The sequence below is a fragment of the Pseudomonas sp. TE6283 genome (genome assembly GCF_054060555.1).
In genome coordinates, this window is sequence record NZ_JBSSDH010000002.1 from 229,056 (window position 1) to 341,563 (window position 112,508).

General features: G+C 65.8%; 102 protein-coding genes, 1 tRNA gene and 3 pseudogenes (2 of these 106 cut by a window edge). 62 read left to right on the plus strand and 44 right to left on the minus strand.

What is annotated here, in order from left to right; all coding sequences use genetic code 11:
- Positions 1-129, plus strand: partial view of a ribosome-associated ATPase/putative transporter RbbA gene (gene rbbA, locus ACVWZ5_RS04665; RefSeq protein WP_457340438.1) — the 3' portion only. The gene continues 2,595 nt to the left of window position 1, outside the view; 129 of the gene's 2,724 nt are visible here — the last part of the coding sequence; its start codon lies off the left edge, out of view; it ends in the stop codon at positions 127-129.
- Between the two features lies 1 nt (position 130).
- Positions 131-1,240 (plus strand): ABC transporter permease, encoded by a 1,110-nt coding sequence (locus ACVWZ5_RS04670; RefSeq protein ID WP_062359883.1) that lies wholly within the window; start codon positions 131-133, stop codon positions 1,238-1,240.
- Here ACVWZ5_RS04670 and ACVWZ5_RS04675 read toward each other — a convergent pair whose 3' ends face one another.
- Entirely contained in the window at positions 1,241-1,642 is a 402-nt protein-coding gene (locus ACVWZ5_RS04675; protein ID WP_028688568.1) for a flagellar basal body-associated protein FliL, read from the minus strand.
- A 157-nt stretch (positions 1,643-1,799) separates the two neighbouring features.
- On the opposite strand from ACVWZ5_RS04675, the gene ACVWZ5_RS04680 reads away from it, so the two are divergent.
- The 7 genes from ACVWZ5_RS04680 (at position 1,800) to ACVWZ5_RS04710 (ending at position 9,564) form a co-directional block, all read left to right on the plus strand.
- A complete protein-coding gene (locus ACVWZ5_RS04680) occupies positions 1,800-2,780 on the plus strand; it encodes an NADPH:quinone oxidoreductase family protein (RefSeq protein ID WP_062572475.1) in 981 nt (326 codons plus the stop codon).
- A 296-nt stretch (positions 2,781-3,076) separates the two neighbouring features.
- Positions 3,077-4,318, plus strand: coding sequence for an SfnB family sulfur acquisition oxidoreductase (locus tag ACVWZ5_RS04685; protein ID WP_435767667.1), 1,242 nt, complete (start codon positions 3,077-3,079; stop codon positions 4,316-4,318).
- A gap of 135 nt (positions 4,319-4,453) precedes the next feature.
- Positions 4,454-5,635: an SfnB family sulfur acquisition oxidoreductase gene (locus ACVWZ5_RS04690; RefSeq protein ID WP_084941082.1), complete on the plus strand. Its 1,182-nt coding sequence runs from the start codon at positions 4,454-4,456 to the stop codon at positions 5,633-5,635.
- A complete protein-coding gene (locus ACVWZ5_RS04695) occupies positions 5,635-7,026 on the plus strand; it encodes an LLM class flavin-dependent oxidoreductase (RefSeq protein ID WP_084941079.1) in 1,392 nt (463 codons plus the stop codon). Before ACVWZ5_RS04690 ends, ACVWZ5_RS04695 begins: the two co-directional genes overlap by 1 nt.
- On the plus strand, positions 7,019-7,819 hold the full coding sequence (locus ACVWZ5_RS04700) for a MetQ/NlpA family ABC transporter substrate-binding protein (RefSeq protein ID WP_084941076.1): 801 nt from the start codon (positions 7,019-7,021) through the stop codon (positions 7,817-7,819). The genes ACVWZ5_RS04695 and ACVWZ5_RS04700 overlap by 8 nt, the downstream gene beginning before the upstream one ends.
- A gap of 1 nt (position 7,820) precedes the next feature.
- Positions 7,821-8,930: a methionine ABC transporter ATP-binding protein gene (locus ACVWZ5_RS04705; RefSeq protein WP_084941074.1), complete on the plus strand. Its 1,110-nt coding sequence runs from the start codon at positions 7,821-7,823 to the stop codon at positions 8,928-8,930.
- Positions 8,920-9,564 carry a methionine ABC transporter permease gene (locus ACVWZ5_RS04710; protein ID WP_028688575.1) on the plus strand — a complete coding sequence of 215 codons (645 nt, stop codon included), beginning with the start codon at positions 8,920-8,922 and terminating at the stop codon, positions 9,562-9,564. Before ACVWZ5_RS04705 ends, ACVWZ5_RS04710 begins: the two co-directional genes overlap by 11 nt.
- Positions 9,565-9,631: 67 nt before the next feature.
- Here ACVWZ5_RS04710 and dibA read toward each other — a convergent pair whose 3' ends face one another.
- Positions 9,632-11,527 carry a phosphodiesterase DibA gene (dibA, locus tag ACVWZ5_RS04715; protein WP_435767664.1) on the minus strand — a complete coding sequence of 632 codons (1,896 nt, stop codon included), beginning with the start codon at positions 11,525-11,527 and terminating at the stop codon, positions 9,632-9,634.
- Positions 11,528-11,677: 150 nt separating this feature from the next.
- On the opposite strand from dibA, the gene desA reads away from it, so the two are divergent.
- Both desA and ACVWZ5_RS04725 read left to right on the plus strand, forming a co-directional pair.
- On the plus strand, positions 11,678-12,862 hold the full coding sequence (desA, locus tag ACVWZ5_RS04720) for a delta-9 fatty acid desaturase DesA (protein ID WP_457340439.1): 1,185 nt from the start codon (positions 11,678-11,680) through the stop codon (positions 12,860-12,862).
- A gap of 140 nt (positions 12,863-13,002) precedes the next feature.
- Positions 13,003-13,992, plus strand: coding sequence for a GGDEF domain-containing protein (locus ACVWZ5_RS04725; RefSeq protein WP_062359894.1), 990 nt, complete (start codon positions 13,003-13,005; stop codon positions 13,990-13,992).
- Positions 13,993-14,048: 56 nt separating this feature from the next.
- Here the strand turns inward: ACVWZ5_RS04725 and ACVWZ5_RS04730 are convergent, their stop codons facing one another.
- The 5 genes from ACVWZ5_RS04730 to ACVWZ5_RS04750 all read right to left on the minus strand — a co-directional run bounded on the left by ACVWZ5_RS04730 (position 14,049) and on the right by ACVWZ5_RS04750 (position 22,769).
- Positions 14,049-15,383, minus strand: a complete 1,335-nt coding sequence (locus ACVWZ5_RS04730) for a response regulator (protein ID WP_051555601.1) — start codon at positions 15,381-15,383, stop codon at positions 14,049-14,051.
- Between the two features lie 137 nt (positions 15,384-15,520).
- Complete coding sequence (gene gabT / locus ACVWZ5_RS04735; RefSeq protein WP_028688579.1) at positions 15,521-16,798, minus strand: 4-aminobutyrate--2-oxoglutarate transaminase; 1,278 nt, start codon at positions 16,796-16,798, stop codon at positions 15,521-15,523.
- 183 nt (positions 16,799-16,981) lie between these two features.
- Positions 16,982-18,424 carry an NADP-dependent succinate-semialdehyde dehydrogenase gene (gene gabD, locus ACVWZ5_RS04740; RefSeq protein WP_279883138.1) on the minus strand — a complete coding sequence of 481 codons (1,443 nt, stop codon included), beginning with the start codon at positions 18,422-18,424 and terminating at the stop codon, positions 16,982-16,984.
- A gap of 317 nt (positions 18,425-18,741) precedes the next feature.
- A complete protein-coding gene (locus ACVWZ5_RS04745; protein WP_186599639.1) occupies positions 18,742-20,415 on the minus strand; it encodes an aryl-sulfate sulfotransferase in 1,674 nt (557 codons plus the stop codon).
- Between the two features lie 17 nt (positions 20,416-20,432).
- Positions 20,433-22,769 (minus strand): TonB-dependent receptor, encoded by a 2,337-nt coding sequence (locus ACVWZ5_RS04750; protein WP_028688582.1) that lies wholly within the window; start codon positions 22,767-22,769, stop codon positions 20,433-20,435.
- Between the two features lie 192 nt (positions 22,770-22,961).
- On the opposite strand from ACVWZ5_RS04750, the gene ACVWZ5_RS04755 reads away from it, so the two are divergent.
- Positions 22,962-23,867, plus strand: coding sequence for a LysR family transcriptional regulator (locus ACVWZ5_RS04755; RefSeq protein WP_457340440.1), 906 nt, complete (start codon positions 22,962-22,964; stop codon positions 23,865-23,867).
- Between the two features lie 111 nt (positions 23,868-23,978).
- On the opposite strand, the gene ACVWZ5_RS04760 is transcribed toward ACVWZ5_RS04755, so the two are convergent.
- On the minus strand, positions 23,979-24,884 hold the full coding sequence (locus tag ACVWZ5_RS04760; protein ID WP_062359903.1) for a TauD/TfdA dioxygenase family protein: 906 nt from the start codon (positions 24,882-24,884) through the stop codon (positions 23,979-23,981).
- Positions 24,885-24,912: 28 nt separating this feature from the next.
- The gene (locus ACVWZ5_RS04765) at positions 24,913-25,953 is read right to left on the minus strand and encodes an ABC transporter substrate-binding protein (protein WP_028688585.1); all 1,041 of its coding nucleotides are present in this window, start codon (positions 25,951-25,953) and stop codon (positions 24,913-24,915) included.
- A gap of 303 nt (positions 25,954-26,256) precedes the next feature.
- Between ACVWZ5_RS04765 and ACVWZ5_RS04770 the strand changes: the two genes are divergently transcribed.
- The 3 genes from ACVWZ5_RS04770 (at position 26,257) to ACVWZ5_RS04780 (ending at position 28,863) form a co-directional block, all read left to right on the plus strand.
- Positions 26,257-27,840: an ABC transporter permease gene (locus ACVWZ5_RS04770; RefSeq protein ID WP_081100197.1), complete on the plus strand. Its 1,584-nt coding sequence runs from the start codon at positions 26,257-26,259 to the stop codon at positions 27,838-27,840.
- Entirely contained in the window at positions 27,837-28,700 is an 864-nt protein-coding gene (locus ACVWZ5_RS04775) for an ABC transporter ATP-binding protein (RefSeq protein WP_062572462.1), read from the plus strand. Before ACVWZ5_RS04770 ends, ACVWZ5_RS04775 begins: the two co-directional genes overlap by 4 nt.
- Before the next feature lie 86 nt (positions 28,701-28,786).
- Positions 28,787-28,863, plus strand: a tRNA-Arg gene (locus ACVWZ5_RS04780).
- A gap of 92 nt (positions 28,864-28,955) precedes the next feature.
- On the opposite strand, the gene ACVWZ5_RS04785 is transcribed toward ACVWZ5_RS04780, so the two are convergent.
- Entirely contained in the window at positions 28,956-30,800 is a 1,845-nt protein-coding gene (locus ACVWZ5_RS04785; protein ID WP_457340441.1) for a DUF3857 domain-containing transglutaminase family protein, read from the minus strand.
- 227 nt (positions 30,801-31,027) lie between these two features.
- Here ACVWZ5_RS04785 and ACVWZ5_RS04790 point away from each other — a divergent pair, with 227 nt between their 5' ends.
- Together ACVWZ5_RS04790 and ACVWZ5_RS04795 are read left to right on the plus strand one after the other, a co-directional pair.
- Positions 31,028-32,758 (plus strand): dipeptidase, encoded by a 1,731-nt coding sequence (locus ACVWZ5_RS04790; protein ID WP_062572450.1) that lies wholly within the window; start codon positions 31,028-31,030, stop codon positions 32,756-32,758.
- A gap of 146 nt (positions 32,759-32,904) precedes the next feature.
- Positions 32,905-33,342, plus strand: a complete 438-nt coding sequence (locus tag ACVWZ5_RS04795) for a CBS domain-containing protein (protein ID WP_050703295.1) — start codon at positions 32,905-32,907, stop codon at positions 33,340-33,342.
- A 6-nt stretch (positions 33,343-33,348) separates the two neighbouring features.
- Here ACVWZ5_RS04795 and ACVWZ5_RS04800 read toward each other — a convergent pair whose 3' ends face one another.
- The 3 genes from ACVWZ5_RS04800 to ACVWZ5_RS04810 form a co-directional block, all read right to left on the minus strand.
- Complete coding sequence (locus ACVWZ5_RS04800) at positions 33,349-33,987, minus strand: hypothetical protein (RefSeq protein WP_028688591.1); 639 nt, start codon at positions 33,985-33,987, stop codon at positions 33,349-33,351.
- 70 nt (positions 33,988-34,057) lie between these two features.
- Positions 34,058-34,300 (minus strand): DUF2789 domain-containing protein, encoded by a 243-nt coding sequence (locus ACVWZ5_RS04805; RefSeq protein WP_028688592.1) that lies wholly within the window; start codon positions 34,298-34,300, stop codon positions 34,058-34,060.
- Between the two features lie 60 nt (positions 34,301-34,360).
- Entirely contained in the window at positions 34,361-34,819 is a 459-nt protein-coding gene (locus ACVWZ5_RS04810) for an aminoacyl-tRNA deacylase (RefSeq protein WP_028688593.1), read from the minus strand.
- Positions 34,820-34,915: 96 nt separating this feature from the next.
- Between ACVWZ5_RS04810 and ACVWZ5_RS04815 the strand changes: the two genes are divergently transcribed.
- Both ACVWZ5_RS04815 and ACVWZ5_RS04820 read left to right on the plus strand, forming a co-directional pair.
- Complete coding sequence (locus ACVWZ5_RS04815) at positions 34,916-36,259, plus strand: nodulation protein NfeD (protein WP_186599634.1); 1,344 nt, start codon at positions 34,916-34,918, stop codon at positions 36,257-36,259.
- A 3-nt stretch (positions 36,260-36,262) separates the two neighbouring features.
- Positions 36,263-37,015 (plus strand): slipin family protein, encoded by a 753-nt coding sequence (locus tag ACVWZ5_RS04820; RefSeq protein ID WP_028688595.1) that lies wholly within the window; start codon positions 36,263-36,265, stop codon positions 37,013-37,015.
- Between the two features lie 28 nt (positions 37,016-37,043).
- On the opposite strand, the gene ACVWZ5_RS04825 is transcribed toward ACVWZ5_RS04820, so the two are convergent.
- From ACVWZ5_RS04825 to ACVWZ5_RS04835, 3 genes are all read right to left on the minus strand, one after another.
- A complete protein-coding gene (locus ACVWZ5_RS04825; protein WP_050703291.1) occupies positions 37,044-37,676 on the minus strand; it encodes a LysE family transporter in 633 nt (210 codons plus the stop codon).
- A gap of 125 nt (positions 37,677-37,801) precedes the next feature.
- Positions 37,802-38,389, minus strand: a complete 588-nt coding sequence (locus tag ACVWZ5_RS04830; RefSeq protein WP_280071309.1) for a mechanosensitive ion channel family protein — start codon at positions 38,387-38,389, stop codon at positions 37,802-37,804.
- On the minus strand, positions 38,389-40,299 hold the full coding sequence (locus ACVWZ5_RS04835; protein ID WP_336196325.1) for an ATP-binding cassette domain-containing protein: 1,911 nt from the start codon (positions 40,297-40,299) through the stop codon (positions 38,389-38,391). Before ACVWZ5_RS04835 ends, ACVWZ5_RS04830 begins: the two co-directional genes overlap by 1 nt.
- Positions 40,300-40,349: 50 nt before the next feature.
- Between ACVWZ5_RS04835 and ACVWZ5_RS04840 the strand changes: the two genes are divergently transcribed.
- Positions 40,350-40,829: a TIGR02444 family protein gene (locus ACVWZ5_RS04840; protein ID WP_084941051.1), complete on the plus strand. Its 480-nt coding sequence runs from the start codon at positions 40,350-40,352 to the stop codon at positions 40,827-40,829.
- On the opposite strand, the gene ACVWZ5_RS04845 is transcribed toward ACVWZ5_RS04840, so the two are convergent.
- Complete coding sequence (locus tag ACVWZ5_RS04845; RefSeq protein ID WP_336196324.1) at positions 40,805-41,887, minus strand: AlgP family protein; 1,083 nt, start codon at positions 41,885-41,887, stop codon at positions 40,805-40,807. The genes ACVWZ5_RS04840 and ACVWZ5_RS04845 overlap by 25 nt on opposite strands.
- A gap of 224 nt (positions 41,888-42,111) precedes the next feature.
- Here ACVWZ5_RS04845 and ACVWZ5_RS04850 point away from each other — a divergent pair, with 224 nt between their 5' ends.
- A complete protein-coding gene (locus ACVWZ5_RS04850; RefSeq protein WP_062572443.1) occupies positions 42,112-42,777 on the plus strand; it encodes an FKBP-type peptidyl-prolyl cis-trans isomerase in 666 nt (221 codons plus the stop codon).
- Position 42,778: 1 nt separating this feature from the next.
- On the opposite strand, the gene ACVWZ5_RS04855 is transcribed toward ACVWZ5_RS04850, so the two are convergent.
- The 7 genes from ACVWZ5_RS04855 to ACVWZ5_RS04885 all read right to left on the minus strand — a co-directional run bounded on the left by ACVWZ5_RS04855 (position 42,779) and on the right by ACVWZ5_RS04885 (position 49,259).
- Entirely contained in the window at positions 42,779-43,249 is a 471-nt protein-coding gene (locus ACVWZ5_RS04855; RefSeq protein WP_062572442.1) for an Rsd/AlgQ family anti-sigma factor, read from the minus strand.
- A gap of 230 nt (positions 43,250-43,479) precedes the next feature.
- Positions 43,480-43,977, minus strand: a complete 498-nt coding sequence (locus ACVWZ5_RS04860; protein WP_062572441.1) for a disulfide bond formation protein B — start codon at positions 43,975-43,977, stop codon at positions 43,480-43,482.
- A gap of 283 nt (positions 43,978-44,260) precedes the next feature.
- Positions 44,261-45,499 (minus strand): heme biosynthesis HemY N-terminal domain-containing protein, encoded by a 1,239-nt coding sequence (locus ACVWZ5_RS04865; RefSeq protein WP_457340442.1) that lies wholly within the window; start codon positions 45,497-45,499, stop codon positions 44,261-44,263.
- Positions 45,496-46,596 (minus strand): uroporphyrinogen-III C-methyltransferase, encoded by a 1,101-nt coding sequence (locus ACVWZ5_RS04870; protein ID WP_062572439.1) that lies wholly within the window; start codon positions 46,594-46,596, stop codon positions 45,496-45,498. The genes ACVWZ5_RS04865 and ACVWZ5_RS04870 overlap by 4 nt, the downstream gene beginning before the upstream one ends.
- A gap of 46 nt (positions 46,597-46,642) precedes the next feature.
- On the minus strand, positions 46,643-47,410 hold the full coding sequence (locus tag ACVWZ5_RS04875) for a uroporphyrinogen-III synthase (protein WP_084941040.1): 768 nt from the start codon (positions 47,408-47,410) through the stop codon (positions 46,643-46,645).
- Positions 47,407-48,348, minus strand: a complete 942-nt coding sequence (hemC, locus tag ACVWZ5_RS04880) for a hydroxymethylbilane synthase (RefSeq protein ID WP_028688607.1) — start codon at positions 48,346-48,348, stop codon at positions 47,407-47,409. Before hemC ends, ACVWZ5_RS04875 begins: the two co-directional genes overlap by 4 nt.
- Before the next feature lie 167 nt (positions 48,349-48,515).
- A complete protein-coding gene (locus tag ACVWZ5_RS04885) occupies positions 48,516-49,259 on the minus strand; it encodes a LytR/AlgR family response regulator transcription factor (protein WP_062572437.1) in 744 nt (247 codons plus the stop codon).
- A gap of 297 nt (positions 49,260-49,556) precedes the next feature.
- Here ACVWZ5_RS04885 and argH point away from each other — a divergent pair, with 297 nt between their 5' ends.
- A complete protein-coding gene (argH, locus tag ACVWZ5_RS04890; RefSeq protein ID WP_062572436.1) occupies positions 49,557-50,951 on the plus strand; it encodes an argininosuccinate lyase in 1,395 nt (464 codons plus the stop codon).
- A 34-nt stretch (positions 50,952-50,985) separates the two neighbouring features.
- Here argH and ACVWZ5_RS04895 read toward each other — a convergent pair whose 3' ends face one another.
- Positions 50,986-51,645 (minus strand): glutathione S-transferase, encoded by a 660-nt coding sequence (locus tag ACVWZ5_RS04895; protein ID WP_062572435.1) that lies wholly within the window; start codon positions 51,643-51,645, stop codon positions 50,986-50,988.
- A gap of 146 nt (positions 51,646-51,791) precedes the next feature.
- On the opposite strand from ACVWZ5_RS04895, the gene ACVWZ5_RS04900 reads away from it, so the two are divergent.
- The 3 genes from ACVWZ5_RS04900 (at position 51,792) to ACVWZ5_RS04910 (ending at position 55,428) form a co-directional block, all read left to right on the plus strand.
- The gene (locus ACVWZ5_RS04900) at positions 51,792-52,094 is read left to right on the plus strand and encodes a hypothetical protein (protein ID WP_028688611.1); all 303 of its coding nucleotides are present in this window, start codon (positions 51,792-51,794) and stop codon (positions 52,092-52,094) included.
- A gap of 51 nt (positions 52,095-52,145) precedes the next feature.
- Complete coding sequence (locus ACVWZ5_RS04905; RefSeq protein WP_028688612.1) at positions 52,146-52,397, plus strand: TIGR02647 family protein; 252 nt, start codon at positions 52,146-52,148, stop codon at positions 52,395-52,397.
- 166 nt (positions 52,398-52,563) lie between these two features.
- A complete protein-coding gene (locus ACVWZ5_RS04910) occupies positions 52,564-55,428 on the plus strand; it encodes a class I adenylate cyclase (protein WP_186599629.1) in 2,865 nt (954 codons plus the stop codon).
- A gap of 115 nt (positions 55,429-55,543) precedes the next feature.
- On the opposite strand, the gene rnk is transcribed toward ACVWZ5_RS04910, so the two are convergent.
- The 3 genes from rnk to cyaY form a co-directional block, all read right to left on the minus strand.
- On the minus strand, positions 55,544-55,954 hold the full coding sequence (gene rnk / locus ACVWZ5_RS04915) for a nucleoside diphosphate kinase regulator (RefSeq protein WP_028688614.1): 411 nt from the start codon (positions 55,952-55,954) through the stop codon (positions 55,544-55,546).
- 156 nt (positions 55,955-56,110) lie between these two features.
- Positions 56,111-56,329: a DUF1289 domain-containing protein gene (locus ACVWZ5_RS04920; RefSeq protein WP_028688615.1), complete on the minus strand. Its 219-nt coding sequence runs from the start codon at positions 56,327-56,329 to the stop codon at positions 56,111-56,113.
- Position 56,330: 1 nt separating this feature from the next.
- A complete protein-coding gene (cyaY, locus tag ACVWZ5_RS04925; protein WP_028688616.1) occupies positions 56,331-56,663 on the minus strand; it encodes an iron donor protein CyaY in 333 nt (110 codons plus the stop codon).
- A gap of 207 nt (positions 56,664-56,870) precedes the next feature.
- Here cyaY and lptM point away from each other — a divergent pair, with 207 nt between their 5' ends.
- Genes lptM through ACVWZ5_RS04955 form a run of 6 tightly spaced genes read left to right on the plus strand, consistent with a single transcriptional unit; the run spans position 56,871 to position 61,484 of the window.
- The gene (gene lptM, locus ACVWZ5_RS04930) at positions 56,871-57,077 is read left to right on the plus strand and encodes an LPS translocon maturation chaperone LptM (protein ID WP_050703271.1); all 207 of its coding nucleotides are present in this window, start codon (positions 56,871-56,873) and stop codon (positions 57,075-57,077) included.
- 9 nt (positions 57,078-57,086) lie between these two features.
- Entirely contained in the window at positions 57,087-58,334 is a 1,248-nt protein-coding gene (gene lysA, locus ACVWZ5_RS04935) for a diaminopimelate decarboxylase (RefSeq protein ID WP_062572433.1), read from the plus strand.
- Between the two features lie 4 nt (positions 58,335-58,338).
- Positions 58,339-59,169, plus strand: coding sequence for a diaminopimelate epimerase (gene dapF, locus ACVWZ5_RS04940; RefSeq protein ID WP_028688618.1), 831 nt, complete (start codon positions 58,339-58,341; stop codon positions 59,167-59,169).
- A 13-nt stretch (positions 59,170-59,182) separates the two neighbouring features.
- Positions 59,183-59,893, plus strand: a complete 711-nt coding sequence (locus tag ACVWZ5_RS04945) for a DUF484 family protein (protein WP_028688619.1) — start codon at positions 59,183-59,185, stop codon at positions 59,891-59,893.
- A complete protein-coding gene (gene xerC, locus ACVWZ5_RS04950; protein WP_028688620.1) occupies positions 59,893-60,792 on the plus strand; it encodes a tyrosine recombinase XerC in 900 nt (299 codons plus the stop codon). Before ACVWZ5_RS04945 ends, xerC begins: the two co-directional genes overlap by 1 nt.
- Positions 60,789-61,484, plus strand: coding sequence for an HAD family hydrolase (locus ACVWZ5_RS04955; RefSeq protein WP_046853674.1), 696 nt, complete (start codon positions 60,789-60,791; stop codon positions 61,482-61,484). The genes xerC and ACVWZ5_RS04955 overlap by 4 nt, the downstream gene beginning before the upstream one ends.
- 219 nt (positions 61,485-61,703) lie before the next feature.
- On the opposite strand, the gene ACVWZ5_RS04960 is transcribed toward ACVWZ5_RS04955, so the two are convergent.
- The 5 genes from ACVWZ5_RS04960 to glnK all read right to left on the minus strand — a co-directional run bounded on the left by ACVWZ5_RS04960 (position 61,704) and on the right by glnK (position 65,460).
- Positions 61,704-62,153, minus strand: coding sequence for a hypothetical protein (locus tag ACVWZ5_RS04960; RefSeq protein ID WP_062572432.1), 450 nt, complete (start codon positions 62,151-62,153; stop codon positions 61,704-61,706).
- On the minus strand, positions 62,143-62,826 hold the full coding sequence (locus ACVWZ5_RS04965; RefSeq protein ID WP_084941028.1) for a hypothetical protein: 684 nt from the start codon (positions 62,824-62,826) through the stop codon (positions 62,143-62,145). The genes ACVWZ5_RS04960 and ACVWZ5_RS04965 overlap by 11 nt, the downstream gene beginning before the upstream one ends.
- A 152-nt stretch (positions 62,827-62,978) precedes the next feature.
- Complete coding sequence (sutA, locus tag ACVWZ5_RS04970; protein ID WP_023632536.1) at positions 62,979-63,308, minus strand: transcriptional regulator SutA; 330 nt, start codon at positions 63,306-63,308, stop codon at positions 62,979-62,981.
- Between the two features lie 431 nt (positions 63,309-63,739).
- Positions 63,740-65,074, minus strand: coding sequence for an ammonium transporter (locus ACVWZ5_RS04975; protein WP_028688622.1), 1,335 nt, complete (start codon positions 65,072-65,074; stop codon positions 63,740-63,742).
- 47 nt (positions 65,075-65,121) lie between these two features.
- A complete protein-coding gene (gene glnK, locus ACVWZ5_RS04980) occupies positions 65,122-65,460 on the minus strand; it encodes a P-II family nitrogen regulator (RefSeq protein WP_002555808.1) in 339 nt (112 codons plus the stop codon).
- 406 nt (positions 65,461-65,866) lie between these two features.
- Here glnK and ACVWZ5_RS04985 point away from each other — a divergent pair, with 406 nt between their 5' ends.
- From ACVWZ5_RS04985 to ACVWZ5_RS05035, 11 genes and pseudogenes are all read left to right on the plus strand, one after another.
- Complete coding sequence (locus ACVWZ5_RS04985; protein ID WP_062572430.1) at positions 65,867-66,130, plus strand: accessory factor UbiK family protein; 264 nt, start codon at positions 65,867-65,869, stop codon at positions 66,128-66,130.
- Between the two features lie 24 nt (positions 66,131-66,154).
- Positions 66,155-66,346: pseudogene (locus ACVWZ5_RS04990) on the plus strand (TOBE domain-containing protein); the annotation flags it as partial.
- 816 nt (positions 66,347-67,162) lie between these two features.
- Positions 67,163-69,874, plus strand: a complete 2,712-nt coding sequence (gene mgtA, locus ACVWZ5_RS04995) for a magnesium-translocating P-type ATPase (RefSeq protein WP_062572429.1) — start codon at positions 67,163-67,165, stop codon at positions 69,872-69,874.
- A gap of 10 nt (positions 69,875-69,884) precedes the next feature.
- Positions 69,885-70,244, plus strand: a complete 360-nt coding sequence (locus ACVWZ5_RS05000) for a DUF2493 domain-containing protein (RefSeq protein ID WP_028688625.1) — start codon at positions 69,885-69,887, stop codon at positions 70,242-70,244.
- Positions 70,245-70,505: 261 nt separating this feature from the next.
- Positions 70,506-70,988 (plus strand): sigma-70 family RNA polymerase sigma factor, encoded by a 483-nt coding sequence (locus ACVWZ5_RS05005; protein WP_028688626.1) that lies wholly within the window; start codon positions 70,506-70,508, stop codon positions 70,986-70,988.
- A complete protein-coding gene (locus ACVWZ5_RS05010) occupies positions 70,985-71,926 on the plus strand; it encodes a FecR domain-containing protein (RefSeq protein ID WP_457340443.1) in 942 nt (313 codons plus the stop codon). The genes ACVWZ5_RS05005 and ACVWZ5_RS05010 overlap by 4 nt, the downstream gene beginning before the upstream one ends.
- 81 nt (positions 71,927-72,007) lie before the next feature.
- The gene (locus tag ACVWZ5_RS05015) at positions 72,008-74,521 is read left to right on the plus strand and encodes a TonB-dependent siderophore receptor (protein ID WP_457340444.1); all 2,514 of its coding nucleotides are present in this window, start codon (positions 72,008-72,010) and stop codon (positions 74,519-74,521) included.
- A gap of 157 nt (positions 74,522-74,678) precedes the next feature.
- Positions 74,679-76,166 carry a YifB family Mg chelatase-like AAA ATPase gene (locus tag ACVWZ5_RS05020; protein WP_336196320.1) on the plus strand — a complete coding sequence of 496 codons (1,488 nt, stop codon included), beginning with the start codon at positions 74,679-74,681 and terminating at the stop codon, positions 76,164-76,166.
- A 152-nt stretch (positions 76,167-76,318) separates the two neighbouring features.
- Positions 76,319-76,570: a DUF2790 domain-containing protein gene (locus ACVWZ5_RS05025; RefSeq protein WP_457340445.1), complete on the plus strand. Its 252-nt coding sequence runs from the start codon at positions 76,319-76,321 to the stop codon at positions 76,568-76,570.
- Positions 76,571-76,601: 31 nt separating this feature from the next.
- On the plus strand, positions 76,602-77,618 hold the full coding sequence (locus tag ACVWZ5_RS05030) for an alpha/beta hydrolase (RefSeq protein WP_062572406.1): 1,017 nt from the start codon (positions 76,602-76,604) through the stop codon (positions 77,616-77,618).
- Between the two features lie 225 nt (positions 77,619-77,843).
- Positions 77,844-79,631, plus strand: a complete 1,788-nt coding sequence (locus ACVWZ5_RS05035) for a monovalent cation:proton antiporter-2 (CPA2) family protein (protein ID WP_062572405.1) — start codon at positions 77,844-77,846, stop codon at positions 79,629-79,631.
- Positions 79,632-79,634: 3 nt separating this feature from the next.
- Here the strand turns inward: ACVWZ5_RS05035 and ACVWZ5_RS05040 are convergent, their stop codons facing one another.
- Positions 79,635-79,913, minus strand: a complete 279-nt coding sequence (locus ACVWZ5_RS05040; protein WP_062359945.1) for a HigA family addiction module antitoxin — start codon at positions 79,911-79,913, stop codon at positions 79,635-79,637.
- Positions 79,914-80,405: 492 nt separating this feature from the next.
- On the opposite strand from ACVWZ5_RS05040, the pseudogene ACVWZ5_RS05045 reads away from it, so the two are divergent.
- Both ACVWZ5_RS05045 and ACVWZ5_RS05050 read left to right on the plus strand, forming a co-directional pair.
- A pseudogene (locus tag ACVWZ5_RS05045) lies at positions 80,406-80,689 on the plus strand (DUF6124 family protein).
- A gap of 90 nt (positions 80,690-80,779) precedes the next feature.
- On the plus strand, positions 80,780-81,691 hold the full coding sequence (locus ACVWZ5_RS05050) for a LysR substrate-binding domain-containing protein (protein WP_457340446.1): 912 nt from the start codon (positions 80,780-80,782) through the stop codon (positions 81,689-81,691).
- 78 nt (positions 81,692-81,769) lie between these two features.
- Here the strand turns inward: ACVWZ5_RS05050 and ACVWZ5_RS05055 are convergent, their stop codons facing one another.
- The 3 genes from ACVWZ5_RS05055 to ycaC all read right to left on the minus strand — a co-directional run bounded on the left by ACVWZ5_RS05055 (position 81,770) and on the right by ycaC (position 85,128).
- On the minus strand, positions 81,770-83,740 hold the full coding sequence (locus ACVWZ5_RS05055; protein WP_084941014.1) for an amidohydrolase: 1,971 nt from the start codon (positions 83,738-83,740) through the stop codon (positions 81,770-81,772).
- 66 nt (positions 83,741-83,806) lie between these two features.
- Positions 83,807-84,373: an antibiotic biosynthesis monooxygenase gene (locus ACVWZ5_RS05060; RefSeq protein ID WP_082120339.1), complete on the minus strand. Its 567-nt coding sequence runs from the start codon at positions 84,371-84,373 to the stop codon at positions 83,807-83,809.
- A 125-nt stretch (positions 84,374-84,498) separates the two neighbouring features.
- The gene (gene ycaC, locus ACVWZ5_RS05065) at positions 84,499-85,128 is read right to left on the minus strand and encodes an isochorismate family cysteine hydrolase YcaC (protein ID WP_028688638.1); all 630 of its coding nucleotides are present in this window, start codon (positions 85,126-85,128) and stop codon (positions 84,499-84,501) included.
- Between the two features lie 303 nt (positions 85,129-85,431).
- On the opposite strand from ycaC, the gene ACVWZ5_RS05070 reads away from it, so the two are divergent.
- Positions 85,432-86,859: a mechanosensitive ion channel family protein gene (locus ACVWZ5_RS05070; RefSeq protein WP_096048997.1), complete on the plus strand. Its 1,428-nt coding sequence runs from the start codon at positions 85,432-85,434 to the stop codon at positions 86,857-86,859.
- A gap of 35 nt (positions 86,860-86,894) precedes the next feature.
- Here ACVWZ5_RS05070 and amaA read toward each other — a convergent pair whose 3' ends face one another.
- Both amaA and amaB read right to left on the minus strand, forming a co-directional pair.
- Positions 86,895-88,181, minus strand: a complete 1,287-nt coding sequence (amaA, locus tag ACVWZ5_RS05075; RefSeq protein ID WP_197866825.1) for an L-pipecolate oxidase — start codon at positions 88,179-88,181, stop codon at positions 86,895-86,897.
- A 148-nt stretch (positions 88,182-88,329) separates the two neighbouring features.
- Positions 88,330-89,820 carry an L-piperidine-6-carboxylate dehydrogenase gene (amaB, locus tag ACVWZ5_RS05080; RefSeq protein ID WP_457340447.1) on the minus strand — a complete coding sequence of 497 codons (1,491 nt, stop codon included), beginning with the start codon at positions 89,818-89,820 and terminating at the stop codon, positions 88,330-88,332.
- A 136-nt stretch (positions 89,821-89,956) separates the two neighbouring features.
- Here amaB and ACVWZ5_RS05085 point away from each other — a divergent pair, with 136 nt between their 5' ends.
- A complete protein-coding gene (locus ACVWZ5_RS05085; protein ID WP_062572398.1) occupies positions 89,957-90,847 on the plus strand; it encodes a LysR family transcriptional regulator in 891 nt (296 codons plus the stop codon).
- Between the two features lie 140 nt (positions 90,848-90,987).
- A complete protein-coding gene (gene hglS / locus ACVWZ5_RS05090; RefSeq protein ID WP_457340448.1) occupies positions 90,988-92,373 on the plus strand; it encodes a 2-oxoadipate dioxygenase/decarboxylase HglS in 1,386 nt (461 codons plus the stop codon).
- 95 nt (positions 92,374-92,468) lie between these two features.
- Here hglS and ACVWZ5_RS05095 read toward each other — a convergent pair whose 3' ends face one another.
- From ACVWZ5_RS05095 to ACVWZ5_RS05105, 3 genes and pseudogenes are all read right to left on the minus strand, one after another.
- The gene (locus ACVWZ5_RS05095; RefSeq protein WP_411830227.1) at positions 92,469-93,338 is read right to left on the minus strand and encodes a methyl-accepting chemotaxis protein; all 870 of its coding nucleotides are present in this window, start codon (positions 93,336-93,338) and stop codon (positions 92,469-92,471) included.
- A pseudogene (locus ACVWZ5_RS05100) lies at positions 93,336-94,448 on the minus strand (Cache 3/Cache 2 fusion domain-containing protein); the annotation flags it as partial. The gene ACVWZ5_RS05095 and the pseudogene ACVWZ5_RS05100, both read right to left, overlap by 3 nt.
- 181 nt (positions 94,449-94,629) lie before the next feature.
- Positions 94,630-95,559, minus strand: coding sequence for a LysR substrate-binding domain-containing protein (locus tag ACVWZ5_RS05105; RefSeq protein WP_062572395.1), 930 nt, complete (start codon positions 95,557-95,559; stop codon positions 94,630-94,632).
- 157 nt (positions 95,560-95,716) lie between these two features.
- Here ACVWZ5_RS05105 and ACVWZ5_RS05110 point away from each other — a divergent pair, with 157 nt between their 5' ends.
- From ACVWZ5_RS05110 to ACVWZ5_RS05135, 6 genes are all read left to right on the plus strand, one after another.
- Complete coding sequence (locus ACVWZ5_RS05110) at positions 95,717-97,105, plus strand: NorM family multidrug efflux MATE transporter (protein ID WP_186600043.1); 1,389 nt, start codon at positions 95,717-95,719, stop codon at positions 97,103-97,105.
- 361 nt (positions 97,106-97,466) lie between these two features.
- Positions 97,467-97,679, plus strand: coding sequence for a DUF1127 domain-containing protein (locus ACVWZ5_RS05115; RefSeq protein ID WP_011531561.1), 213 nt, complete (start codon positions 97,467-97,469; stop codon positions 97,677-97,679).
- A 297-nt stretch (positions 97,680-97,976) separates the two neighbouring features.
- Entirely contained in the window at positions 97,977-98,294 is a 318-nt protein-coding gene (locus ACVWZ5_RS05120) for a DUF2388 domain-containing protein (RefSeq protein WP_050703225.1), read from the plus strand.
- A gap of 81 nt (positions 98,295-98,375) precedes the next feature.
- Positions 98,376-98,669 carry a DUF2388 domain-containing protein gene (locus ACVWZ5_RS05125; RefSeq protein ID WP_062572394.1) on the plus strand — a complete coding sequence of 98 codons (294 nt, stop codon included), beginning with the start codon at positions 98,376-98,378 and terminating at the stop codon, positions 98,667-98,669.
- A gap of 36 nt (positions 98,670-98,705) precedes the next feature.
- Positions 98,706-99,026, plus strand: a complete 321-nt coding sequence (locus ACVWZ5_RS05130) for a DUF2388 domain-containing protein (protein WP_011531558.1) — start codon at positions 98,706-98,708, stop codon at positions 99,024-99,026.
- Positions 99,023-100,981 carry a DUF7844 domain-containing protein gene (locus ACVWZ5_RS05135; protein ID WP_457340449.1) on the plus strand — a complete coding sequence of 653 codons (1,959 nt, stop codon included), beginning with the start codon at positions 99,023-99,025 and terminating at the stop codon, positions 100,979-100,981. The genes ACVWZ5_RS05130 and ACVWZ5_RS05135 overlap by 4 nt, the downstream gene beginning before the upstream one ends.
- A 38-nt stretch (positions 100,982-101,019) precedes the next feature.
- Here ACVWZ5_RS05135 and ACVWZ5_RS05140 read toward each other — a convergent pair whose 3' ends face one another.
- A complete protein-coding gene (locus ACVWZ5_RS05140; RefSeq protein WP_062572392.1) occupies positions 101,020-101,421 on the minus strand; it encodes a GFA family protein in 402 nt (133 codons plus the stop codon).
- 268 nt (positions 101,422-101,689) lie between these two features.
- On the opposite strand from ACVWZ5_RS05140, the gene ACVWZ5_RS05145 reads away from it, so the two are divergent.
- From ACVWZ5_RS05145 to ACVWZ5_RS05185, 9 genes are all read left to right on the plus strand, one after another.
- Positions 101,690-102,997, plus strand: coding sequence for a CitMHS family transporter (locus ACVWZ5_RS05145; RefSeq protein WP_050703222.1), 1,308 nt, complete (start codon positions 101,690-101,692; stop codon positions 102,995-102,997).
- Between the two features lie 73 nt (positions 102,998-103,070).
- Complete coding sequence (locus ACVWZ5_RS05150) at positions 103,071-103,841, plus strand: TerC family protein (protein WP_028688653.1); 771 nt, start codon at positions 103,071-103,073, stop codon at positions 103,839-103,841.
- Positions 103,842-104,196: 355 nt separating this feature from the next.
- Positions 104,197-105,855 (plus strand): Na/Pi cotransporter family protein, encoded by a 1,659-nt coding sequence (locus ACVWZ5_RS05155; protein WP_062572390.1) that lies wholly within the window; start codon positions 104,197-104,199, stop codon positions 105,853-105,855.
- A 29-nt stretch (positions 105,856-105,884) separates the two neighbouring features.
- Entirely contained in the window at positions 105,885-107,291 is a 1,407-nt protein-coding gene (locus tag ACVWZ5_RS05160; RefSeq protein WP_457340450.1) for a M16 family metallopeptidase, read from the plus strand.
- A 74-nt stretch (positions 107,292-107,365) separates the two neighbouring features.
- Positions 107,366-108,385, plus strand: coding sequence for a DUF5924 family protein (locus ACVWZ5_RS05165; RefSeq protein WP_096049006.1), 1,020 nt, complete (start codon positions 107,366-107,368; stop codon positions 108,383-108,385).
- Positions 108,386-108,584: 199 nt separating this feature from the next.
- Entirely contained in the window at positions 108,585-109,718 is a 1,134-nt protein-coding gene (locus ACVWZ5_RS05170) for an MlaE family lipid ABC transporter permease subunit (RefSeq protein ID WP_457340458.1), read from the plus strand.
- Positions 109,715-110,500 (plus strand): ABC transporter ATP-binding protein, encoded by a 786-nt coding sequence (locus ACVWZ5_RS05175; protein WP_062572387.1) that lies wholly within the window; start codon positions 109,715-109,717, stop codon positions 110,498-110,500. The genes ACVWZ5_RS05170 and ACVWZ5_RS05175 overlap by 4 nt, the downstream gene beginning before the upstream one ends.
- Before the next feature lie 3 nt (positions 110,501-110,503).
- Entirely contained in the window at positions 110,504-111,442 is a 939-nt protein-coding gene (locus ACVWZ5_RS05180) for an MlaD family protein (protein WP_186600049.1), read from the plus strand.
- Positions 111,439-112,053: an ABC-type transport auxiliary lipoprotein family protein gene (locus ACVWZ5_RS05185; protein ID WP_062572385.1), complete on the plus strand. Its 615-nt coding sequence runs from the start codon at positions 111,439-111,441 to the stop codon at positions 112,051-112,053. The genes ACVWZ5_RS05180 and ACVWZ5_RS05185 overlap by 4 nt, the downstream gene beginning before the upstream one ends.
- On the opposite strand, the gene ACVWZ5_RS05190 is transcribed toward ACVWZ5_RS05185, so the two are convergent.
- Positions 112,035-112,508, minus strand: partial view of a nucleoside recognition domain-containing protein gene (locus ACVWZ5_RS05190; RefSeq protein WP_457340451.1) — the end only. The gene runs 756 nt beyond the window's last position; 474 of the gene's 1,230 nt are visible here — the last part of the coding sequence; the start codon falls outside the window, past its right edge — the gene reads right to left on this strand; its stop codon occupies positions 112,035-112,037. The genes ACVWZ5_RS05185 and ACVWZ5_RS05190 overlap by 19 nt on opposite strands.

Consider the following 112,508-nt stretch of genomic DNA (forward strand, 5'->3'; position numbering starts at 1 on the left):
ATCGCCGTCGGCACCTTCACCAAGGCCTTGGGCCTGCGCGAGCTGTGGCCGCAGTGCCTGGCACTGCTGGGCTTCTTCGCCGCCTTCACCGGGCTGAGCCTGGCCATGCTGAAAAAACAGGAGGCCTGAGATGAGCCGCCTCTCCCACACCCTGCGCCTGGGCCTGAAGGAACTCACCAGCCTGCGCCACGACAGCGTGTTGCTGCTGTTCCTGCTGTACGCCTTCAGCGTGGCGATCTACATGCCCGCCGCCGGCTCCGTGATCGGCGTGCACAACGCCAGTGTCGCGGTGGTCGATGAAGATCACAGCGCCGTCTCGCGCAAGCTCGCCGAGTCGCTGCAGCCGCCCGAATTCCAGCCCGCCGTAGCACTACCGGCAAATCGGCTGGACCAGGCCATGGACAGCGGGCAATACACCTTCGTGATCAATGTGCCGGTGAACTTCCAGGCCGACCTGCTGGCCGGGCGCTCACCAGAGCTGCAGGTCAACGTCGATGCCACGGCCATGAGCCAGGCCTTCATGGGGGCCGGCTACATCGGCCGGATCTTCGAACGCGAGCTGCTTGAATACGCAGGCCGCAGCACCAGCAGCCCGGCCCTGCTCAACCCGAAGGCGCTGTTCAACCCCAACCTCGAAGGCGGCTGGTTCCTGGCGGTGATCCAGATCGTCAACAACATCACCATCCTGGCCATCATCCTCACCGGCACCGCGTTGCTGCGTGAACGCGAGCACGGCACCCTCGACCACCTGCTGGTGCTGCCGCTGACAGCGCTGGAAATCATGCTGGCGAAGATCGCCAGCAACGCCCTGGTGGTGGTGGCCTGTACCTGGATATCGCTGGAAGTGGTGGTCAAGGGCGCCCTGGGCGTGCCGCTGGCAGGCTCGATGGGTCTGTTCCTGGGGGTGACGGCGCTGTACCTGTTCGCCAGCACGGCACTGGGCATCTTCCTCGCCACCCTGGCGCGCTCGACGCCGCAGTTCGGCCTGCTGGCGATCCCGGTGATCATCCCGATGCTGCTGCTGTCGGGGGGCAGCACGCCGCTGGACAGCATGCCGCAGTGGCTGCAGTGGGTCATGCAGGGCTCGCCCTCGACCCACTTCGTCAGCCTCGGCGCGGCGATCCTGTTCCGCGACGCCGGGCTGAGCGTGGTGTGGCCGGATGTGGCGGCCCTGGCAGCGATCGGCCTGGTATTCTTCGGCGTGGCTTTGGCGCGCTTTCGCCGCAGCCTCGCCGCCTGATCACTGCACGATCAGGTTGTTGAACAGCAGGTCCTCGACGATCGGCTTGCCCTCTTCGGACTCCATCACCTGCTGCACCTGCTTCAGGGCTTCCTGGCGCAGTTTTTCCTTGGCCTCGACGTTGCTCATGTTGTCCACGCCCTGCTGGGTGAACAGCGCCACCAGCTGGTTGCGGATCAGTGGCTCGTGGTGCTTGACCGCAGCGGCGGCGGCATCGCCGGTCACGCGCAGGGCGACGTCGGCCTTGTACACGCGCAGCTTGGGGCCGCCGTCGAGGGCGTAGTTGCCGACGAAGGGCGGGCTGAGGCTGATGTAGGCAACCTTGGGCTCGCCTTCCTTTTCCTCGGCCATCGCCGCCACCGGCAGCATCAGGGCCAGCACCATCAAGATCCACGCTTTCACGAATACGCTCCTCAATACAGTTGGCGCCAGCTTACCCAGCGCGCCGGCCAAACCCAAGCCCGGGCTTATGCCGGCTCATCAGGGCCGGCCATGCTCGTTGACCCTCGGGACGGCCCTCCTACACTTATCGGCCACCACACGCAAAGGAATAGCCCTGATGAAAGCCTTGTTGTGCAAAGCCCTGGGCCCGGCGCGGGACCTGGTCCTGGAAGAGGTCGCCAGCCCCACGCCCAAGAAGAACGAGATCCTCCTCGACGTGCACGCCGCAGGGGTCAACTTCCCCGACACCCTGATCATCGAGGGCAAGTACCAGTTCCAGCCGCCGCTGCCGTTCGCCCCGGGTGGCGAGGCGGCCGGCGTGGTGGCCGCGGTCGGCGAGAAGGCCGGCGCGTTCAAGGTCGGCGACCGGGTCATGGCCCTGACCGGCTGGGGCGCCTTCGCCGAGCAGGTGGCGGTGCCGTTCTACAACGTGCTGCCGATCCCGGCGGGCATGGACTTCAACACCGCCGCCGCGTTCGGCATGACCTACGGCACCTCGATGCACGCGCTGACCCAACGCGGCCAGCTCAAGGCCGGCGAAACCCTGCTGGTGCTCGGCGCCTCGGGCGGCGTGGGGCTGGCAGCGGTGGAGATCGGCAAGGCCCTGGGCGCGCGGGTGATCGCCGCAGCCAGCAGCGCCGAGAAACTGGCGATCGCCCAGGCCGCCGGGGCCGACGAACTGATCGACTACAGCCAGGCCAGCCTCAAGGATGAGATCAAGCGCCTGACCGGCGGCCAGGGCGTGGACGTGATCTACGACCCTGTCGGCGGCGCGCTGTTCGACCAGGCCGTACGCGGGCTGGCGTGGAACGGGCGGTTGCTGGTGGTGGGCTTTGCCAGCGGCACGATCCCGCAACTGCCGGTGAACCTGGCCCTGCTCAAGGGCGCGGCGGTGCTCGGGGTGTTCTGGGGCGCCTTCGCCCAGCGCCAGCCGGAAGACAACGCTGCCAATTTCCGCCAGCTGTTCGCCTGGCATGCCGAAGGCAAGTTGAAGCCGCTGGTGTCGCAGACCTTTGCACTGGCCGAGGGTGGCGCGGCGATCGAACGCCTGGCGCAGCGCCAGGCGGTGGGCAAGCTGGTGGTGATGATCCCGCGCTGACCGCTCAGGTCTCATCGCCTGCAAGCCGGCTCCCACAGTTTTACGCCGCGGTCATGGGAGCCGGCTTGCCGGCGACAGGGCCGACCCTGCAGTTCTTCTATTCATATTCCTAAACGGTAGTTCATAAACTTTTTCTAAACGAATAGGGTATATCGACCGGACCACCGGACCAGCAAACGTCTGTCGCCATCAGTTGATGGCGACGCTTTCAACTTTGTGAGGTTAGGAATGGTCAGGATCACAATCACCCCAGTGCATAACGCCAGGGCATTGAGTGCAGCCAAGGAGCGGTACTGATGTCCAGCCAACCGACTACCCGTTTCCACAGCGATCTCGACAGCTCGCCGCTGCTGCTGCCGGCCACGGTGTTGCGCAACGACGAAGAGGCCCTGCAGGCCGCCCGCGAACTGGCCGAGGTGGCCCGCCAGCAGGCCGCCAAGCGTGACCAGCAACGCAAGCTGCCCTGGGCCGAGATCGAACAGTTCACCCGCAGCGGCCTGGGCAGCATCAGCGTGCCCAAGGCCTTCGGCGGCCCCGAGGTGTCCTTCGCCACCATCGCCGAAGTGTTCCGCCTGATCAGTGCCGCCGACCCGGCGCTGGGGCAGATTCCGCAGAACCAGTTCGGCATCCTGCAACTGGTCCGCCTGACCGCCACCCAGGCCCAGCAGGCAGTGATCTTCCGCTCGGTGCTCGACGGCTGGCGCATCGGCAATGCCGGCCCCGAGCGCGGGACCAAGGACACCCTGACGCTCAAGGCGCGCCTCACCCGTGACGGCGACGGCTATCGCATCAGCGGCGAGAAGTTCTATTCCACCGGTGCCTTGTACGCCCATTGGGTGGCGGTCAAGGCGCTGGACGACGATGGCCGCCAGCGCCTGGCGTTCGTCCGTCGCGGCAGTCCGGGGCTGCGTATCGTCGACGACTGGTCCGGCTTCGGCCAGCGCACCACCGCCAGCGGTACCGTGCTGCTCGACCAGGTACCGGTGGACGCCGACCTGGTGGTGGACAACTGGCGCCTGCGTGAGGAGCCCAGCATCCAGGGCGCCGCCTCGCAGCTGATCCAGGCGGCCATCGACGCCGGCATCGCCGAAGCGGCCATCGAGGACACGATCCAGTTCGTTCGGGAGAAGTCCCGGCCGTGGATCGAAGCCAAGGTCGAACGCAACAGCGACGACCCCTATGTGATCGCCGACATCGGTCGCCTGAAGCTCGAGCTGCACGCCGCCGAGGCCCTGCTGCGCAAGGCCGCCAAGGTGCTCGACGAAGTGAACGCCGGCGTGATCGATACCACCGCCGCGGCCCGTGCCTCGATTGCCGTTGCCGAAGCAAAGGTGCTCACCACCGAGATCTCGCTGCAGGCCAGCGAGAAGCTGTTCGAGCTGGCCGGCAGCCGCGCCAGCCTGGCCGAGTTCAACCTCGACCGGCACTGGCGCAACGCCCGGGTCCACACCCTGCACGACCCGGTGCGCTGGAAGTACCACGCCGTCGGCGCCTACCACCTCAACGGCACCCTGCCTGCCCGCCATTCCTGGATCTGATTCAAGGCCCAGGGGCTGCGGTGCAGCCCTTTCGCCGGCAAGCCGCTCCCACAAGGACGTCAGTGAACGCTCACTGTGGGGGTCGGCTTGCCGGCGAAAGAGCCGCACAGCGGCTCCAAGTGCCCGGAGAGCAAAATGACTGCATCCATCATCACCACCGACGCCCAGGCCCTGGCCGTCGCCGAGGAACTCGCCCAACACCTGCGCCAGGACAGCGCCCTGCGCGACCGCGAGCGCCGCCTGCCCCATGCCGAGCTCGAACGCTTCGTGCAGTCCGGCCTTTGGGGCATCAGCGTGCCCAAGGCCTTCGGCGGCGCCGGGGTGTCCAACGTCACCCTGGCCAAGGTCATCGCCCGCATCGCCCAGGCCGACGCCTCGCTCGGGCAGATCCCGCAGAACCACTTCTACGCCCTGGAAGTGCTGCGGGTGAACGGCAGCCCCGAACAACAGCGACGTCTCTACGCCGAAGTGCTCGCCGGCCGCCGTTTCGGCAACGCCCTGGCCGAGCTCGGTACCAAGAACGCCCACGAACGCACCACCCGCCTGAGCCGCGATGGCGACCATTTCCGTATCGACGGCCGCAAGTTCTACTGCACCGGCGCGATCTACGCCCAGCGCATCCCGACCCTGGTGATCGATGAGCAGGATGTGTCGCACCTGGCCTTCGTGCCCGCCGACAGCCAGGGCATCGAGGTGATCGACGACTGGAGCGGCTTCGGCCAGCGCACCACCGGCAGCGGTTCGGTGGTGTTCAACCACGTGGCGGTCCGCGCCGAGGACGTGGTGCCGTTCCAGAGCGCCTTCGAACGCCCGACCACGGTCGGCCCGCTGGCGCAGATCCTCCATGCCGCCATCGACACCGGCATCGCCCGCGCCGCCTACGAGGATGCCCTGCACTTCGTGCGCACCCGCAGCCGACCATGGATCGACTCCGGCCTCGACAAGGCCAGCGACGACCCGCTGACCCTGAAGAGCTTCGGCCACCTGGCAATACGCCTGCACGCCACCGAGGCGCTGCTCGAACGCGCCGGCGAAATCCTCGACATCGCCCAGGCCGACAGCAACGCCGAGACCCTGGCCGCCGCCTCCATCGCCGTGGCCGAGGCCCGGGCGATCAGCACCGAGATCTCCCTGGCCGCCGGCACCACGCTGTTCGAGCTGGCCGGCAGCCAGGCCACCCTGGCCGAGCACAACCTCGACCGCCACTGGCGCAACGCCCGGGTGCACACCCTGCATGACCCGGTGCGCTGGAAGTACCACGCCATCGGCAACTACTACCTCAACGACGAGAAGCCGCCGCGCCGGGGGACCATCTGATGGCGAAGCAGATCCTGCTCAATGCCTTCAACATGAACTGCATCGGGCACATCAACCACGGTTTGTGGACCCACCCACGGGACACTTCGACCCGGTACAAGACCCTCGACTACTGGACCGACCTGGCTCGCCTGCTGGAGCGGGGACTGTTCGACGGGCTGTTCATTGCCGATATCGTCGGCACCTACGATGTCTATGGCCAGTCGCTGGACGTGACGCTCAAGGAGTCGATCCAGCTGCCGGTCAACGACCCGCTGCTGCTGGTCTCGGCCATGGCGGCGGTGACCAGGCACCTGGGCTTCGGCCTCACCGCCAACCTCACCTACGAGGCGCCGTACCTGTTCGCCCGACGCCTTTCCACCCTCGACCACCTGAGCAACGGCCGGGTCGGCTGGAACATCGTCACCGGCTACCTCGACAGCGCCGCCCGGGCCATGGGCCTGGAGCAACAACCTGAACACGACCGCCGCTACGATCAGGCCGACGAGTACCTGCAGGTGCTGTACAAGCTGCTCGAAGGCAGCTGGGCCGACGATGCCGTGGTCGCCGACCGCGAGCAGCGGGTCTATGCCCGCCCCGACAGGGTGCGCAAGGTCGAGCACCACGGCGAGTTCTACAAGGTCGAGGGCTACCACCTGTGCGAGCCTTCGCCACAGCGCACGCCGGTGCTGTTCCAGGCCGGCAGCTCGCCGCGCGGGCTGGCCTTCGCCGGCAACCATGCCGAGTGCGTGTTCATCAGCGGCCAGGACAAGGCCGCCACCCGCGTCCAGGTCGACAAGGTGCGCGCCGCGGCCAAGGTGGCCGGGCGCGACCCGCAGGCGGTCAAGGTGTTCATGGGCATCACCGTGATCGTCGCGCCGACCGAGGCGCAGGCGCAGGCCAAGCACGCCGAGTACCTGCGCTACGCCAGCGCCGAGGCCGGGGTCGCGCACTTTGCCAGTTCCACCGGTATCGACTTCTCGCGCTACGAACTGGACGAGCCCATCGGCTTCGCCAAGGGCAACGCCATCCAGTCCGCCACCCGCCAGTTGCAGGAAAGCGCCTGGACCCGCCGCCGCCTGCTCGAGCAGCACGCCCTGGGCGGTCGCTACGTGACCCTGGTCGGCGACGCCGAGCAGGTGGCCGAGCAACTGATCGCCTGGATCGACGAGACCGGCCTGGACGGTTTCAACCTGACCCGCACCGTCACCCCGGAAAGCTACGAGGACTTCATCGAACTGGTGGTCCCCGCCCTGCAACACCGCGGTCGCTACAAGACCGCCTACGCCGAGGGCACCCTGCGCGAGAAGCTGTTCGCCAGCAGCGAGCCGCATCTGCCCGCCGGACACCCCGGCGCCCGCTACCGCAACACCCCCGACCCTGCCCCGACTGGAGCCCTGCACCATGCTTGAGAAACTGTTCCGGCCCGTCGCGGCCATTGCCCTGGGCCTCGGCCTGTCCGCCGCCGCCTCGGCCGCCGAACCGCTGAAGATCGGCACCACCGCCGCCTTCGCCATCCCCCTGGAGGCAGCGGTGGAGGAGTCCCAGAAACAGGGCCTGGAAGTGAAGCTGATCGAGTTCAGCGACTGGATCGCGCCCAATGTCAGCCTCAACAGCGGCGATATCGACGTGAACTACTTCCAGCACATCCCGTTCCTGGAAAACGCCAAGGCCGCCGCCGGCTTCGACCTGGTCCCGTACGCGCCGGGGATCATCAACAACGTTGGCCTGTACTCGAAAAAGTACAAGAGCTTCCACGATCTGCCCGAAGGCGCCAGCGTGGCCATCGCCAACGACCCGATAAACAGTGGCCGTGGCCTGCAATTGCTGGCCAAGGCCGGGCTGATCACCCTCAAGCCGGGCGTGGGCTACAAGGCCACCGAGGACGACATCGTCGCCAACCCGAAGAAGATCCGGATTCTCCAGGTCGAAGCCGTGCAACTGGTACGCGCCTATGACGACGCCGACCTGGTCCAGGGCTACCCGGCCTATATCCGCCTGGCCAACAGCTTCGACGCCACCTCGGCGCTGCTGTTCGACGGCCTGGAGAACAAGGAGTACGTGATCCAGTTCGTCATCCGCCCGCAGGAGAAGAACGACCCGCGCCTGGCCAAGTTCGTCGATATCTACCAACACTCGCCGGTCGTGCGCGCCGCCCTGGACAAGGCCCATGGCAAGCTCTACCAGGCCGGCTGGGAAGGCTGACATGGCCCAGGCCAGCGCCCTCAGGGCGCCCGTCCCGCCCGCCGAACCGTTCAAGGCCGAGGAAACCGCCCTGCGCCCGGAGGTGAACCAGGCGCACATCCGCTTCATCGGCCTGGGCAAGACCTATCCGGGCCAGGGCCAGCCGGCGCTGCAAGGCATCGACCTGAACATTCGCCGGGGCGAGATCTTCGGCATCATCGGCCGCAGTGGCGCCGGCAAGTCCTCGCTGCTGCGCACCATCAATCGCCTTGAACAGCCCAGCCAGGGCCGGGTGCTGATCGACCAGGTGGATATCGCGCCGTTCGACGAGGACCGTCTGGTGGCCCTGCGCCGGCGCATCGGCATGATCTTCCAGCACTTCAACCTGATGTCGGCCAAGACCGTATGGCAGAACGTCGAGCTGCCGCTGAAGGTGGCCGGGGTGGCCAAGGCCGAGCGCCAGCGCAAGGTGCGCGAGCTGCTGGCACTGGTCGGCCTGGAGGAAAAGCATCATGTCTATCCGGCGCAATTGTCCGGCGGGCAGAAGCAGCGCGTCGGCATCGCCCGGGCGCTGGTGCATGACCCCGAGATCCTGCTGTGCGACGAGGCCACCTCGGCGCTGGACCCGGAAACCACCGCCTCGATCCTCGAACTGCTGCGCGACATCAACCGGCGCCTGGGCCTGACCGTGGTGCTGATCACCCACGAGATGGCGGTGATCCGCGACATCTGCCAGCACGTGGTGGTGCTCGAACGTGGGGAGATCGTCGAGCAGGGCGAGGTCTGGCAGGTGTTCGGCGCGCCACGCCACGACGTCACCCGCACGCTGCTCGCACCGCTGCAGACCAAGCTGCCGGCAGCCTTGCAGGCCAGCCTGCGCGCCCAGCCGGTCAGCCGCGACGCGGCCGTGGTGCTCAAGCTCGACCTGCTCGGCGAGCCGGAACTGAGCGCCCTGTTCAACGACCTGGGCGGACGCGTGCGGCTGCTCCAGGGCGGCGTCGAGACCATCGGCGAGCAGGCCCTGGGGCAGTTGATCCTGTCCGTGCGCGGCTCGCCGCTGGACACCCATCAATTGCTCGAACGCGCCCGCCGCTGGGCCGCGGATGTGGAGGTACTCGGCCATGTGGATTGATCGCCTGCTGCAAGGCCTGTTCGACACCCTGCTGATGGTCGGCGTGTCCTCGCTGGTCGCGCTGCTGGTCGGGGTGCCGATGGCGGTGCTGCTGGTCACCAGCGACAAGGGCGGGATCTTCGAGGCCCCGGCGCTGAACCGGGTGCTGGGCGCCATCGTCAACCTGTTCCGCTCGATTCCGTTCCTGATCCTGATGGTCGCGCTGATCCCCTTCACCCGCCTGGTGGTCGGCACCACCTATGGCGTGTGGGCGGCCGTGGTGCCGCTGACCATCGCCGCCACGCCGTTCTTCGCGCGGATCGCCGAGGTCAGCCTGCGCGAGGTCGACCACGGCCTGATCGAAGCCGCCCAGGCCATGGGCTGCCGGCGCTGGCACATCGTCTGGCACGTGCTGTTGCCCGAGGCCCTGCCGGGCATCGTCGGCGGCTTCACCATCACCCTGGTGACGCTGATCAACTCGTCGGCCATGGCCGGAGCGATCGGCGCCGGTGGCCTGGGGGATATCGCCTACAGGTATGGATACCAACGCTTCGACAGCCAGATCATGCTGACCGTGATCGTGATGCTTGTGGCATTGGTGGCGCTGATCCAGCTGGGCGGGGACCGTCTGGCCAAAGGGTTGAACAAACGTTGAAGTATTATTGGTGTAGGAGCGGCCCTTTCGCGACACAAGGCCGCTCCTACAACGGTATGCACAAGGCTCAGCCCCAGTGCAGCTCCGCCGCCGGCACCGGCCGCCCGAACCAGTACCCCTGCCCCAGCTGGCATTGCTGCTCCAGCAGGAACCGCGCCTGCTCCGCCTGCTCGACTCCTTCGGCGTGCACCTGCATGCCCATGCTCCGCGCCAGGGCGATGATCACCCGCACGATGGCGATGTCGTCCTCGTCATGGGGCAGGCCCGCGACGAAGCCCTGGTCGATCTTGAGCTTCTGCACGGGCATTCGCTTGAGCCGCAGCAATGACGAGTACCCCGTGCCGAAGTCGTCGATGGCCAGTGTCACGCCCAGCTCGCGCAGGCGATAAAGCTGCTCCAGGGCAACCTCGGGGTCTTCCATCACCGCGCTCTCGGTCACTTCGAGCTCGAGCAGCGCTGGGTCCAGCCCGGTGTCGTGCAATGCATCGGCTACCTGCCGGTACAGGTCGCGTTGGCTGAACAGGCGGCTGGAAATGTTCACCGCAACGAATGCCAGCTGCCGTCCCTCGGTCTGCCACCGCACCATCTGCCGGCAGGCCTGGTGCAACACCCAGGCGTCGATCTCGGCGATCAGCCCGGTGCGCTCGGCGATGGGGATGAACTCACCGGGCGGGACCAGACCACGCTGCGGATGCTGCCAGCGCACCAATGCCTCGACGCCGATCATCCGCGCGGTGAACAGGTCGTGCACCGGTTGGAAGAACACCCGCAGCTCCTGCTGCTCCAGCGCCCGGCGCAACTCGCCGGCGGTTTCGACCCGCTGCTGGGCATGGGCGGTGAGCTCCTCGGTGTACAGCGCATAGCAGGCTCGGCCGTTGCTCTTGGCCTTGAACAGCGCCGAGTCGGCGTTGCGCAACAACTGCTCGGCACTCAGCGCATCGCTGGGGAACAGGCTGATGCCGATGCTCACACTGATGAACAGGCGGTTGCCTTCGAAGCAGAACGGTTCCTTCAATCGCTCGATGATCGATTGCGCCAGCTTGCCGGCCTGGCCGACCTGCTGGCAGTTCTCGGCCAGCACGCCGAACTCGTCGCCGCCCAGCCGGGCCAGGGTCACGCCGCTGCCCAGCACCTCGCGCAGGCGCTCGCCGACCAGCTTGAGCAGCTGGTCGCCGATAGTGTGGCCAAGGCCGTCGTTGATGCTCTGGAAATGGTCGAGGTCGAGCAGCAGCAGGGCACAGCCGCGCTTGTTGGCCTGGGCCGCGGCCATGGCCTGCATGGCGCGGTCGTTGAACAGCAGACGGTTGGGCAGGCCGGTCAGCGGGTCGTGATGGACGAGATAGGCCAGTTCTTCCTCGGTGTGCTTGATCGCGCTGATGTCGCTGAAGACCGCGACGTAATGGCTGAGCGCGCCACTGTCATCGCGAATGGCGCAGATCGTCTGCCATTGCGGGTAGATCTCCCCGCTTTTACGGCGGTTCCAGATCTCCCCGCTCCACTCGCCCTGCTCCGCCAGGGCGGCGTAGATCTGCTGGTAGAACGGCGCGCCATGCCGACCGGACTTGAACTTGCTCGGGCGCTGGCCGATGACTTCGTCCTGCTGGTAGCCGGTGATACGCATGAAGGCCCGGTTGACGTGCACGATCAGGCCATTGCGGTCGGTCACCAGCACACCCTCCAGGGTGCTGTCGAACACCGCCGCGGCCATGCGCAGGCGCTCGCGGTCTTCACTGCGCAGGCGGGCGCCGATGCCGATGAAGTTCAGCAGGCGGGCACGGGAGACAAAGATCAGCAAGGCACTGAGCAGCACCCAGACCACCACGTTGATCTGCCGGCCCACGGTCAGCGCCAGCGGGTCGTCGGTCATGCCCTGCAGGACCAGCTCGGACAGCACCAGCCAGAGGATCGAAAGCACCACGTAGAGCCCGGCCATGCGCAAGGCGTCGCGAACGGAAACAGACATGTCGGGTGGATGAGCCCATGAAAAAGGAAGGGGCATTATAAGGGCTGAAACACCCTGTGACCTCCTATCTAAAAGGGTGACTGGTTTTATTTCCCCGCCCAGGGATAATGCGAGCGCTGTTCCCCTGAGTTTTCGAGGGTCTTTCCCGTTATGTGGTACTACGGTCTACTCGACTTGTCGGCCTGGCAACTGGTTGCCGTCACCCTGCTGATGACCCACCTGACCATCGTCAGCGTCACCATCTACCTGCACCGCTACTCGGCGCACCGCGCCCTGGAGCTGAACGCGGGGCTCAAGCATTTCTTCCGTTTCTGGCTGTGGCTCACCACCGCGCAGAACACCCGCGAATGGACCGCCATCCACCGCAAGCACCACGCCAAGTGCGAAACCCCGGACGACCCGCACAGCCCCGTGCACAAGGGCCTGGGCACCGTGCTGCGCAAGGGTGCCGAGCTGTACCGTGAAGAGGCGCGTAACGAAGAAACGCTGCGCATCTACGGCAAGAACTGCCCGGACGACTGGATCGAGCGCAACCTCTACACCCGCTTCAAGCTCGGCGGCATCGCCCTGATGGCGGTCATCGACCTGCTGCTGTTCGGCACCATCGGCATCACCATCTGGGCGATCCAGATGATGTGGATCCCGTTCTGGGCCGCCGGCGTGGTCAACGGCCTGGGCCATGCCGTGGGCTACCGCAACTTCGAGTGCCGCGACGCCGCCACCAACCTGGTGCCGTGGGGCATCATCATTGGTGGGGAGGAGCTGCACAACAACCACCACACCTACCCCAACTCGGCGAAGCTGTCGGTGCGGCGCTGGGAATTCGACATGGGCTGGATGTGGATCCGTCTGCTGAGCCTGCTGCGCCTGGCCAAGGTCCAGCGTGTCGCGCCCATCGCCCATCGCGTGGAGGGCAAGGCGTCGCTGGACATGGACACCGCCATGGCCATCCTCAACAACCGCTTCCAGATCATGGCCCAGTACCGCAAGCTGGTGATCGGCCCGCTGGTCAAGCAAGAGCTGGACAAGGTCGACGCCTCGCTGCGCCACCGTTTCCGCCGTGCCAAGCGCCTGCTCTCGCGGGAAACCAGCCTGCTGCAGGACCGCCACCACGTGCGCATCGAGTCGATGCTGGCCCACAGCCAGGCTCTCAAGACCATCTACGAAAAGCGCCTGGCGCTGCAGCAGATCTGGGCGCGCACCAGCGCCAACGGCCACGATATGCTCGCTGCGATGAAGGATTGGGTACACGAGGCCGAGGCCAGTGGCATCCACTCGCTGCGTGACTTCGCCGCCCAGCTCAAGACCTACTCGCTGCGCCCCAATGGCACCTGAGCACCGTTGATCGGCATGCCCCGCAACGGGGCGTGCCGACCGGAACTTCCCCCCCGCAAATCGACTCAAATCCGGCATATCGCCCGCGTGGCGGGCCGGACCGTGGCCGCACGCCTATCGTCGAGAAACGTTCCGTGCTCATGGCCAAAGACCTCCCACCCACACCTGCCGGCACTCCCCGCCCAGAAGCCGCCCAGACCCTGCTGGCCCTGCTCCATGCCCAAGGCGAAGTGGCTCGCCTAAGCGAACGCGAGCAGCTGTACAGCTCGCTGCTCGACAGCGTCAACGCCGTGCTCTGGGCCTTCGACTGGGAAACCCGTCAGGTGCTCTACGTCAGCCCCGCCTACGAGCGCATCTTTGGCCGCCCGGCCAGCCTGGTACTGGCCGACTACAACGAATGGCGCGACGCCATCTACCCGGACGACCTGGAGTACGCCGAACGCAGCCTGGCCCAGGTGCTGGTCAAGGGCACCGTCGAGGACCGCGAGTACCGCATCCTCAATGCCGCCGGCGAGGTGCGCTGGCTCAGCGACAAGTGCTACATCAACCAGCAGCGCGAGGGCGACCAGCGGGTGATCATCGTCGGTATCGCCGAGGACATCACCGAAAAAAAGCAGCTCGAAGGCGAGCTGCAACGCCTGGCCACCACCGATGTGCTGACCCAGAGCAGCAACCGCCGGCACTTCTTCGAGTGCGCCCAGCAGGCCTTCGACAGCGCACGCGAGGACGGCACGCCGATGGCCTTCCTGCTGCTGGACATCGACGATTTCAAGCATATCAACGACACCTACGGCCACCAGGAAGGCGACCAGGTGCTACAGCGCATCGCCGACAGCGGCAAGGCCGTGCTGCGCCGTGGCGATCAGTTCGGACGAATCGGTGGCGAGGAGTTTGCGGCCGTGTTCCCCGGCTGCACCGCACAAGTGGCCGAGCAGATTGCCGAGCGTCTGCAGCGGGAGATCCAGCGGTTGAGCTTCAGCCATGGCGAGCACACCTACGGGGTTACCGTAAGCCAAGGGCTGACCGGGTTGCAGGATGAGGATGAAACGCTCGACAGCCTGTTCGCCCGGGCGGACGCCGCCATGTACCGTGCCAAGCGCCAGGGCAAGAACCAGATCGTTAAAGGCTGAAGCGGATCACTTCGCGGCTGCGGCACTCCACTCGTAATCGATCAGCCCGCTACGTCTCAGGCCTGCTCCTCCCCCCCCGCCGGATCAGCATCAATAGTCAGGGCAGCGATGGGAGCAACCTGCAGCTTGCTCTCGGCCGCTTCCGCCGCCAGACGCTCGGCCTCCTCCCGAGCCAGCGCCTCCGGGTCCACCTTGCGCAGCCGCGACAGCTCCGGCAATCCAAGTTTTAGCAGGCGCGCCGTCTTGCTGCTGGCGACCTTCTCCAGCCCTTCGCTGGGCTTGAGCCGCGACAGCTGCCCGGCCAGGTTCATCGCCAGGATCTCCCGGGAGTAGACACCGCCGCCCAGCTGGTACACCGCGGCGATCAGCTCGCGCAGGTCCAACGGCAGACGCCAGCGGGTGCGCAGTGCCGAGCCGAACGGCGCGCCGAACTCGTTGAGCGACAGCTCCACCTGGTCCTCGTCCAGCTCGCCACCGGCCAGGCGCCACTCCTGCAAGGTGCGCAGCACCGCCAGGTCACCCAGGCAGTGCAGCAGCCCCGCGCAGTAACAACGCGCTTCGTCCACCTCGAGCATGCGCGCCAATGTGCGGCCGTACTCGGCGGTGTGCAGCGACAGGTTCCAGTAATGGGTGGCGTGCCGCGCCAGCAGGGGGTCGGTCAAACGGGCGCTGCGCTTGAGCGTCAGGCCGAGGATGAGGTTCATGCTCTGGGTGCTGCCGAGCTTGTTCAGCGCCTGCAGCAGGGTCTGTACCGGCGCTTCGCGGTGCAGGGCGGCACTGTTGGCGGCGGCGATGAGCACGCCGGTGATCTGCGGGTCGTTGCGCACCTCTTCCTCGAGCACCTTGAGGTTGAGGCCATGGGGGTTGAGGGCTCGCTTTACCGCCACCTGCACATCGGCGAACAGCGGGCCGCCGTCGGCGGTGGCCCGGCGCTGTTCCAGGTAGGCCGGCAGTCGCGCGCCGGGCTGCAACGGCGGTACCGGGCAGGCGATCTGCTCACCTACTGCCAGCAGCAGGTTCTCCAGGCGCTTGCGCAGGTTGTCCAGGTCAAGCGGCTTGCTCAGGTAGGCGGTCGGGTGCAACGGCAGCGCCTCGCGCACACTGGCGCTGTCGGTGCGGTCACTCATGAGGATGAACGGCAAACCGGGCTTGTCGCCCTTGGCGCGCACCTTGCGCAGCAGATCGAGGCCGTCGAACCCCGAGAGTTCACGGGCAGCGATGATCAGGTCGGGTTTGGCCGCCAGCGCACTCAGCGCCTCGGAACCATCGGCACAAACCTGCAGGCGGGCATCGCAGCGCACGCTAAGCAGCATTTCGCTGAGCATGTCGCGCACCCAGGGATCGCCTTCGGCAATCAGCACGCAGGGGGGGACGGGGTCGACAGCGCTCATGGGCTATTCTCCAGGCTATGACGCGCGATCCATCGCAGCTTCCACGGAATCCTCGTACAACCTTAGCGCCTGATACCGGCGAACGGCACAAAAAAAACCCGCCGAGGCGGGTTTTTTTCTGAAGCATGTCACATTCTTCAGGCCAGTTCGGCAAAGCACTCTTCGATGATGGCCAGGCCTTTGTCCAGCAGCGCGTCTTCGGCGGTCAGCGGAACCAGGATCCGCAGGACGTTGCCGTAAGTGCCGCAGGACAGCAGGATCAGGCCTTTGTCGCGCGCCTTGGCGACCACCTGGGCAACAGCGGCGGCGTTCGGGGTGTGGGTGCCTTTCTCAAAGACTTCCACCGCGATCATCGAGCCCAGACCACGGATATCGCCGATGATCGGGTGCTTCTTCTGGATCTCACGCAGGCCGGCGGTCAGGCGCTCGCCGACAGCCTTGCTGCGATCCAGCAGTTTCTCTTCCTCGAACACCTCGATCACGGCCAGGGCCGCGGCGCAGGCGATCGGCGAGCCGGCATAGGTGCCGCCCAGGCCGCCCGGGGCGATGGCATCCATGTACTCGGCCTTGCCGCACACACCGGCCAGCGGGAAGCCGCCGGCGATCGACTTGGCGAAGGTGGTCAGGTCAGGCGCGACGCCCATCTGCTCCATGGCGAAGAAGGTGCCGGTGCGGCCAGCGCCGGTCTGTACTTCGTCGGCGATCAGCAGGATGCCGTGCTGGTCGCACAGGGCGCGCAGGCGCTTCATCAGCTCTTTCGGCGCCGGCAGGAAGCCACCTTCGCCTTGTACCGGCTCGAGGATGATCGCGGCGATGTCGCGTGGCTCGGCGTCGTTCTTGAAGATGCGCTCGACCGAGGCAATGGCGTCATCGACGCTGATGCCGTGCAGTTCGCTCGGGAACAGGGCGCGGAAGATGCCGCCTGGCATCAGGCCCATGCCAGCGGAGTACGGCACGACCTTGCCGGTCAGGCCCAGGGTCATCATGGTGCGGCCGTGGTAGCCGCCGGTGAAGGCGATCACGCCGGCACGGCCGGTGGCGGCACGGGCGATCTTCACGGCGTTTTCAACGGCTTCGGAGCCGGTGGTGACCAGCAGGGTCTTCTTGTCGAAGTTGCCCGGGACCAGCTTGTTGATCTTCTCGCACAGCTCGACGTAGGGCTCGTAGGCCAGCACCTGGAAGCAGGTGTGGCTGACCTTGGTCAGCTGTTCTTGCACGGCGGCGACCACTTTCGGGTGCAGGTGGCCGGTGTTCAGTACCGCGATGCCGCCGGCGAAGTCGATCAGTTCGCGGCCTTCGACGTCGATCACCGTCGAGTTCTTCGCGGTATCGACGAAGATCGGGTGGATCTGGCCAACGCCACGTGGGACGGCGGCGACACGGCGTTGCATCAGGGATTCGTTGGTCTTGCTCATAGTGCCCTCAATTGCGCCGGTTCTGCGGCGCTTTTATTCGGGGGTGGCTGGATGCAGGCGTGCACAGTATTCGTTGATCGACTGCCACACATGCCCTGGCCACCAGGTACCGCTATGTCAAAAAGGCCAGCGAGACGTCGCTCTCGCGCCCCGCTGGCAGAGGTAAAAGCGTTTACCTGGCGATCAGACGCTGATGCACAGGTATTTGATCTCGAGGTAGTCCTCGATACCGTACTTGGAACCTTCACGGCCCAGGCCCGAAGCCTTGATGCCGCCGAACGGCGCCACTTCGTTGGAGATCAGGCCGGTGTTGATACCCACCATGCCGTATTCCAGGGCCTCGGCGACGCGGAACACGCGGCTCATGTCGCGGGCGTAGAAGTACGAGGCCAGGCCGAACTCGGTGTCGTTGGACATGGCGATGACTTCGGCCTCGTCCTTGAAGCGGAACAGCGGCGCCAGCGGGCCGAAGGTCTCTTCCTTGGCGACGGCAGCGGTCTTCGGTACGTCGACCAGGATGGTCGGCTCGAAGAAGTTGCCTTCGATGATCTTGCCGCCGGACAGTACCTTGGCGCCCTTGGCGACGGCGTCCTCGATGTGCTCCTGGACCTTGGCGACAGCCTTGCCGTCGATCAGCGGGCCAGTGGTGGTGCCTTCTTCCAGGCCGTTGCCGATCTTCAGCTTGGCCACGGCGGCCTTCAGCTTCTCGGCGAAGGCGTCGTAGACGCCGTCCTGCACGTAGATGCGGTTGGCGCAGACGCAGGTCTGGCCGTTGTTACGGTACTTGGAGATGATCGCGCCCTCGACCGCCTTGTCCAGGTCGGCGTCGTCGAACACGATGAAAGGCGCGTTGCCGCCCAGTTCCAGGGAAACCTTCTTGATGTCCTTGGCGCATTCTTCCATCAGCTGGCGGCCGATTTCGGTGGAGCCGGTGAAGGACAGCTTGCGCACCAGGGCGTTGCCGGTCAGCTCGGAACCGACTTCGCCGGCGCTGCCGGTGATCACGCTCAGCACGCCGGCCGGGATGCCGGCACGGGTAGCCAGCTCGACCAGGGCCAGGGCGGAGTACGGGGTCTGCGAAGCGGGCTTGAGCACCATGGTGCAACCGGCGGCCAGGGCCGGACCGGCTTTACGGGTGATCATCGCGGCCGGGAAGTTCCACGGGGTGATGGCGGCGGTGACACCGATCGGCTGCTTGATGACGATCAGGCGTTTGTCCGGTTGATGGCCAGGGATGACGTCGCCGTACACGCGCTTGGCTTCCTCGGCGAACCACTCGATGAACGAGGCGGCATAGGCGATCTCGCCCTTGGCCTCGGCCAGTGGCTTGCCCTGCTCGGTGGTCATCAGGCGGGCCAGGTCGTCCTGGTGCTCGATCATCAGCTCGAACCAGCGACGCAGCTTGCCGGCACGCTCTTTGGCAGTCAGTGCGCGCCAGGCCGGCAGGGCCTTGTCGGCGGCCTCGATGGCGCGGCGGGTCTCGGCGGCGCCCATCTTCGGCACGGTACCGATCACCTCACCGGTGGCCGGGTTGGTCACCTTGATGGTCTGACCGCTGTCCGCATCCAGCCATTCACCGTTGATGAAGGCTTGCTGGCGGAACAACTGAGCGTCTTTGAGCTGCATGTCGGCTTCCCTTTACTGCGAATTATTGATTGTTGAAAAGGCGCCCCCGAGAAGGGGGCGGCCGTCACAAATTCGTGCACCAGGGTGTTCGACGCCTGGGTGCCGAGCGTTTGAAATCTCAAACGGAATGCTAAGCGGGGGTTGGGGTGTTGGACAATAGGCTGTTCGAAAAAAAGAACGAATGGTTGAACACCCCCCTGGCAAACGGCCCAATCGCGGGGCAAGCCCGCTCCCACAAGGAGCGCAGGGTTCCTGTGGGAGCGGGCTTGCCCCGCGATTGGGCCGTAAGAGGTTAGACCATCGGTCAGAAGGAAGGGTCAGAACGCCTTGTCGAGATCGATCACCAGCGCCCGGTAGCCCACGCTGCCCGGCTGGCGACTGTGCACTTTCAGCTCCACCGCCACCTCCTGGGTGCCGCGACGCACTTCATTGAGCACGCTGGTCGTCAGCTTCTCCGGCGTCAGGAAATTCACCGAAGCCGAGTAGATGAACTGGGTATCGCTCTGTGCCCTGTACGCCACCACCGAGGTGATCGGGCTGTACCACTCGTCACCGCGCTCCTTGCCGTACTGCCACACCTGCTCGACCGTACCCTTGGCCTCGTCGATGAGGTACTCCACCGCCCGGCTGTAGTTGCCAGTCAGCCTAGTCGGGCCGAAGTCGCGGCCCCAGCCGTTGTCGAACACAGTCAGCGTGCCGCGCCCGGTCAGCCAGGCGGTGTGCTGGGTCCAGGACCACTCGAAGCCCTCGCCCACCGGCTTGAGCACTTTGTCCTGCAAACGTGCCGGCCAACCTTGCGGGGCGGCGAGGATCCACTTCACCTGCTTGTCGCGGCCGATCTTCACCACGCCCTGGTGCCGTGCTGAAACGATGATGCTGTCGTCATCGGCGTCGTAGTCGATGGCATTGACATGGGCCCAGTTGCGCCCGGTACCGACACCGGGAATGTCGCCGAACGGCAGGTCGCCTTCAGCCAATTCGTTGGCCAGCCGCTCATCCTGTTTCTGCACACCGTCCGGCAGCTGGATCGCGGCCTTGCCCAGGGTTTCCAGCAGCTCGCCGCGGTACGGGTCGAGGATCTGGTTCAGGTCCCAGAAATCCAGCACGTCGCCAGCCTCGTTGACCTCGATGATATGGTCGCGGATCGAGCGCACGCGCTTGCCGTCCGGGCGACGGTAGTCGCTGGTGCCGACCCGCAGCAGGTAGCTGCCGTTCACCGTCTCGCGGATCTCGTGGGAAAAGTCGGCGAACTTGTCCGGCAGGTTGCGCTGCCACACCTTGCGCCCCAGCAGGTCGTACTTGGAGTAAGTCTGGCCCTGGCCCCAGATCAGCTTGCCGTCGCGGGTCTGGTGGAAGCCCATGGTGCCGCCCAGGCCGTCGCGATGGTTGGAATCATGGATCTGCTCGATATCCAGGTACCAGCGCACGTCACCGTTGCTGTCGGCGATCCAGTTGTTGCCCACCGAGTCCCACTCGGCGGCGCCGCCCAGGCCGTTCCACTTGAAGGCGCGCCCACCCGGGATCTCGGCCAGCAGGTGATTGAACAGGTACAGGCGCTTTTCGAAACCGGGGGCGACCTTGACCGGCTCTACCTCGGGCAGCGCGGCAGTCTGCTTGGCCACCACCGGCAGGCGCACCGCCGGGGCGTAGATTTCGTAACGTTCGCGGATGCGTTCGCCATCAAGCTTGTAACTCACCTCGACCTGGTTGACGTGGTCGGGGTACAGGCCGAACACCGGGATGCCGCCGTAGGTCCACAGCGAGCGGTCGGACACGTCATAGACGATATCGACACCGCGCTCGCCGCGGCCCAGCACCCGCACATGGGCGGCACTCAGGGTACGCCCGCCGTCACGGATGATCGCGGTCAGCGGCGCCAGCCGGTACGGGTTGACCACCACGTCGCCGAGCAGGGCTTGGTCGCGGTCGGGCACCTTGGCGGTGAGGCAGGCGCCTTCGGGCAGGTCATGCGGTTGGGTCTTGGCATTCATGGCAAAGCTCCTTGTGCTCAGAAGTCGTAACGGGCGGTGGCGCCCACGGTGCGCGGGGTGCCCAGCACGCCGGCATAGCCGCCGTTGGCGGAGTTCCACAGGCTGGTGAAGTAGGTCTTGTCGCCGGCGTTCTTCACCCACAGCGACAGGTCGAGCACGCCGTCGCCCTGGTCCAGGCGCACGCCGGTGGACAGGTTGACGATGGCGTAGCTGGGGATCTGGCCGTAGTCGGAATCGTCGATGGTGCCGACGGCCTTGGAGCGGAACGCGTAGCTGGCGGTGACGTAGGGCTCGATGCGTTCGCTGAGCTGCCACTTGTACTGGCCGTTGAGGTTGGCGATGTACTTGGAGGCGCCGACCACCTGGTGGCCGGACAGGTCGCAGGTGGCGGCGGGGTTGGCCAGGCTTACCTCGGGCGGGCACGGCGCGTCCTTGTAGTCGGTGTAGCGCACGTCGTTCCATGAGCCGTTGAAGTTCAGCGTCAGGCCTCGGATCGGCAGGGCCGTGGCTTCGAACTCCAGGCCGCGAGAACGCACGCTGCCAGCGTTGGCCAGGTACTGCACACGGTTGGCTTCGTCGTAGACGTTCGCCTGGTAGCCGTGCACTTCAGTCCAGAACAAGTTGGTGTTCAGTTGCAGGCGGTTGTCGAACAGGGTGCTCTTGAGCCCGAGTTCGGCGTTGTTGGCCCGCTCGGTACCCACCAACAGCGAATCGGTGCCCAAGCGTGGGGCGGCACCGACAGTCAGGTTGACACCACCGGACTTCTCGCCGTGGGACAGGCTGGCATAACCCAACAGGTCATCGGTGAATCGGTAGCTCAGGCTGAGCAGCCCGGAGGGGGCGAAGCTGTATTGGTTAAGGTCACCTGAGTCGTACGCGCCCACCCGGCCCTGGCGGGCGGCCGCGGCCGCACCGGTGACGGCCGCGCCGCCGGACGGCGCATCGCGGGTCACCCAGGCGCTTTTCTCCTCGTAGGTGCCGCGTACCCCGGCGGTGAAGTCCAGGCGCTCGGTCAGGTGCCAGGTGCCCTGGGCGAACAGGGCGTAGCTGTCGGTGTCGATGTGGCCATTGCCGATGGTGTTCACGTTGGCCAGGGCGCCGGCCGGGGTCAGGTTCCAGATATCGGCCTGCGGCCCGTAGTAAGTGAACGATTTATTGTCCAGGTCCTGCTTGAAGTAGTACGCGCCCAGTACGTAGTCGAAGAAGCCACCGGTGGGTGACGCCAGCCGAAGCTCCTGCGAGTACTGCTTGTCCCGCACCGAAACCCCGGCACTGTAGAACACCGGCACGTTGAGGCCGTCGTCGTTGCGCGGGGTGAAGTCCCACCAGCGGTAGGCGCTGATCGAGGTGAGGGTGAAGTCGTTGGGCAGGGTCCAGTTGGCCTCTACCGAAGTGCCGCCCTGGAACACCTTGACCATCTGGTCGGCATCGAAGTTGACCTTGCGGTCCTTGCCCGACACCAGGGTGGCGCCGGCCTGGGCGGCCAGGCTTTCGTAGCGGTTCACGCCATTGATGGTCGGGCCGGTGCTGTAGAGGCTGAGGATGCCGTTGTCGGAGTCTTCTTCGTTGTACTCGCCGATCCAGCGCAGGTTGAAGGTTTCGCTGGGCTTGAACAGCAACTGGGTACGAAAGCCCTGGCGCTTGCCGCCATTGAGGTCGTGGCCGTTGTAGATGTTCTTCACATAGCCGTCGTCCTCGGTGTGGTAGGCGCTGATGCGCCCGGCGAGGGTGTCGGTCAGGGGGCCGGAGAAGCTGCCCTGGGTCTGCCAGTAGCCATCCTCGCCCAACGACGACTGCACGCTGCCTTCCTGGTGGAAGGTCGGCTTGCGGGTGGTGATGTTGAGCACCCCGGCAGTGGTGTTCTTGCCGAACAGCGTGCCCTGCGGCCCGCGCAGCACCTCCAGCTGCTCGACATCGAGCAGGTCGAACACCGCCATGCCCGGGCGCCCCAGGTAGACGTTGTCCAGGTACACGCCGACGCTGCCTTCCAGGCCATCACTGGCCGGGTTGTTGCCCAGCCCACGGATGGAGATGCTCGACTGCCGGGCGTGCACATAGGCGACGTTGGTGCTCGGCACCAGCTGCTGCAGATCCTGCACGCGATAGATGCGCTGGGTCTCCAGGGTTTCGCTGCCCAGCACGCTGATCGGCGTGGGCACGCTCTGGGCGGTCTCCTCGCGGCGTCGGGCATTGACAGTGACGGTGCCGAGCTTGGCCTCCTGCTCGACAGCTGGCGCAGCCGAGCGCGGCTCTTCGGCGAAGCTGTTGCCAGCGGCGGCCAACAGCACGCCAGCGGCCAAGGGTTGCAGGGCGAATACCGACGCGCGCGCCGGCCAACGGGAAAGTCGGGACATGCAGATGCTCCTTGGAGGCACAGGCCCTGGCGAGCATTTCCGTTGGCGGAACCGAATCGCGATCAGACGGGCGTTATTCTTTTAAGAGATATAAATATTTGTATTTCATATTTTGTGGAATAAGTAACTCCCTTTATAAGGTTCCCAACCCTTCCCAGCAATTGCATTCCACCGAAAGTTTCCATGTAGAAAATGCATATCGACCTGCGCCAGCTCCGCCACTTCATCGCCCTTGTCGAGCACCGCAGCTTTGTCGCCGCGGCGGCGGCGGTGAACCTCTCGCAATCGGCCTTCAGCCGCAGCATCCAGACGCTGGAACACAACGTCGGCTGCCGCCTGGTCGATCGCACCAGCAAGGAACTGGCGCCGACCCGCCAGGGCCTGCTGGTGCTGGAGCATTCACGGCGGCTGGTGCACGGGGCGCACAACCTGGTCAACGAGATCAACCAGTTCAACGGCGCCACCACCGGCGTGGTGCGCTTCGGCTCGGGGCCGGCCCCCGCCGGCGGGCTGGTGCCCAGGGCGGTGGCGCGGTTCGTCGCCGAGTACCCGGCGGCGCGCACCTGCTTCCAGGTGGACAACTGGCAGGCGCTGAACCGGCGGCTGATCGCCGAGGAGATCGAGTTCTTCGTCGCCGACACCCGCCAGTTCGAGGCCGACCCGGACTACCAGGTGCACAAGCTCAGGCCACAGCGCTGGCACTTCTGCTGCCGCCGGGGGCATCCATTGACCGAGCTGGCCGAAGTGCGGGCGCGGGACCTGTTCGATTACCCGCTGGCCACCACCTTTCGCCCGCCGAACATCCGCAAGATCCTCAGTGACTTGAGCGGGCGGCAGGACTTTCTGCCCAGCGTGGAATGCGAGCATGGTTATGCGCTGCTCAATGTCGTGCTGCATTCGGACACCATCGGCATCGCCTGCAGCGCGAACCTGCGGCCCTATGACGGCCTGGTGGCCCTCAAGCTGGTGGATCTGGCGCCGGAGCAGGAGGAGGCGTTCTATACCCGCTATGGGGTGGTGAGCCGGGTGGGGTATGGGTTGTCGGCGCTGGCGCAGGGGTTGGTGAGGCAGTTGATTGCCTGTGATAGCGAGTTATAGCCGTAAGGGGCTGCTGTGCAGCCCTTTGGGACTGCGCTGTCGCGCAGGGAACTGCCCTCCTGTGGGAGCGGCCTTGCGTCGCGAAAGGGCCGCAAAGCGGCCCCAACGATCTCAGCCCTTGCGCGTGGTCCGACTCAATTGCCCATCCACCCCCACCGGCACCTCGCCAGCCAGGGTAACCCGGCGCACGATGCGCGGTTGGGTGCCGTAGTCATCCACCGCATAGTGCTGCGTCGCGCGGTTGTCCCAGATCGCCACGTCCCCCGCCTGCCAGCGCCAGCGCACGGTGTTTTCCAGGCGTGTCACATGCCCCTGCAGCAGCGCGAACAGATGCTGCGAGTCCGCCAGCGAATAGCCCTTGATGCGCTTGACGAAGTGCCCTAGCTGCAACGCCCGCTCGCCACTGATCGGATGCACCCGCACCACCGGGTGCTCGGTCTCGTACACCGTCGAGGTGAACACCTTGCGATAGCGCTCAAGCTTCGCCGGATCGACATCCGGCTTCACGCTGGCATAGTCGTATTCGTTGCTGTGCACCGCCCACAGCTTGTCGGCCAGTTCGCGCAGCGGCTCGGGCAGCTCCTGGTAGGCTGCGGCGGTGTTGGCCCACACCGTGTCGCCACCGGCAGCCGGGGCCACCACGCTGCGCAGGATCGAGGCCTTGGGGTAGGCGTCTACGAAGGTCACGTCGGTGTGCCAGGAGTTGGCCCGCTGGCCTTCTGCGCCATCGAGCTGCAGCAGGTAGCTGGTGCCATCGACCACCGGCACCGTGGGATGGGCGATCGGCTCGCCGAGCAACTGGGCGAAGGCCTCCTGGCCCACGTCGTCCAGGTGCTCCTGGGCCCGGAAGAAGATCACCTTGTGGCGCACCAATGCCGCCTGGATGGCATCGATGGTGGCCGGATCGAGATCGGCGGACAGCTTGATGCCACGGATCTCGGCGCCGATGCGCCCGGCAACGGGGTGGATGTCGAGTTCCAGGGTTTGCGGCGCGGTGGCCAGTGCGGCGTTGCTCATGGTCGTGCTCCTCACGGTTGTTGACGGGTCAGCGGGCGGCCTGGACGGCCTGGTCCTGGCGCTGGGCGGCATCGATGAAACGGGGTTCGATCCAGTCGGCCACCTGGAAGCCACGGCGGATCAGGCGCTCCTTGACGGCCAGGTCCACGCCCTGTTGCAGCAGGCCGACGAAACCGGCATCCAGGCGTGGGTCGAAGTAGTCGGCGAGGTTCTCCTCGGCCAGGTCGTCGCGCAGGATCGCCTTTGGCCAGTTGGCGGTGTTCGCCACCAGGTCCACATAGGCCTCGCGGTTGCGTTCGTCGCGCAGCCACTTCACCGCCTGCTCCTGGGCGTTGACCACCCGCTGTACCAGGTCGGGGTGCTGGCGGATGAACTCGCCGGTACCCAGCAGCACCGCCTGGGTGCTGCCGGCGCCTTTCAGGTCCCGGGAGTTGACCGGCAGCTCGACCAGCCCACGCTCGCGCAGCGACAGCAGGCTGGACAGGCCCCAGGTGGCGTCGATCTGCTTGGCGGCCAGGGCGGCGTTGGCCGCGTTGAAATCGAGGTTGATGACTTTCAGCTCACGTTCGGACAGCCCCTGGCTGGCCAGGGCGCTGGCGAACGACAGCTGGTTGGCGGTGCCGCGGAACACCGCCACGCGCTTGCCCTTGAGGTCCTGCAGGCTGTGGATGCCCGAGCCCGGCACCACGCCGAGGTAGCTCTTCACCCCACGCACCCCGGCCGACAACACGCGGGTGTCGAGGCCGTTGGCCTTGCCGATGATCGCGGCCAGGTCGCCCAGGTAGGCGAAGTCCGCCTGGCCGTTGGCCAGGGCCTCGTTGACCACGGGGCCGGCGCCCTTGAAGAAGCGCCAGTCGATACGGATGCCGTCCTTGGCGAACTCTTTCTCCAGCAGTTGCTGGTCGCGCAGCACATCCACCACGCCGCCGGCGCTGGGCTTGCTGCCGGCGCTGAGGTCGGGCACGGCGATACGGATCACATCCGGCTGGGCGGCATGGGCTGCCACGGGCAGGGCGCTCAACAAGGCGGCGAGCAACGGGCTGAGCAGATGGCGGAAGGCGGTTTTCATGGCAAGGCTCCTTGGCAGGCTGCCACCGGCGATGGCCGGCGCTATGGGCCAGAAGCTAGGCAGGTCCGGTTAGAACCTACAAAGATCAAAACTTCATTTTTTAGTAACCAGAAGACATAAACCAGGCGCCATGCGGGACGCCGGGCGGCTTGCAGAGCACGCATGGAAAATATGAGGAAAACGCAATGCCTCGGGGGTTTCGCATGCAACAGGCGCATGCTCTTATCTCTTGAATATCGTTTGTGAGTATTTTTAATTCCATAAACGAATAAACAAGGAATGGTTTGTTTGAGAGGTGCCTTGATGAGCGAAGTCTTGAGCGTAGGCCAGCGCCGTCGATGGAGGCCGCTACGCGGCCCTTTCGCGGCACAAGGCCGCTCCTACATACCGTGGGCCGTGCCGCTGGTGGTGGCGGCATTGTGGATTACCGCCAGCCGTGAACACTGGATGAGCGAGCAGATCCTGCCTGCGCCGTCGCTGGTCTGGCAGAGCGCGCTGGAGTATGGCTCCGGTGAGCTCTGGGGCCACCTGTGGATAAGTCTGCAGCGCCTGGTCTGGGGGCTGCTGGCGGGAATCGCCAGCGGCCTGCTGCTGGGGACCTGGCTGGGCGGATCGCGGCGAGCGCAGACCCTGGTGATGCCCACCTTCGTCGCCCTGGCACAGATCCCGACCCTGGCCTGGATCCCGCTGTTCATGCTGTTCTTCGGCATCGGCGAGCTGCTCAAGCTGGTGGTGCTGGTCAAGGCCGTGGTGGTGCCGGTCACGCTACATACCCTGGTCGGCGTGCGCGACGCCCAGCCCAAGCTGCGCGAGGCTGCCGCCGTCCTGCGCCTGCCCCCTCACCTGCTGTTCCTGCGCCTGCTGCTGCCCGCCGCGCTGCCGGCGTTTCTCGCCGGTGTGCGGCTGGCCCTGGCCACTGGCTGGACCTCGCTGCTGGCCGTGGAGCTGCTGGCGTCCAGCGAAGGCATCGGCTACCTGATGGTCTGGGGGCGGCAACTGTTCATGCTCGACCTGGTGTTCCTCTGCATCCTGGTGATCGGCCTGGTCGGCGCGCTGATGGATCGCGGCTTCACGCGCCTGGAGCGCGGCCTGTTGCACTGGCCGCAACCGGCCACGGGCGAACAGCTGCGCGGCCAGGTGCCACGCGGCTGGCAAAGCCTGCTGCTGCCTGCGGGGCTGTTGCTGCTGTGGCAGGCCGCCAACAGCCTTGGTTGGGTCGACGCCAACATCCTCACCTCGCCACTGGAGGTGCTGCGCAGCCTGTATGCGGGCCTGCTCGACGGCTCGTTGCCCGAGGCCCTGCGCTTGAGCCTGCAACGCACCCTGGCCGGGCTGCTGCTCGGCGGTGGCGCGGGGTTCGTGCTGGGCCTGCTGCTGGGCCTGTCAGCCAGCGCCGAGCGCCTGCTCGGCCCGAGCCTGTCGGCGCTGCGCCAGGTGGCGCTGTTCGCCTGGGTGCCGCTGCTGACCGCCTGGTTCGGCCTGGGTGAAGGCGCCAAGCTGGTGTTCGTCGCCCTGGCGGCGTTCTTCCCGCTGCTGATCGCCACCCAGCGCGGTATCGCCAGCCTCCCGCCGCAGCTCGGCGAAGCGGCCCAGGCCCTGCGTCTGGACCTGCCGCACCGGCTGCGTCTGCTGGTGCTGCCCGGCGCCGCCCCGGCGATCTTCGCCGGGCTGCGCCTGGCGCTGATCTACGCCTGGCTCGGCACCATCGGTGCCGAGTACTTCATGCCCTCGGACGGCGGTATCGCCAGCCTGATGATCGGCGCCCAGCAATTGTTCCGCATGGACCAGGTGATGGCCGCCATGGTCCTGATCGGCCTGGTCGGCGCCCTGCTCGGCCACCTCGGCCAACGCCTCGAATCGCGCGCCACGCGCTGGAGATCCGCATGAACGCCTTCATCACCCCGGCCCTGCACGCGGCCAACCAACCCGACGCCACGCCGCCACTGGTCAGTTTCGAGGGGGTCGGCAAGACCTTCAGCGTCGATGGCCAGCCGTTCGAGGCGATCCGCAACTTCGACCTGTCGATCAACGAAGGCGAGTTCATCGCCATCGTCGGCTCCTCCGGCTGCGGCAAGTCCACCCTGCTGCGCCTGCTGGTAGGGCTGGACACCGACTACAGCGGCACGATCCGGGTCGACGGCCAGCCGGTCGACGGCATCGGCGGCGAGCGCGGCATCGTGTTCCAGGAGCATCGCCTGTTCCCATGGCTGACGGTGGCGCAGAACATCGGCCTGGGGCTGGTCAACGAGACACTCACCCAGGGCGAGCGCGCCCGGCGCGTACACGAGTACGTGCAACTGGTGGGCCTGGTCGGCTTCGAATCGGCCTATCCGCACCAGCTGTCCGGCGGCATGGCCCAGCGCGTGGCCATCGCCCGTGGCCTGGTGGCCAGCCCACGGATCCTGCTGCTGGACGAACCCTTCGGCGCCCTCGACGCCCTGACCCGTCAACAGCTGCAGGACGAACTGCTGGCGATTCGCGAACGCTCGGGGATCACCATCCTGCTGGTCACCCACGATGCCGAGGAAGCCACCTACCTGGCCGATCGGGTGGTGGTACTGGAGCCGAGGCCGGGGCGGATCAAGGCGGTGGTGGAAATCGACCTGCCGCACCCGCGCCAGCGCACCGGCGTGGCATTGCATGGCTTGCGCGAAAAGGTCTTGCACCAGATCACCGGGGATGGCGGGTATCTCAAGCCTGCGGGACAGCGGGTGGAGGGGCTGCGGCCGGAGCTGATCGCACTGTGACCTGCACCAGCTGTCCCCCCGGGAAAAAACTCCACAGATCAAGGCCATGGACGCCACCGACACAGATGGGTATCATGCGGCCCGTTGCACTCGTAGCTCAGCTGGATAGAGTACTGCCCTCCGAAGGCAGGGGTCGTGGGTTCGAATCCCGCCGAGTGCGCCATGACATCAGCCGTCACCCGTGTGTTTTCACCGGTGCCGGCAAGCAAAAGCCCCGCTCAGATCGCTCTGGCGGGGCTTTTGCGTTTCCGGGCCTCAGCCCTGCACGATGATCTGGCCCTGCAGGTCTCGGACCATGGTCTCGATGACCGGCTTCATCGCCTTGAACTCCTCAGGCGTGCACACTGCCTTCGGGTGCTTGAACTGCATGCGGCGCTCGACCACCACGGCGTTGCCGTCACGGGTGTAACGGGCGCTGTAGTCGAAACTGCCTTCCTTCACGGCAACGGCCTTGGGCGTCGCCAGGACGGTGACCCCGGCCGGGAACTCGAAGCGCGACTGCTCCAGCGTTTCGTTGGAGATGCAGACGAAGCCCTGGGTGCGCTCGTTCTCGGTGGCAAAGCCATAGACTGACTGGGCGATGCCGCCCACCAGGCTGCTCAGGGCTGGCACGCCCACCGGGCCGGGCAGGTTCACCAGGTTCTCGGTATGGCCCTGGACCTGGCTGCGAAAGTGCTCCGGCGCTGCCGACGGCTGGATCAGGATCTTGCCGCTGCCCCGTTGCCCATAGGCATTGAGCACCTGCTCGACGATGCGATCGAGGTCCGTCGGTTTCATCGTCTTGGCGCCATAGCGGTTGACCTCGCTGGCCCAGCCTTCGATGGTCGAGTCGCCGGTGAAGTCCGCGGCACCCGTGTCCTTGACCTTGAACAGCATTTCACCGACCTGCTTGCCGAACTGGGTGGCCGGGGTCTTGCCGAACACGCCGGTGGCGGTCAGCAGCGTGGTCTTGTCCAGGTCCATCAGCGGCAGGTAACCGGCGGCCACCGACGGGTCGGTCGAATCCAGGTACAGGTCGAGGCTCGGCACATAGGTCAGCACATGGTTGAGCACACCGAGTGTCGGCACCTTCGGCAGCTGGTAGGCATTGCCGAGGTTGATCAGCGCCGGCGAGCTCTCGATACCCGCCGCCTTGAGCAGCGCCTCGAGCAGGGCCACATGGTCCTTGCAGTCGCCATAGCGGTTGTCGAGCACGCTCTGCGCCGCGTGCGGAACCACGCCACCGGCACCGACATAGACCGCCACGTAGCGGATGTTCTCACGCACCCAGTCGCTGAGCTTGAGCGCCTTGGCCCGGGCGTCGGGCAGGTTCGCCGTCAATTGTCCGGCCAACGCGGCAATGGCCGGTGTCACTTGCACGTCGGCGCGCGCCTGGTAGCTGGCGGCAAGCCCTGCGTAGTCCTTGAAGGTCGAGACCGCGAGGTACTGGCCATAGTCCAGGTAGGACACGGCGCTCGCCTCGATCCTGGCCCTGTCGGTCGGCACGAAGTCCCAGCGGTAGACCTTGCGGCCCTTGCCGGCCTTGGGCGTGGACGCCTTGAAACCACGGGCGTCGGCATACAGCGGCAGGTCCGCCGGCAGATCGTAGATCAGCGAGAACTGCTCCACGGGGTGAAATTCCGCCGCGGTGAGGTCCTCGAAATGGCCGGGGAACAGCGCGGTGGTGCGATGGCGCTTGTAGCGCAGCACCAGGCGGTCGCCGACGGCCACTTCCGGGAAGATCACCACCTTGACCCGGGAGTCCTGGAACATCGGCGCGTAGGTGGACGCCTGCTCCTGCTGCTCCTTGATCTGCGAGGCGTCGACCATGACCTTGCGCCCGTCGGGCTTCTGGGTGAAGGCCTGGTCGACCTCCAGGGTCTCGTACCCACGGTTGTAGCTCAGTGCTTGCTGGGCCTTGGCCTGGATGGCGCGCTCTTCGTTGATGCGCGAGACCGATTCGACCGTCACCTGGAAACTGCCGTCGCGCTGCACGGTGAAGGTCTGCACGACCTTTTCAAGGGTGACGGAGTGGTCGGTGCCATCGTCCCGAGCCTGGGCAGGCGCGATGCAGGCCAGGGTGAATGCCAGCACCCCGGCCAGGGGTGCAAGGTAAGACATGAACATGAGGATCCTTCTCTTGTGACACGAGGGTTATTACAAAAAACGCTAATGATACGCATTTTTATCATAAACCTGCAGGCCGCGCCGTATATGAACGCTTGCACGTTTGTGCAGAAAAGCACATTGCCAGCTCTCCCGTGCCGGTGGTCATTGGTGATAGCGTGGGCATCTTCCGTTTGCGTAAACGGTCACCCTCCACCCCTTGCAAAGGAATGCGCACCCCCATGCCATTTACCAAGCTATCCGCCGCATCGCTCCTGCTGGCCAGCGTGGCCATGTTCTCGATCCCGGCCCAGGCCAACCTCTCCCAGCAGCAGTCCGCCGCCATCATCAAGGCCTACGACGGCAGCGACCCGGCCGACTTCAAGCAGTTCCTCGGCAAGCTGGCCGGCAGCGACCTGGCCAAGGCCGACAAGCTGGACGACACCCTCAAGCTGTACCTGGCCGGCAAGCCGTTGAGCGCCGAACAGCAGGACGAGATCAGCCGCCTGCTGGGCCTGTACACCCGCATCAAGTACGGCAAGGCCGCCAAGGAAACCCTGCGCGAGCTGGTGGAGATCCCGACCGTTCGCAAGGACGGTGTACCGCAGCACGAGAATCCTGAGTTCATCAAGATCGCCGACAAGATCAAGGCCCTGGCCGAGGGCTTCGGCCTGACGTTCCGCAACATCGACAACCGCGTCTACGAGATCACCCTCGGTGAAGGCAAGGAAGTGATCGGCATCCACGCCCACGCCGACGTGGTACCGGTCACTCCGGACAACTGGAAGCTCAAGGACGGCACCAAGCTCGACCCGTTCAAGGTCACCCTGGTGGGCGACCGCATGTACGGCCGCGGCACCGAGGACGACAAGAACGGCATCGTCGTCGCGCTGTACGCGCTGAAGGTGGCCAAGGACGAGAAGCTGCCACTGGCGCGCCAGTTCAAGCTGCTGGTGGACACCACCGAGGAAACCACCGGCGACGCCATCCCTTATTACTTCGAACGCAACGCCACCCCCGACTACAACCTGGCGCTGGACGGCGGCTACCCGGTGGTAATCGCCGAGAAGGGCTATGGCACCGTCATGGCCACCTTCGCCAAGCGTGCCGGTGACGGCAAAGGCGCCGAGGTGATCAACCTCACCGGCGGCCTGGCCACCAACCAGATCCCCGGCAGCTCGGTGGCGACATTGACCGGCGACAAGCCGGCCGACCTGGCCAAGGCGCTTAACAAGGCCGGCGCGGCCTACGTCAAACGCCATGGCGGCGACTTCAGCATCGACGCCAAGGTCGACGGCAAGCAGGTGCTGCTCACCGTGACCGGCGTGTCGGCGCACTCCTCCGAGCCCGAGTCCGGGGTCAACCCGGTGGCGCGCATGCTCGACTTCCTCAACGGCCTGGGCAAGGACGTGCCGCTCAAGCACAACCATATCACCGACGCCGCCCGCTACGCCGCCGACAATTGGGGCCTGGACTACCTGGGCAACAAGCTCGGTGTCGGTTTCAAGGACGACTTCATGGGCCCGCTGACCACCTCGCTGACCTTCGTCGGCCTGGATGACAAGGCGCTGAAGCTGGCGGTGAACCTGCGCATTCCCAAGGGCAAGTCGCTCGATACCCTGAAGGGCGAGATCGCCGGCAAGCTCGATGACTGGAAGGCCAAGAGCAAGACCCAGGTGGCCTTCGACTACACCCTCGACGCACCGATGTACCGCAACCCCGAAGGCGAATGGGTCAAGGCCCTGCTGGCCGTGGCCAGCGAGAACCTGGGCATGAAGCACGAGTACGGCACCTCCGCCGGCGCCACCTCGGTGCATGACCTGCCCAACGGTGTGCAGTTCGGCCTGGCCATGCCGGACGTGAAGTACACCGGGCACAACGACAACGAGTTCAAGACCGTGGAGCAGTTCATGCTCGACCTGCAGGTCGTCAGCGAGATGGTGGCGCGGATCGGGCAGATGCCGAAGCTCTGATGACCCACTCGGGGCCGCGTTGCGGCCCCTTGCCGCGATGACGTTTTTCAATCACCTCGATGCCGTTTCCTGCATTGCCGTGCAGAGCGCTGTGCCGGATGCTTTATTTACTCCGACACGTCGCGTTTCCACCCACAGAGGCCCGTATGAAGAACGTCGAACAAATCCTCAAAGCCAAGTCCCAGCACCACACCGTCTACACCATCAACCCTGACGACTCGGTGCTGGATGCCTTGAGGCTGCTGGCGGAGAAGAACGTCGGTGCACTGCCGGTGGTGGAGAACGACCAGGTGGTGGGAATCGTCAGCGAACGCGACTACGCTCGCAAGCTGGTGCTCAAGGGTCGCTCCTCGGCGGCCACGCCGGTACGCGACATCATGAGTTCTCCGGTGGTCACGGTTGAGCCCAAGCAGAACCTCGAGTACTGCATGAACCTGATGACCAACCGCCATCTGCGCCACCTGCCGGTGGTTCACGAAGGCAAGCTGCTCGGGCTGCTGTCGATCGGCGACCTGGTCAAGGAAACCATCGCCGAACAGGCCAACCTGATCCTGCAGCTGGAGCAGTACATCCGCGGTGAATGAACCTGCTCAGTGATAGGCGCGCTCCAGCTCGTCCAGCTGATGGTCGAAGCTGCGCAGGCGCGCCGACCAGGTGTACACCAGCACTTCCAGGTCCCTGTTGAGCACGGCGGTGTTGCCGCCGTCACGGGCCGGCGCGTCGCACAGGTCCAGCTGGTAGCGCTCGCGGGCCATGGCCGTGGCCACGCTGGAAAGGTCGCGGGCATTGGCCAGCCAGTGATGGTGGTGGTCGTGCACTTCCCGGTCGAGCTCCCGGCACTGGCGCTTGAGGGCGTCCAGGCTCTGCTCCAGCGGCGTGCCCTTGAGCTCGCCCATCACCTCCTCGAAGGTGCGTCCGGAGTGCCAGTAGCTGCCCCAGAAATAACGGTCGAACACCGTCTCGACCCGACGCAGGGCGACCTTGGTGTTCCAGATGGTCAGCAACGTTCGTCCCTGGGCGACTTCGCGCCTGTTCAGGTGCAGCTGCTGCCAGGCGATCCACGCCAGGCCGCACAACGCCACCGCCGCGGTCACGGCGGCGGCGGCATAGAGAAACTGCACGGCCTGGTTCATCGTGTGGGTGTGCCGGATACCGTAGAAGTAGCCGGCGGTCAGGGTGCCCAGGATCGTCACGGTGCACCAGAAACCTGGTGCGTAGGGATCTTTCATCGCGCCATCCCCTCTTGTTTTCCCTGAGCATAGCAACGGCCCGATCACCCATCAGGTGCCGCTCGGCGCTTTATTGGCGGGGACGGCGCAGCGCCTCGTTGAGTTGGTCGAACAGCTCCGCCCAATCGGCGTCTTCAAGGATGCTGTCCCTGAGGAACGAGCGCTGGGACTCGTTCCAGAACGGCGCATCCACCAGCTTCACATCCCCCTTGAGCGGCGAATGGCTGGTGATGAACTGGTCGATGCCCAGCGCATCGTCCGGCAGGCCCAGTTGCTTGAACAGTTCGGAAAACTTGTGGATCGGCGCTTCCATGATTCACTCCTATGGCCGGGCCGGTCGTCCACGACGCCAGCCCGGCGTGGGTTGCGAGCATCAGCTCAGTTCGCGCACTTCGGCGTGCGGCACCAGTTTCAAGTATTGCTCCATGCTCATGTGGATAAGGTGATCGTGGTCACCTGCCTCGAGGTAGACATCACCTTGGCGGGTAAGGGTCCGGTCGAGCAGCATGGGAATGTTGTAGGCATCGCCCAGGGCCGGGATGGCGCCGCGTTCGCAATCGCCGAACAGGCTCGGCAGGTTGCTTTCGCGGGTCAGCTGCCAGGCGCCGGTCATGCGCACTTCGGTCATGTCCAGATGCCGGTTGGCCGGCAGCACGGCCATGATGTAGTTGCCATGGCGGTCATCGAGCATCACCGACTTGGCGACCCGCTCGGCGGGTACGCCGGCCGTGCGGGCCGACTCCAGGCTGGTGGCCGAATGGGGATGGGGAATGATGTCGTAGTCGCAGTTGGCCTGGTCCAGGCGCTGCTGAAGGGTCTTGGCCATACGCATGATGCACCTCCGGTTTTGCCCCCACCCTCAAGTTTAGGCCGTGGCCCGGCAGCCACGGCTAAACTTCAAGGACAGGTCCGCATGAGGTGACGACAGGTGATCGCCCGACGCTGGCGCGTGCTGCTGTTGCTGCTGATCCTGGGCTTCGCCCCGGGCGGCCAGGCCGCGCCCGGTGCCAACGTGTGGCTGCTGAGCGTCGACGACGCCATCGGTCCGGCCAGCGCCGACTACCTGCTGCGCGGGCTGGACCAGGCGCAGGCCCAGGGTGCGCAACTGGTGGTCATACGCCTCGACACTCCCGGCGGGCTCGACAGCGCCATGCGCCAGATCATCAAGGCCATTCTCGCAAGCACGCTGCCGGTGGCCACCTACGTCGCCCCGGGTGGCGCCAGGGCGGCCAGCGCCGGCACGTACATCCTCTATGCCAGCCACGTGGCGGCCATGGCCCCGGGAACCAACCTGGGCGCGGCGACGCCGGTACAGATCGGCGCACCCGGCAAGGACGAAAAGCCCGCCGCGAACAGCGAGCAGGACACCCTCGCCCGTAAACAGGTCAACGACGCCGCGGCCTACATCCGTGGCCTGGCGCAACTGCGCGGGCGCAACGCCGAATGGGCGGAGAAGGCCGTGCGCGAGGCGGTCAGCCTGTCGGCCAGCGAAGCCCAGCGGCTGAAGGTGATCGACCTGGTCGCCGCTGACCTGCCCGACCTGCTGCGCCAGCTCGATGGCCGGACGCTGACCGTCGCCGGCCAGCCAGCATCACTGCAGACCGCCGGCGCCAATGTGGTGGAGCACCTGCCGGACTGGCGCACTCGCCTGCTGGCGGTGATCACCAACCCCAGCGTGGCGCTGATCCTGATCATGATCGGCGTGTACGGCCTGCTGTTCGAATTCATGAACCCAGGCTCCGGAGTCGGCGGCGTGGTCGGCGGCATCTGCCTGCTGCTGGCACTGTACGCCCTGCAACTGCTGCCGGTGAGCCACGCCGGGGTGGCGTTGATCCTGCTCGGTGTGGCGTTCATGGTCGCCGAGGCGTTCCTGCCCAGTTTCGGGGTGATCGGCTTCGGCGGCATCGTCGCCTTCGTGGTCGGCGCGGTGATCCTGATGGACACCGACGCCCCTGGCTTTGGCATTCCGCTGACGCTGATCGTCAGCCTGGCGGTGCTGTCGGCGTTGTTGCTCGGCGGCGTGCTGGGCATGGCGCTGAAGGCGCGCCGACGCGCCCTGGTCAGCGGCGATGCCGGGCTGGTGGGCAGCCTGGTGACGGTGACCCAGGTACGCGCGGACAACCCGTTCTGCGGCTCGGTACAGGCCCAGGGCGAACAGTGGCAGGCGCAGTGCGCGACACCGCTGCAGCCGGGCCAGCACGTGCGGGTGACCGCCCGTCATGGCGTGACGCTGGAAGTCAGCGCCACTGCGCCCACGGCGCAAGGAGAGTAGACGATGTTCATGCAATTCGGATTCAGCGCCGTGCTGGTGCTGCTAGGCATACTGCTGCTGTCGGCCCTGCGCATCCTGCGAGAGTACGAGCGCGGCGTGGTGTTCCAGCTCGGGCGCTTCTGGCAGGTCAAGGGCCCGGGGCTGATCATCCTGATTCCCGGCATCCAGCAGATGGTCCGGGTCGACCTGCGCACCGTGGTGCTCGACGTGCCCTCCCAGGACGTGATCACCCGCGACAACGTCTCGGTCAAGGTCAATGCCGTGCTGTACTTTCGCGTGCTCGACCCGCAGAAGGCGATTATCCAGGTCGAGAACTTCCTCACCGCCACCAGCCAGCTGGCCCAGACCACCCTGCGCGCCGTGCTCGGCAAGCACGAGCTGGACGAACTGCTGGCCGAGCGCGAGCAGTTGAATTCGGATATCCGCGAGGTGCTGGACGCGCAGACCGACGCCTGGGGCATCAAGGTGGCCAACGTCGAGATCAAGCATGTCGACCTCAACGAGTCGATGGTCCGCGCCATCGCCCGCCAGGCCGAGGCCGAGCGCGAACGACGGGCCAAGGTGATCCATGCCGAAGGCGAGCTGCAGGCCTCGGAGAAACTGATGCAGGCCGCGCAGATGCTGGGCAAGGAGCCGGGGGCGATGCAGCTGCGCTACATGCAGACGCTGGGGTCGATCGCCGGGGACAAGAGCTCGACCATCGTGTTTCCGCTGCCGGTGGATCTGCTCAAGGGGCTGGTGGACAAGCAGCGCTGATGGGGCCTCTGGGAGGCCCCATCACGCGTCAAAGCGGCGCGCGACGCAAGGTAGCGAGGAACGTCGCCGCACCGATGAACAGCCCGGCAAAGGTACGGTTCAGGCGCTTCTGCTGCTTCGGCGTGCGCAGCAGGCGCAGCACCCGCGAAGCCAGCCCGGTATATCCAGCCATCACCAGCAGGTCGACGCTGATCATGGTCACGGTGATCGCCAGGTACTGCGGCAGCAGCGCCTCGTGCGGGTTGATGAACTGCGGCAGCACCGCCAGCATGAACACCAGCGCCTTGGGGTTGCTGACGTTGACCAGGAAGCCGCGGAACACCAGGCTCAGCGGCTTGCCGATCGGTCGTACGCCGGACTCGTCGCTCATGTCCATCGGCAGGGCTTGCCATTGCTTGTAGGCGAGGTAGACGAGGTAGGCGACGCCGAACCACTTGATGACCTGGAAGGCCGTGGCCGACGCGGCGAGGATGGCGCCAACACCGGCGGCGATGATGGCGATCTGCACGATCAGGCCCAATTGCAGGCCCAGGGCGTTCCAGTAACCACGCCAGAAGCCGTACTGCAGCCCACTGGACATCGAGGCGATTGCCCCGGCGCCCGGCGACAGGCTGATCACCCAGCACGCGGCAAAGAAGGCCAACCACGTTTCCATCGACATCGCACACCTCGCTCTAACAGCTTTTGCAAACCGCTAAGCTAAGGTGTTGGCGAAAAAATAACCAGTGGTTTTTCTGCTTGAAACGATCGCGGGGCAAGCCCGCGATTACAATGAGCAGCGCCCTGTCAGTCGCTCTCGATAGGTGCCTCGTGCAGGGCCACTGACGCCTCGGCGCCACGCCAACGGCGCACGGCCTTCTGGAAGAACTGGCTGTTCGGAACCTGCACCAGCGCCCCACCCGCCTCCGGCGTTTCCATCAGCGTGGTGTACAGCAGGTTGATGGCGATCACCCGGCCTTTCACCCCCGGCTTGTCGAGGGTATCGACCAGCTCGACCACATCGCCAATGCGAAACGGTCCGACGGTGAAGATCAGCACCGCGCACAGCAGGTTGGACAGCACGCTCCAGATGGCGAAGAACGCCACCGCCGCCACCGCGACGAAGCCCGACAGCGCCGTCCACAGCACCGTGGCGGACACCCCCATGCGCTCGAGCACGAACAGCAGCGCGCTGCCCATGATCAGCCAGCGCAGGGCGCCGCGCACCGGCACCATCAGTTCGTGCGGCAACGGGTAGCGCTCGCCCAGGCTGCGCAGGCCGCGTGCGACCATGCGCTGCAGGACGAAGGCGGCGATCAGGATCAGCAGGATCTGCAGCCCCAGCCAGAACGTGTCCATCCACTGCCCCGGCAGCAGCGAACGCAGCGCCTCCATCAGGACAGCGCCTCGAGCTCGGCCTGCATGCTTTCCAGCGTTTCCAGGGCTTCCATCCAGGCTTCCTCAAGCTCGCCTTCGCGTTGCTTGAGCTTGGTCTGGCGGGCCAGCAAGTCGCGCAGCTCATCCTTGCGCGAGGCCTCGTACAGACCGCTGTCGCCCAACGCTGCTTCGATCTCGGCCAGTTGCTGGTGCACCTGGTTGAGTTCGGTCTCCAGCTTGTCAGCCGCCTTCTTGTGCGGCGCCAACTGCTGGCGCAAGGCCGCGGCGGCCTGGCGCTGGGCCTTCTTGTCGGTCTTGTCCGGGTTCGCCGGCGTGCTGCTCACCGGCGCGTTGCGCTGGCGGTACTCGACCAGCCAGCGGCTGTAGTCGTCCAGGTCGCCGTCGAAGGTGTCGACCTTGCCATCGGCCACCAGCAGGAAGTCGTTGGTGGTGCTCTTGAGCAGGTGACGGTCGTGGGACACCACCACCACGGCACCGGCGAACTCCTGCAGGGCCATGGTCAGCGCCAGGCGCATCTCAAGGTCCAGGTGGTTGGTCGGTTCATCGAGCAGCAACAGGTTCGGCCGCTCCCAGGCGATCAGCGCCAGGGCCAGGCGGGCCTTTTCGCCACCGGAGAAATTCACCACCGGCTCGTCGACACGGTTGCCGTGGAAATCGAAGCCGCCGAGGAAGTCGCGCAGGGTCTGCTCGCGCTCGCCCGGGGCGATACGTTGCAGGTGCAATAGCGGGCTGGCCTTGTCGTCCAGCGAGTCGAGCTGGTGCTGGGCGAAGTAGCCGACGGCGAGGTTCTCGCCGCGCACCAGGCGCCCGGACAACGGCTGCAGCTCGCCGGCGAGGTTCTTGATCAGGGTCGACTTGCCTGCGCCGTTGGGGCCGAGCAGGCCGATACGCGCACCCGGCGCCAGCTGCAGCTTGACCTTCTCGAGGATGGCCTTGTCGCCATAGCCCAGGCGACCTTCGGACAGGTCGAGCAACGGGCTGGAAATCTTCTCCGACTCGCGGAAGACAAAGTCGAACGGCGAATCGACATGGGCCGCCGACAGCTCCTCCATGCGCTCCAGGGCCTTGATCCGGCTCTGCGCCTGGCGGGCCTTGGTGGCCTGGGCCTTGAAGCGGGCGATGTACTTTTCCATGTGCGCGCGCTGCGCCTGCTGCTTCTCGTAGGCCTGCTGCTGCTGCGCCAGGCGTTCGGCGCGGGTGCGCTCGAAGGCGCTGTAGCCACCCTTGTAGAGGTTGAGCTTGCGCTGCTCGACATGCAACACATGGTCGACCACTGCATCGAGGAAATCACGGTCGTGGGAGATCAGCAGCAGCGTGCCCGGGTAGCCCTTGAGCCACTCTTCCAGCCAGAGGATGGCATCGAGGTCCAGGTGGTTGGTGGGCTCGTCGAGCAGCAGCAGGTCGGACGGGCACATCAGTGCCTGGGCCAGGTTCAGGCGCATTCGCCAGCCACCGGAGAAGTCGCCGACGCGGCGGTCCATCTGCTCGTTGGTGAAGCCCAGGCCGGCCAGCAGCTTGCGCGCGCGGGCATCGGCGGTGTAGCCGTCGGCGCTGTCCAGCTCACTGTGCAGGCGCGCCAGGGCGGTGCCGTCGTGTGCCTGCTCGGCGGCGGCCAGCTCCGCCTGCACCTTGCGCAGGCGGGCGTCGCCGTCGAGCACATAGTCCACGGCGATGCGGTCAAGGGTGTCGACCTCCTGGCGCATGTGGGCGATGCGCCAGTCGCCGGGCAGCAGGCAATCGCCGGCATCGGGCGAAAGCTCACCGCGCAGCAGGGCGAACAGGCTGGATTTACCGGCGCCGTTGGCGCCGATCAGGCCGGCCTTGTGACCGGTGTGCAGGGTCATCTCGGCGCCTTCTAGCAGGCGCTGGGGACCACGCTGTAAAGTGAGGTTCGATAGTCTGATCATGATGGTCGCGGAGTCTACCAGCTTCGCCGATCACTGGCGCGAGTGAAACCATGCACACCGACCTGTGGAACCACGCCCTGGCCTTGTATGCCCGGCCAGGCGTCGAAGCCGCCAGCCTGGCCCTCCAGGAACTGGGCGGCGATGTCTGCCTGCTGCTCTGCGGCACCTGGTTGCAGGCCCGCGGCGTGGCCGCCGATGAACAACGGACTACCGCCTTGAAGGCCCTTGCCGGCCCCTGGCAACGTGACGTGGTGACGCCGCTACGCACGCTACGCCGGCAATGGCGCGAGCAGGCGCTGGCCGACCCGCGACTGAGCGTGATGCGTGAGCAGGTGAAGGCGCTGGAGCTGCAGGCTGAACGCACCTTGTTGGAGCGCCTGGAGGCGTTGGCGCACGAGTGGCCTGCGCAAGCGGGCGCCGCGCAGGACTGGCTGGCCCGGCTGGCGCCGGACCAGGCCCGGGACCACGACGCGCTGCATCAACTGCGCGCCGCGGCCCGCGAGCTTCAGGACGCCGAAGTCGACGACTGAGCCGGTGTGGCGGTTGCCGCAGGCGTGGCCGCGCTGTTCGCAGGCGCCGGGGTGGTGCTGGCGGTCGGCGTGGCTGGCTGGCTTTCGGCTGGCTTGCTGGCTACAGGCTTGGCCGGAGCCTTGGCAGCGGCCGGTTTGGCTGCTGGCTTGGCGGCAGGTTTGGCGGCGGGCTTGGCCGCTGCTGGCTTGGCCGGGGCCTTGGCGGCAGCAGGCTTGGCCGCTGATTTGGCTGCTGGTTTCGCTGCAGCGGTCTTTGCCGGTGCCTTGGCAGCAGCTGGTTTAGCCGCTGGCTTGGCAGCAGGTTTCGCGGCGGCGGTCTTCGCCGGGGCCTTGGCGGCAGCAGGCTTGGCCGCTGGCTTGGCGGCAGGTTTCGCGGCTGCAGTCTTCGCCGGGGCCTTGGCGGCAGCCGGTTTGGCCGCTGGCTTGGCGGCAGGTTTTGCGGCTGCAGTCTTCGCCGGGGCCTTGGCAGCAGTCGGTTTGGCCGCTGGCTTGGCGGCAGGTTTTGCGGCTGCAGTCCTCGCCGGTGCCTTGGCGGCAGCCGGTTTGGCCGCTGGCTTGGCGGCAGGTTTAGCGGCAGCAGTCCTCGCCGGTGCCTTGGCGGCAGCAGGCTTGGCCGCTGGTTTGGCTGCTGGTTTCACTGCCCCTTTAGGTGCCGCAGTACGCGAGTCCAGGGCCTTGGCGGCCGCCTCACGCACCTTGCCGACACCCTGGGCCAGCTTCAGGCTTTCCTGGGCATCGCGCTTGAGTTGCTGGATATAAGTACGGGTTTGCGCTTGGCGATCCTTGAGCGAATCGAGCAAGTCCTCAAGTTCTCCGGCGACTTTTTGCGCCTTGCCCTGAGCCTTGGCTTTACCGGCCTTGGCGGCGTCCTGCAACTTCAAGCGAGCGTTGTGCAGTTTCTCCTGGGCCTTGCCACGTTGTTTTTCCAACTTGGCCAACAGTTTCTCGGCATCCGCCAGCGCTTGGGAGCAGGCATCTTCCAAATGTTCGAGCAAGCTACCCGAAAGTTGCTGGAGCAGGTGCAACGGCGTACTGACTGCTTTCTTCTTGGCCGACATGGTTTACCTCCTGGCTGACGAGAGTGCGGCTCATACTATGCTTCTGCTGCTACCGCCGCTAGGGCATGTTGACAGTCTCAGTAGCGCCGCGTTGCATGCCTGGGCAAAGTTGTTTTCTTGCAGCTGGAAACAAGTGTAGTTGCCCATTAGTGCACTGCCGATATTTACACATCTTCGCCCAACAACGCTGGCATACTTTGCGCTCTTTACCGCAGGAACCGTTCATGCCTCGTTATCTGATTCTGGGCCTGTGCCTGGTGATGCCACTCGCCCTGGCCAACGCCGAAACCGCCCCCGCCAACGACAGCGACCTGGCCTACAGCCTCGGTGCCAGCCTGGGCGAGCGCCTGCGCCAGGAAGTCCCCGGCCTGCAGCTCGACGCCCTGGTCGAAGGCCTGCGCCAGGCCTATCAGGGCCAGCCGCCCCGCATTGCCAAGTCACGCATGCAGGCCATCCTCGAACAGCACGAGACGCAAGCCAACGCCGCCGCCGAACAGGCCCAGGTGGACAAGCTGGTGGAAGCGGAGAAACGCTTCATTGCCGGCGAGCGGGCCAAGACCGGGGTCCGCGAACTGCCCGAGGGCATCCTCTACAGCGAACTGGCCAGCGGCAGCGGCGCGCAACCCAAGGCCAGCGGTCGCGTGCAGGTACGCTATGTAGGGAAATTGCCGGATGGCACGGTGTTCGACCAGAACCTGCAACCGCAATGGTTCAAGCTGGACTCGGTGATCGAGGGCTGGCAGTTGGCGCTGCCGCGCATGAAGGCGGGGGCGAAATGGCGGCTGGTGATCCCGTCGGCGCAAGCCTATGGCGCCGACGGTGCGGGTGACCTCATCGCACCCTATACCCCACTGGTGTTCGAGATCGAACTGCTGGATGTGGCCGACTGAATCAGGCCTGCACCGCGTCCTCTTGCTTGTGGGCGTTGTGCAGCACTTCGATCAGGCAGTCTTCCAGTTCGAAACGCTCGTGCAACAGGCTACCGAGCTTGCCCAGTTTTTCCGCGAAGCGTTCGGTATCGGTGCACTCACCCTTGGCGCAGTGGTCGTTGAAGGCCAGTGCGATCTGGGTGATGTCGTTGATCCGCGGGTTGATTTCCTCGGCCAGCTCCAGCGCACGCTCGTCGCCAAAAGCCTTGGCCTCGCTGATGAGCTGTTCGCACACCTCGAAGTGCCACGCCGAGACGTAGTCGACGAGGACCTCGCAGAATCCGCCGTTGTGGTGCTTGTCGGCAAAGGCCGGCTTGGCATCGCGCAAGGCACGGAAGGCTTGCACCAGCTCCTCGCGCTCCTTGAGCCAACGATCGATCAGCTTGTGAACACCGCCCCAGCGTTCCTGGGCGTTCTGGCAACTATCGAGCATGGCGATCTCTTCCCTTCTGGGTAGATGCCGCTGCACCTCGCGACACAACACCGTGGCACAAAGGTGACGTCAGCAAACGGCATCGAGCAGTTGTATTTTCGGTATGCGTGCTGGGAGATTATTCCCGCGCGACCTGCCCTTCAAGGTACGCAGCAGACAAAGTTCATACAAGCGTTTAATCCCATTGCCGGCCACCGCTGGTCGCGCAATGCCCGGTGCATTGCCGTGGATCAATCCGCCGCGTCCTGGCGCAATCGATACAGCACCAGCCACGACAACGGCGCCGCCGCCAGCAACAGGAAGGCCAGCAGGCTCCATTCCGGCAGGGTCAGGTCGAGGAAGCTCCAATTGACCGACACGCAGTCCGGGCTGCCCAGCAGGAACGCCTGCAGGATCTCGCTCCACGGGCGTTCGACCAGGTGCGCCAGGGGCAGGTGGCAACCGCTGACCGGCAGCGGCTCGGCCTGCAGCCAGACATGCCGCCCCGCCAGCAAGGCGCCCGCCGACGCGAACAGCAGCGCCAGCCAGGCGTGCCAGCGGCGGGCGCCGGCGTGTAGCGTGGCGACCAGGCAGGTCAGCGCGAAACAGCCCAGCATAAGGCGCTGGCTGAAACACAACGCGCAGGGATCCAGGCCGACCACGTTCTCGAGACGGAACGATGCGACCAGCACCGCCACGGCGGCCAGGAAGGCGGGAAGGAACGAGCTGCGCAGGCAGGCCAGCGACATGGGTAGAAGTGATCCGAAAATGAAGGAAGTGGTTTGAAACGGTAGAGGAAAGGAGCGCTTTGTATCAAGGCGCTACAGTGCAGACAAGTCGCTGAATGGCTAGGGAATCATTTTCGTAGGGCGTGGGAATATTCCGACGCTAACGAAGGACGATTCGACGCCCTCCGCGCAGAGGGCGTCTTGAGTCATCGCTCATCAGAAAATGCAACACGCCGGTGGCAAAACAACGCACCTGCAAGCATGCCTGCGATGCGCAACAATACGTCATGTGGCCAGTGGGCCCTCAGGCGCGAACACCTTCCGGCAGCGGCAACGCCAGCAGGCGCTCATCCAGCAGACCCAGCCCTTCCTGGAACAGCTGATTGCTGCGCTCGGTCTCGCCAAGCCCGGCCAGCAAGCGTGCCAGCTCGGCGCAGGTTTCCGGATTGCGCTCCATGCGCAGACTGCTCTCCAGATAATCACGCGCCTTGCCCCACAAGCGGTTCTGCAGGCTCAGCCGGCCGAGGGTGAGCAGCAGGCTCGGGTCCTGCGGATGCTCCTTCAGCCAGCCTTCGGCCGTCTGCAACTGGCGCGCCGGATCGTCGCCGCGCACCAGCCCGTACAGGCGTGCCAGATGGCTTTCGTAGCCGCGCTTGAGTGCGCCGCGAAGCACCTGCTCGGCCTCGCCCTGGGCACCGACCTGACGCAGTTGTTCGGCGTAGGCCGACACCAATTGCGGTTCCTGGCGCTGGGCGTTGGTCAACTGCTGCCAGGCGCGCTCGAGCGCCTGGCGTGCCGTCTGCGGATCCTCGCCACGGGTCGCCGCCAGGCCCAGGTTCTGGCCCCAGGCGCGCTGCTCCAGGTCGGCAAGCTCCGCCGCGGGCAGCACCTTGTGCTTGCGCAAGTCCGGCAGCAGGCGGACCAACGCCGGCCAGTCACCGCGCTCCAAGTGCAGACGCTGCAGCAGGCGCAACACCTGGGCATTGTGCGGGTGACGCTCCTGCATCGCCTGCAGGGCCTCCAGCGCACCCTCGCTCTCGCCCCGGTCCATCTGCAACTGGGCATGGGTCAGGGCAACGGCGAGCTCGGCCTGCGGTTGGCGTTCCAGGGCACGTTCGAGCAGGTTGTCGCGCTCCTCGACCCGTCCCAGCTCGTTGGCGGCGCGAGCGGCGCCGAGGTAGTAGAGCAGCGGCTGGCGGTCGGACTCGGCGGCCCGCTGCAAGTGGCGCTGGGCACTCGCCCAGCGCCCCTCGGCCAGGTCCAGCTGGCCTTGTTCGACGGCGATACGGGTACGGCGGCTACGGTTGCGCCGTGACCACGGGTTGACCACCCCGGACGAGGTCAGCACAAGGCCAACCAGGTAGCGCAGCAGCAACAGCAGCACGATGATGCCGACCAGCGCGCCGAGCGCCGCCCATAGCCCCGACTGGTAGCGGAAGCCGCCGTAGGCGATCAGCACGTAGCCGCTGTGCTTGGCAATCGCGATGCCCAGCGCCGCGGCGGCGATGATCGCCAGCACCGCCAGCAGGTACACTCGCTTCATGGCTTGGCCCCCTCGGCGGTGGCCGGCAGGTGGCGACGCTGGATGTAGGCCTGTACCGCGGCCAGGCTCTCGCTCAGGTCAGGCGTGACCACCGACACCGGCTGTTCAGCCAGCTGGTTGAGGCTGTCAAGCATCGCCTTGCTTTGCGGGTTGTCCGGGTTGAAGTTGGCCAGCAACACGCTGCGCGCATCGTCCAGGGCCTGGACATAGACCTTGGCCTCACCGTTGAGCGCCGCCCACTGCGCCTGCTCGATGGTCAGGCTCAGGGCCAGGCGCAGCTGGTTGAGCGACTGCCCGGACAGCAGCGGGCGGACGTTGTCGTCGGCATTGAACTCGATCTGGAAGTACTTGGAGATCTCCGCCCACCACTGCGACCAGCGGCTGGCGCCGTCGCCATCGGCGGTCAGCGCGCCCATGGCGTCGGCCTTGCTGTCGAACTCCGGCGACTGGGCGCTGAGCTGCTGCACCAGTTCACGCTGCGCGGCGAGCTTGAGGAACAGCCCAGTACGATCCGGCTGCTCGGTGCTGGACAGCGTCGCCAGGCTGCGGGCCAACTGCTCACGGGCGGCGAAGGCGCCGGGGTCGCTCTGCTCGCGGAGGATCTCGTCGGCACCTTCGACCAGCGCCTTGGCGCTGGTGATGTCCTGCAGCGCCGACAGGCGCAGGGTGGCCAGGCGCAGCAGATGCTCGGCCTCGGCCAGGCGCCACTCCTTGCGGCTTTCGCCGAGCACGGTCTCCAGGCGCTGGCTCAGGCGCTGCTGGTCGCCCTGCAATTGCGCCACCAGGCGCCGGCGGTCCTCCAGCTCACTGGCCGCCGGCAGGCTGGCCAGCTGCGCGCTGAGCTGCTGCTCGCGCTGCTGCAGCGCGTCGGCACGTTGATTGAGGGCTTGCAGGTGTTCGCCCTGGCCTTGCTCGCTGCCTTGCAGCTGACGGACCTGCCAGACGCTCCAGCCGCCGACCGCGACGCCGGCGGCGCCCAGCAGCAGGGCCAGCAGCGCCAGACCGTTGCCGGAGCGTCGGGCGGGCTTGGCGGTGGCGGATTGCGGCGCTTCGGGCGCCGCGGGCTGTTCGGTGTTGGACAAGACAGTTTCGCTCACGTATCCATCCTTTGCATGGTGGCGCATCGCTCTCTAGCTTAGCGCCTTAAGGGGCAGGCGCAGCGGTTCGCTGCACGGCTGCCAGCAAGGCCGCAGCGCTGGCGCCACGGCAATCCACAATGTCTTTCGCCCCGAGCGCTCGCGCCTGCTCGGCCACCCGGGGGCTGGGCACGAACAGCGGCAAGCGGGAAAACCGCGGCCAATCCGCACCTGCCAGTCGATGCAAGTGTTCCAGACCCTGCCCACTGCTGACCACCAGGCCATTGAGGCGTTCCCCATCGATGCGCTGGGCGAGGGTCGTGGCGGGGTAGTGCGGCAGGCAGCGGCGATACAATTCCAGATAATCGACACTAGCACCTTGCTCAGCAAGACGCTCGGCCAGCAGTTCACGACCTCCGACGCCGCGCACGATAAGGACGCGGGGTGCCGGCCCGGCGATAGCCTCGCGCAGGGCGGGCAATGCGAGCAAGGCTTCGCTGTCATCGCCAGCCGCCGGAAAGGCCACCTGCAACCGGTGCTCCTGAAGGATCCGCGCCGTCGCCTCGCCCACCGTGAACCAACCGGCGGGCGGCGGCGTCACCCCCGCCTGGGCGAGTTGCTCCAGCAGCAGGCGGGCCGCCGGCTTGCTGACCACGATAATGGCCTGAGCCTCGCCGATCGCCCGCAGGCGCTGCAACTGCTCAGGGGCCGGCGCGATCGCCTCGATCACCAGCAACGGCAAGCTGGCGCTGGCGATGCCCGCGTCGGCCAGGGTCTGCGCCAGCGCCGCACAGTCCTCTTCAGGGCGGGTCAGCAGCAGGCGCCAGGGGCTCACGGGTGGCCGGCCTCGCCGTAGACTTCCTTGAGGATCGCCTCGGCACCCTGCCCGAGCAGGTCTTCAGCGACCTGCACACCCAGGCGCTCGGCATCGGCACGCGGCGCCCGGGCCTCGGCCACCAGCAAGGTGCCGCCGGAGGGCTGGCCAACCAGGCCGCGCAGCCACAGCTGCTCGCCTTCGAGCACCGCGTAGCAGGCGATCGGCACCTGGCAGCCGCCATTGAGGCGCTTGTTCAGGGCGCGCTCGGCCACCACCCGGTCGGCGGTGTCGGCATGGTGCAACGGCGCCAGCAATGCATGGATCTGGGCGTCGGCGCTGCGGCATTCGATGCCCACCGCGCCCTGGCCGCCCGCCGGCAGGCTGTCATCGACGCTGATGGAGGCAGTGATGCGGTCCTCGAAACCGAGGCGAATCAGGCCGGCGGCGGCGAGGATGATGGCGTCGTACTCGCCGGCATCGAGCTTGGCCAGGCGGGTGTTGACGTTGCCGCGCAGGAAACGGATCTCGAGGTCGGGCCGGCGCGCCAGCAACTGGGCCTGGCGGCGCAGGCTGGAAGTGCCGACGATGCTGCCGGCCGGCAAGGCCTCGAGGCTGGCGAAGGTGTTGGAAACGAAGGCGTCGCGCGGGTCTTCACGCTCGCAGATGCAGTACAGGCCCAGGCCCTCGGGGAAGTCCATGGGGACGTCCTTCATCGAGTGCACGGCGATGTCGGCCTCGTTGTCGAGCAGGGCGGTTTCCAGCTCCTTGACGAACAGGCCCTTGCCGCCGATCTTCGCCAGCGGCGCGTCGAGCAGCTTGTCGCCGCGGCTGACCATCGGCACCAGGGTCACCAGAAGACCAGGATGCGCCTGCTCCAGGCGGGCTTTGACGTATTCGGCCTGCCACAGGGCCAAGGCACTTTTACGGGTGGCAATGCGGATTTCGCGAGTGGACATGAAGCGCACCGATCCAGAGAAATGCGGTCGATGATAACAGCTCCTCTGGGTGTGCCCGCAGATTCAGATCAGCAAAGCGCCACGCGGGAGCGGACATGACCCGCGATTGCGATGGCGGGCAACACCTCATCGCGGGGCAAGCCCGCTCCCACGCTACGAACAGGTATTCAGTGCAAGGACTGCATCATCTTGCGCACCCCCGCCACATGGCGGCGGCTGACGGTCAGGGCGTCGCCGTCCAGGCCCTTGAGATAGAGCTGGAAATGCCCCAGCGGCGTGCGCTGCAGGCGCTCGATGCGCTCACGGGCAACCAGCGCGTTGCGGTGGATGCGCACGAAACGCTCGCCAAACTCGTCCTCCAGGGCCTTGAGCGGCTCGTCGAGCAGCACTTCGCCCGCTTCATGGCGCAGGGTGACGTACTTGTGGTCGGCGATGAAGTAGATGACCTGGGGAATGGGGATCAACTCGATGCCTTTGCGGGTACGGGCACTGATATGGCTGCGTGGGCCACCACCGGCATCGCTGGCGGCGCGGGTCAGCGCCGCCAGTTGGGCCCGGTTGGGTTTTTCTGCCCGGCGCAGGGCGTCGCGCAGGGCCTGCGGCTGGATGGGCTTGTCGACATGGCTCAGGGTGCTGTCCCTGAAGGCTTCGCTGCCGTATTCATCGGTGCAGAACACCACCGCCGGCGGCGACTCGCGTTCGCACAGCCGGGCAGCGACCTGCAGGCCATCGAGGCCCGGCATGCCGATATCCAGCAGCACCACATCGGGCTTGAGGCTTTCGATCAGGGTCAGGGCCTCCTCGCCGTTGGTGGCGCTGGGCTCCATCACGGTGTAACCCTCCAGCTCGCCAAGCAGCCGGCTCAGGCGCTCGCGGGCCTGGGGTTCATCATCAACGATCAGGACATTCATAATTGCGCTGGATTCCTGAGTGAGTCTCGCACGGGTATAGCGTAGACAAGTGTGGGGCGACCGAAACGCGGTCACGCTACAGACCGGTGCGAAGGCCAAAGATTCACTGGCCTGGCAGATTCACCGCCAGTCCTTTGTCCAACTGTAGACGCTCCGTGGAACACTGCCGTTCAATCGTTGAATATGCCGCACCCCCTTGTAACGGGACGATTCTCGCGACCGGCGCCCTGCGGCGGCGGGCGCAACCCTGCTATGATCGGCGCACTTTTTCCGTTCACGCCTTCAACGAGTGAATCCATGAGTACCGACAAGACCAATCAGTCCTGGGGCGGCCGCTTCAGTGAGCCCGTCGACGCCTTCGTCGCCCGCTTCACCGCCTCGGTCGATTTCGACAAGCGCCTGTACCGCCACGACATCATGGGTTCGATCGCCCACGCCACCATGCTGGCGCAGGTCGGCGTCCTCACCGATACCGAGCGCGACACCATCATCGATGGCCTGAAGACCATCCAGGGCGAAATCGAGGCCGGCACCTTCGACTGGCGCGTCGACCTCGAAGACGTGCACATGAACATCGAAGCGCGCCTGACCGACCGCATCGGCATCACCGGCAAGAAGCTGCACACCGGCCGCAGCCGCAACGACCAGGTGGCCACCGACATCCGCCTGTGGCTGCGCGACGAGATCGACCTGATCCTGGCCGAGATCACCCGCCTGCAGCAGGGGCTGCTGGAGCAGGCCGAGCGCGAGGCCGAGACCATCATGCCCGGCTTCACCCACCTGCAGACCGCGCAGCCGGTGACCTTCGGCCACCACCTGCTGGCCTGGTTCGAGATGCTCAGCCGCGACTACGAGCGCCTGGTCGACTGCCGCAAGCGCGCCAACCGCATGCCCCTGGGCAGCGCCGCCCTGGCCGGCACCACCTACCCGATCGACCGCGAACTGACCTGCAAGTTGCTGGGCTTCGAGGCCGTGGGCGGCAACTCGCTGGACAGCGTCTCGGACCGCGACTTCGCCATCGAATTCTGCTCGGCGGCGAGCATCGCGATGATGCACCTGTCGCGCTTCTCCGAAGAGCTGGTGCTGTGGACCAGCGCGCAGTTCCAGTTCGTCGACCTGCCTGATCGTTTCTGCACCGGCAGCTCGATCATGCCGCAGAAGAAGAACCCGGACGTACCGGAGCTGGTGCGCGGCAAGAGCGGCCGCGTGTTCGGCGCCCTGACCGGCCTGCTGACCCTGATGAAAGGCCAGCCGCTGGCCTACAACAAGGACAACCAGGAAGATAAAGAGCCGCTGTTCGACGCCGCCGACACCCTGCGCGACTCGCTGCGCGCCTTTGCCGACATGATCCCGGCGATCAAGCCCAAGCACGCGATCATGCGCGAAGCGGCCCTGCGCGGTTTCTCCACCGCCACGGACCTGGCCGACTACCTGGTGCGCCGCGGCCTGCCGTTCCGTGATTGCCACGAGATCGTCGGCCATGCGGTGAAGTACGGTGTCGATACCGGCAAGGACCTGGCCGAGATGAGCCTGGAAGAACTGCGCCAGTTCAGCGACCAGATCGAGCAGGATGTGTTCGCCGTGCTGACCCTGGAAGGTTCGGTCAACGCCCGCAACCATATCGGCGGCACCGCGCCGGCCCAGGTGCGCGCGGCCGTTGCGCGCGGCAAGGCCTTGCTGGCTTCGCGCTAAACAGTCAGGGGCTGCTGCGCAGCCCCGACTCCACTCAGCGCTTGCTCTTGATCATTTCCAGGAACGCCGGCATCGCCGCGTCCTTGTCCGCCACGATCCGCGCCATGTGCGGGTTTTCGCCCAGCAACCGCAACAGCGCCGTCGCTTGCGGGAAATCCGCCAGGAAGTCGATGTTCAGCACCTTCTTGCCCACCGCGCAGGCCAGGTCTACCGAGAAGCAGAACATCAGGTCGGCGATGGTCAGTTGCTCACCGGCCACGTACGGCTGGAACCGCCCGTTGCGCTTGAGGGTGGCGAAGCCCGCCAGCAGGTCCGCCCGCGCCCGCTCCTTGATCAGCGGCTCCACCGCCGTGCCGAAGAACGCCTCGGCGTAGCAGGTACGCGCCGGCAGCTCGATATACAGCTCGATCTCCCGCAGCAGCTCGCGCACCTTGGCCTGCCCGAAGGCATCGGCCGGCAGCAGCGCCTTGCCCGGCTGGGTCTGTTCGATGTAGTCGAGGATGACCCCGGTTTCGCTGATGAAACCGTGCTCGGTCTCAAGCACCGGCACCTTGCCGCGAGGGCTGATGGCCAGGGCTTGAGGCAACTGACCACCGAAGAACGGTACCTCCTCGAAGGGCACGCCTTTCTCCAGCAAGGCCAGCTTGACCATGTTGTAGTAGTTGCTGACCGCGAATCCATGAAGCTTGAGCATTGAGACAGCCTCCAAGGCCGTATGGGGTTGGCCCGGCTGTTATAGCCCCCTGCCCGTCCCTTGACCAGTGCCATGCTCGGCGCTGATGGCCGGGCATTGCGAACGCAGACATGGCACACTGTGCGCTTCACCACAGGAGTACCGCCATGAGCGAGCACGACGAGATCGACGGCAACGACGAAGAAGCCTTCACCGAGGCCACTCTCACCCAGGCCATCGAGAACCAGATCGAAAGCGGCGAACCCGCGGCGGCCAAGGCCACCTTCAACAAGCTGACCCTGGTCGGCTACGAGCGCGAGGACATCCTCAACCTCATGGCCCACGTGCTGGCCATCGAGATCGACGCCATGCTCGACGAAGACCGTCCGTTCAACACCGAATGGTATGAAACCGCCCTGCGCGCCCTGCCGGAGCTGCCACCTGAGGCGGATCAAGGCGACATCGAATAAGCCTGACTACACTCCTGACTTCCATCCTTGTCTCGAAGTCAGGAGTTGCCCATGCCTTTTACCCCCGAACTGATCGCCGAACTGGAAGTCCTTTCTCAGTTCAACCTGGATAACCACCAGGAAGGCATCAAGGTTAGCAGCGACGCCTCCCCCGCCCTGGTCGCCGCCGCCAAGCGCTTGCATGACAAAGGGCTCACCGACCAACCCGATGGCGGTTACCTCACCAGCCTTGGTAACGATGCTGCTGAGAGCGTCCGGCTTTTGCTGACCATTCTCAAATCAAAATCCGCCCAGCCGGCCTGAACCCCTGCTCCCGCTCCTGCAGCTCGGCAGACCTGCAGGAGCGGGCTTACCGTCGATGGCTTGCACGGGCGCTGCAAATCTGACGTCAAAAATCCAGCAACCCCTTATCCGACCGCCCCACTCAGGCTAAACTCGCCAGTGCTCCCCCGGCCTGCCTGAGTGCGCAATGAACCACCCCCATGAAATCCGCCCCGATCTCGACCAAGGCATCGACCGCAAGGAGCTGTCCAAGCTGCGCGCGCGCTTCCTGAAGATCAACCAGGGCCGCCTGGCACGGGCCATGGAAGGGCTGTCCACGCGCCAGCAACTGGTCCTCACCCTGTTGCCGCTGTTCTTCCACGTCAATCACCCGCTGTTGCCGGGCTATGTGTCGGGCACCACCCCCGCCGGCGTGTCCGGCTTCGAGCCCGACAGCGACCTGCTGGCCGAGGCCCAGCGCCTGACCCGCTCGTTCACCTACAAGCCGCGCCACGGCAAGCCGCAGCAACCAATCCACGGCCTGTTCCTGATGGGCAGCCTGGGCACCCTGGCCCAGGCCGAGCAAAGCGACATGGACCTGTGGGTCTGCCACGCCCCCGACCTGGACGAGCAGGCCCTGGCCGACCTGCGGCGCAAATGCCAACTGCTCGAGGCCTGGGCCGCCAGCCAAGGCGCCGAGGCGCACCTGTTCCTGATCGAGCCACGCGGCTTCGTCCGGGGCGAGCGCGACAGCCAGCTCAGCTCCGATGACTGCGGCACCACCCAGCACTACCTGCTGCTCGACGAGTTCTACCGCACCGCCATCTGGCTGGCCGGGCGCACGCCGCTGTGGTGGCTGGTGCCGGTGTACCAGGAGCATAACTACCGCGACTTTACCCAGACCCTGCTGGCCAAGCGCTTCATCCGCATCACCGACGCCCTGGACCTCGGCAACCTGGCGCACATACCGCCTGGCGAGTATGTCGGTGCCGGGCTGTGGCAGCTGTTCAAGGGCATCGATTCGCCCTACAAATCGCTGCTAAAGCTGCTGCTCACCGAGGCCTACGCCAGCGAACACCCGCAGGTGCGCTGCCTGAGCCTGGACTACAAGCAGGCCGTGTTCGCCAACCAGCTGGACCTGGACGAGCTCGACCCCTACGTCATGGTCTACCGGCGCATCGAACGCTACCTGCTTCAGCGTGGCCAATCGGCACGCCTGGAGCTGGTGCGGCGCAGCCTGTACCTGAAAGTGAACAAGAAGCTCAGCGACCTGGGCCGCACCCGCAGCGGCGGCTGGCAGCGCCAGCTGCTCGGGCGCCTGACCGAGGAGTGGGGCTGGGACGAGCGCCAGCTGGCGCTGCTCGACAGCCGCAGCCAGTGGAAAGTGCGCCAGGTGGCGGTCGAGCGCCGCGAACTGGTGGCCGAGCTGAACCACAGCTACCGCTTCCTGACCCAGTTCGCCCGCCAGCAGAACGCCAACAGCCGCGCCGACCAGCGCGACCTCAACGTCCTCGGCCGGCGCCTGTACGCCGCCTTCGAGCGACGGGCCGGCAAGATCGAGGTGATCAACCCGGGCATCGCCCCGGACCTGGCCGAAGACACCCTGACCCTGGTGCACTCGCCCAACCGCAAGGAGCCGGGCACCCACCACTGGGGCCTGTACAACGGCAACCTCGGCGTGCACGAGTGGGAGCATTTCAGCCCGATCAAGCGCTGCCGCGAACTGCTCGAGCTGCTCACCTGGGCCCATCGCAACGGCGTGATCGACAGCGGCACGCGCCTGGCCCTGCACCCTGGCGCCAGCGACCTGAGCGAGTTCGAGCTGTTCAACCTGATCGGCAGCCTGCAACAGAGCATCCCCCTGCCGCTGGAGACGGTAAGCGAGGTGCGCCTGCTGCAACCGAGCGTGGCCGACGAGATCCTGCTGCTGGTGAATGTCGGGGTCGATCCGCTGCGCCATCACCGCGACCTGAACATCCTGATGACCACCGAACGCACCGACTCGCTGAGCTACGCCGGGGTGCGCGAGAACCTGGTGCTGACCCTCGACCAGATCACCCTCAACAGCTGGAACGAGGTCCTGGTGCAGCGCTACGATGGCGAGCATGCGCTGGTGCGCTGCCTGCGCGACTTCCTCAACAGCCTGGGCCTGCGCAGCCACCGCCCGCGGGTGCGGGTGCGCTGCTACTGCCACAACCGCGCCCAGGCTATCAGCCAACGGGTCGAGGACATCTTCGACACCGTGCAGCTGCTGCTCGACCAGGGCCTGAATCACCGCTACCTGCTGCAGGTGGCCCAGCACACCCACATCCTCGACCTGCAGCCCGGGCAGGTCACCCTGGCCAGCCTCGCCGACCACGACGCGGTGCTGGCGGCCCTCGGCGAGGAGCGCAGCCGCTACAGCCCGCTGCACCTGGACGCCCATGCCCTGCAGGACCATGACCTGCCGCTGGTCCTGGCCCAGGGCCGCCCCGGCTGCATCCAGGTGTTCTACCGGCTGTTCGAAGGCTGGGCCGACCTGTATGTGCTCGACGAGCACAACGCGCTCTGGCAGCAACGGCTGCCGCTGCAGGACGAGCAGCACCTGCTGCTGCCGCTGCAACGCTTCCTGCAATCGATGCTGATGCGCCGCGATGCCCAACTGCCCCTGGACAGCCTGCCGCTGGCGTCGCTGGATATCCTCTACTACCAGTTGCTGCCATCCGGCCTCGGCAAGGCACGCAGCCTGGAGCCGCGACAGACGCCAATGGACAGCCAGAACCAGGCCTACTACGAGGTCCAGGCGATCCTCCAGGCGGGTACCGGCGACGGGGTGCATGTCACGCTCTACTGCGACCAGCAGGAGTTTTCCGAACTGGAGCACGGCGACCAGCTGTATGCCGTGGTCGCCCGGCAGATCCTGGGCCAGCGCCGCAGCAGCGGCCGTTACCGCTGCTACATCACCGACCTCGACCTGTCCGAGCTGCTGGAGGACGAGCAGGGGTCCACCAGCCTGTACCTGCGCTACAAGCGCGAGCTGGAGCAGGCGCTCAACGATGGGCTGGAACAGTTGCAGGCGCGGCTGGAGCCCTGACTCTCTCGGCGTTCACCGATACTGTAGGAGCGGCCTTGCGTCGCGAAAGGGGCGCGAAGCGCCCCCCCAGATCTTCGCATCATGCAAGACCGCTCCTACAGGGGAATGCGCAGTATCAGAGATCGAAATCCCCTGCTGCCTCCGGCTGGTACTCGACCGCCAGCAGCTCCAGCTTGAGGGTCTTGCCGCCCGGCGCCGGCCAGTCGATCTGGTCGCCCACCGACAGGCCGAGCAGGGCGCAGCCGATCGGCGCAAGAATCGATACATTGCCCTCAGGGCCGGCATCCTTCGGGTACACCAGGGTCAGGTGGTAATCCTTGCCGCTGGCACTCTCTCGGCAGTGCACCCGCGAATTCATGGTCACCACGCCGGCCGGCACCTCTTCATGCCCGACCACCTGCTCGGCACGGTCCAGCTCGTCCTGCAGGGCGAGCACACCTGGGGTGCTTTCATCGAGGTCGTCGAGCAGGCGCTCGAGACGCTGCACGTCCAAGCGGGTGAGGATGAGGGAAGGCTTGGTGCTCATGATCCAGTCAGACTCCTTTGAACAGGCAATTTTCAACAGGCAGATAAAGCAAAACCCCGCCCAAGGGCGGGGTTTGCAAAATACTGTGGCGTCATCGACGCAGACCCTGACACTACCACAGCGGGGCAAATACTCAAGCCCACACCTTCGTTGTGCCTATGCCGGTGCTCGCGATTTCAGGGCCAGCGCCTCGCGGCAGATCTGCCGGCGCCGCTCGTCATCGGCCGAGCGCCACTCGCGGATGTGCTCGACATGGCGGTGACAGCCGGTGCAGACCTTGTGCTCATCCAGCCGACATATGCTGATACAAGGTGATGGCACCGCCGGGCTCACGTTGCTGTAGAGCGGCTTGGGTGGCCGGGGCAGGTCGCTCATCTCAGATCTCGTCGAAGTCCAGCTTCTCGCCGGCGCGTTCCCAGACGATGCGCTCGAGCATCTCGCCCAGCAGCTCTTCGCTCTTCTCGCAGACCCATTTGCCGCTCTCTTCGTCGTAGTCGAAGTGGAAGCCGCCGGACTTGTCCGCCAGCCACAGCTGGCGCAGCGGCTCCTGGCGGCTGAAGATCAGCTGGCTGCCGTTGTCGAACTTGACGGTGAGAACGCCGGCGGAGTTCTCCATGTCCAGGTCCATGCCGCTTTCATCGAACAGGTCTTCCAGGGCCTGTTGGGTCGCATCGACCAGGTCGTGGAAACGCGCTTCGCTCAAACTCATTGCAGGGACCTCGAAAAATGGCTGTACACACGCAAGCCGGGCACGATAAGGGCGAACGCCTCAGGCTACAAGCTAATCGCTGTAAGAAAAAGCCGCATGTCCTTCGGTCGCCCATGCCCGCCGAGCGGGGCTGCCCCTTGCATAGGCAATCAGGTGGGCGCTCGGTATACTCGGGCGCAATACTGCATATTTCCAAGGATTTCACCCATGAAACGCCTGATTTCCTCCCTCGCGGCGCTGGTCGCGGTTGCCTGCCTCGTTTCGGCCTGCGGTCAGAAAGGCCCCCTGTACCTGCCGGAAGACGGCAAGGACGGCAAAGGCCCGCGCAAATCGCACCAGCATGCCAAGCCTGTCCAGCCGCAGCCGGTGCTGGTGCAGCCGCAAGAGCAGCCAGAAGAGTCGCCCGCGCAGTAAGGAAATCCCATGGACGCATTCAACTACCGCGGCGGCGAGCTGTTCGCGGAAGGGGTGGCCCTGACGGCGATCGCCGAACGCTTCGGCACGCCCACCTACGTGTACTCGCGCGCCCATATCGAGGCCCAGTACCGCAGCTATACCGACGCCCTGCAAGGGGTCGAGCACTTGGTCTGCTTCGCGGTCAAGGCCAACTCCAACCTGGGCGTGCTGAACCTGCTGGCGCGCCTCGGCGCAGGCTTCGACATCGTCTCCGGCGGTGAGCTGGAGCGCGTCCTGGCCGCAGGCGGGCGCGCCGATCGCGTGGTGTTCTCCGGGGTCGGCAAGACCCGTGACGACATGCGCCGCGCCCTGGAAGTGGGCGTGCACTGCTTCAACGTCGAGTCCACCGACGAGCTCGAGCGCCTCCAGGTCGTTGCCGCCGAAATGGGCAAGACGGCCCCGGTTTCGCTGCGAGTGAACCCGGACGTCGACGCCGGCACCCATCCGTACATTTCCACCGGTCTCAAAGAGAACAAGTTCGGCATCGCCATCGCCGACGCCGAGGCGATCTACGTGCGAGCCGCACAGTTGCCGAACCTGGACGTGGTCGGCGTCGACTGCCACATCGGCTCGCAACTGACCACCGTCGAACCCTTCCTCGACGCCCTCGACCGCCTGCTGGTGCTGGTCGACCGCCTGGCCGAGTGCGGCATCCACCTGCGCCACCTGGACCTCGGCGGCGGGGTCGGCGTGCGCTACCGCGACGAGCAGCCACCGCTGCTGGCCGACTACATCGCAGCCATTCGCGAGCGCGTCGGCGAGCGCGACCTGGCCCTGGTGTTCGAGCCGGGCCGCTACATCGTCGCCAACGGCGGCGTGCTGCTGACCCGCGTGGAATACCTCAAGCACACCGAGCACAAGGATTTCGCCATCATCGACGCGGCCATGAACGACCTGATCCGTCCCGCCTTGTACCAGGCCTGGATGGACGTCAGCGCGGTCAAGCCCCGCGAAGGTGAAGGCCGGGCCTACGACCTGGTCGGCCCGATCTGCGAAACCGGCGACTTCCTGGGCAAGGACCGCGTGCTGGACCTGGCCGAGGGCGACCTGCTGGCCGTCCGCTCGGCGGGCGCCTATGGTTTCGTCATGAGCTCCAACTACAACACCCGTGGCCGTTGCGCCGAAGTGCTGGTCGATGGCGACCAGGCCTTCGAAGTGCGTCGCCGCGAGACCGTCGCCGAATTGTTCGCCGGCGAAAGCCTGCTGCCGGAGTGAGCCCATGCTGCTGCGTTTCACCAAGATGCACGGGCTGGGCAACGACTTCATGGTCCTCGACCTGGTCAGCCAGCACGCGCACATCCAACCCAAGCACGCCAAGCAATGGGGCGATCGCAACACGGGCATCGGCTTCGACCAGCTGCTGATCGTCGAGGCGCCGAACAACCCGGATGTGGACTTCCGCTACCGGATCTTCAATGCCGACGGCTCCGAAGTCGAGCAGTGCGGCAACGGCGCGCGCTGCTTCGCCCGCTTCGTACTAGACAAGCGCCTGACCGCCAAGAAGCGCATTCGCGTCGAAACCAAGGGCGGCATCATCGAGCTCGATGTGCGCAACGACGGCCAGATCTGCGTCGACATGGGGCCGCCACGCTTCGCCCCGGCCGAGATCCCGTTCATCGCCGACGAGCAGGCCATCAGCTATGCGCTGGAAGTCGATGGCCAGGTGCACCAGATCGCCGCGGTGTCCATGGGCAACCCGCATTCGGTACTGCGCGTCGACGACGTGCGCAGTGCGCCGGTCCATGAACTGGGCCCGAAGATCGAGCATCACCCGCGCTTCCCGCAGCGGGTCAATGCCGGCTTCATCCAGGTGGTCGACCGCCACCGCGCCAACCTGCGGGTATGGGAGCGTGGCGCCGGCGAGACCCAGGCCTGCGGTACCGGCGCCTGCGCCGCGGCCGTGGCGGCGATCAGCCAGGGCTGGATGGACTCGCCGGTGACCATCGACCTGCCGGGTGGCCGCCTGAGCATCGAGTGGGCCGGCCCCGGCAAGCCGGTGCTGATGACCGGCCCCGCCGTCCGCGTGTTCGAAGGACAAGTTCGTCTCTAAGCGAGTATCCGCCATGACCGACCAGCCTAACGTTGCATCCCCGCAGGCCCGTGAGCTCGATGCCGAAGCGGTGGTCGCCTACCTGCGCGCCCACCCGACCTTCTTCGCCGAGCACGACGAGCTGCTGCTCGAACAGCGCATCCCCCATCAGCGCGGCGACAGCGTGTCGCTGGTGGAGCGCCAGCTCAAGCTGCTGCGCGACCGCAACATCGAGATGCGCCATCGCCTGTCGCAGTTGATGGACGTGGCCCGCGACAACGACCGGCTGTTCGACAAGACCCGCCGGCTGATCCTCGACCTGCTCGACGCCGGCACCCTCGAAGAGGTGGTGATGGCGGTCGAGGACAGCCTGCGCCAGGAATTCCAGGTGCCCTTCGTCAGCCTGATCCTGTTCGGCGAGAACGCCGCGCCCGTGGGCCGCTGGGTCTCCGGCGCCGAGGCGCAGCAAGCCATCGGTGGCCTGATCGGCGGTGGCAAGACCATCAGCGGCAGCCTGCGCGAACACGAACTGGCCTTCCTGTTCGGCGATGCCCAGCACAAGGAAGTCGGCTCCAGTGCCGTGGCCACTCTCGAATACCAGGGTCTGCACGGCGTGCTGGCGATCGGCAGCCGCGACCCGCAGCACTACAAGAGCAGCGTCGGCACCCTGTTCCTCAGCTACATCGCCGAAGTGCTTGGCCGCGTGGTGCCGCGCTTCACCCAGACGCTGCGCTCGGTACGCTGATGGAACGCCAGCTGGAGGCTTATTGCGCTCACCTGCGCAACGAGCGCCAGGTGTCCGAGCACACCCTGCTGGCCTACCGGCGCGACCTCGAGAAAGTCATCGAATTCTGCAACACCCAGGGCATAGCCGGCTGGAGCGCCCTGCAGGTCCAGCAGCTGCGCCAGCTGGTCGCCCGCCAGCACCATCACGGCCAGTCCTCGCGCAGCCTGGCGCGCTTGCTCTCGGCGGTGCGCGGCCTGTACCGCTACCTCAACCGCGAAGGCCATTGCCAGCACGACCCGGCCAACGGCCTGGCGCCGCCCAAGGGTGAACGGCGCCTGCCCAAGGTGCTGGACACCGACCGTGCCCTGCAACTGCTCGATGGCGGCGTCGACGACGAGTTCATTGCCCGTCGCGACCAGGCGATCCTCGAACTGTTCTACTCGTCCGGCCTGCGCCTGTCGGAGCTGACCGGGCTCGACCTCGAACACCTGGACCTGGCCGCCGGGCTGGTACAGGTGCACGGCAAGGGCGGCAAGAGCCGCGTGCTGCCGGTCGGCCGCAAGGCCCGCGAGGCGATGCAGGCGTGGCTCAAGCTGCGCGGCATCGCCGGCCCGCGGGACGGCGCGGTGTTCCTCAGCCGCCAGGGCAAGCGCCTCGGCCCCCGCGCCATCCAGCTGCGGGTCAAGGCCGCTGGCGAGCGCGAGCTCGGCCAGCACCTGCACCCGCACATGCTTCGCCATTCCTTCGCCAGCCACCTGCTGGAATCGTCCCAGGACCTGCGCGCGGTACAGGAGATGCTCGGCCACGCCGACATCAGCACCACGCAGATCTACACCCACCTGGACTTCCAGCACCTGGCCGCGGTGTACGACAGCGCCCATCCTCGGGCCAAACGCAGCAAGGACACGGACTCATGAGCATCAAGCTGATCACCTTCGACCTGGACGACACCCTCTGGGACACCGCGCCGGTCATCGCCAGCGCCGAAGTCGTCCTGCGCGACTGGCTCGAAGCCAACGCGCCGATTCTCGGTGGCGTGCCGGTCGAGCACCTGTTCGCCATCCGCGAGCGCCTGGTACAGGCCGAGCCGGGCCTCAAGCACCGCATCAGCGCCCTGCGCCGGCGGGTGCTGTTCCACGCCCTGGAAGAAGTCGGCTACAGCGAGAAACACGCCCAGGAGCTGGCCAACGAGGGCTTCGAGGTGTTCCTGCATGCCCGGCACCAGGTGGAGGTGTTCCCCGAGGTGCAGCCGGTGCTGGAGATCCTGCGCCACCACTACACCCTCGGCGTGGTCACCAATGGCAATGCCGACGTGCGCCGCCTGGGGCTGGCGGACTACTTCCGCTTCGCCCTGTGCGCCGAGGACCTGGGCATCGGCAAACCGGACCCGGCACCGTTCCTCGAAGCGCTGAAGCGCGGCGAGGTGGACGCCGGGGCGGCGGTGCACGTCGGCGACCACCCGGGCGACGACATCGCCGGCGCCCAGCGCGCCGGGTTGCGCGCGGTGTGGTTCAACCCGCAGCACAAACCCTGGAGCGGCGAGCAGGCACCGGATGCCGAGATCCAGCGGCTGTCGCAGTTGCCCGACGTGCTGGCGCGCTGGCGCTGACCTGCTTCACATTCCCCATCCCACATCTTCAGGCAGTGCGCCATCCCTGTAGGAGCGGCCTTGTGTCGCGAAAGGGCCGCAAAGCGGCCCCAGGGTCGTTGTCGATACTCAAATCCTGGGGCTGCTGCGCAGCCCTTTCGCGACACAAGGCCGCTCCTACAGAGACCGTGCCAACCTGACAGGCACAATAAAACCGCAGCGACAGCGGGGAATCGATGCTTAGGCCCGCCTATGCGCACCTTGAGGACGCATAGCCCACCACAAGGTGCCACCCTTGATGACCTCAGAGATAACAATCAATCCAAGCATCAGCCAGATATTGTAGCCAGGCATCAGGCTCGCCCAGATTGACAGAACCGAAAGTGACGGCGTTATCGAAAGCAGTCGAAATGGTATCTGCGCAATCCCTAGGGAAGCCCCAAACCTGAGTCCAAGCAGCAGCAGAAATGCACTGAATACGATCGAGACCTGAAGCACCAGACTCATGACTGCGATCAGGCTTGCTACTACACCCTGCTCGGCCAACAAACCAACCATTATCTTGGCATCGGTGATGAACGGGACACGTCCAAGACGGAGACTACCGATCAGGTAGTAGAGAATGTAGAACGCATCCAGAACGCCCCAGACCCGAAGCATCCAATGCTGAGTTCTGCTCTTATCGGGCATCATGCCTTTCTGGGTGCTCGTAGGTCTCATGCGGTAGCACTGGTTGCCAGTACCATGACTTGCCACTGATCTGCCATTTATCGTCACCTTCCAGATACCGCTGAGTCACGGCACGCAACTTCCCGTAAGGGTGGACCACCGACCTGGATGCCAGGTGATCATCATGACTGTCCAGTGGTACCCACTGCTGAGTCACGACACGGGTAGTGTTATCGAAGTCCTTGCCTTCGGATCCGAATACCCTCCCTTCATCTCCAAGCGAGCCGAGACGGTTCTGCAACATGGCAAACGTGTTCTTCAGACCGTCATAGTCGATGTCGATTGTCCGCCATTTCCCTGGACCCTTCTCTATCTCTGATTGACTGGGCGCTGCCTCTGATACTGGAAAGCACTGGGTTGTGCCCAAATAGCCATCAATGCGTATCGGGTTGAAAGGCTCACTGGTCAGAAACAGCCAACTGCCATCCTTGATTTTCTCCAGGGCCTTTTCAAGGTCCTTTTCGGAGTAGCGTTGTCCAAAACGGATACCTCCAGCTTCCAGAAATTCCGTTTTCCCCCAAAGGTACCCGTCGTACAGGAGCGCATGCTTCACTTTCGACACAGCAAAGAATGGGTCCTCCACCCTCTTGAGATCTTCCTTGCTTAGCTCACTGCGACGAATCAGTTTGTCCATAACCGGCATCTCCCTTGGCTTAAGGGATGATGCTTACCCGGATTACCTCAGGCTCTCTAGCAGACCCGTCCTCTTTGCTTGTATGAAAATTCGCACTTACAGCGCCCACAAAAAAGCCCGCAGCGACGGCGGGCTTTTTTGCGTTCAGCCACTCAGATAGGGCGGCTGCCGTACTTGTTGTCCGGCTTCTTGGGCGGATCGGCGACCACGTTGGCCTCCACTTCCTGCACCTTGCCACCGCGCGACAGGAACTCTTCCATCGCCTTGGCCAGCGCATCGCGCTCTTTCTGCTTGGCTTCCATGCTCGGCATCTCGTCTACCGAGACCGCCGCCTTGGACTTGCCCTTGGCCGCAGGAGCCGGGCTGCTGTCATCGTCGCCGGCGTCTTCCGCGCCGTCGTCAGCGGCCGCTTCAAGGCCGTCATCAGCCTCGTCTTCGTCGCCTACTTCGAGGTCATCATTTTCCAGATCGTCGTCGCTCATGTTCTACCTCATGACTTGCGAAAAGCAGGTTAGTTATAGACCGGTGCAGCCGTAGACCGGCAGCCACCAGTGAAAATTCAACTGGCCGTGGATTGGCCACTGCCCTGGGTGTCCACCCCCTCATGGGGGGCCCGGCACCCTGCAGGCCCTGCTCCTGGCAAGGCCTGACAAAATTGTTTGAGCCCTTGCTGGCCACAGGCTATTGGCAAGCCTAGCAAAGGGTAGCGAAGTGTGTGGACTACTCGTCCAGCTTCCTTCGGCGCGCATTCTAGCGCGCTCGCAGAAAAAGCAAAGCACCAGAAACACCCGATGGCTTGTAAGTTTTAACCCCGGGTCGCGATCAGCGCAGGGAAACCGTTTGCCCCAGGCCAAACGGTAAATTACAGGCAAAAAAATGCCCGGCGAACCGGGCAAGTTTTCCAGCATCGCGGTTACAGGTTGTAGCCGCGCTCGTTGTGTTGAGCCAGGTCGAGGCCGACCGACTCTTCTTCTTCGCTGACCCGCAGGCCCATCACCAGGTCGAGGACCTTGAGGATCACGTAGGTGACGATGGCGGTGTAGACCACGGTGAAGATCACGCCCTTGGCCTGGATCCAGAACTGCGCGGCGATGTCGGTGACCGCGCCGAAGCCGCCCAGGGCAGGTGCCGCGAACACGCCGGTGAGCAGTGCACCGATGATGCCGCCGATGCCGTGCACGCCGAAGGCGTCCAGGGAGTCGTCATAGCCCAGCTTGCGCTTGAGGCTGGTGGCGCAGAAGTAGCAGACCACGCCGGACACCAGGCCGATCACCAGGGCGCCCATCGGCCCGACAGTGCCGGCGGCCGGGGTGATGGCGACCAGGCCAGCGACCACGCCCGAGGCAATGCCCAGTGCGCTTGGCTTGCCGTGGAAGATCCACTCGGCGAACATCCAGCCCAGGGCGGCGGCAGCGGTGGCGATCTGGGTCACCAGCATGGCCATGCCGGCGGTACCGTTGGCTGCGGCGGCGGAACCTGCGTTGAAGCCGAACCAACCGATCCACAGCATGGCCGCGCCCATCAGGGTGTAGCCCAGGTTGTGCGGGGCCATCGGCGTGGTCGGGTAGCCCTTGCGCTTGCCCAGCACCAGGCAGCAGACCAGGCCGGCGATACCGGCGTTGATGTGCACCACGGTGCCGCCGGCGAAGTCCAGCACGCCCCAGTCCCACATCAGCGCGCCGTCACCGCTCCAGACCATGTGCGCGATCGGCGCATAGACCAGGGTGAACCACACGCCCATGAAGATCAGCATTGCCGAGAACTTCATGCGCTCGGCGAAGGCACCGACGATCAGCGCCGGGGTGATGATGGCGAAGGTCATCTGGAAGGTGATGAACACCGCCTCGGGGAACAGCGCGGTGGCCGAGGTCAGGCCCGACGGCGTGACGCCGTTGAGGAAGGCCTTGGAGAAGCCACCGATGAAGGAATTGAAGTTGAGCACGCCCTTTTCCATACCAGCGGTATCGAAAGCCAGGCTGTAGCCGTAGATGACCCACAGGATGCTGATCAACCCGGTGATGGCAAAGCACTGCATCATCACCGACAGCACGTTCTTCGAGCGCACCATGCCGCCGTAGAACAGGGCCAGGCCCGGGATGGTCATGAACAGGACCAGTGCCGTCGAGGTGAGCATCCAGGCGGTGTCGCCGGAGTTCAGCACGGGGGCGGCAGTTTCCTCGGCCAGGGCCAGCCCTGGCATTACGAGGGACAATAGGGCTCCTAGCCCTGCGATCTTGCGCAGAGTCATGTTGTTTTCTCCTGGGGCGTTGGGTTTGGTGAGGCTTGGTTTGGCGCTTAGATCGCGTCGGTATCGGTCTCGCCGGTACGGATGCGGATCGCCTGCTCCAGATTGACCACGAAGATCTTGCCGTCGCCGATCTTGCCGGTGTTGGCCGCCTTGGTGATGGCTTCGATCACCCGATCGAGGTCCTTGTCGTCGATGGCGACATCGATCTTCACCTTGGGCAGGAAATCGACCACATATTCAGCGCCGCGATACAGCTCGGTGTGACCCTTCTGCCGGCCGAAGCCTTTGACTTCGGTCACGGTGATGCCCTGCACGCCGATTTCCGACAGCGACTCGCGCACGTCGTCCAGCTTGAACGGCTTGATGATGGCAGTGACTAGCTTCATGAAACTCTCTCCCGATTTGGTGGACTTGCCCCAGGAAAACAAACCCGTCTCAAGTCTAAGCGCAGCGCCTGGCTTTGTAACGCGTCGTCGGCTCCATCCTCCCCGCCGACGCACGATCCGGCTGTGACGAAGAACCTTCCGGCTCCGCCTGCGCACTGCCTGGTCACAAGGGACTGCATCAGTGCATGGCTCGCTCAGGTCTTTGCAGAAACCTTGCCAGTTAGCGTAAGTCACGGGAAAACAGGTAGTTGCGTGAACCGTCAGGGATTGGCCAATCGCCAGCAAGGAAAAAGCGCACAAAATCGGTGCGCGACCTTTGGCCGCCCTGCGCGAAAAGCGTGCAGCGCAAGTGGCCCGGAGCCCCGTGCTACACTGCTGCCCTTTCAGTGATCAGCGGATACCAGACATGCTCGCGCCCAAAGCCTTCCTCGATGCCCTGAGCGACCAGGCCTCGCGCCTGTTCAGCGGTGACACCGCCGCGCCCCGCGCCGAACTGGAAAGCCAGTTCAAGGTGCTGATGCAGGGTGCCTTCAGCAAGCTCGACCTGGTCAGCCGCGAGGAGTTCGACAGCCAGATGGTGGTGCTGGCCCGCACCCGCGCCCGCCTGGAGACCCTGGAAAAGCAGGTTGCCGAGCTGGAAGCACGGATGGCGCCGCCCGCTGCAGATTAGCAATCGATACAGGGAGTGTTAGCCATGAAAGACAGTGCCCGGAATGTCTTTGAAGGTTCGCTCAGCGCCATCAAGCCAGGCACGGTGAATGCCGAGGTCGAACTGACCCTGGCCGCCGGCGAGAAGCTGGTCGCGGTGGTCACCATGGCCAGCCTGCACAACATCAACGTCGGCAAGCAGGCCGTGGCGCTGGTCAAGGCCTCGCACATCATCCTGGGCGCCAAGCCTTGATCGAATGCCCGCTTCTGCCTTGCCCAGGCAGTAACGGGCTTGCCCTGCGATAACACTTGCGCAAGGTATTGCATTAATTCCCCGCCCAGCAGATGAAACATATTTAAGTTACGCCTTCCCGGTTGACTTCCCCGCTATGCTTTGCATAAAGTTCACCCGCCCCGAAAAGCGGGCCTTTATTTCAACTCACGAAGAATTCAATGGACACAGTATCTAGTCGCTGTCTGGCGGCCTTTGGCCGCCAGGCACTTGAACCGGAACTCCGGGCCCGCCCCTAGGTCGGGCAAGCCGCGCCAGAGCCTGTTGCTCCGCCGTAGCTTGCCGCCCCGGGTGCCCGCCCGGTCGGAGGCAAGCTCATGAACCTCGATATCGCCATCCCACGCCTGCGCGCCTGTGCGCACAAGGCCCCGCACCGTCCTGTCCTCGGCTGGGGCCTGTCCTCGTCCCTGGAACCGCCCAGTCGATAGCGCGCCCGTTACTGCCTGCAGTGACGCGCGCGAGGCTGTCCGTTCGCTGAACTGACGCCATATAAATCGTCAGAAACTTCCGAACTTTAAATAATTAAAGTTCGTTGGAGTTCTAGTGCCCGCCATTTAGCACAGGGATTAACCGACCATGGAATCAGCCAGTCGAAAGTTCGCTGCCGATCTAATTTCCGGCATTCGCCAGCGAACACGTAAACGTCGGAAAAACCACGTATTTCATTGTTTGAATCATTGCGACACGGGACACGTTCACTCACCTTCCCTACCGTGAGTCGACTGTGTGTCGTGCCGCCTCCTGCGGCAGGAGCACAGCCAAATGACCGTAAAAGACCGCAACACCCGCAGCAAAGCCGGCGACGATGCCCGCCTGTCCATGCGCGCCGCCCGCGAGGCACGCAACGGCCTGGCCGTGACCCTGGCCAACCTCGACGCCAGCGAGCTGGGCCTGACCGAGCACGAAGCCGCCAAGCGCCTGCAGCGCGACGGCGCCAACCAGGTTGCCCATGACAAGCCGCAACCGGCCCTGGTGCAACTGCTCAAGGCCCTGCACAACCCCTTCATCTACGTGCTGCTCACCCTCGCCGGCATCAGCTTCGTCACCGACTACTGGCTGCCGGTACGCGCAGGCGACCTGGAAGAAGCGGACCTGACCAAGGTCATCATCATCATGACCATGGTCAGCCTCAGCAGCCTGCTGCGCTTCTGGCAGGAGTACCGCTCGGGCAAGGCCGCCGATGCGCTCAAGGCCATGGTCCGCACCACCGCCACCGTGCTGCGCCGCGAGCGCCATGACCAGCCGGCGCGCCTGCGCGAAGTGCCGATGAACGAACTGGTGGCCGGCGATATCGTGCAACTGGCCGCTGGCGACATGATCCCCGCCGATATCCGCCTGATCGAGTCCCGCGACCTGTTCATCAGCCAGGCCGTGCTGACCGGCGAAGCGCTGCCGGTGGAGAAGTACGACACCCTCGGTCACGTCGCGCAGAAGTCCGCCGCCGACAGCGCCAACGATGAAAGCGGCCTGCTGGATCTGCCCAACATCGGCTTCATGGGTACCAACGTCGTCAGCGGCCGCGCCCGCGCCGTGGTGGTGGCCACCGGCAAGCGCACCTACTTCGGTTCGCTGGCCAAGGCCATCGTCGGCTCGCGCAGCCAGACCGCCTTCGACCGTGGCGTGAACAGCGTCAGCCGCCTGTTGATCCGCTTCATGCTGGTGATGGTACCGGTGGTGTTCATGCTCAACGGCGTGGTCAAGGGCGACTGGAGCGACGCCTTCCTGTTCGCCCTGGCCGTGGCCGTGGGCCTGACCCCGGAAATGCTGCCGATGATCGTCAGCGCCAACCTGGCCAAGGGCGCCGTGGCCATGGCCCGGCGCAAGGTGGTGGTCAAGCGCCTGAACGCCATCCAGAACTTCGGTTCGATGGACGTGCTGTGCACCGACAAGACCGGCACCCTGACCCAGGACCGTATCATCCTCGAGCACCACGTCGACCCCAGCGGCCACAAGGACCCGCGCCTGCTGGAACTGGCCTGGCTCAACAGCCACCACCAGAGCGGCGTGAAGAACCTGATGGACCAGGCCGTGCTGCGTTTTGCCGGCGAAGACCAAGGCTTCCAGCCACCCTATGCCTACGCCAAGGTCGACGAACTGCCCTTCGACTTCATCCGCCGGCGCCTGTCGGTAATCGTCAAGGATGCCCTGGGCGATCACCTGCTGGTGAGCAAGGGCGCCGTCGAGGAAATACTGGCCATCGCCACCCATGTCGAAGAAGGCGGCCAGCGGGTCGTCCTGGATGCCGGGCGACGCCAGCAACTGCTGGATACCGCCAGCGCCTACAACCAGGAAGGCTTCCGCGTGCTGCTGGTTGGCACCCGCGACATTCCGGCTGCCGCTGGCAAGCCCCAGTACCACACCGATGACGAGCGCGAGCTGGTGATCCGCGGCTTCCTGACCTTCCTCGATCCACCCAAGGAAACCGCCGGCCCGGCCATCGCTGCCCTGCGCGAGATGGGGGTGAAGGTCAAGGTGCTGACCGGCGACAACCCGGTGGTGACCTGCAAGGTTTGCCGCGAAGTTGGCCTGGAACCTGGCCAGCCGCTGCTCGGCCAGGACATCGAGCGCCTGGACGACACCCAGCTCAAGGCCCTGGTCGAAGAGCGCACGGTGTTCGCCAAGCTCACCCCGTTGCAGAAGTCGCGGGTGCTCAAGGCGCTGCAGGCCAACGGCCACACCGTGGGCTTCCTCGGCGACGGCATCAACGACGCCCCGGCGCTGCGCGATGCCGACGTGGGCATCTCGGTGGACAGCGGCACCGACATCGCCAAGGAATCGGCCGACATCATCCTCCTGGAAAAAAGCCTGATGGTGCTGGAAGAAGGCGTGCTCAAGGGCCGCGAAACCTTCGGCAACATCATGAAGTACCTGTGCATGACCGCCAGCTCCAACTTCGGCAACGTGTTCTCGGTGCTGGTGGCCAGCGCGTTCATCCCGTTCATGCCGATGCTGGCGATCCACCTGCTGCTGCAGAACCTGATGTACGACTTCTCCCAGCTGTCGCTGCCGTGGGATCGCATGGACAAGGAATTCCTGCGCGAGCCACGCAAGTGGGATGCCCGCAACATCGGCCGTTTCATGCTGTGGATCGGCCCCACTTCGTCGATCTTCGACATCACCACCTTCGCCCTGATGTGGTACGTGTTCGCCGCCAACAGCGTGGAAATGCAGGCGCTGTTCCAGTCCGGCTGGTTCATCGAGGGGTTGCTGTCGCAAACGCTGGTGGTGCACATGCTGCGCACCCGCAAGGTGCCGTTCTTCCAGAGCACCGCGGCGCTACCGGTGATCCTGGCCACCGGCCTGGTGATGTGCCTGGGCATCTACATCCCGTTCTCGCCGCTGGGGGCGATGGTCGGGCTGGTGCCGCTGCCGTGGGAATACTTCCCGTGGCTGGCCGCCACCCTGCTGGGCTACTGCCTGGTGGCCCAGGGCATGAAGACCCTGTACATCCGCCGCTTCGGCCAGTGGTTCTGAGGAGGTGGGCATGCGCGTACTGATCTGCGCGGGGCGCAACTACGCCGACAGCCAACGCTGCCGCCAGGCGCTGGACGCCCTCCAGCGCCAGCAACCGATCCGGGTGCTGATCCACGGCGGCAGCCAGCACCTGGGCGGCGAGATCGAAGGCTGGGCCCGCGAGCAGGGCGCCGACATCGTGCGCTACCCGCCCAACTGGCAACTGCACGGCAAGCTGGCCGAGCGCCTGCGCAACGTCTTCATGCTGCGCGACAGCCGGCCCGACCTGGTGCTGGCGCTGCCGGGCGGGGACGACACCGAGGAACTGCTGGCACGGGCGCGGGGTTCGGGGATTCCGGTGATCTGTGGCAGGCAGCCACGGTCACACTGACCTGACGATCGGCACCCTCTCGCTCTGGGAGCCAGGACTGTACACGTGGGAGCGGGCTTGCCCCGCGAACACCGGCAATGCCGGTGCCATGCAACGCGGTGATTGCCTCGCGGGACAAGCCCACAAAGGACTGACTACCTCTTGAGCACACGACTGCAAACCCCGTAGGATTGAGAGCGATTCCCATCTGCATCTCGCTCATTCCTTTTGCAGGAGAGGCTCGTCGTGCCCTCACCCTCACTTCCGCCGCCGCGCCAGGCCATGGATGCGCTGTACCAGGATCACCACGCCTGGCTGCTGGGCTGGCTGCGGCGACGCCTGCAACATGCCGACAACGCCGCCGACCTGGCCCACGACACCTTCGTGCAACTGCTCGGCCGGCCGGAGCTGATCCCGACGCTGCGCCAACCGCGGGCCTGGCTCAGCAGCGTGGCCAAAGGATTGATGATCGACCGCCAGCGCCGGCACAAGCTGGAGATCGCGTACTTGCAGGCGCTGGCCAGCCTGCCGGAGCCCGAGGCGCCCTCGGCCGAGCGCCAGCTGATCCTGCTCCAGACGCTGATGCAGATCGACGCCATGCTCGATGGCCTGCCGGCGAAGGTGCGCATGGCCTTCCTGCTGTCGCGCCTGGAAGGCATGAGCTACCAGGAAATCGCCCATCACCTGGGGATCAGCCTGAGCAGTGTCGAGAAGTACATGGTCAAGGCCATCCGCCACTGCTACCTGGCAAGGCTGGAACCATGAGCGAAGACGTGCTCGACCAGGCCATCGGCTGGCTGGTCAGGCTCGAGTCGGCGCAGCATGCGCCGGCACTCTGTGCCGCCTGCCTGGTCTGGCGCCAGAGCGACCCGCGCCATGAAGCCACCTGGCAGGCCCTACAGGAAGCCCAGGCCTGCTTCAGCCAGGCCCGCGAGCTGCCCGAGGGCGTTGCCCTGCGTGCGTTGACGGCGCCCGAGCGGGCGGATCGCCGGCAGGCCCTCAAGCTGCTCACCCTCGGCCTGCTGGGGCTGGGCCTCAGCGGTACGGCACTGCAACACTCACCCTGGCGCCTGAGCCTGGCCGACTACAGCACCCGTACCGCAGAACGCCGCCATGTCCAGCTGGCCGATGGCAGCGAGCTGCAGCTCAACAGCCGCAGCGCGGTCAACGTGCGCTTCAGCGCGACCGAACGCCGGGTCGAACTGCTTGAAGGGCAGGTCTATGTCCGCGTGCAGGGCGACACCCGGCAACGCCCCCTGTGTGTGACCAGCGCCGAGGCCAGCCTGTGGACGTTCGACGCGGCGTTCGATGTCTGCCAGGCGCGCGGCAACACGCGCCTGGCCATCGACCAGGGCCAGGTCGCGATCCAGGTGCCCGGGCGAGCCCAGCAACTGGCCAAGGCCGGCGAGCAGTACCGCATCGACCACCATGGCGCGCAGCCCCTGGCCAAGCCCCAGGCCCTGGGCTCGGCCTGGACCCGTGGCCTGCTGATCGCCAACGACATGCCCCTGGCCGAACTGGCCGATACCCTGGCCCGCCAGCGCGAAGGCTGGGTCGGCTACGACCCGGCGGTGGCCGGCCTGCGTGTTTCCGGGGTGTTCCAGCTCGACGACACCGACAATGCCCTGCGCAGCCTGGCCCACACCTGGCCGGTGCGCCTGCAATGGCGCACCGCGTTGTGGGTGCGCATCCTTCCGGCGTAAAGAAAATCGATTCTCGTTTACGGGTTTTCCCCGCTCCTTCGACAAACAGGAAAAACACCTGCCAATTCCCAGGAGCTTTCGATGGATCTGCTGTCCCGCTACCGCCCCACCTTGCTCGCCCAGGCCCTGCTACTTGGCGCCGGCATCGGCCTGGCCCACCCCGTGCTGGCCGAACAGCCGCTGCGCCGTTACGACCTGCCCGCCGCACCACTGGCCGAAGCACTCAACCGCTTCGCCGAGCAGGCCGACATCAGCCTGCCGTACGACCCGCAGCTGGTGCAGGGCAAGCAGGCCAGGCCGGTGCGCGGCCAGTTGCCCACCGACATGGCGTTGTACCTGATGCTCGAAGGTACCGGGCTCAAGGCCGTGCAGGCCGCCGACGGCAGCTGGGCGCTGCAGCTCGCCGCCAGCGGTGGCGGCGCCCTGGAACTCGGCAGCACGCAGGTTCAGGGTCAAGGCATGGGCCAGGCCACCGAGGGCACGCGCTCCTACACCACCGGGCTGGTGAGCGTCGGTTCGAAGACCCCGACAAGCCTGAAGGACACCCCGCAGTCGGTATCGGTGGTCAGCCGCCAGCTGATCGAGGACCGGCGCATGGTCAGCCTTGACGACGCGATGAAATTCACCCCCGGCATCACCCTGCGCAACGTCAATTTCAACACCCAGGAATTCATCTCCCGTGGCTTTGCGATCGACAACCTGCAGATCGACGGCACGGCACCGATGGACATCGGCAACGGCCTGGGCACCTTCTACAGCCAGCGCAAGTACGACCTGGCCGCCTATGACCATGTCGAAGTGCTGCGCGGCGCCAGCGGCCTGCTCGGCGGCACCGGCAACCCGGGCGGCATCGTCAACCTGGTGCGCAAGCGCCCGCTCGATCACTACCAGCTCAAGCTCGAAGCCTCGGCGGGCTCGTGGGACAACTACCGCAGCGAAGTGGATGTCACAGGTCCCCTGGCCTTCGACGGCAAGCTGCGTGGACGGATGGTGGTCGCCTACCAGGACCGCCAGTACTTCTTCGACAACCGCAGCACCGAACGGCCGTTTTTCTATGGTGTGCTCGAGGCCGACGTCAGCGACGACACCATGCTCACTTTCGGCGGCAGCTACGACAAGGTCCATGAAAACGGCGTGGGCGACGGCCTGCCGCGCTACAGCACCGGCGGCGACCTGAAACTGCCGCGGCACACCTGGTACACCACCAACAGCGCCTGGAACGACAGCTACACCCGCGAGCTGTTCGCCAAGCTCGACCATCGCTTCTCCGATGACTGGAAGCTCAACACCTCCTACACCTATTCGTACAACGAAGGCTCCACCGAAGGCGTGATCCCCTATGGCTCCGTTGACGAGAACAGCAATACCGGCCCCTACTGGTGGGGCAGCTATGTCTCCAGCTGGAGCAAGCAGTCGGTGTTCGACGTCAACCTCTCCGGCACCTTCGACGCCTTCGGCCGCCAACACGAACTGCTGGTGGGTGGCGACTACCAGGAGGTCACCAGCCGCTGGCGCGCGGCCCAGGGCAAGGTCGGCCTGGGCGGCATGATCGACCTGTGGGACCCGCAGTCGACACCGTTGCCGACCGAGGCCACCAATCATGCCTTCTACCGCGACTACTACCCCAACAAGCGCAAGCAGTACGGTCTCTACTCCACCCTGCGCCTGCAGCTGACCGACCCGCTCAAGCTGGTGATCGGCGCCCGCGCCCAGCGCTATACCTTCGAGCAGGCCTACGCCACGCGCAACCGCGACGGCTCCGGGGACTGGGCTCGCCAGGACAAGGTCTCGCACAGCGAGCCGACCACCCTGGTGCCATTCGGTGGCCTGATCTACGCGCTCGACGACCAGTGGTCGACCTACGTCAGCTACGCCGAGATCTACAAACCCCAGGCGCAGAAACTCAAGGGCCCGGAAAAGTCCGGCACCTCCCTCGACCCGATGACCGGCAAGACCTACGAGACCGGGATCAAGGGCGAGCTGTTCGATGGCGCGCTCAACCTCAGCGCCGCGCTGTTCTACACCAAGCGTGAACACCAGGCGATCAAGGACCCCGCCTACCCCGACACACCGTTCAGCTACAGCGCCTCCTGCTGCTTCATCGGCCAGGGCAAGGTGGTCAGCAAGGGTATCGACCTGGAGGCCACCGGCGAAGTCCTGCCGGGCTGGGATGTAATCGCCGGCTATACCCTCAACCTGATGGACGACAAGAGCGAGGACACGCTGTACACCACCGTCACGCCCAAGCACCTGTTCAAGCTCTGGTCGGTCTACACCCTGCCGGGCGACTGGTCGGCATGGCGCGTCGGCGCCGGGGTAACCGCCCAGAGCGCCAGCTACGTCGAAGGCAAGGCCTACCGCTTCGACGCCAACTGGAACACCGTGGGTGAAACTCCGTTCGATTTCAGCCAGAGCGGCTACGCGGTCTACGACGCCATGGTCGAGTATAAGGTCGACGATCACTGGACCCTGGCCCTGAACGGCAACAACCTGTTCGACCGCAAGTACTACGCCAGCGTCGGCACGTCCGAGTACGGCAACTACTACGGCGAGCCGCGCAACTTCGTGCTGACCTTGCGCGGCGTGTTCGAATGAGTGCGCGACCTGCCTCATGAAACCAGGCAGGTGCCGACAGCCATGGAGGCGGGCCGGACAAAACTCGATGCACTCTTCTCGTCCGCCTCCCCAGGAGCACCACTAAGCTTTGCCGGGCCGCAGGACGCGGCCCCTTACACGCAAACACGGAGTGCCCATGTCCCTCGCCCTCGTCCACAGCCGCGCCCAGGTGGGTGTGCAGGCCCCCGCCGTCAGCGTCGAAACCCACCTGGCCAACGGCCTGCCCACGCTTACCCTGGTCGGCCTGCCGGAAACCACGGTCAAGGAGAGCAAGGACCGGGTACGCAGCGCCATCGTCAACTCCGGCCTGGACTACCCGGCCCGGCGCATCACCCAGAGCCTCGCCCCCGCCGACCTGCCCAAGGACGGTGGCCGCTACGACCTGGCCATCGCCCTGGGCATCCTCGCCGCCAATGGCCAGGTGCCGGTGGCCACCCTCGACGGTATCGAATGCCTGGGTGAGCTGGCCCTGTCGGGCGCCTTGCGCCCGGTACAGGGCGTGCTGCCTGCGGCATTGGCGGCCCGGGATGCGGGTCGGGCGCTGGTGGTGCCACGGGAGAATGCCGAGGAGGCCAGCCTGGCCAGCGGCCTGGTGGTGTATGCGATGGGGCACCTGCGCGAGCTGGTGGCCCACCTGAACGGCCAGCCCGCGCTGTCTCCCTACGCGGCCAATGGCCTGCTGCTGGAGCAACGCCCCTATCCGGACCTCAGCGAAGTCCAGGGCCAGATCGCGGCCAAGCGCGCCCTGCTGGTAGCCGCGGCCGGTGCGCACAACCTGTTGTTCACAGGTCCCCCGGGCACTGGCAAGACCTTGCTTGCCAGTCGTCTGCCCGGGCTGCTGCCGCCGCTGGACGAGCGCGAGGCACTGGAGGTGGCGGCGATCCGCTCGGTCAGCGGCCACGCCCCGCTCGATAGCTGGCCACAGCGGCCGTTCCGCCATCCGCACCATTCGGCCTCAGGCCCGGCGCTGGTCGGCGGCGGCAGCCGGCCGCAACCCGGCGAGATCACCCTGGCGCACCATGGCGTGCTGTTTCTCGACGAGCTGCCCGAGTTCGAACGGCGAGTGCTGGAGGTGCTGCGCGAACCGCTGGAGTCCGGCGAGATCGTGGTGGCCCGGGCCAAGGATCGGGTGCGCTTCCCAGCGCGCTTCCAGCTGGTGGCGGCCATGAACCCCTGCCCCTGTGGCTACCTGGGCGACCCCACCGGCCGCTGCCGGTGCAGCAGCGAGCAGGTCCAGCGCTACCGCAACAAGCTGTCCGGCCCGCTGCTCGACCGTATCGACCTGCACCTGACGGTAGCCCGGGAAAGTACCGTACTGACCCACCAGCCCAGTGGCGAGACCAGCGCCAGCGTTGGCCGGAGAGTGGCCGAGGCACGGGCGCTGCAGCAGCGCCGGCAGGGCTGCGCCAACGCCTTCCTCGACCTCAAGGGGCTGCGTCGGCATTGCCCGCTGGAGCCGGTTGACCAGGCCTGGCTGGAGCAGGCCTGCGAACGGCTGACACTGTCGTTGCGGGCGGCGCACCGGCTGCTGAAGGTCGCCCGCACGCTGGCGGACCTGGAGGGCGCGCAATCCATCGCCAGGGCGCACCTGGCGGAAGCGTTGCAGTACCGACCCAGCGCCTGAGGCTGCCCGTCCGCTCCCACAGAAGCTTGCCAAGACGCACTCAATCAGCGCCATAGCGGAAATATATTTTGCGCACTAAATATTTGCGCGCAGTATTCATCTCAAGCAGCAAGCAGTCGCCAACCCCACTCAGCAGAACCCGGAGAACGATCATGACCCTTCGCAAAGCCTTCGCCCTCACCGTCACCACTCTGGCCCTCGGCACCAGCGCCGGCAGCTTCGCCAGCGAAGCCACCCCGTACCACTACGGCATGGAGCTGGACATCGCCAAGGTCATCAGCATCGATGCACCCACCAGCGCCCAGGGCCAGGCCAGCACCGCCACCCTGACCTACCGCGACAGCAGCGGCCAGCTGCGCGCCGTGAGCTACGTGCAACCCACCGTCCTCGCCAACCAGAACTGAGCCACGACTCGACCCCTGAAGGAGCTAGAACATGAAACTGTCCCGCACCCTGACCGCCGGCCTGCTGGCCCTCGCCGTGAACAGCGCCTTCGCCGCCGGCAGCCCTGGCGTCGAGCACACCACCCAGGGCTTCCTCGAGGCCCTGGCCACAGGTGGCGGCAAGCCGCTGGAAACCCTCGCGCCCAAGGATGCCCGTGCGGTGTTGAGCGGTGCCCAGGCCGGGGTGAAGGTCGACCTGTCGGGGATCCGCGTCGAACGCCGGACCATCCAGGCCGATGGTCAGCCGCTGGAGATCCGCGTGGTGCGGCCCGAAGGCGCCAAGGGTGAACTGCCAGTGTTCATGTTCTTCCACGGCGGCGGCTGGGTGCTGGGCGACTACCCCACCCACGAACGCCTGATCCGTGACCTGGTAGTGGGCTCTGGTGCCGCGGCGGTCTACGTCGACTACACGCCCTCACCGGAAGCCAGGTTCCCCACCGCGATCAACCAGGCCTATGCCGCCACCCGCTGGGTCGCCGAGCACGGCAAGGAGATCGGCGTGGACGGCAGCCGCCTGGCGGTGGCCGGCAACAGCGTCGGCGGCAACATGGCCGCAGTGGTGGCGATCAAGGCCAAGGAGGCCGGCACGCCCAAGCTGCGCTTCCAGGCCCTGCTGTGGCCGGTGACCGACGCCAACTTCAACAACGGGTCGTATAACCAGTTCGCCGAAGGCCACTTCCTGACCCGCAACATGATGCAGTGGTTCTGGAACAACTACACCACCGACCCGCGCCAGCGCGACGATATCCACGCCTCGCCGCTGCGCGCCAGCCTCGAGCAGCTGAAAGGCCTGCCGCCGGCCCTGGTGCAGACCGCCGAGATGGACGTGCTGCGCGACGAAGGCGAAGCCTATGCCCGCAAGCTGGACGCCGCCGGGGTACCGGTGACCGCCGTGCGCTACAACGGCCTGATCCATGACTACGGCCTGCTCAATGTACTGAGCACCGTGCCCAGTGTGCGCAGTGCCATGGACCAGGCGGCGCAGGCGCTGAAAGACCATCTGCAGTAAGCAGTTGATCGCGGGGCAAGCCCGCTCCCACGAAGGTCAGTTACCTTGCGTGCGAGCGGGCTTGCCCCGCGATGGATTCAGCAAAGGTCCTACTTTCAGAACGCTGCTTCCTGTAACCCCAGGATTGTCCTGTTTCGCTCCCCACCCGAAAATGCCCGCCTCTTTCATCGATGACATAAGCTGTTGCATCAAACGCTGCCGCACGCAGTTCAAGGAGTCCGAGCAATGCCACACGAAGGCAGCCTTCTACAAACCGCCGTCATCTTCCTCCTCGCCGCCGTGGTCGCCGTGCCCCTGGCCAAGCGCCTGCAACTGGGCGCCGTGCTCGGCTACCTGCTGGCCGGCGTGGCCATCGGCCCGCAGGCCCTGGGACTGATCCGCGACACCGAGAGCGTCGCGCACATCTCCGAGCTGGGCGTGGTGTTGCTGCTGTTCATCATCGGCCTGGAGCTGTCGCCCCGGCGCCTGTGGCTGATGCGCAAGTCAGTGTTCGGCGTCGGCACCGCGCAGGTGGTGCTGACCGGCGCGGCGCTCGGCGCCATCGCCCTGTTCGGTTTCAGCCAAAGCCTGCCGGCGGCCATCGTGCTCGGCCTGGGCCTGGCGCTGTCGTCCACCGCCCTGGGCCTGCAGAGCCTGGCCGAGAGCAAGCAGCTCAACGCGCCCCACGGCCGCCTGGCCTTCGCCATCCTGCTGTTCCAGGACATCGCCGCAATCCCGCTGATCGCCCTGGTGCCGCTGCTGGCCGCCAGCGGCCCGGACACCAGCCACGGCGACAGCTTCGAACATGGCCTGAAGGTTTTCGCCAGCATTGCCATCGTTATCGTCGGCGGCCGCTACCTGCTGCGCCCGCTGTTTCGCACCGTTGCCCGCACCGGCTTGCCGGAGGTGTCCACCGCCACCGCACTGCTGGTGGTGATCGGCACTGCCTGGCTGATGGAGGAAGCCGGTATTTCCATGGCCCTGGGCGCCTTCCTCGCCGGCCTGTTGCTGGCCGACTCCGAGTACCGCCACGAGTTGGAATCGCAGATCGAGCCGTTCAAGGGCCTGCTGCTGGGGCTGTTCTTCATCAGCGTCGGCATGGGCGCCAACCTGCGCCTGCTGCTGGAGATGCCGCTGGTGCTGCTGGGCATGACCGTGCTGTTGATCGCGGTGAAACTGCTGCTGCTGATCGGCGTCGGCCGCATCGCCGGGGGCCTCAACAGCGCCAGCGCCCTGCGCCTGGGCATGGTGCTGGCGGCCGGTGGCGAATTTGCCTTCGTGGTGTTCAAGCTGGGCAAGGACCAGGGCCTGTTCGACACCCTGACCTACGACCTGCTGCTGATGACCATCACCCTGTCGATGGCCCTCACCCCGCTGCTGATGATCGGCTGCGCCCGCGCCCTCAAGCGTCCGCAACCCGCCCGGGAAGTACCTGAGCAATACAAGCAGATCGACGCCGGCACGCCACGGGTGGTGATCGTCGGCATGGGCCGCATGGGCCAGATCGTGGCGCGCATCCTGCGGGCGCAGAAGATCCCCTTCGTCGCCCTGGAAACCTCGGTGGACACCATCGAGATGACCCGCATGTTCGAGCAGGTGCCGGTGTTCTACGGCGATCCGTCGCGTACCGAGGTGCTGCATGCGGCAAAGGTCGACGAAGCCGAGTACGTGATCATCACCATCGACGACCCCGAGGCCGCGACCCGCACCGCGGAGCGGGTCAAGCGCCTGTACCCGCACCTGAAGGTCATCGCCCGGGCGCGCAACCGCCAGCATGTGCACAAGCTGGTGGACGTGGGCGCCGAGCCGATTCGCGAGACCTTCCATTCCAGCCTGGAAATGAGCCGGCGGGCGCTGGTCGGGCTGGGGCTGACGGAAGCGCAGGCGGCGGATCGCATTGCCCGCTTCACCGAGCACGACGAGCAGGTGCTGGAGGCCCAGGGGCATGTGCGCGACGACCGGGCCAAGGTGATGCAGACGGCCAAGGAGGCGCGGGTGGAGCTGGAGCGGTTGTTTGCGTCGGATGAGGACTGACGCTCAGGCGAACGCCAGCCGCTCGATGGGTGGATGCTCGCGGTGCGCGGCCTGCCACAGGTCGTAAGCCGCCTGCTCGGCCAGATACTGCCGGGCACTGCCAAGACCGGCCAGTTCGAGGCGATAGGCCAGGTCGGCTGAAATGGCTGCATGGCCGTTGAGCACTGTGGATAACTGACCACGTGAATAGCCAAGGTGGCGGGCCAGGGAAGAGACGTTCATGCCGATGGCGGGCAGTACGTCTTCGCGCAGGGCTTCGCCGGGGTGGGGTGGGTTGTGCATGGTTGTCACTTCACCTTGGAATCTTGGGGCTGCTACGCCAGTTCTCGCCACTGGATAGCAACTGGTTTCGCGCTCGCCTGAAACCATACAACAGCGGCAGTGCAGATCAACCGAGAAGCTTCCGACAAGCTCGAAGGAACGTGTTCAAAAAACGCTCGAATCTGCCGAACTCAGCCATGTCCTACGTGATCTGAAAACCTTTCCTATTGGGCAGCCTGCAGCCCAAGAAATACCCTACAAAGTCTGTCGATACCCTTCTGATTGTCCGGGAAAATCATGCCCTCTAGGCTGACCGGGTCGCTGTCGGTTCAGCGATCGGGCGTGGAAACCCGGCTGGTTGGTTATCGGATTATCTGTCGTAACGGCAGCTGTACGCGGGAGGCCACAAGGCCTGCCGGGGTTCTCCGATAACCTGGGTTTCCACCCCGTGTACAGCCGCCACCCTTCGCGTGGAAACGGACGGTGCCGGTCAATTTCTATCGGAGTTTGACCATGAAAAAAATCGTCCCCGACCCCCCCTCCCCGACACCCGCCACCACCCCTTCGGCAAATGCGACGCCGGCCACCCACCGCTGTTCGCGGTCAACCCCAATATCAACGCCCACGACGCCCTGGTGCATGTCGCCGAGTACCTGCGCAGTGCCTACAACGTCGGCTACAAGGCGCTGGAGCATATGGATGAAACCGGCAGGAGCCTGTTGTGGGCCAGCCTGCATGGCATCGAGATGGCCGAAGGCCTGACGGAGGCAATGCTGGAGGGAATCGAGTCGTCCTGAGCAACATTGGCTTGAAGGGAGTTGGATAAGGGCGACCATCGCCCGGTAGACTGCGAGCCATTGTCCCCGGCGCGCTGCGGAGATCGCCCCTTGGAAGACCTCAACTCCCTCTACTACTTCACCCAGGTGGTCGAGCACGGTGGCTTCGCCCCGGCCGGGCGGGCGCTGGACATGCCCAAGTCCAAGCTCAGCCGGCGCATCGCCGACCTGGAGGAGCGCCTCGGCGTGCGCCTGCTGCACCGCACCAGCCGGCACTGCTCGCTGACCGAGATCGGCCAGGCCTACTACAACCGCTGCCTGGCCATGCGCGTGGAAGCCGAGGGCGCCGCCGAGATCATCGAGCGCAACCGTAGCGAGCCACGCGGGCTGGTGCGCATCAGTTGCCCGACCACCCTGCTCAACTCCTGGGTCGGGCCGATGCTGACCCGCTACATGCTCAAGTACCCGCAGGTGGAGCTGTTCATCGAGAGCACCAACCGCCGCGTCGACCTGCTGCATGAGGGCTTTGACGTGGCACTGCGGGTGCGTTTCCCGCCGCTGGAGAACACCGACATGGTGATGAGGGTGCTGAGCAACAGCACCCAGTGCCTGGTCGGCCACCCGTCGTTTCTCGAACAGCTTGCGCAAGGCTTTGATCCGCAGCAGCTCAGCGAGCTACCCAGCGTCCATTGGGGCGGCGCCCAGCGTGAATACCAGTGGGAGCTGTTCCAGGGTGAGGACATGAGCCGCAGCCTGGTGATCCCGCACAAACCACGGATGGTCACCGACGACCTGTTCGCGCTGCGGCATTTCGTGGTGGCGGGCGTGGGGATCGCGCACCTGCCCAGGGTGGCGGTGCGCGAGGACCTGGCGGCGGGGCGGCTGGTGGAGATGCTGCCAGGCTGGCATCCGCGTTGCGGCATCGTGCATGCGATCTTCCCGTCGCGGCGCGGGTTGCTGCCGTCGGTGCGGTCGTTGATCGATCATCTGGCGGAGGAGTTCGCCATCAGCGACATGGCGTAGTACGCCATCGCGGGGCCAGCCCGCTCCCACGAAGCCCTGTAGTCTCGGTGGGAGCGGGCTTGCCCCGCGATCAGGCCATCAGAACGCGAAGCAGGAACAACCCAACGCACCCCAGAAGCCCTGGTAATCGCTCACCGGCACACTGGAATGCCGCGCCTTCTCATGGCTGTGGGCATGCACCCCGCACGGCCCGACGCACTGGTGCAGCGCCGCCGCCATCGGCGCTCCGGCGCGCCAGTGCCCCGGCACCTTGGCCACGGGCGACCACTCCGGCAACACCGGCACCTGCGCAGGGCCAAGCTTGTCGAACTCGGCAGCACCGTACACCACCTTGCCATCGACAATGGTCAGCACCGACTCGATGCCCTTGATCGCCTCTTCATCGACGCTGAAGAAGTCCAGCGACAGCGCCGCCAGGTCGGCCAGCTGGCCGACCTTGATCTGCCCCTTCTTGCCCTGCTCGCTGGAGAACCAGGCGCTGCCATGGGTGAACAGCTGCAGCGCGGTCTCGCGGCTCAGGCCTTGCGGATACAGTTCCAGCCCGCCGACGGTCTTGCCGCTGACCATCCAGTACAGCGAAGTCCACGGGTTGTAGCTGGAGACCCGGGTAGCATCTGTCCCCGCCCCCACCGGCACGCCCATGTCGAGCATGCGTTTGATCGGCGGGGTGTGTTCGGCGGCCTTGGCGCCATAACGCTCGACGAAATACTCACCCTGGAAGGCCATGCGGTCCTGGATGGCGATGCCACCGCCCAATGCCCGGACCCGCTCGATGTTCTGCGGGGTGATGGTTTCGGCATGGTCGAAGAACCATGGCAGGCCATTGAACGGGATGTCGCGGTTGACCTTCTCGAACACATCGAGCATGCGCGAGATCGACTCGTCGTAGGTGGCGTGCAGGCGGAACGGCCAGCGCTGCTCGACCAGGTGACGCACCACCGGCTCCAGCTCCTGCTCCATGGTCTGCGGCAGGTCCGGGCGCGGCTCCAGGAAGTCCTCGAAGTCGGCGGCGGAGAACACCAGCATTTCGCCGGCACCGTTGTGGCGGAAGAAGTCGTTGCCGTCGCCGGGCTTCACCTTCTGCGTCCAGTTCTTGAAGTCAGCCAGTTCTTCCTTGGGCTTCTGGGTGAACAGGTTGTAGGCAATGCGCACGGTCAACTGGTCGTTGTTGGCCAGCTCCTGGATCACCTGGTAGTCGTCCGGGTAGTTCTGGTAGCCGCCGCCGGCATCGATCGCGCTGGTCAGGCCGAGGCGGTTGAGCTCGCGCATGAACTGGCGGGTGGAGTTGACCTGGTACTCCAGCGGCAGCTTCGGCCCCTTGGCCAGGGTGGCATAGAGAATGGTGGCGTTGGGCCGGGCGATGAGCATGCCGGTGGGATTGCCGAACTTGTCGCGCTGGATCTCGCCGCCTGGGGGATTGGGCGTGTCCTTGGTGTAGCCCACCGCCCTGAGCGCGGCGCGGTTGAGCAGCGCACGGTCGTAGAGGTGCAGCAGGAACACCGGGGTGTCCGGCGCAGCCTGGTTGATCTCTTCCAGCGTGGGCATGCGTTTCTCGGCGAACTGGAACTCGTTCCAGCCGCCGACCACGCGCACCCACTGCGGGGTCGGCGTGCGCTCGGCCTGGTCCTTGAGCATGCGCAGGGCGTCGGCCAGCGACGGCACGCCTTCCCAGCGCAGTTCGAGGTTGTAGTTCAGGCCACCGCGGATCAGGTGCAGGTGCGAGTCGTTCAAGCCGGGGATCACCGTGCGCTGCTTGAGATCGATGATCTGCGTTGCGGTCCCCTTGTGGGCCATGGCTTCGGCGTCGCTGCCCACGGCAAGGAACTTGCCGTCCTTGATGGCGACGGCGCTAGCGGTGGGTTTCTCGCGGTCAACGGTGTGCAACTTGCCATTGAACAAGATGAGGTCGGCGTTCATGGGATCTCCTGAAAGGGCGGCATGGGCGGAATCGGTGAACGGCAATGCGCTCCACAGCGCGCCGGCGGCACCGAGCACGGTGCTGGTGGCGAGGAACTTGCGGCGGCTCTGATCGGTAGGGTCCTGGCTCATGGTGCTCTCCGTCCGGGTGGGTGATCGGCAGGCGGTTGAAGGCTAGCAATGGATCACGGCGGGCGCTCAGCGGCGCAACCAGCCGGCACAGCGGCGCGTCACCCAGGGCATGATGTAGAACACCACGGGCAGGATGACGAACAGGTTGGTGATCAAGTTGCCGGTGATCTGGCCACCCAGCAGCGGATAGCGGGCAAACAGCGGCGCCAGCAGTTGGGGAATGACCAGGGTCATCGGGCAGATCACCAGGTAGGTCAGCAGGGCCTGTTTCCAGCGCGGCGGTTGCGCGGCGCCGACGCTGGGCGGGGTGAACCAGAACTCCGGGTCATCGTGCACCTGGGTCTGGTCGCCGTCTTCCAGCAGTGGCAGCACTTCACTGATCAGTGCCTGGCGCTCGGCAGAGTTGACCCAGGCCTGCAGCAGGCCGGCGTCGGCGAAGCGCACCACGGTGGTGAAGTGGCGGCCGCCGTCGTCCGGGCGGATGACATTGACGTCCAGATGACCGGGCTGTTGACGAGCGGTAGTCACGGCGCGCTTGAGCCAGGTTTCGTAGTGCGCCAGCGCCTGGGCACGGACCTTGTGCTGGATCACCAGCGTGACGACGCTGCGGTTGCCTTCGGTTGCGGTGTTCATCGCTGTCATTCCCTCGAGATGAGCTGGCCTGCATCCACTGTGCAACAGCAGACGAGCGCTGGATTGGATGGGTGTGCTGCCTTGCCTGGCACCATCGCCCTTGCGGGTGCCAGGCTGGCGGCGGCTTACTTGCCGGCGGTCAGGGCGTTGTAGCTGGTGATCAGGTTGCGGTAGTCCGGGATGTGGTTGGAGAACAGCGCTGCCAGACCTTCGACGTCGTTGCGCCAGTCGCGGTGCAGCTCACAGGCCACGCCGAACCAGGTCATCAGCTGCGCGCCGGCCTGGCTCATGCGGTTGTGGGCGGCATCGCGGGTCATTTCGTTGAAGGTGCCGGAAGCATCGGTGACCACGAACACCTCGAACTCCTCTTCCAGGGCCGCCAGCGCCGGGAAGGCCACGCACACTTCGGTCACCACGCCGGCGATAATCAGCTGTTTCTTGCCGGTGGCCTTCACTGCCTTGACGAAGTCTTCGTTGTCCCAGGCGTTGATCTGGCCTGGGCGGGCGATGTACGGGGCATCCGGGAACAGCTCTTTCAGCTCCGGCACCAGCGGGCCGTTGGGGCCTTGCTCGAAGCTGGTGGTGAGGATGGTCGGCAGGTTGAAGTACTTGGCAAGGTCGGCCAGGGCCAGCACGTTGTTCTTGAAGCGGTCCGGCTCGATGTCGCGGACCAGGGACAGCAGGCCGGCCTGGTGGTCGACCAGCAGTACGGCGGCGTCGTCTTTGTTCAGGCGGTTGTATTTGAAGTTGTTCATTGCCGGTGCTCCTTGGGTTTCGATCTTCAGTGGGGTGGATGTTTCGCGTTGATGGGAGAAGATTAAAACCGGAACCTTTGTGGCGGTAGATAGCGAAATTTGGCCGTAGCGTTCTATTTTGCGAACGATGGATAGGCGCCACCTGTTCTGGCCTTATCGCGGGACAAGCCCGCTCCCACGTCGGCGACATGGCGTGCGTGGGAGCGGGCTTGCCCCGCGATTGCGATACCCGCAGACAGCCATTGCCCGCTACCCCAACCTGCTCTATTACTACCCACAGCCCTCCCCCGCACCGAGACCACCATGCTGGCGTTCATCCAGTCATACCCGCTGTTGCTCGGCACCTTGCTGATCCTGCTCGACCTGCTGCTCTGGCAGTTGATTCCGCTGCACCACCGGGCTTGGCGCATCGCCACACGGCTGGTGTGCTTCCTGGTGTTCAGCACGGTGCTGCTGACGGCGGGCATGAGCCCGCTGCAACCGCCGCCCTGGGCCGACGATGTGCCGCGCAACCTGATGGCCACGGTGCTGGCGATCGGCTGGTGGCTGTTCGCCGCGCGCACGGTGACGGTGGTGTTCGGCCTGCTGCTGGTGGCACGCGGCAGCCACGGAGGGCGCCTGCTGCAGGATGTGGTCGGGGCGTTGATCTTCCTGGTCGCGGCGGTGGCGGCGGCGGCCTATGTGATGCAACTCCCAGTCAAGGGCCTGCTGGCGACCTCCGGGGTGATGGCCATTGTCATCGGCCTGGCGTTGCAGAGCACCCTCGCCGACGTGTTCTCCGGCATCGTGCTGAACACCACGCGGCCCTACCAGATCGGTGACTCGATCTCGATCGACGGCACCGAGGGCAAGGTGGTCGACATCGACTGGCGCGCCACCCGCCTGATCACCGGCAACAGCAGCCTGGCGGTCATCCCCAATTCAGTCGCGGCCAAGGCCAAGATCCTCAACTTCAGCCGCCCGGCCGAGGTGCATGGGGTGTCGATCAGCGTGGTGGTGCCGGCCAAGGTGCGTCCGCAGCGGGTGTTCGATGCGCTGGAAAAGACCCTGCAGGGCACCAGCATCCTGCTCGACAAGCCGGCGCCCAAGGTCACGGTGAAGGCTTCGAGCCTGGAGTCGGTGGAGTACGAGGCCAGCGGCTTCATCGCCGAGATGTCGCGCAAGACCGAGGTGCGCAACCAGCTGTTCGACCTGGCCCACCGCCACCTGGAGGCCAGCGGCGTGACCTGGAACACCGAGCTTGGTGCCCCCGTGCGCAGTCGCCAGCGCGAACTGCTGGACGAAGTGCGGGTGTTCCGCTCACTGAGCAACGAAGAGCGCGATGCCCTGAGCCAGCGCATGACCACGGTGGAGTACCTGGCCGACCAGGTCATCCTGGGCATCGGCGAGCGCTCGGAGCATGTGCTGCTGATCAGCCGGGGCGTGGTGCTGGCCTCGGTACGCGACGGCGAGCGGCTGATCGAAGGCGGGCGCATGGGGCCTGGGGAGGTACTGGGGCTGGAGGGGTTGGTGGACGACGAGGCCTCGCCGGTCGAGTTCCGCGCCCTGAGCGGCTGCATGCTCTATCGTATCGACAAGGAACAGGTGCGCGGTTGCCTGGCCGAGAGTGGTGATGTGAAGTCGGCGCTGACCAAGCTGCAGCGGTTCCGTCGGCAGAAACGCGAGTCACTGCTGCTGCAGAAACCGGCGGTGGTGAAGAAAGGTGGGTTCCTGAGCTGGCTTCACAAATAGCCAAGCACCGCCACCCCCTGTAGGAGCGGCAGTGCCTACAACACCACCCGCAGACACTGCCCTGCGTGATACAGCGAGAACCCCGACTCGTAGAACGCCGTGCGCAGCGACGGCGCGCTCACCGGCCTCATCGGCGAGAATGGAATCGGCAGGCTGTCCGGATCATCCTTGAGCAGGAACTCGGCAAACGCCCGGCCGATCACCGTGCCGGTGGTGTTGCCGCGCCCGTTGTAGCCGGTCACCGCCACCAGCCCCGGCGCCGGTTCGAACAGGCGCATCAAGTGATCCGGGGTGAAGTCGATGCAGCCGGTCCAGTGCATCTCCCACTCGACCTTGCCCAGCGCCGGGTAGTAGTGGCTCTGGATACGGTCGGCCCAACTGCGCACGAACCACGCCGGCTTGTTGTCGACCCGGCCGAGGCTGCCGAGCAGCAGGCGGCCCTGGTCGTCACGGCGGATGCTGCTGAGCACGGTGCGGGTGTCCCACGAGCCCTGGCCATGGGGCAGGACCTTGTCGGCGGCGGCGCCATGCAGAGGCTTGGAGGCGACCTGGTAGTAATAGCCGCGGAAGAAGTGCTTCTGCAGGTTGCTCCAGTCGCCTTCGGTGTAGGCGCCGGTGGAGATCACCACCTTGTCGGCACGCACCGCGCCGCGTGCGGTCTTCACTCGCCAGGCGTCGCCATCACGCTCCAGGCCCTCTACCGAGGACTGCTGGAACAGCTTGCCGCCCAGCCGGTTCACGGCGGCGGCCAGGCCTTGTGTATAGCCCATGGGGTTGATGGTGCCGGCGCGGCGGTCGAGCAGCGCGGCGGAAATCTTGTCGGTACCGCAGTATTCCTGGCAGTGCGCGCCGGTCAGCAGCTCGACGTCGGCGCCGCGCCGGGTCCATTGCTGGTGGCGGGCCTCGAGGTCGGCGATGCCGGTGGCGTTGTGCGCCATGTGCAAGGTGCCCTGGTGCCGGGCCTGACAGTCGATACCCAGGCGCTCGATCATGGCGAATACTTCACCCGGGGCCTCGCCGAGCACCTTGTTCAGGCGGGCGCCCTGCTTGTGGCCGAGAGTGGCCTCGACGTCGTCGGGGCGGATCCAGGTGCCGGCATTGACCAGGCCGACGTTGCGCCCGGAGCCGCCGTGGCCGATCTTCCAGGCTTCCAGCAGGATCACCGACTTGCCCTGCTCCAGCAGGTGGATCGCCGCCGACAGGCCGGTGATGCCGCCGCCGATCACGCAGACATCGGCCTTGTGCTCGCCGGCCAGGGCCTGGGCGGCGACGGTCGGCTGGGTGACGTGTTCCCACAGACATTCTTGACGCAGTTCGGACATGGCCCGGCTCCAGCAATTGTTCTTATTGCCTCTGGGGCCGCTTCGCAGCCCTTTCGCGACACAAGGCCGCTCCCACAGGAATCGCGCCGGCCCCTGTGGGAGCGGCCTTGTGTCGCGATTCGGGGGCGTCAGCCCCCGCCCACGATCATCAATCGAACACGATGCCCTGCGCCAGCGGCAACTCACGCGAGTAGTTCACGGTATTGGTCTGCCGGCGCATGTAGCCCTTCCAGGCATCCGACCCGGACTCACGCCCGCCTCCGGTCTCCTTCTCACCCCCGAACGCCCCGCCGATCTCAGCACCGCTGGTGCCGATGTTGACGTTGGCGATGCCGCAATCGCTGCCCGAGGCGCTCTGGAAACGCTCGGCCTCGCGAATGTCGGTGGTAAAGATGCACGACGACAGGCCTTGCGGCACCTCGTTGTTCAGGCGCAGGGCCTCTTCGAAGTCGTCGTAGGCCAGCACGTAGAGGATCGGCGCGAAGGTCTCGTGGCGGACCACGTCGCTCTGGGCCGGCATCTCGGCAATGGCCGGCGACACGTAGTAGGCGTTCGGGTACTGGTCGGCCAGCTGGCGCTCGCCACCGAACACCTGGCCACCCTCGTCGCGGGCCTTGGCCAGCGCGCCCTGCATGGCATCGAACGACTGCTTGTCGATCAGCGGGCCGACCAGGTTGTCCTTGCGCGGGTCACCGATGCGCACCTTGCCGTAGGCGGCTTTGACGCGGGCGACCACTTCGTCCTTGATCGAACGGTGAACGATAAGACGGCGCAGGGTGGTGCAGCGCTGGCCGGCGGTGCCGACGGCGGAGAACAGGATGCCGCGCACGGCCAGGTCCAGATCGGCGCTCGGGGCCAGGATCATGGCGTTGTTGCCGCCCAGCTCGAGAATGCTGCGGCCGAATCGCGCCGCGACACGCGGGCCGACTTCACGACCCATGCGCGTACTGCCGGTGGCGCTGACCAGCGGCACGCGTGGGTCGTCGACCAGGGCTTCGCCGGCTTCGCGACCACCGATCACCAGTTGCGCCAGGCCAGCCGGCGCATCACCGAAGGCCTTCACGGCCTTGTCGAACAGTGCCTGGCAAGCCAGGGCGGTCAGCGGGGTCTTCTCGGATGGCTTCCACACCACGGCGTTGCCGGCCACCAGCGCCAGCGCGGTGTTCCACGCCCATACCGCCACCGGGAAATTGAAGGCGCTGATCACCCCGACCACGCCCAGCGGGTGCCAGGTTTCACGCATGTGGTGGCCCGGACGCTCGGAGGCGATGGTCAGGCCGTACAGCTGGCGCGACAGGCCGACGGCGAAGTCGCAGATGTCGATCATTTCCTGCACTTCGCCCAGGCCTTCCTGGGTGATCTTGCCGGCTTCGATGGAGACCAGTTCGCCGAGGGCGGCCTTGTGTTCGCGCAGCACCTCGCCGAACAGGCGCACCAGCTCGCCGCGACGTGGGGCCGGCACGCTGCGCCAGGTTTCGAAGGCCTGGTGCGCCTGGTCGATGCGGGCAATGGTGTCGGCCTTGCCGAGCAGTTTCACCGAGGCGATGCGGCTGCCGTCAATCGGGGTGTGAACAGGGTAGTCGCCCTGGGTGTGAGCCGCGGCGGCAACGCCAAGACGCTCGAGCAGTGCAGCAACCATTGTGCTTCTCCTTTCATCGTGTGAAGGGGTGGAAAAGGATGTGGGTCAGTATTAATCCGATTACACAGGTGCAACAAACGACCTTTATTCCGCATATCATTCCGCCAGGTAATGATTTCAGCCGCCGAGACCGCTTATGTCCAAACGCCTGGTTCCGTCCATGACCGCCCTGCAGTGCTTCGAGGCCGCAGCCCGCCACCTGAGCTTCACCCGCGCCGCCGAGGAGCTGCACCTGACCCAGAGCGCGGTGAGCAAGCAGGTGGCGCAGCTCGAGGAGATGCTGCGTCATCACCTGTTCCTGCGCATCCGTCGACGCCTGCAGCTGACCCCCGCCGGCAGCCTGTACCTGGCCGAGGTGAACAAGATCCTTACCCAGGTGGACATGTCCAGCCGCTATGTCCTGAGCTATGGCTCGCAGACCGAAGTATTGAAGGTAGCCACTCAACCGAGTTTCGGCGTGCGCTGGTTGATTCCGCACCTGAAGGGCTTCGGCAAGCGCCACCCTAATATCCACCTGGATATCCGCAACGAGATGGAGCCGTTCTCCCTGTTGCAGGGATCGGCCGACGTGGTGTTCTTCTATGGCCAGGGCACCTGGCCCGGTGCAACCTGTGTCGAGCTGTTCGGCGAAGAGGTGGTGCCGGTGTGCGCGCCGGAGCTGTTGCAAGGCCGCACACTACCTGACGCGGGCGCGGTGGCGGAGCTGGTATTGCTGCAGAGCACCTCACGACCGGAGGCCTGGCACGCGTGGTTCCTGGAGCAAGGGCTGCACACCGACAACAGCTACCACGGGCCGCGCTTCGACACCTTCTACATGGCCTTGGGCGCGGCGCAGGCGGGGTGCGGGGTGGCGCTGGTACCGCGTTACCTGGTGGCCCGGGAGCTGGCCGAGGGCAGCCTGGTGCTGGCCTGGGACCATGCGATGAAGAGCAGTGGCGCGCATTACCTGGCGTATGCCGAGCATGCGGCGGAAGTGCCGAAGGTGCGGGCGTTGGTGGAATGGGTTGGCGAGCAACTGCAGGCTTGAGATTGCCGGGGCCGCTTTGCGGCCCCATGGTCCTCAAGGTCGATCAATTATGGAATGAAACCCGCACTTTTTTTCGCTTGTACGCCAGCTCCATTCCCAGTTTTCATGTAAGTGTCCTCCACTCACCCAGGAAGCTTGCGATGCCCGCCCATGATTTCGTCAGCCCCGACAGCATCCGCGCGCAGTTCTCTGCCGCCATGTCGCTCATGTACAAGCAGGAAGTCCCCCTGTACGGCACGCTGCTCGAGCTGGTGAGCGAGACCAACCAGCGGGTCATGGCCGCACAGCCCAAGGTGGCCGAGGCCCTGCGCTGGACCGGCGAGATCGAACGCCTCGACCAGGAACGCCACGGCGCCATCCGCGTGGGCACCGCCGAGGAACTGGCTACCATCGCCCGCCTGTTCGCGGTGATGGGCATGCAGCCGGTCGGCTACTATGACCTGAGCTCGGCCGGCGTACCGGTACACTCCACCGCGTTTCGCGCCGTGCACGAACAGTCGCTGCACATCAGCCCGTTCCGCGTGTTCACCTCGCTGTTGCGCCTGGAGCTGATCGACAACCCGCAACTGCGCGCACTGGCCCGGGGCATCCTGGATAAACGGCAGATCTTCACCCCCCGCGTACTCGAACTGATCGCCCAATGCGAACGCGACGGCGGCCTGGACGCGAGCGATGCCGAGACCTTCGTCCAGGAGGCGCTGCACACCTTCCGCTGGCACCAGGACGCCACGGTCACCGCCGAGCAGTACCAGCAGTTGCACGACCAGCACCGGCTGATCGCCGACGTGGTGGCGTTCAAAGGCCCGCATATCAACCACCTGACCCCGCGCACCCTGGACATCGACGCGATCCAGCTCGGCATGCCGGCCAAGGGCATTCCGCCCAAGGCCGTGGTCGAGGGGCCGCCCACCCGGCGCCAGCCGATCCTGCTGCGCCAGACCAGCTTCAAAGCCCTGCAGGAGAAGGTCGCCTTCAGCGATACCCAGGGCAGCCACACGGCGCGCTTCGGCGAGATCGAACAGCGCGGCGCGGCGCTGACGCCCAAAGGTCGCCAGCTGTACGACCGGCTGCTGGATGCGACCCGTGAAGCCTTGGGCGGCGCGCCCGCGGAGGCCAATGCCGAGCGATATATGGCGCTGCTCGCGGAGCACTTCGCCGAGTTTCCGGATGACCTGGGGCAGATGCGCGAGCAGGGATTGGCGTACTTCCGCTACTTCGCCACCGAGAAAGGCCTGGCCGAGCGCGGGCAACAGGATCGCCCGACCACCCTGCAGGGGTTGATCGACGCCGGGCACGTGCATTTCGAGGCGCTGGTGTACGAGGATTTCCTGCCGGTGAGCGCGGCGGGGATCTTCCAGTCCAACCTGGGGGATGATGGGCAGGCCGACTATGGCAGCAACGCCAACCGCGAGGCCTTCGAGCAGGCGCTGGGGTTGCGGGTGCAGGATGAGCTGGTGCTGTATGCGCAGAGCGAGCGCCGGTCGTTGCAGGCGTGTGCGCAGGCGTTGGGCTTGGGGGCGATGTAGAACGTCGATCGCTATCGCGGGGCAAGCCCGCTCCCACGGAGGCCTTGGTGCGCTCGTGGGAGCGGGCTTGCCCCGCGATGATGTTGTTTGCTCAATCAGCGCCCAACGCGGAACCGATCCACTTCCTGACGCAACTGCCCCGCCAGCCCCTCCAGCTCGCGGGCCGTCATGGCCAGTTCATTGGCCACATCACGCTGCTCGCTGTTGGCCTGGGCGATGCTCTGCAGGTTGCGGCTGAGCACCGTCGCGGTGCTGCTCTGCTCCTGGGTCGCGGTGCTGATCACGGCGAACTGCTCGCCCGCCACCCGGCTCTGCTCGTCGATGCGCGCCAGGGCTTCGGCCACCTTGTCGTTGCGTGCCAGGCCTTCCTGCATCAGCTGGTTGCCCTGCTCCAACGTGCTGATGGCATGGCCGGTCTGCTGCTGGATGCTGGCGATCATGCCCGAGATCTCGTCGGTGGCCTGGCGGGTGCGCGCGGCCAGGCCACGGACCTCGTCGGCGACCACGGCAAATCCACGGCCCTGCTCGCCGGCCCGCGCCGCCTCGATGGCGGCGTTCAGCGCCAGCAGGTTGGTCTGCTCGGCGATCGAGGTGATCACGCCGACAATCCCACCGATCTCCTGCGAACGGGCGCCCAGGGTGTCCATCACACTGGCGGTGCCGCCCAAGGCCTCGGCGATCTGCCGCAGGGACACCGAGGCCTCGTCCATGGCGCTGCGGCCGATGCGGGTCTGCTGGGCATTGTCGCGGGCCATGCGCTCGGTGCCGGCCATGTTGTCGGCGATGTTCATCGAGGTGGCGCTGAACTCCTCCACCGCGCCGGCCATGCTGGTGATCTCGCCGGACTGCTGGTCCATGCCCTCGCAGGCGCCGGACGACAGGCCGGACAGCGAGCGGGCGCGGCCACTGACCTGGTCGGAGGCGGTGCGGATATGCTCGACCATGGTCGCCAGGGCCTCGCCCATCTGGTTGAAGCTGCGGGCCAGCTGGCCGATCTCATCCTGGCTGGTGACGCTCAGGCGGGCATTCAGGTCGCCGGCGCCGAGGGCTTCGGCCTGGCGCACCAGGTCGCCCAGCGGGCGCAGTTTACGGCGCAGCAACCAAAGGGTGGCGGCCACGGCCAGCAGCATCGCCAGCACGCTGCCGATTGCCAGGCGCAGGCCGACGCTCCAGGTCACTTCGCGGATCTCGCCCTCGGGCATGCTTGCCACCACGGTCCACGGGCCCTCGGCGAACGGCTCGGTGACGCTGAACACCGGCTCGCCGGCACCGGCCCAGAACTGCCCTGCCCCCGGTTTGAGCGCCTTGACTGCCTGGGCCGCCGCCTCGCCGTCACGTACCTCGGCCGGCGGCACCAGCCACTTGCCCTGCTCGTCCAGCAACGCCAGCGAGCCGGTCTGGCCGATACGGAAGCGCTTGAGGTTGGCGAACTGGGCGTTCTGCGCGTCGGTGTAGTCGAAGCCGACGAACAGCACCGCGATCACCCGGCCACCGCCGTCACGCACCGGCACGTAACGGGTCATGTAGTTGCGCTCGAACAGCACGGCGCGGCCGACGTAGGTCTGCCCGGCCATCAGCTTGGCGTAGGCCGGATGCTGGCGATCGAGCTGGGTGCCGATGGCGCGGCTGCCGTCCTGCTTGGTCAGGCTGGTGCTGATGCGCACGAAGTCGTCGCCGCTGCGCACGAACAGGGTCGCGACCCCGGCGGTCATCTGCTGGAACTCGTCGACCTGGCGGAAATCGTTGTTCAGCAGGTGGTCGCCCAGGTACAGCGCCGGTGTCGCGGCACCGGCGACGTTGACCGTCTCACCGGCGTGCAGCGCCAGCCCCGAGGCGAATCGGCGCTCGAACAGGCCGCTCAGGCGCTGGGTGTTGTCCTTGAGCGAGCCGTGGAAGGTGTCGAGCTGGTCGGCCAGCAGCCGCGCCTCGCTGGCCAGGTGCGCCTGGCGGGTGGTGAGGTTGGCGTCGTCCAGCGAACGCAAGGCGAACAGGGTGCTACCGGTGATCACCAGCGCCAGCACGATGGCGAGGGCGATCCCGAGCTGCGAGGCGATTCGGGCACGCGGTTGAGACATGGCAAGGCTCCTGGCAAGAGGCCGGGATCGTCCTGATCACGCTGACCGCCCGCTGCATATCGACGGGGAATCGCGTCCTCTTCCGGGACGCTGGTGCAAATTGATCGGCGTCTGTAGGAAATACTTGAGTTCTGGACCGGGATATTCGCAAACGTTTTCTTGCTGTAGCCCGCGATGGTTATCAACCTTGCGCCGACAGTACCTGCACAGCCGGCAGGTCCATTGCCGCCGCCTCCTCCTGCAGGAACACACTCAACCTGCGCAGGCGCTCCCCGCCCGGCCGGGTCCGCGGCCACACCAGGTAGTAGTCCATGCCACTGGCCACCGCAGTCGGCCAGGGCAGGCTCAGCCGGCGCTGGGCCACATCCTCGGCCACCATCAGCAGGTCGCCCATGGAGATCCCGTAGCCCCGTGCCGCGGCGATCATGCCCAGCTCCAGGGTATCGAACACCTGCCCGCCCTTGAGCGAGACCTTGTCGGTCAGCCCCATGCGCGCCAGCCAGGCACGCCAGTCACGCTTGTCCGGCGTGGGATGCAGCAGTTCGATGCCCGCCAGGCGCCGTTCGTCCCAGGGCGCGTCATCGAGCAGTTCCGGCGCGCCCACCGGGATCAGCAACTCGGAGAACAGCCGGCGCACCTCCCAGTCCGCCGGGAAGCTGCCATCGCTGAGCAGCACCGCGCAGTCGAACGGCTCCTGGTTGAAGTCGACATGATCGACATCCATCCAGGCGCTGGTCAGTTGCACCTCGTTGCCCGGCTGCAGGTGGCGAAAACGGCTCAGGCGCGCCAGCAGCCAGCGCATGGTCAGGGTCGAGGGCGCCTTCATGCGCAGGATGTCGTCCTCGCCGCGCAAGGTATCGCAGGCCCGCTCCAGCGACGCGAAGCCGTCGCGCACACCGGGCAGCAGCATGCGCGCGGCTTCGGTCAGTTGCAGGCTTCGCCCGCTGCGTATGAACAGGCGGCAGGCGAAATGCTCCTCAAGGGTGCGGATATGCCGGCTGACCGCGCTCTGGGTGATCGACAGTTCTTCACCGGCACGGGTGAACGAACTGAGCCGGGCGGCAGCTTCGAATGCGCGAAGCGCATAGAGCGGAGGCAGTTGGCGGGTCATGGCGCACCTGTCATGCGGGGCGTAGGTCAGATGCACAGGATCATACATCCATGAGTCAGGCTCATGTCTATGATCGCATTTATCCTTTTGTGCAAAGCTGACCGAGGCCTCAGAATCGACGGCTCGCTTCCTCGACTCATCCAGAAGGACCGCCACCATGCATGTCGCGCCCACCACTGAACTCAAGGCTTTGCTGCGCCTGGCCGGGCCGCTGATCGCCTCGCAGTTGGCGCACATGCTGATGGTGCTCACCGACACCCTGATGATGGCCCGCATCAGCCCGCAAGCCCTGGCCGGTGGTGGCCTGGGCGCAGCGAGCTATTCGTTCGTGTCGATCTTCTGCCTGGGCGTGATCGCCGCGGTCGGCACGCTGGTGGCGATCCGCAAGGGCGCCAACGACACCGAGGGCGTCACCCGCCTGGCCCAGAGCGGCCTGTGGCTGGCCTGGGGCCTGGCGTTGGTCTCGGCGCTGGTAATGTGGAACCTCAAGCCGGTGCTGCTGCTGTTCGGCCAGAAGCCGGAGAACGTCGACTCGGCGATGCAGCTGCTCACCCTGCTGCCGCTCGCCCTCCCCGGCTACATGACCTTCATGGCCCTGCGCGGCTTCACCAGCGCCCTGGGCCACTCGACCCCGGTGATGGTCATCAGCCTGGTGGGCACAGTGTTCAACTACCTGTTCAACCATGCACTGATCGAGGGCATGTTCGGCCTGCCCAAGCTCGGGCTGATGGGCATCGGCCTGGTCACCGCGGTGGTGACCCTGGGCATGGCCATCGCCCTTGCGCTTTATATTCGCTGGCACAAGGCCTATGCCGCCTACCCGCTGCGCAAGGGGCTGTCGCGCCCTTCCCTGCCGGCACTGCGCGAACTGTGGCGGCTGGGCCTGCCGATTGGCGGCACCTATATGGTCGAAGTGGGCCTGTTCGCCTTCGCCGCCCTGTGCATGGGCGTGCTGGGCAGCACGGAACTGGCGGCGCACCAGATCGCCCTGCAGATCGTCTCGACCGCGTTCATGGTCCCGACCGGCCTTTCGTACGCGGTGACCATGCGCGTCGGCCTCTACTATGGTGCCGGCAACCTGTTGGCGGCTCGCAGCGCCGGGCGCGTGGGTATCGGCTTCGGTGCCTCGCTGATGTTCGCCTTCGCCGCACTGTTCTGGCTGCTGCCGGACGTCCTGGTCGGCTTGTTCATCGACCGTAACGACCCGGCCTTCGCGGCGATCTTCATGCTGGCGGTACAGTTGGTGATGGTGGCGGCATGGTTCGAGCTGTTCGATGGCGTGCAGACCATCGCCATGGGCTCGATCCGTGGTCTGAAGGACGCCAAGACCACCTTCCTGATCGGCCTGGTGTGCTACTGGTTGGTAGGTGCCCCGAGCGCGTGGCTGTTCGCCTTCAACCTCGGCGGCGGCGCGCAGGGGATCTGGTGGGGGCTGGCGCTGGGCCTGGCCTGCGCGGCGGTGGCGCTGACGTTCGGCTTTGAATGGCGGATGAAGCGGTTGCTGGGCAAGGCCGAGCGGGCGCGGGGGGCGGCGGTGTCGGCGTGAGGGGTTTGGGATCGCGTGATGGCGGACAGGTGCCTGACGATGGTCTTGCGGCGCTCGATCTCCTAGGCGCTGCAACTGTACTGTCGAACACCTTGACGCAAAAACATCTAAAACTGTACTACTGTACCGCCCTAAACATCACTTCCTGCCTACCATTTCCCTACTAACACCTCAAAACCGCACCAAAAAAGCGCACACCAGTACAGTTTCGCCAATAACCAGTGCAACAGTCCCTTCCAACAGTTAACTGCCCCCTCACAATACACCTGAACTGTACCTACTGTTCTGGACGGGAGAAGAGGAAGATGGGCACCAGTTAAATCACTCCCTAATGCCGCCACAAGCGGAAGGATGACACATCATGGAACGTACCCTCAGTTCCGACCTGGTTTTCGAAAACGCCCAAGCTTCCAACGCCGCCCTGCCGCTGCGCGTCCTGTCCACCCTGGTACTGTGGCAGCGCCGCATGGCCAGCCGCCGCCAGCTGGCGCGCCTGGACTCCCGCCTGCTGGCCGACGCCGGTATCAGCGAGTCGCAGCGCTACGAAGAGCTGAGCAAGCCTTTCTGGCGCTAAGCGCCGGTCGCCGGCCCAGGCCGGCACCGCGAATTCACAAAAACCCGTTGCAGGAAACTGCAACGGGTTTTTTGTTTCAAGGCCCGGACTAGCGCATTCGCACGAGCAAACGTAACAGTTTCTAAAAATTAAGAATCGACAGGCACAGTTACTATTTGTGATCTTTTCTCGAGCCAAATGCCCGAACCAGCGCGTGTTACGCTTGTCTTACGCGCCTGGCAAAGAAAAGTACCGTGACGAGCCAAGCGAGCGTCCGATAAGCAGAACCATCCAGACCCTGTGCAGGAGTCCCCGACCATGTCCCGTTATCACCTGTTTGGCGCCGCCTTGCTGCTGTCGCTCGCCGGCGCGGCCAATGCCACCAGCTTCGTCGTCACCACCGACGCCGTGGTGGGCGCAGTAGCTGCCTCCACCGACGCCACCTCCGACATCTCCTCCTCGTTCCGCGACGACAAGATCGTCAAGGCCGCCCGTGACGATGCCGCCAGCTTCGTCGGCAGCGACGGTGCCATCCGCGGCGCCAAGCTGGAGAGCGCGTTCGTGCACATTCGCCAGCAACTGCCGGACCTGCAGGCCAGCGACGCGCAGCTGGCCCGCGCCATCCTCGCCATCTGAGCCCCGTACTGCCCGGATTCACTGGCCCCGCCCGTGGATCCGGGGTAGCCTTCGCAGCCCGAGATCATCGCCAGACCGCCCATGCGTTACCTGTTGCCTTCACTGTTAGCCCTGGCCTGCATGAGCAGCGCCCAAGCCATGGATACCACTACACAGAGCCTGGTCATCAGCGGCTACGTCACCAGCCAGGTCACCGCCGCGCCGTTCGACCGCAAGCTGGTCGCCGCCGCCCGTGACGACGCTGCCGCATTCGTCGCCAGCGACGGCCGGATCCGCGGCGCGCGCCTGCAGGCGGCGCTGGACATGCTGCACCAGGACCTGGCCCGGCCTTGCGTCGGCGACCGTGAACTGGCCGAAGCGATTCTCGTCCAATAACTACATTCGACTCCCCTGTACTTCCGGAGATGCTCCATGCGTAAACCGCTGATCGCCGCCACCCTCGGCATGCTGCTGCTCGCCGACCTGGCCCAGGCCCACACCCTGGTGGCCACCAGCAATATCATCGTCCGCGCCTTTGGCCGTTCGATCGATTTCACCTCCGACACCACCACCTCGATCCGCGACTCGAAAGTGGTGCGTGAAGCCCACGACGACGCCGCCAGCTTCGTCGCCAGCAACGGCGATATCCGCGGCGCCCAGCTCGAGGCCGCCTTCGACACCCTGCGCGCCCGCGTCCCCGAGGCCCGTGACGCCAGCGACCAGGTGCTGGCCGAAGCCATCCTCGCCCTGTGAAGCGCGTGCGTGCCTGGCTGCTGGGCTGCGCCCTGACGCTGTTCGGCACGCCCGCCTTGGCCGACCTGCAGCTGGTGCTGCAGCGCGACGGCCTCGACCCCGCGCAACAGCAGGCTACCCAGACGCTTCTCGACGAAGCCATGGCCAAGCTGCCACCGCGCTTCAAGCAGCAACTGGACCGGCAGATCCACGTCGGCTGGACCGAGCGCATGCCCGAGGACGCCTACGGCCAGGCTTCTCCGATGGCCAGCCTGGACCTCAACCGGCGCCTGCTGCCGGGCCTGGTCGACGGCAGCGCCGCCCGCGAGAAGACCAATCGCCCGCATGGCACGGTCCGCGAGGAATTGCTGGCCACCGTGCTCCACGAACTCACCCATATCTATGACCGCGCGCGCCTGTGGCCGGACGCCGAACGCCAGCTGATCAGCCGCTGCAAGCGCCAGCAGGGCGCCCTGGGCAAGGTCGGGCTGCCGCAGGAATGCCGTGGCCAGGCCGAACGTCGCTTCACCCTGAGCGACGACCCGCGCCTGCTGGACCTGGCCGGCTGGCAGCAGTACGTCGGCCGGCGCGGCGAGCGCGAGCAGCACAACGGCCAGCTGGTGCGCAGCCCGGATCCCTACGAGCTGAGCAGCCCGAAAGAGTTCATCGCGGTCAACATGGAATACTTCCTCCTCGACCCGAGCTACGGCTGCCGTCGCCCTGCGCTGAACCAGTACCTGCGCGACCACTTCGGCTGGGCGCCGCAACAGGCTGCCTGCGCCAAGGGCCTGCCGTTCCTCAATGCCGGCAACGATTTCGCCCGCCAGCCATTGGGTGAGATCGACCCTGAACGGGTCTACGAGGTGGACTACCTGCTGGCCGAAGCCAACCAGAACTGGGTCAGCCGTTGGGGCCACAGCATGCTGCGCCTGGTGATCTGCGCCCCGGGCCGCCCGCGCGGTCCAGCCTGCCGCCTGGACCTGGACCAGAGCCTGGTGCTGTCGTACCGCGCCTTCGTCAACGACGTGCAGCTGTCCAGCTGGGACGGCCTGACCGGCGCCTATCCCTCGCGGCTGTTCGTGCTGCCGCTGGGGCAGGTGATCGACGAATACACCAAGACCGAGCTGCGCAGCCTGGCCTCGGTGCCGCTCAAGCTCAGCCGCGGCGAGATCGAGAACCTGGTGCGCCAGGCCGCCGAGATGCACTGGAGCTACGACGGCAACTACTACTTCCTGTCCAACAACTGCGCGGTGGAGTCGCTCAAGCTGCTGCGCAGCGGCACCGGCAACCCGCGCCTGAACGACCTCGACAGCATCATGCCCAACGGCTTGCTGGAGGTGCTCAAGGGCAGGGGACTTGCCGATACCCACGTGCTCGACGACCCGCGCGAGGCACTGCGCCTGGGTTATCGCTTCGACTCTTATCGCGACCGCTACCAGGCGATGTTCGAGGTGCTGCGCAAGCAGTTGCCGATCAAGCAGACGAGCGTGGAAGACTGGCTGGCGCTGGACGCCGAGCAGCGCCGCCAATGGTTCGACCGCGCCGACCTGCGTACCAGCGCGGCCTTGCTGCTGCTCGAGCAGGCCGGCCTGCGCCGCCAGCTGCTGCTGGCCCAGGACGAGGTCAAGCAGCGTTACCTGAACGGCCGGGCGCTCAAGGACGGCAGCTTCGACAAGGCCAACGACACCTTGCAGGCGATGCTGGCCAACAGCGGCTTCCTCAGCCGCCCGGCGGAATTGCTGGGGGCAGGGGGCTACGGTCTGCCACAGCCTGCCGAACGCAAGCAGCTGGAGCAGGTGAGCAGCGAGCGCCAGGCGCAGCTGCTGCGGCTGAGCACCGACCTGGACCAGCAGGTGAGGGCGCTGCTGGGACCGCAGCGGGGCAGGGAGATCAAAGCCGTGGAAGCCAATATCAAGCAGGTGGGCGAGCATCTGCGGGCGTTGCACAAGGCGGCCGGGGGGTTGCAGCTGCCCTAGCGCATGGCGGTAGGGCCAAAAGGAGGCAGCACAGTGCCCTACAGGTTTTCCTCATCTTCCTCCGGCAACCCTTGATCCACCTGCAACCACGGCAACCGGCTCCCCACCCAGATATGCCGATTGGCCGGCACCCGCTCCGGGTGATCCAGCGTCGCCACCGTCACATCGATGGTTTCAGGGCTATGCGCGGTCACCAGCGCCACGTGCGCCCCGCAGTTGCCACAGAAATACCGGCTGCAGCTCTGCGGCGCCATGTAGCGCTGGGGCGAGCCCGCCAGCCACTGGAAACCCGCGAGGGGCAAGGTGACCCAGGTCACCAGCGTACCGCCGCTGACCCGCCGGCAGATCGAGCAATGGCAATGGGCGACATCGCCCAGATCGGCCTGCAGCCGGTAGCGCAATGCCCCGCAATGACACCCGCCTTCCACGACATCCACCATCGAAATGACCTCCCGTCGCCTGAGCGCAGGCGAAAGCTGGCTGAAAGCTTGCCCACATAGGATAGCGCCACCACCGGCAGCAGACCGGTCAGCCAGGGCACCCGGAAACTTCCGCGCCCGGCCCAATCAACAACAACAATGGTGATTCTGATGTTTTCCTGTGCCCGCCTTTTCGCAGTCCCCCTCCGCCTGCTCCTCGCGCAGCGCCTGACGCGCTGATCCGCCCGAATCGTCCTTCCTTTCGCCGCGCCACGCCTGGAGTACCGCCATGCTGACCTTCCTTGGCTTCGCCATGGTCATCACCTTCATGTACCTGATCATGACCAAGCGCCTGTCGGCCTTGATCGCCTTGATCCTGGTACCGATCCTGTTCGCCCTGTTCGGTGGTTTTTCCGCCAAGATCGGCCCGATGATGCTCGAAGGCATCAGCAAGCTCGCGCCCACCGGCGTAATGCTGATGTTCGCCATTCTCTACTTCGCCCTGATGATCGACTCCGGCCTGTTCGACCCGGCCGTGCGCAGGATCCTCAAGCTGGTCAAGGGCGACCCGCTGAAAGTCTCGGTCGGCACCGCGGTGCTGGCCCTGGTGGTGTCCCTCGACGGTGACGGCGCCACCACCTACATGATCTGCTGCGCCGCCATGCTGCCACTGTACAGCCGCCTGGGCATGAGCCCACGGATCATGGCCGGCCTGATCATCCTCGCCGGCGGGGTGATGAACATGACCCCGTGGGGCGGCCCCACGGCCCGCGCCGCCAGCGCCCTGCACGTGGACCCGTCGGACATCTTCGTACCGATGATCCCGGCCATGGCCTTCGGCGTGGCGGCGATCCTGGCCATCGCCTACTGGTACGGCAAGCGCGAGCGTGCCCGCCTGGGCGAGCTGCACCTGCCGACCGACGACATCGACCACAGCGAGATCAGCGTGTCGCAGTTCCCGGAGGCCCGTCGTCCGAAACTGATCTGGTTCAACGGCGCCCTGACCGCCGCGCTGATGGTCGCGCTGATCGCCGGGGTGCTGCCGCTGCCGGTGCTGTTCATGATCGCCTTCAGCATCGCCATGATCGTCAACTACCCGTGCCTGCAGCAGCAGAAGGACCGCATCGCCGCCCACGCCTCCAGCGTGCTGGCCGTCAGCGGGCTGATCTTCGCCGCCGGCATCTTCACCGGCATCCTGTCAGGCACCGGCATGGTCGACGCCATGTCCAAGAGCCTGCTGGCGGTGATCCCGGAAGCGTTCGGCCCGTACATGGCGGTGATCACCGCCATCGTCAGCATGCCGTTCACCTTCTTCATGTCCAACGATGCCTTCTACTACGGCGTGCTGCCGGTGCTGTCGGAGTTCGCCAGCCACTACGGCGTCACCCCGGTGGAAATGGCCCGCGCGTCGATCGTCGGACAGCCGGTACACCTGCTCAGCCCGCTGGTACCCTCCACCTACCTGCTGGTGGCCCTGGCCGGCATCGAGTTCGGCGACCACCAGCGCTTCACCCTCAAGTGGGCAGTGCTGGTGTGCCTGTGCATAATGGCCGGCGCGCTGGCGCTGGGGACTTTCCCGCTGTTCAGCAGTCTGTAATACAAGCGCATCATCCAACTGCAAAGCGCCCGGCCTCTTGGGCGCTTTGCCTTTAACGCTCGAAGGAATACACATGGAATGGCTGACCAGCCCGGAAATCTGGGTTGCCTTTTTCACCCTCACCGCGCTTGAGATCGTGCTCGGGATCGACAACATCATCATGATCTCGATCCTGGTCAGCCGCATGCCCAAGCACATGCAGCCGCGCACGCGGATCTTCGGCCTGGCCCTGGCCATGGTCACGCGGATCATGCTGCTGCTGTCGATCACCTGGGTCATGCGCCTGACCGACGACCTGTTCCATGTGCTCGGCCAGGGCATCTCCGGGCGCGACCTGATCCTGTTCTTCGGCGGCCTGTTCCTGCTGTGGAAAAGCTCCCAGGAGATCTACCACGGCCTGGAAGGCGAGGACGAAAGCGCGGACGCGCCAAAAGGGGCAGGCGGCAAGTTCTTCTACACCATCATCCAGATCGCCATCATCGACATCGTGTTCTCCCTGGACTCGGTGATCACCGCGGTGGGCATGGTTTCCCACGTGCCAGTGATGATCGCCGCGATCATCGTCGCAGTGCTGGTGATGATGCTCTGCGCCGGCACCATCAGCGACTTCATCGACAAGCACCCGTCGCTGAAGATGCTCGCGCTTTCGTTCCTGATCGTCGTTGGTACCGTGCTGATCGCCGAATCTTTCGACGTGCACGTACCGAAGGGCTATGTCTACTTCGCCATGGCCTTCTCGCTGGCGGTGGAGGCGATCAACATCCGCATGCGCACGGCGCTGGCGCGCAAGAAGGGCAAGGAGCACGATCCGGTGAAACTGCGCAAGGACATTCCGGGTCAGTAAGACTTGGAAGCGCAGAAAGACAAAGGGCCCTTCGAGGCCCTTTGTCGCATCCACGCCCCCTGTAGGAGCGGCCTTGTGTCGCGAAAGGACCGAAGAGCGGTCCCGACAATCTTGCATGATGCCAAGATCCTGGGGCCGCTGCGCGCCCCTTTTCGACCGGTCCGACGCCTCGGCAAGGCCGCTCCTACAGGCCACCCGTGTTTCAAATAGATTTCAGTCATGCCAAGCTGGCACCCATCGCGCAAAACAACTAAAGCTTCAGTGAGCACTGAAAAAACCAGCCCACCCCCGGGCCAGGCTCACCGCCGCACCCATTGGCCCCGCCCAGGGGCATAGAAGAAAAGGGGGCCCGACCATGCTGACCCTGCTCAACCTGCTCTCCGCCGTGGCATTGCTGGTGTGGGGCACCCATATCGTGCGGACCGGTATCCTGCGGGTGTACGGCTCGAACCTGCGCCGGGTGCTCGGCCAGAACATGAACAAGCGTCCGCTGGCGTTCATCGCCGGGATCCTGGTAACCGCCATGGTGCAGAGCAGCAACGCCACCGCCATGCTGGTCACCTCGTTCGTCGGCCAGGGCCTGATGGCCATGACCCCGGCCCTGGCGATCATGCTCGGCGCCGACGTGGGCACCGCGCTGATGGCGCGGGTGCTGACCTTCGACCTGTCCTGGCTGTCGCCACTGCTGATCTTCCTCGGGGTGATCTTCTTCCTCTCGCGCAAGCAGACCCGCGCCGGCCAGCTGGGCCGGGTGGGCATCGGCCTGGGCCTGATCATCCTGGCGCTGCAGCTGATCGTCCACGCCGCCGCGCCGATCACCCATGCCCAGGGGGTCAAGGTACTGTTCGCCTCGCTGACCGGTGACATCCTGCTCGACGCCCTGATTGGCGCGCTGTTCGCCATGATTTCCTACTCCAGCCTGGCCGCCGTGCTGCTCACCGCCACCCTGGCCGGCGCCGAGGTGATCAGCCTGCCGGTGGCCATCGGCCTGGTGATCGGCGCCAACATCGGCAGCGGCCTGCTCGCCTTCCTCACCACCAGCCTGCAGAACAGCGCCGGGCGCCGGGTGGCACTGGGCAGCCTGCTGTACAAGATCATCGGCCTGCTGCTGATCATCCCGGTGCTGCACCCACTGGTGGAATGGATGGACAGCCTGAGCTTCAGCCCGCAGGAGCTGGTGATTGGCTTCCACCTGCTCTACAACACCCTGCGCTGCCTGCTGATGCTGCCGACGGTCAACCCCATGGGCCGGGTGTGCAACTACCTGCTGCCCGAGCGCGACAACGGCAACGGCCACCACCAGCCACGCCACCTCGACCCGACCGCACTGAACACGCCCAGCCTGGCCCTGGCCAACGCCGTGCGCGAAACCCTGCGCCTGGGCGATATCGTCGACAGTCTGCTCGAAGCCATGCTCGGCGCCCTGCGCGGCACCCAGACCGCCATGCCGCAACAGGTGCGGGCCCTGGGCGAGGACGCCGAGGCCCTGTACAACGCCATCAAGCTGTACCTGGCACAGATGCCCCGCGAGGATCTTGGCGAGCAGGACAACCGGCGCTGGGCGGAGATCATCGAGCTGGCGATCAACCTCAAGCTGGCCAGCGACCTGATCGAGCGCATGCTGCGCAAGGTCCAGCAGCAGAAGACTTCGCAGCGCCGGGAGTTCTCCCAGGTCGGCCTGGAGGAGCTGACCGGCCTGCAGGAGCAGCTGCTGGCCAACCTGCGCCTGGGCCTCTCGGTATTCCTCAGTGCCGACCCGCAGAGCGCACACCAGTTGCTGCGCGAGAAACGCCGCTTCCGCGCCCAGGAACGGCGTCTGGCCCACGCCCATGTCAGCCGCCTGCAACGTAAAGTGGTGCAGAGTATCGAGACCAGTTCGCTACACTTGGAGCTCATTGCCGACATGAAGCGTTTGAACTCTTTGTTCTGCAGCAGTGCCTATGTGGTACTGGGCGGCACCGACACCGGCGGGCTGATGCTCGACAGCGTGCCGGACGAAGCCCGCCAGCCCTGAGCCCAGCCCCCGGAGACCGAAGCTCGCCCATGCGTTGCCTGTTGTTCGCCTGCCTGCTGATCCTCAGCCTGCCCACGCTCGCCCTCGACCGCTCGCGGGTCGAGGGCTACCTGCAGCCCAACGGCCTGCAAGTGATCCTCAAGTCTGGCTACGAGCGCGACCATGTGTCGATCCGCCTGGTGGTCGGCGTGGGCCTGGACGACTTCGATTGCGACCAGCGCGAGCTGCCGCACCTGCTCGAGCACCTGCTGTTCAGCGGGATCGACGAGACGGGCGAGGGCGGCCTGGAAGAGCGCATGCAGGCCCTTGGCGGGGAATGGAACGCCTTCACCAGCAGCGCCGACACCACCTTCGTCATCGAGGCCCCGGCGCGCAACCAGCGCAAGGTGCTCGACCTGCTGCTGGCGATCATTCGCGACACCCGCATCGACGAAAAAGCGCTGGCCACGGCGAAGAAGATCATCGAACGCGAGGACGGCGGCCACTACGGCCGCTTGCAGCGCTGGCTCGACCGCCAGGACATCGGCCACCCGGCCAGCGACCAGCTGGCCACCGAGCTGGGCCTGAAGTGCCCCGAGCGCTCCAACCTCGACGACATGACCCTGGAGCAGGTGCGGCAACTGCGTGAGCACTGGTACGTGGCCAACAACATGTCGCTGATCGTCGTCGGCGGCCTCGACCGCCTGCTGCCGGCCTATCTGGAGCGCACCTTCGGCGAGCTGCCGGCCACCGAACCCGGAGAGCGCCGCAACCTGGAGAGCATCAGCCAGCAGGCCGAGCAGCGCCGCGACCTGACCCGCGGCTGGCTGGGCGACAACGTCAAGCTGCACTGGCTGTTCATCGAGCCGACGCTGGAAGAGGGCCATGACCAGACCCTCGAGCTGCTTTCGCGTTACCTGGACTGGGCGCTGTACGACCAGCTGCGCCTGCGTCACGGGCTGTCCTATGGCCCGTCGGTGCAACGCGAGAGCTTCGGCGACAGCGGGATGCTCAGCCTCAATGCCGACCTCGAGCGCCAGGACCTCGACGCGGCGCTGAAGGTGCTCGGGGAGCTGTTCGACCACCTGCGCAAGCACGGTCTGGACCCGGAAACCTTCGCCCGGATCAAGCAAGCGGCGATTGCCCGGGAAAGCTGGACCACCCAGGGCAACGCGGCGCTCGCCGACTACTACTGGGGAGCGCTCAACGCCTACGAGGACGGGCGTTTCACCGATCCGGTGCGGCAACTGCGCCAGGTCAGCCTCAAGCAAGCCGACGCGGCGCTGCGCGAACTGCTCAAGGAACCGGGGTACCTGCGCATCGAGAAACCGTTGCTGGGGTATGACGAACTGTATGGTCTGGTGGCGCTGCTGCTGGGGCTGATCCTGGCTGCGGGGCTGATCCGTCGGCGCCGCGTGCTGGCCAACCGCCCCAGTGGTGCTACACGGGAGCCGTGATTCGGCGGTATCCTGTCGGCCAACAGCGTCCACGTCCAGGACGCCTCGAACACGCCTCTTCCTGTTGTAAACCCATGCCCCCGATCCCCGGCTTCATCCTGCGCATCATCGAACTGCTCAAACGCTACCCCGGCATCATCGCGCTCTACGGTTTCCTCTCGGGGATCGGCAGTTTCATCCTGGTCGACCGCCAGGCCGGCCTGGCCAGCTGGATCGCCATCGTCATGCTGGTCAGCTGGATCTGGCTGATGCTCGAGAACACCCTCACCGAGCTGTTTGCCCGCACCTTCAAGCGCGAAATCCCGCAGCCCCTGCTGCGCTTCGCGACGCAGATGATCCACCAGGAAAGCCTGTTCTTCGTCCTGCCGTTCTTCTTCATCACCACCACCTGGAACAGCGGCCAACTGATCTTCACCGGCCTGCTCGGCGCCGCCGGGCTGATCTCGATCGTCGACCCGCTGTACCACAAGTGGCTGGCGCCACGCCGCTGGCTGTTCCTCGCGCTGCATACCCTGACGCTCTTCGCCGCGATGCTCACGGCGCTGCCGATCATCCTCCACCTGACCACCGCGCAGAGCTTCAAGCTGGCGCTGATCGCCGCCATGGTGCTGTCGTTCCCTAGCCTGGCCAGCAGCTTCCCGATCAACAACTGGCGCCGCGGCGTGGCCCTGGTGCTGGTGACCCTGGCGGTCGGTGGCGGCGGCTGGCTGCTGCGCTCCTGGGTACCGCCGGCCACGCTGTGGATGACCGACGTGGCGATCAGCACCGAAGTGCTCAACCGCCAGCCGGGCGCCTCGCTGGACGAAGTGGCCGCCAGCCGCATCCGCAGCGGTGGGCTGTACGCCTATACCGCCATCAACGCGCCCCGTGGCCTGAACGAGCGCATCTACCATGTGTGGCAGCTGGACGGTAAGGAAGTGGACCGTATCGCCCTGGATATCCACGGCGGGCGCAAGGAAGGCTACCGGGCCTGGACCCACAAGCAGAACTTCCCGCCCAATCCGGTGGGCAAGTGGCAGGTGAGGGTGCTGACCGAGGACGGACAGGTGATCGGGGTGTTGCGATTCAAGGTGGTCGACGACACCGCCCGCTAGGAGCAACTGTCTTGCTCAACTGCTAAAGCTAGCGCGATCCCTGTGGGAGCGGCCCTTTCGCGACACAAGGCCGCTCCCACAGGGGGACAGTTCCCTGCGCGACAGCGTGGACCGAAGGGCTAAGTGATCTCCTACAGGAATGCACTGCCCATCCCGCCCCGCTGCGCTATGATCAGCCTCTATGCCCTCAGTCAGACGCATGGAGCCTATGACCGTCCCCAGCGCCACCCTGGACACCACCGAGCAGCCCTCGCGCCTGCGCATCGTCGGCGACTGGACCCTGGCCCACTACGCCAGCCTCAAGCGCGAATGCGAGCGCCTGGGCAGCCAGTACGGCGATGACACCCAGGTCGACCTCAGCCAGCTGGGCCGCCTGGACACCGCCGGCGCCTCGCTGCTGGCCGAGCTGCTGGGCTCCGAACGCCTGTCGCGCTGCACCGACGAACTCCCCGATGCCAGCCGTGCGCTGCTGAAGAACGTCTACTGCTCGGTGCAGGACTACTGCATCCCGGTCAAGGAGCCGGAGCAACCGGTGCTGCTCCTGCTGCTGGCACGCATCGGCCGCGCCGTCGACCAGCTGTGGCAGGATACCAACCAGGTGCTGGGCTTCGTCGGCCTTATCCTGCAGACCCTGTTCCTGCGCCTGTTCCAGCCGCACCGCTGGCGCGTCACGCCGGTGGTCGCGCACCTCGAGCAGACCGGCCTGGACGCCGCGCCCATCGTCGCCCTGCTGACCTTCCTGGTGGGCGCGGTGGTGGCCTTCCTCGGCGCCACGGTGCTGGCCGACTTTGGCGCGACCATCTTCACCGTCGACCTGGTTGCGTTCTCCTTCCTGCGTGAATTCGCCGTGCTGCTTACCGCCATCCTCATGGCCGGTCGCACCGCCAGCGCGTTCACCGCGCAGATCGGCTCGATGAAGGCCAACGAAGAGATCGACGCCATCCGCACCCTGGGCCTGAACCCCATCGAACTGCTGGTGGTGCCCCGGGTGCTGGCGATGCTGATCGCGCTGCCGCTGTTGACCTTCGTCGCGATGCTCTGCGGCATGATCGGCGGCGCGGTGGTCTGCGCCCTGACCCTGGATATCTCGCCGGCCATGTTCCTCTCGCTGCTGCAGAGCGACATCGGCGTGCAGCATTTCCTGGTGGGCCTGGCCAAGGCACCGTTCTTCGCCTTCCTGATCGCCGCCATCGGCTGCCTGGAGGGCTTCAAGGTCAGTGGCAGCGCCGAGTCAGTGGGCGCCCACACCACCTCTGCCGTGGTGCAATCGATCTTCGTGGTGATCGTGCTGGACGCGGTGGCCGCGCTGTTCTTCATGGAGATGGGCTGGTGACTGAAGCCGTGATCGAAGCCCGGGGCCTGTGCAACCGCTTTGGCAGCCAGAGCGTGCACGAGAACCTCGACCTGGACCTGTACCGCGGCGAGATCCTCGCCGTGGTCGGCGGCTCTGGCAGCGGCAAGTCGGTGCTGTTGCGCAGCATCGTCGGCCTGCGCAGGCCCAACGAAGGCACGGTCAAGGTGTTCGGCCAGGACCTGGCCAGCCTCGACGAAACCCAGCGCTCGCTGGTCGAACGCCGCTTCGGCGTGCTGTTCCAGAAGGGCGCGCTGTTCTCGTCGCTGACCGTGACCGAGAACGTCGCCCTGCCGCTGATCGAGCATGCCGGGCTGTCGCGGGCCGACGCCGAGCACCTGGCAGGAGTCAAGCTGGCCCTGGCCGGGCTGCCGATCAGCGCCGCCGACAAGTACCCCGCGTCGCTGTCCGGCGGCATGATCAAGCGCGCCGCCCTGGCCCGCGCCCTGGCCCTGGACCCGGACATCCTGTTCCTCGACGAGCCCACCGCCGGCCTCGACCCGATCGGCGCCGCCGCCTTCGACCAGTTGATCCTGACCCTGCGCGACGCCCTGGGGCTGTCGGTGTTCCTCATCACCCACGACCTGGACACCCTCTACACCATCACCGACCGGGTGGCGGTGCTGTCGCAGAAGAAGGTGCTCGTGGCAGGGCCCCTGGCCGAGGTCGAGCAGACCATTGATCCGTGGATTCACGAATACTTTCACGGCCCGCGTGGCCGGGCGGCCGAAGACGCCGCCCTGCGCGCCCGCCAGGAGCGCTGAACGATGGAAACCCGAGCTCATCATGTCCTGATCGGCCTGGTCACCGTGCTGGTGGTGGCCGGCGCCATGCTGTTCGGCCTGTGGCTGACCAAGTCCAGCGTCGACGACGCCTTCAAGGACTACGAAGTGGTATTCAACGAGGCGGTCTCAGGCCTGTCCCGCGGCAGCCCGGTACAGTACAACGGCATCAAGGTCGGTGACGTCAGCAGCCTGCGCCTGGACCCGAACGACCCGCGCCGGGTGCTGGCCCGCGTGCGCCTGAGCGGCGACACGCCGGTCAAGGAAGACACCCAGGCCAAGCTGACCCTGGCCGGGGTGACCGGCAACTCATTCATCCAGCTCAGCGGCGGTACCCCGCAGAGCCCAGAACTCAAGGGCAAGGGCGGCAAACTGCCGGTGATCGTCGCCTCGCCGTCGCCGATCTCACGCCTGCTCAACGACAGCAGCGACCTGGTGACCAACATCAACCTGCTGCTGCACAACGCCAACCTGATGTTCTCCGAAAGCAACATCGAGCGCCTGAGCAACACCCTGGCCAACCTGGAGCAGACCACCGGCGCCTTCGCCAGCCAGAAGGGCGGTATCGCCGATGCCATCGAGCAACTGGCCCAGGTCGGCAAGCAGGCCAACGCCACCCTGGCCGAGACCCAGGCGCTGATGCGCAACGCCAACGGCCTGCTCGGCACCCAGGGCAAGCAGGCCATCGGCAGTGCCGAGCAGGCCATGCAGTCGCTGGCCGAAAGCACCGCCACCATCAACAGCCTTTTGCAGGACAACCGCCAGTCCCTGGACGACAGTGCCCAGGGCCTGAACCAGATCGCCCCGGCGATCCGCGAACTGCGTGAGACCCTCAACTCGCTCAAGGGCATCTCCCGGCGCCTGGAAGCCGACCCCAGCGGCTACCTGCTGGGCCGCGACAACAACAAGGAGTTCCAGCCATGATCCCGTCGCTGCGCCTGGCCTTCGCCGCCGCCACGCTGAGCCTGGTTTCGGCCTGTTCGATCCTGCCGCAGAGCGAACCTGTGGATATCTACCGCCTGCCGGTGAACCAGCCGGCCCGCGCCGCCGCACCGCTGGACTGGTCGCTGCGCCTGAACAAGCCGCTGGCCAGCGAAGCCCTGGCCGGGCCGCGTATCGCGGTGATCCCCCAGGGTGATGTGATCAGCAGCTACAAGGGCGCACGCTGGAGCGACCCGACGCCGATGCTGGTGCGCAACCGCCTGCTCGACGGTTTCCAGCGCGATGGCCGGGTGCAGCGCCTGAGCGCCGATGACAGCAACCTGCAGGCTGACTATGAGCTGGGCGGCGAGCTACAGGCCTTCCAGAGCGAATACCGCCCGGACGGGGCGGTGGAGGTGGTGATCCGCTACGACGCGCGGCTGGTGCAGGGCCGCAGCCAGCGCATCCTCGCGAGTAAACGCTTCGAGGTGCGCCAGGCGCTGGGCGAACAGCAGGTCCCGGCGGTGGTCGCCGGCTTCGGCGCGGCCAGCGACCAGCTGGCGCGCCAGGTGATCGACTGGACCGTCAGCCAGGCTCAGGCGAAGAACCAATAGCAGACGAAGATCGCCGCGATCACCCCCGACAGCTCGGCCAGCAACGCACAGCCGACGGCGTGGCGTACCCGCTGGATGCCCACCGCGCCGAAGTACACCGCCAACACGTAGAAGGTGGTCTCGGTGCTGCCCTGGATGGTCGCCGCCACCAAGGCCGGGAAGCTGTCCACGCCCTGGGTCTGCATGGTCTCGATCAGCATGGCCCGCGCCGCGCTGCCGGAGAACGGCTTGACCAGCGCGGTGGGCAACCCTTCGACGAAGCGGGTGTCCAGGCCCATCCAGCTCACCGCATGGCGAATGCCGTCCAGGGCCAGCTCCAGCGCCCCTGAGGCGCGCAATACACCGACTGCCACCAGCATCGCCACCAGGTAAGGCAGCAGGCTCTTGGCCACGTCGAAGCCTTCCTTGGCGCCTTCGACGAAGGCCTCGTACACCTGAACCCGCCTCAACGCGCC

Coding starts and splice junctions, on each gene's coding strand:
- ACVWZ5_RS04670 (WP_062359883.1), top strand. CDS start 131: ATGAGCCGCCTCTCCCACACCCTGCGCCTGGGCCTGAAGGAACTCACC.
- ACVWZ5_RS04680 (WP_062572475.1), top strand. CDS start 1,800: ATGAAAGCCTTGTTGTGCAAAGCCCTGGGCCCGGCGCGGGACCTGGTC.
- ACVWZ5_RS04685 (WP_435767667.1), top strand. CDS start 3,077: ATGTCCAGCCAACCGACTACCCGTTTCCACAGCGATCTCGACAGCTCG.
- ACVWZ5_RS04690 (WP_084941082.1), top strand. CDS start 4,454: ATGACTGCATCCATCATCACCACCGACGCCCAGGCCCTGGCCGTCGCC.
- ACVWZ5_RS04695 (WP_084941079.1), top strand. CDS start 5,635: ATGGCGAAGCAGATCCTGCTCAATGCCTTCAACATGAACTGCATCGGG.
- ACVWZ5_RS04700 (WP_084941076.1), top strand. CDS start 7,019: ATGCTTGAGAAACTGTTCCGGCCCGTCGCGGCCATTGCCCTGGGCCTC.
- ACVWZ5_RS04705 (WP_084941074.1), top strand. CDS start 7,821: ATGGCCCAGGCCAGCGCCCTCAGGGCGCCCGTCCCGCCCGCCGAACCG.
- ACVWZ5_RS04710 (WP_028688575.1), top strand. CDS start 8,920: ATGTGGATTGATCGCCTGCTGCAAGGCCTGTTCGACACCCTGCTGATG.
- dibA (WP_435767664.1), bottom strand. CDS start 11,527: ATGTCTGTTTCCGTTCGCGACGCCTTGCGCATGGCCGGGCTCTACGTG.
- desA (WP_457340439.1), top strand. CDS start 11,678: ATGTGGTACTACGGTCTACTCGACTTGTCGGCCTGGCAACTGGTTGCC.
- ACVWZ5_RS04725 (WP_062359894.1), top strand. CDS start 13,003: ATGGCCAAAGACCTCCCACCCACACCTGCCGGCACTCCCCGCCCAGAA.
- ACVWZ5_RS04730 (WP_051555601.1), bottom strand. CDS start 15,383: ATGAGCGCTGTCGACCCCGTCCCCCCCTGCGTGCTGATTGCCGAAGGC.
- gabT (WP_028688579.1), bottom strand. CDS start 16,798: ATGAGCAAGACCAACGAATCCCTGATGCAACGCCGTGTCGCCGCCGTC.
- gabD (WP_279883138.1), bottom strand. CDS start 18,424: ATGCAGCTCAAAGACGCTCAGTTGTTCCGCCAGCAAGCCTTCATCAAC.
- ACVWZ5_RS04745 (WP_186599639.1), bottom strand. CDS start 20,415: ATGAATGCCAAGACCCAACCGCATGACCTGCCCGAAGGCGCCTGCCTC.
- ACVWZ5_RS04750 (WP_028688582.1), bottom strand. CDS start 22,769: ATGTCCCGACTTTCCCGTTGGCCGGCGCGCGCGTCGGTATTCGCCCTG.
- ACVWZ5_RS04755 (WP_457340440.1), top strand. CDS start 22,962: ATGCATATCGACCTGCGCCAGCTCCGCCACTTCATCGCCCTTGTCGAG.
- ACVWZ5_RS04760 (WP_062359903.1), bottom strand. CDS start 24,884: ATGAGCAACGCCGCACTGGCCACCGCGCCGCAAACCCTGGAACTCGAC.
- ACVWZ5_RS04765 (WP_028688585.1), bottom strand. CDS start 25,953: ATGAAAACCGCCTTCCGCCATCTGCTCAGCCCGTTGCTCGCCGCCTTG.
- ACVWZ5_RS04770 (WP_081100197.1), top strand. CDS start 26,257: ATGAGCGAAGTCTTGAGCGTAGGCCAGCGCCGTCGATGGAGGCCGCTA.
- ACVWZ5_RS04775 (WP_062572462.1), top strand. CDS start 27,837: ATGAACGCCTTCATCACCCCGGCCCTGCACGCGGCCAACCAACCCGAC.
- ACVWZ5_RS04785 (WP_457340441.1), bottom strand. CDS start 30,800: ATGTCTTACCTTGCACCCCTGGCCGGGGTGCTGGCATTCACCCTGGCC.
- ACVWZ5_RS04790 (WP_062572450.1), top strand. CDS start 31,028: ATGCCATTTACCAAGCTATCCGCCGCATCGCTCCTGCTGGCCAGCGTG.
- ACVWZ5_RS04795 (WP_050703295.1), top strand. CDS start 32,905: ATGAAGAACGTCGAACAAATCCTCAAAGCCAAGTCCCAGCACCACACC.
- ACVWZ5_RS04800 (WP_028688591.1), bottom strand. CDS start 33,987: ATGAAAGATCCCTACGCACCAGGTTTCTGGTGCACCGTGACGATCCTG.
- ACVWZ5_RS04805 (WP_028688592.1), bottom strand. CDS start 34,300: ATGGAAGCGCCGATCCACAAGTTTTCCGAACTGTTCAAGCAACTGGGC.
- ACVWZ5_RS04810 (WP_028688593.1), bottom strand. CDS start 34,819: ATGCGTATGGCCAAGACCCTTCAGCAGCGCCTGGACCAGGCCAACTGC.
- ACVWZ5_RS04820 (WP_028688595.1), top strand. CDS start 36,263: ATGTTCATGCAATTCGGATTCAGCGCCGTGCTGGTGCTGCTAGGCATA.
- ACVWZ5_RS04825 (WP_050703291.1), bottom strand. CDS start 37,676: ATGTCGATGGAAACGTGGTTGGCCTTCTTTGCCGCGTGCTGGGTGATC.
- ACVWZ5_RS04830 (WP_280071309.1), bottom strand. CDS start 38,389: ATGGAGGCGCTGCGTTCGCTGCTGCCGGGGCAGTGGATGGACACGTTC.
- ACVWZ5_RS04835 (WP_336196325.1), bottom strand. CDS start 40,299: ATGATCAGACTATCGAACCTCACTTTACAGCGTGGTCCCCAGCGCCTG.
- ACVWZ5_RS04840 (WP_084941051.1), top strand. CDS start 40,350: ATGCACACCGACCTGTGGAACCACGCCCTGGCCTTGTATGCCCGGCCA.
- ACVWZ5_RS04845 (WP_336196324.1), bottom strand. CDS start 41,887: ATGTCGGCCAAGAAGAAAGCAGTCAGTACGCCGTTGCACCTGCTCCAG.
- ACVWZ5_RS04850 (WP_062572443.1), top strand. CDS start 42,112: ATGCCTCGTTATCTGATTCTGGGCCTGTGCCTGGTGATGCCACTCGCC.
- ACVWZ5_RS04855 (WP_062572442.1), bottom strand. CDS start 43,249: ATGCTCGATAGTTGCCAGAACGCCCAGGAACGCTGGGGCGGTGTTCAC.
- ACVWZ5_RS04860 (WP_062572441.1), bottom strand. CDS start 43,977: ATGTCGCTGGCCTGCCTGCGCAGCTCGTTCCTTCCCGCCTTCCTGGCC.
- ACVWZ5_RS04865 (WP_457340442.1), bottom strand. CDS start 45,499: ATGAAGCGAGTGTACCTGCTGGCGGTGCTGGCGATCATCGCCGCCGCG.
- hemC (WP_028688607.1), bottom strand. CDS start 48,348: ATGTCCACTCGCGAAATCCGCATTGCCACCCGTAAAAGTGCCTTGGCC.
- ACVWZ5_RS04885 (WP_062572437.1), bottom strand. CDS start 49,259: ATGAATGTCCTGATCGTTGATGATGAACCCCAGGCCCGCGAGCGCCTG.
- argH (WP_062572436.1), top strand. CDS start 49,557: ATGAGTACCGACAAGACCAATCAGTCCTGGGGCGGCCGCTTCAGTGAG.
- ACVWZ5_RS04895 (WP_062572435.1), bottom strand. CDS start 51,645: ATGCTCAAGCTTCATGGATTCGCGGTCAGCAACTACTACAACATGGTC.
- ACVWZ5_RS04900 (WP_028688611.1), top strand. CDS start 51,792: ATGAGCGAGCACGACGAGATCGACGGCAACGACGAAGAAGCCTTCACC.
- ACVWZ5_RS04905 (WP_028688612.1), top strand. CDS start 52,146: ATGCCTTTTACCCCCGAACTGATCGCCGAACTGGAAGTCCTTTCTCAG.
- ACVWZ5_RS04910 (WP_186599629.1), top strand. CDS start 52,564: ATGAACCACCCCCATGAAATCCGCCCCGATCTCGACCAAGGCATCGAC.
- rnk (WP_028688614.1), bottom strand. CDS start 55,954: ATGAGCACCAAGCCTTCCCTCATCCTCACCCGCTTGGACGTGCAGCGT.
- ACVWZ5_RS04920 (WP_028688615.1), bottom strand. CDS start 56,329: ATGAGCGACCTGCCCCGGCCACCCAAGCCGCTCTACAGCAACGTGAGC.
- cyaY (WP_028688616.1), bottom strand. CDS start 56,663: ATGAGTTTGAGCGAAGCGCGTTTCCACGACCTGGTCGATGCGACCCAA.
- lptM (WP_050703271.1), top strand. CDS start 56,871: ATGAAACGCCTGATTTCCTCCCTCGCGGCGCTGGTCGCGGTTGCCTGC.
- lysA (WP_062572433.1), top strand. CDS start 57,087: ATGGACGCATTCAACTACCGCGGCGGCGAGCTGTTCGCGGAAGGGGTG.
- dapF (WP_028688618.1), top strand. CDS start 58,339: ATGCTGCTGCGTTTCACCAAGATGCACGGGCTGGGCAACGACTTCATG.
- ACVWZ5_RS04945 (WP_028688619.1), top strand. CDS start 59,183: ATGACCGACCAGCCTAACGTTGCATCCCCGCAGGCCCGTGAGCTCGAT.
- xerC (WP_028688620.1), top strand. CDS start 59,893: ATGGAACGCCAGCTGGAGGCTTATTGCGCTCACCTGCGCAACGAGCGC.
- ACVWZ5_RS04955 (WP_046853674.1), top strand. CDS start 60,789: ATGAGCATCAAGCTGATCACCTTCGACCTGGACGACACCCTCTGGGAC.
- ACVWZ5_RS04960 (WP_062572432.1), bottom strand. CDS start 62,153: ATGCCCGATAAGAGCAGAACTCAGCATTGGATGCTTCGGGTCTGGGGC.
- ACVWZ5_RS04965 (WP_084941028.1), bottom strand. CDS start 62,826: ATGGACAAACTGATTCGTCGCAGTGAGCTAAGCAAGGAAGATCTCAAG.
- sutA (WP_023632536.1), bottom strand. CDS start 63,308: ATGAGCGACGACGATCTGGAAAATGATGACCTCGAAGTAGGCGACGAA.
- ACVWZ5_RS04975 (WP_028688622.1), bottom strand. CDS start 65,074: ATGACTCTGCGCAAGATCGCAGGGCTAGGAGCCCTATTGTCCCTCGTA.
- glnK (WP_002555808.1), bottom strand. CDS start 65,460: ATGAAGCTAGTCACTGCCATCATCAAGCCGTTCAAGCTGGACGACGTG.
- ACVWZ5_RS04985 (WP_062572430.1), top strand. CDS start 65,867: ATGCTCGCGCCCAAAGCCTTCCTCGATGCCCTGAGCGACCAGGCCTCG.
- mgtA (WP_062572429.1), top strand. CDS start 67,163: ATGACCGTAAAAGACCGCAACACCCGCAGCAAAGCCGGCGACGATGCC.
- ACVWZ5_RS05000 (WP_028688625.1), top strand. CDS start 69,885: ATGCGCGTACTGATCTGCGCGGGGCGCAACTACGCCGACAGCCAACGC.
- ACVWZ5_RS05005 (WP_028688626.1), top strand. CDS start 70,506: ATGGATGCGCTGTACCAGGATCACCACGCCTGGCTGCTGGGCTGGCTG.
- ACVWZ5_RS05010 (WP_457340443.1), top strand. CDS start 70,985: ATGAGCGAAGACGTGCTCGACCAGGCCATCGGCTGGCTGGTCAGGCTC.
- ACVWZ5_RS05015 (WP_457340444.1), top strand. CDS start 72,008: ATGGATCTGCTGTCCCGCTACCGCCCCACCTTGCTCGCCCAGGCCCTG.
- ACVWZ5_RS05020 (WP_336196320.1), top strand. CDS start 74,679: ATGTCCCTCGCCCTCGTCCACAGCCGCGCCCAGGTGGGTGTGCAGGCC.
- ACVWZ5_RS05025 (WP_457340445.1), top strand. CDS start 76,319: ATGACCCTTCGCAAAGCCTTCGCCCTCACCGTCACCACTCTGGCCCTC.
- ACVWZ5_RS05030 (WP_062572406.1), top strand. CDS start 76,602: ATGAAACTGTCCCGCACCCTGACCGCCGGCCTGCTGGCCCTCGCCGTG.
- ACVWZ5_RS05035 (WP_062572405.1), top strand. CDS start 77,844: ATGCCACACGAAGGCAGCCTTCTACAAACCGCCGTCATCTTCCTCCTC.
- ACVWZ5_RS05040 (WP_062359945.1), bottom strand. CDS start 79,913: ATGCACAACCCACCCCACCCCGGCGAAGCCCTGCGCGAAGACGTACTG.
- ACVWZ5_RS05055 (WP_084941014.1), bottom strand. CDS start 83,740: ATGAGCCAGGACCCTACCGATCAGAGCCGCCGCAAGTTCCTCGCCACC.
- ACVWZ5_RS05060 (WP_082120339.1), bottom strand. CDS start 84,373: ATGAACACCGCAACCGAAGGCAACCGCAGCGTCGTCACGCTGGTGATC.
- ycaC (WP_028688638.1), bottom strand. CDS start 85,128: ATGAACAACTTCAAATACAACCGCCTGAACAAAGACGACGCCGCCGTA.
- ACVWZ5_RS05070 (WP_096048997.1), top strand. CDS start 85,432: ATGCTGGCGTTCATCCAGTCATACCCGCTGTTGCTCGGCACCTTGCTG.
- amaA (WP_197866825.1), bottom strand. CDS start 88,181: ATGTCCGAACTGCGTCAAGAATGTCTGTGGGAACACGTCACCCAGCCG.
- amaB (WP_457340447.1), bottom strand. CDS start 89,820: ATGGTTGCTGCACTGCTCGAGCGTCTTGGCGTTGCCGCCGCGGCTCAC.
- ACVWZ5_RS05085 (WP_062572398.1), top strand. CDS start 89,957: ATGTCCAAACGCCTGGTTCCGTCCATGACCGCCCTGCAGTGCTTCGAG.
- hglS (WP_457340448.1), top strand. CDS start 90,988: ATGCCCGCCCATGATTTCGTCAGCCCCGACAGCATCCGCGCGCAGTTC.
- ACVWZ5_RS05095 (WP_411830227.1), bottom strand. CDS start 93,338: ATGGGCGAGGCCCTGGCGACCATGGTCGAGCATATCCGCACCGCCTCC.
- ACVWZ5_RS05105 (WP_062572395.1), bottom strand. CDS start 95,559: ATGACCCGCCAACTGCCTCCGCTCTATGCGCTTCGCGCATTCGAAGCT.
- ACVWZ5_RS05110 (WP_186600043.1), top strand. CDS start 95,717: ATGCATGTCGCGCCCACCACTGAACTCAAGGCTTTGCTGCGCCTGGCC.
- ACVWZ5_RS05115 (WP_011531561.1), top strand. CDS start 97,467: ATGGAACGTACCCTCAGTTCCGACCTGGTTTTCGAAAACGCCCAAGCT.
- ACVWZ5_RS05120 (WP_050703225.1), top strand. CDS start 97,977: ATGTCCCGTTATCACCTGTTTGGCGCCGCCTTGCTGCTGTCGCTCGCC.
- ACVWZ5_RS05125 (WP_062572394.1), top strand. CDS start 98,376: ATGCGTTACCTGTTGCCTTCACTGTTAGCCCTGGCCTGCATGAGCAGC.
- ACVWZ5_RS05130 (WP_011531558.1), top strand. CDS start 98,706: ATGCGTAAACCGCTGATCGCCGCCACCCTCGGCATGCTGCTGCTCGCC.
- ACVWZ5_RS05140 (WP_062572392.1), bottom strand. CDS start 101,421: ATGGTGGATGTCGTGGAAGGCGGGTGTCATTGCGGGGCATTGCGCTAC.
- ACVWZ5_RS05145 (WP_050703222.1), top strand. CDS start 101,690: ATGCTGACCTTCCTTGGCTTCGCCATGGTCATCACCTTCATGTACCTG.
- ACVWZ5_RS05150 (WP_028688653.1), top strand. CDS start 103,071: ATGGAATGGCTGACCAGCCCGGAAATCTGGGTTGCCTTTTTCACCCTC.
- ACVWZ5_RS05155 (WP_062572390.1), top strand. CDS start 104,197: ATGCTGACCCTGCTCAACCTGCTCTCCGCCGTGGCATTGCTGGTGTGG.
- ACVWZ5_RS05160 (WP_457340450.1), top strand. CDS start 105,885: ATGCGTTGCCTGTTGTTCGCCTGCCTGCTGATCCTCAGCCTGCCCACG.
- ACVWZ5_RS05165 (WP_096049006.1), top strand. CDS start 107,366: ATGCCCCCGATCCCCGGCTTCATCCTGCGCATCATCGAACTGCTCAAA.
- ACVWZ5_RS05170 (WP_457340458.1), top strand. CDS start 108,585: ATGGAGCCTATGACCGTCCCCAGCGCCACCCTGGACACCACCGAGCAG.
- ACVWZ5_RS05180 (WP_186600049.1), top strand. CDS start 110,504: ATGGAAACCCGAGCTCATCATGTCCTGATCGGCCTGGTCACCGTGCTG.
- ACVWZ5_RS05185 (WP_062572385.1), top strand. CDS start 111,439: ATGATCCCGTCGCTGCGCCTGGCCTTCGCCGCCGCCACGCTGAGCCTG.